The following is a 111,805-nucleotide window of genomic DNA, read 5'->3' as shown; positions in this document are numbered from 1 at the left end:
CGCGCTTGAAAAGGCCGCAGAGCAGATTCGCGATTTCCACCAGCGCGAGGTCCAGCAGTCCTGGTTCACCACGCGCGCGGACGGCACCATGCTGGGCGTCAAGGTCACGCCGGTGCGCGCCGCGGGTATCTACGTGCCGGGTGGTCGCGCGCAGTACCCCTCGACCGTCCTCATGAACGCCATCCCGGCAAAGGTCGCGGGCGTCGAGCGCGTGGTCATGGTGACCCCGCCCCAGCGCGACGGCGGCATCTCGCCCTACACGCTGGCAGCTGCCAAGGTGGCGGGCGTGGACGAGGTCTATACCGTGGGCGGCGCGCAGGCCATCGCCGCGCTGGCATATGGCACGCAGTCCATTCCGCGCGTCGAGAAGATCACCGGCCCCGGCAACGCGTACGTGGCGGCTGCCAAGCGCCTGGTTTCGGGCGAAGTGGGCATCGACATGATCGCCGGTCCCTCCGAGGTGTGCGTGTTGGCGGACGCCTCTGCCAACCCCGCCGTGGTTGCGGCGGACCTTATGGCGCAGGCGGAACACGATCCTCTGGCGGCTTGCTACTTGGTGACCTGCGATGCGCAGTTTGCCACCGAGGTAGAGCGTGCCGTAGAGGTGCTGGTCGCCCAGAGTCCACGTGAGGACATCACCCGTACGTCTTTGGATAACGAGGGCGTCATCGTGGTCGCCGCAGATATGGACGCCGCCGTCGACGCCGTCAACACCATCGCCCCGGAGCATCTTGAGCTGCACTGCGAAAACGCCATGGGCCTGCTGGGGTCCATCCGCAACGCAGGTGCCATCTTTGTGGGTGCATGGAGCTCCGAGCCGCTGGGCGACTACGTTGCCGGCCCCAACCACACGCTGCCCACCGGCGGCACCGCCATGTTCTCCAGCCCGCTTTCCGTGGACGATTTCGTGAAGCGCTCCAGCGTGATCTGCTATACCCCGCAGGGCCTTATGAACGACGCTCCCGCCACCCAGGCGATGGCGCGCCGCGAGGGACTGTGGGCTCACGCGTTGTCTGCGGGCCTGCGCCGTCGCGTGCTGCAGCAGGGCGAGGGCAGCGTGAGCGCGGACGCGTTGCAAGGCGAGGACCTCACCGCGGTCGCCTGGCCGGATGACGAGGCTGCCGTGGTGATGCGGGGCGCCGCCTTGGACGCTGCTGCCCGCATGGATAAGGAGGCGTAGGTTCGCTATGGCAGAGCTTTCCGACCGCATGCGCGAACTCGTGCAGCCCCACTTGAGGGGTATCGAGCCCTATGACCCCAACTTCACGCCCACCAAAATCAACCTTTCGGCCAACGAGAACACCTACCCGCTGCCCTCCGGCGTGCGCGAGCGGCTGGACGCCGCGCTTGCCGCGACGACGCTCAACCGCTATCCGGACCCCATGTCAAACAGCCTGCGCGATGAGCTGGCGCGTCGACACGGCGTGGCGCGCGAAAACATCTGCGTGGGCAACGGCGGCGACGAGCTGCTCTTCAACCTGCTCTTTGCGTTCGGAGGCTGCGGGCGCACCATGCTCACCTGCACCCCGGCGTTTTCCGAGTACCAGTTCTTTGCAGACCTCACCCAAACGTCTGTGCTGGATATTCCTCGCGATCCCGTGACGTTTGAGGTGGACGCCGCGCGCGTGCTCGCCGCCGCTCCGTCTTGCGACGTTGTGGTGCTGACCTCGCCCAACAACCCAACGGGCAATCTCATCGACCCCGCCCTCACCCGCGAGGTGTGTCGCGTGTGCCCTGGCGTGGTGTTGCTAGACGAGGCCTACATGGAGTTCGCCGATGCCTCCGCATCTGCTCTGGGGTTGTTGGATGAGTGCTCCAACCTTGTAGTCCTCCGCACGTTGTCCAAGGCATTCGGAGCCGCAGGCGTCCGTTGCGGGTACGTGGTCGCCGCGTCCGACATCATCGATGCGTTCGCTGCGATCCGCCAGATCTATTCCGTCAACGTGCTTACGCAGGCGGCGGCGTTGGAGATGGTTAAACAGCGCGAGCGGTTTTCGTCTACCGTTGCCACCATCTGCTTGGAGCGCGATCGCATGTACGCGGCGCTATCTGAAGATCCCCGCGTGACCGTATGGTCCAGCGCCGCCAACTTCTTGCTGGTCCGCATGGCAAACGCCTCCACGGTTCGTCGGCGCCTGCGCGATGAGTTCTCGATTCTTGTCCGAGATTTCAGCGCCGTCGCCGGACTCGAGGGGTGCCTGCGCATCACGGTGGGTACACCACAGGAGAACGACGCCGTGCTCGCGGCGCTTGATTCGCTGTTGCGAGAGGAGTAGCCATGACCATTTACAAGAAGCCCGTCGCCAATCTGGAGAAGCCGCGTGAGGCCTACGTGCACCGCACCACTGGTGAGACGGATATTTCCATCAAGCTCAACCTGGACGGAACCGGTGCCTGCGACATCGCTACCGGCGTGCCGTTCTTTGATCACATGCTCAACGCGTTTGCCCGCCATGGCCAGTTTGACCTTACCGTCAAGGCAACCGGCGACGTCAAGGTCGACGCGCACCATACCGTGGAAGACACCGGCATTGTGCTGGGACAGGCTTTTGCCCGCGCATTGCAGGACAAAGCGGGCATCACGCGCTTTGCCGACGTGTGCATTCCCATGGACGAGACCTTGGTGCAGGCCGCTGTGGACATTTCTGGCCGAGGCCAGGCATACTGCGATCTGCCCATCCCCACCCAGCGCGTGGGCTCGTTTGACACGGAGCTGGCGGTTGAGTTCTTTTATGCCTTTGCGCGCGACGCCGGCGTGACGCTGCACGTGCGCGAGCTTGCGGGCGAGAACTCCCATCACATTATCGAGGCCGCGTTCAAGGCGGCCGGCCGCGCCATGCGCTTTGCGTGCGAGCTCGACCCGCGCGTGGTGGGCATCCCTTCAACCAAGGGTTCGCTGTAGGAGGTACGCATGGACGCGCCTAGGATTGCGGTGGTCGATTACCACAAGGGAAACCTGTCGAGCGTGGTGCGCGGGCTTGCCCGTGCGGGCGCCGCCGCGTATGCGACGGATAACCCGGATGAGATCCGCTCTGCAGAAGGCCTGGTTCTGCCCGGTGTTGGCTCGTTTTACGATGCGATTGCATATATGAGCGAGTCCGGACAGGATCGCGCGGTGATGGATGCCGTTGCCAACGGCGCGCCCTTTTTGGGCATTTGCCTGGGGCAGCAGCTGTTATTTGAGCGTGGGGACGAGGGCGTTCCCGTGGCGGGCGACAACGCTGATGCGGCTGCCGGCGCCGCAGCTGCCGCTGTGCCATCCTCTGACGACCCCGGCTGGCGCGGCGACGGCTTGGCCCCCGGCACCGTGTTCGAGGCGGCGGGCAGACGCTGGGTGCGCGGCTTGGGTTTAATCGCGGGTTCGTGCACAAGGCTGGACGGTTCGCGCCTCAAGGTGCCTCACGTTGGTTGGGACCAGATTCACCTGGTGGGCGCCGGCGCGTCGGGATCGGCCTGTCCTCTGTTCGACGATGTGGCGGAGGGCGCCAATGTGTACTTTACGCACAGCTATGCGGCGGACCAAGATGCCGATCCCGCTGCGGTCGCCGCCCGCACGCATTACACGCGCAGCTTTGCTAGCGCAATTTGGAAGGGCCGCGTGTTTGGGTGCCAATTCCACCCGGAGAAATCGTCCGCACACGGGCTACAGGTTTTGCGCAACTTCGCAAGCATTGTCGCCGCTGCGCGCGACGGCGAGTCTTATATGGTTGCCGGTTGCGTTATGCAGGGGTTCGTAACACGCCAAACGGGCGATGGGGGTGAGGTAGCATGATTGTCTTCCCTGCGATCGATCTTATCGCGGGCCAGGTGGTCCGCCTTGAGCGCGGAGACCGCGCGCACATGAAGGTGTACTCGTCCAATCCCGTCGCGGTGGCCGAGCACTTTAAGGAGCAGGGTGCCGCGTGGCTTCACGTGGTGGATCTTTCTGCCGCATTGGAAGAGGACGAGGAGGCGCGCGAGGCAAATGACCGCGCTATCGAGGCGTTGTGCCATGTGCCCGGCCTCTCGATCGACGTGGGCGGCGGCGTTCGCTCGCTGGCGCGCATCGACCAGCTTGCAGCGTACGGCGCCAAGCGCATCGCTCTGGGCACCGTGCTGGTGCGCGAACCTGGTTTTGCGGAGGTGGCGGCTCGTGGTTTTGGCGAGCTTTTGGTTGCTGACGTTGCGGCGCGTGACGGCCAGGTAAAGGTGAACGGTTGGCGTGAAGGCGTTGGCCGTAGCGCTGAAGACGTGGTGGGCGAGCTGGCGGGCTTGGGCTTTAGGCACCTGGTGTTTACCGATATCGCACGCGACGGCATGCAGACGGGCATCGATGTGGATGCCTATCGCCGTATCGCCGCGTGCGCCGGATTTCCCGTGGTGGCATCCGGTGGCATTTCCACGCTGGACGATATCAGGGCGCTCGCCGCCGCCGGCGACAACGTGGTGGAGGGCTGCATCACCGGGCGCGCCCTGTACGAGGGCAACTTTACGCTGGCGGAGGCCCTTGCCGCCGCAGGCGACGCTGCAAGCGCGAGCGCTCCGGCGGCAACGGCTGGTGACAACGCGGATTCCTCGTCCACGAAAGGCGGGTGCGTATGCTGACCAAGCGCGTGATTCCGTGCCTGGATGTTAAAGACGGGCGCGTGGTAAAGGGCATCAACTTCCTATCGCTGCGCGATGCGGGCGACCCCGTTGAGCTTGCGAGCGCGTATGATCGCGAGGGTGCGGACGAGGTCATCTTTTTGGATATCACCGCGACTAGCGACAACCGCTCGACCACCATCGATATGGCGTCGCGTGCGGCGGGCGAACTCGCCATTCCCTACACGGTGGGCGGCGGTTTTAGGGACCTCGCGGGCATGCGGCGCATGGTGGCTGCCGGCGCGGACAAGGTGTCGCTCAATTCGGCGGCGGTGAAAAATCCCCAGCTCATCACCCAAGGCGCGGCGGCGTTTGGCAGCCAGGCGGTTATCTGCGCCATCGACGCCAAGCACGTGGGGGAGCCGGGACGTCCCGGGGCCGACAAATGGGAGGTTTACGTAGCGGGCGGTCGTACACCCACGGGGCTTGACGCGGTGGAGTGGGCCTGCGAGGCGGCGCGCCGCGGCGCGGGCGAGATCTTGCTGACCAGCATGGACCGCGACGGTACCAAGGCGGGCTTTGATCTGGCGCTAACCCGCGCGGTTGCGCGCGCCGTGCCCGTTCCCGTGATCGCGTCGGGCGGCGTGGGCGAGCTTGAGCACTTTGCCCAGGGCATTATCGAGGGTGAGGCGGACGCGGTGCTGGCTGCGAGCGTATTTCACTTTGGCACATTTAGCATTCGCCAGGTCAAGGAGTACATGGCTGCCCAGGGAATCCCCGTTCGGCTGGATTTCTAACGTGCGGGGGCGCTGGTCGTGCGCGGCATGCGTTAGGGCGGTGCGTGATGCCTGCCGTGCGCGCGGTGCTCGCCGGGGCGTGCGGCATTCGGGGGTGCGTATCGCGCGAGAGAAAGGAGACGACATGAAGGTCGAGGATTTGAAGTTTGACGCGCAAGGGCTGATCCCGTGCGTGGTTCAGCAATATGATACGGGCGAGGTTCTTATGGTCGCCTGGATGAATGCTGAATCCGTGGCGCTTACGCTTGAGACCGGGACCACATGGTTTTGGAGCCGCTCTCGCCAAGAGCTGTGGAACAAGGGTGCTACCAGCGGCAACATGCAGCAGCTGCGCGAGCTGTTGGTGGATTGCGACGCCGACACCCTGTTGGCGCGCGTCGACTCGCCTGGTCCTGCGTGCCATACCGGCAACCGCACCTGCTTTTTTAGGACGTTTGATAACGAGGATTAGCGCGGCGCGATTGCGGCGGCGACGCATGGTGATGAAGAGGGAGGAGCCGGCATGGGAGTGCGCACGGCTAACGTACAAGACGGAAACATAGGGCAGACCATGGAGGGCCTGGCCGCGACAATACATGGTCGCCGCGAGGCTTCGCCCGAGGCCAGCTATACCGCCAAGCTGCTGCAGGGCGAGGAGGACAGCCTTCTGAAAAAGGTAATAGAGGAGGCGGGCGAAGTTGTCATGGCCTGCAAGGACAACGACCGCGATCACATTCGTTACGAGGCGGGCGACCTGGTCTACCATCTTCTGGTGGTTCTTGAGCGCTACGGCGTTACCATCGACGAGCTGGCGGGAGAGCTGAACGCTCGCATGAAGTAGGGCGACGGCGCCCTGCTGCACCTATTGGGGCCGGTAGCGCGTTCCTGTGGAGCGGGCGAGCGGCGAGCGGCGGGCGGCGGGCGGGCGAGCGGCGAGGGCGTTCCCGCGCTGTGTCAAATAACGTGTTAGTGCGGAGGTTTGGTCAAATAGTGCGTTAGTGCGGTCTGGAGAAGGTTCAGCGGGCATTTCTTATGCATCGGGCGTACTCGTCCAAGCCATCTATCTCGGATGATGCGAACTCCCTATTCATAAGGTACCCTCGTACACCTCATCCGTACCGCACTAACGCACTATTTGTCACTCTGGGAACCGCACTAACTAACTATTTGTCCCAACCTCCGCACTAAGCGATTATTTGGCACACCCGGATTCCGCACTAACGCATTATTTGGTCCGGCAGACGCTTGGCCCCACTGGGTCGCAGCAAGGGGGGGCGCCGCTGGCGCGGACCGACGCCGCCCCGCCCTGCCCCGGCGCGGGGAGATAGCGAGCCCGCTCTCAGGCTTGCGCCCCTCCTCATTCATCTCTACTCACTTCACAAGCGACTCGAGCACTTCGATAAACATCCTCATGTGCGGTGCGATCCACTTGCCCGTATGGTGGATCAGCTGGGTTTCCATCTCCACAGGTGCCAGCTGCGTTGTCACTTCGATCAGGCTTCCCCGTTCCAGTTCGCGCTGGGCGGAAAAGCGGGGTACAAACGTTGCTCCAACGCCGCGCTCGGCCAAGTGAACCAGGGTCTCGGTATTGCCTGCCTCGATTAGCGGATTTATATGCAGATCAAGCTCGCTCAGCGCGCGGTCAAGTTCAAGGCGATAGCTTTCGCCCCGCTCGGTCAAAACAAACGGCAGCTCGCATAAGGAGGCCGCATCCAGGGGCCGACCGGCAGGGGCGCCCTCGTCAACGCTCTCGAGCAGTGCGGGCGACGCTACAAACACCACCTGCTCGCGCCTTAGCGCGCGGGTTACCAGGCCGGATTGGTGCACGTGCCCCTCCATCGTGAGCAGCAAGTCGATGGTGTTGTTCCGCAGCCCCTCGATCATGCGGTCGCGCTGCGCCGTGGTCACAATCACCTGGACGCGCGGGCAGGTTGAGTGGAAGTGGACGAGGACTTCTGGAAGAATCGCCGTCGCCACGGACTCCACGCTGCCCAACCGCAGAACGCCCGCGATGTCTTGGGGAGCGGCTTGGGCGGAGGCGACGGAGGCCCTGGCGGCCCGTGCGGCGCCTGCTATTTCGTTAGCGTGAAAAGCAAAGGCTCGGCCCTGCTCGGTGAGCGCGGCGCCTCGCGGCACGCGGTCAAACAGGCGCGCGCCAAGCTCGTGCTCTAACTGTTTGATCTGCACGGTCACGGCGGACTGCGAATATCCCAGTTTCTCGGCAGCTTTGGAGAAGGTGCCTTGCTCAACAATGGCGAGAAAGGTCTCAATTTCACGCAGCTCCATCAATTGCCTCCTCGATTGCGGCTATAGCGGCGCGGGAACGTGCTTGCACGCGGGATTCATTGCTCGAAATAAATAGGCTCTTACCTGTAAGTATAAATATTATTAAACACACAATGAAATAGTTGAATTATACATATGGCAACAGAGCTGCGAATATGTGGCCAGTCACTTCAGTCATCGCGCTTCAAGAGCGTCTTCACAGGGAAGGAAAAATGCCATGTACGCAAAGGGGTCCACGCAAGAAGCCGACGTCGAGCTCGCGGCGGTGCGCTTTGTCTGCGAGCTGTTCTCGCGAAACCGCCATCTTTCCGAAGGACCAATCGCCGTCGAAGCCGCGCCCGAGCAGCTTCAGGCTATCGCGGACCAGGGCATTCCCGCTCAGGGCCGCCCCTTGGACGAGGTGGTTGCCGAGATGCAGGAGAACATCATCGGCTACGGCTACAACATCGACCACGCCCGCTTCATGGGCTTTGTTCCCGGTCCCGTCAACGCGCTGTCTTGGTTGGGCGATATGATGGCCTCTGGCTATAACCGCCATGCCGGCAGCTTTGCAAACTACCCAGCGGGCTGTGTTGCCGAGCACGAGCTGCTGCGCTGGTTTTGCGACAAGGCTGGATTTCCCCAGACGGCGGGCGGTGTCTTTGTATCCGGCGGTTCCATGGCGAACATGACGGCGCTCATCGCGGCCCGTGACGCAAAGTTGGACGAGGAGGACTGGTGCCGCGGCGTCGCCTACGTTTCAGAGCAAACGCATAGCTCTGTGGCGAAGGGCCTGCATATGGTGGGCGTGGCACCCGGCCGTATTCGCACCATCCCCTGCCATGATGACTTCACCATGGACCTGGACGCCCTAGAGCGGGCGATTTGCGTGGACGAGCAAGCCGGTCTCAAGCCGTTTGTGATCATCGCGACCGCCGGTAGCACCAACACCGGAGCGGTGGGACCGCTGCCCCAAATTGCGGATATCGCCCAGGCGCATAACCTGTGGATGCACGTGGACGGCGCCATTGGCGCATCCGTTCTGCTGACGCGCTACCGCGACATGTTGCGTGGAATCGAGCGGGCCGATTCTCTTAGCTGGGATGCGCACAAGTGGCTGTTCCAAACGTATTCCTGCGGCATGGTGCTGGTACGCGATGAGCGCACCCTGCTTAGCAGCTTTAGCACGCATCCGGAATACCTCAAAGATCTGGAGGAGTCCGCGCAGATCACCAATCCATGGGATATGGGCCCGGAGCTCACGCGCCCCGCGCGCGGTCTCAAGCTGTGGTTCACCCTGCAGGTCATGGGGTCGGACGCGCTGTCCGCCGCCGTTGAACATGGTTTCGACCTTGCTCGCTGGGCGCAGGATGAGCTTGAAAAGAACCCCATGGTGCAGATCGTCTCGCCCGCGCAGATGGCGATGCTCAACTTCCGCTACAGTCCGGAAGGCTTGAGCGAAGAGCAAAAAGACGTGCTCAGCGCGCGCGTCTCGCATCGCATCGTAGAGAGCGGCGATGCGGGCGTGTTCACTACCGAGCTCAAGGGGATGAAGGTGCTGCGCATTTGCTGCATCCACCCGGAGACTACCGAGCAGGTTATGCGCGAGACCGTCCAGCGGCTCAACGAGTGCTGCGAGGTGGAGCTGGAAGCCCTGCGTGCCGAGATGGATGCCGAGTAGCGCGTAGGGCGGTCCGCTTGGCATCCGGATGAGTGGTCCTCGAGGCGTTTACTCGTCCAAAGAGAAGGTTTCCCAATCGCCGTCTGCATGGGGCGCATCGAAGGAGCGATAGCCACATGAGTACGCATATGCCTGCGCATCGCGAATGCCCCAGCAGATATCGCGGGCGCGGTGCGAGTCCGAGCCAAGCGCGATGGGGACGCCGGCGCGCGCGAAGCGCTCAAGCAGGCTGCGGGTGGGGTAGTAATCGTCCACGGTCTTACGCAATCCGGCGGTCGATACCTCGATGCGCCTGCCTGTGTCGCGTGCGCAGGCGACCATTTGGTCCCACAGCGGGGCGAGGTCGCGAGTGGGGGCGAGGCCCTCGTTGGCAAAGCGCATGGCGAGGTCCGGGTGAGCCATGATGTCAAAGGCGAGGGGGCTCTCGCAAGCGCGGCACCATGCGTCCGCGTAGCGACGCCAGACCTCATCCGCGCCCAGGTTGATCCAAACGTGCAGGTCGCTGCCATCGTCAATCCAGCCGTTGTCAGAGGTGGGCGAATCTGCGCGGGTAACGTTTCTTGACCCGGCTTCGCCGGCGGCAAGGCGAATGTCGCCCACTTCTCCAATCCAGTGGACGCTGCCCAGGCGCACAACGGCGCCGGCGCTCCAGCGGCCTACGTTTTCCTCGCAGCCGGGATACCAGTCGCATTCAAAACCGTAGACAACCTCAAGGTTGGGGGCGATCCGCGCCGCGAGGCCGCGCGCTGATTCAAAGGCGGCGCGGTGCGCCGGCAGGTCTGTAAGCGTTACTTGGACCTCGCCGGCGGGATCCATGCTGGCGGGCAGGGTGAGGTGGTCGGTGGAAACCATGATTCGGCAGCCCGCAGCAGCAGCGGCACGGATGTTCTCCTCAAACGTGGGCTCGCCGTCAGAGAAGCGCGTGTGGGTGTGGCAGTCGACGATGGGCCGGACGGCTGCCGAGGCGTTTGGGGCGGCGACCGGGGCGATAGGCGAATGTGCTGGCGACATGGCTCCTCCTCTGCGGGGTATGCGTATGGGCAATTGTGGCATGTCTGGCTGGTTTTCGCGCGCGCTCCGCTCTTGCTTGACGCGAATTTAACGCGGCCTTTTTGGATGGATAACGGCAGGGTGACCGCTGGGCGCCCCCGGCTTTTCTAAATGGTCGCGAGCCCGTGGCGACCCATGCGTCCGCGTGCTAGAATCGCGGCAATGTAAACGCTACCAACAAGGAGTCAGACATGACCGCTCTCTTTATCGAATATCCCAAGTGCACCACGCGCAAGAAAGCTAAGAAATGGTTGGACGAGCATGGGGTTGAGTACATCGATCGCCATATTGTGGAGGATAACCCCACGGCTGAAGAGCTTGCTGCCTGGCAGCAGCGCTCCGGACTGCCGCTCCGTCGCTTCTTCAATACCAGCGGCATGAAGTACCGCGAGCTGGGCATCAAGGCCAAGCTGGATGCGGGCATGTCGGATGAGGAGGCCTTCGCCCTGCTGGCGACCGACGGCATGCTGGTGAAGCGCCCCATCGTGGTTACGGACGGTGCGGTCTTGGTGGGCTTCAAAGAGGCCTCTTGGGAGGAGGCCCTGCTGTAGCATCGGTGAACGGATTTGGCTCCGGCGCCGATAGGGATGGCTATTTGCCCAGCATGTGGCGGATGGCGGCGATGGGGTGATGGTAGAGCATGCGTGGGCCCGCATAGCGCATGACATCGCGAATGCGCTGCTGCATCTGCGGGCTATAGCAATGGTGCTCGCATTTGTTGCAAGACGTTTTTGTCTCCATCTTACGGCATCGTTGGGTGCGCGCCACCGCAAAGCGATCAAGCTCGGCGCAGTCTGGGCATATGGCGCCGCCGCAGTGGGCGGTCTTGGTGCGGGACGCTGCCGGATGGTGCCCGGCGCAATAGATGGCGACCATCTGCGAGACAACGAGTTTTTCACGCTTGCGCCTTGCTGCGATGCGCGGGGTATCTTCCATGGGGCCTCCAAGCCGATGGCGCTCGGCTTTTCCCAAGCGCCTGAAAAGCGTATAAGTAAGTCTCGGTTTACTATAGCATCGTCCAGAATATTTGCCGTGTCGATTGATTGGCGCCGTGTCGCTTTGCGCATCATCGTGGCGAATACGGGCCGCGCATCAAAAAAGAGCGCCCGCAGCGCATTGGATGTCGCTGCGGGCGCTCTTTGCCAGCACGGTGCCGAATGGTTCTAGAAAGGGCCCTAGAAGGTGACGCCCAGGACCAGCGTGGTGAACAGGGCTGCTGCGATCGCGCCCACAAAGGGGGCGATGCCGGGGACCAACAGGCCGTACTTCCAGTCGTTGTCGGTCTTGTTGGCAATGGGGAGGATCTGATAGGCGATGCGGGGGCCAAGGTCGCGTGCCTGGTTCATGGCAAAGCCGGTGACGCCGCCCAAGCCCATGCCTACCGCCCAGACCAAAAGACCCACGCCAATGCCCAGCATCATGGTGTTTTCGCCCACGTTCGCGGCGATGCAGAGGATGCCGGTGAGGAAAATAAACGTGTCGAATGCCTCGATCGCAAAATTGCGCGGCAGGTTGTATGACTCCGTGGTGGGGTTGGTGGAGAAGATGTTGCGTATGGCTACGGGATCGACCTCAAACTCGGATGCCTTGAAGTCGTCGGCGTAGATGAACCACGCCATGCAGGCGCCGGCGATGCCACCGAGCATCTCGGCGATGACGTAAGGGACCAGACTGCTCCAAGGGACAAGGCCCACAATGCTTTGGCACAGGGCCATAGCCGGGTTCATGCATACGCCTCCAAAGATAAAGAGGCAAACGGAGATGCCAAACGACCAGGTGGTGATGGCAAACATATGACCTGATCCGCGGTATTTGCTGCCTTTGAGGGTTTCGTCGCAATGGACGCCGACGCCAAAGACAATCATCAGGGCGGTTGAGGCGAATTCGGCAAAAAGATGTTCAAACATAAGGATCCTATCTTGATGAAGCGAAAAAGAAGGTGGGATGAAAGCGCACGGGGGCAGCTGCATATGACTGCCATCCCCTTTCTGCTTCGCATCCTTTTTAGCCCCCATTTCCGAGTGGCTGCTCAAAGACGTTGCTTGTTGTCTGCTCCCGCGACCGTTTATCCGCGGCTGTTTTCATGAGAACGCCATTTGGACGTTTTTCAGCCTTTCGAAACCGCGCAAAAACGTCCAAAAGGCGTTCTCACCAGTTTTGAGCGCGAGGGAAATCGACCACGGCTGCCAGATTGCCGCTTGGACGCGATGGCGCACCGTTCGGCTAAGGGAAGTGGGTGTTTGCGGGAGGGGGTGCTTGCGGGAAGGGGTGCTTGCGGGAAGGGGCGCTTGCGGGAAGGGGCGCGAGGGGAAGATGGGGTTGCAGCGCGCTAGCGAGTGACGACAACCCCCAGTCCGTCGGGGATGATCGCGAACTTTGCATCCGCTCCCTTGAGGTCTCTGGCGATGGCGATCGCCTCTTCCACGGTGCTGGCGGGGGTCATATGCATGGCGCGGATCATGTCATGGTCGCAAAGGTCGGTGACCAAGATGACGGGATGATGGGCCAGGATGCGGGCGAAGATCTGCGCGGTCCACTGGTCGGCGAGCGTGTCGCTTTTGGCGCGGGTGATGCAGGACTTCTCAAACTCCGCGGGGTCATTCTCGGCGATGTTGCGATAAAAGCCCTCGCCACCGTGGCCGTCACTGCAGCCGGCGATCGAGATGATGACGCCGCCCTCGTCCAACGTGGCTTCTGCCGCGGTCATGCCCTTGACGGCCTGGTAGATGTTCTGGTCAAGGGGGTAGCCGCCGTTGGTGGTGATGGCGACATCGCAGGGTACGGCCTTGACGCCTGCCAGCTCCCTCACAAAGGAGCAGCCTGCCTCGTGCGCGTTGTGGATATCGCCCGCAAACGCTCCAATGACCTCATGGTCGCCGTTGAGCACTACGTTGAGGATGAATCTCAGGCCCGCCATCTCGGCCGCGGCCATCATGTCCTTGTGGACCTGGTTGCCGTCGAGCACGCCGGCGCGGGAGTGGGAATCATGGATAAACTGACCGTTGTGGTTGTACATGATGGTCTTGTATGAGGCGATGCCGGGGAGCACAGACTTGCGCGAACCGGAGAAGCCGGCGAAGAAATGCGGCTCGATAAAGCCCTCTGCAAGAAGCAGGTCTGCCTGGGCGGCGATGCGGTTGATGATGCAGGAGCCGCCCGAGGGAAGGGTGCCGATATGGATCATGGCGTCGTCATCGGTGGCGACGTGCATCACAATCTCCTCGTTCGCCACTATCTCCTCGCCGTATTTATCGACTAGCTCTTCGTGGGTGGAAGGGCGATGCATGCCGGTTGCGACCAGGATGCGCACGCGAGCCTGCGGGGCGGCGGCGTGGATGCGGCGCAGCAGAATGGGCATGGTGACCTTTGAGGGGACGGGGCGGGTGTGGTCGGAGCTGATGATCACGATGTCGTGCTTGTTTTGGCAGAGCTCCTCAAGCGTGGGCGACGAATACGGGTTGTCGAGGGCCCGCTCGATAAGCTGCTCCTGGGTACCTTCTGCCTTGAATTCGCTTTGGTGCCCCTCGAGCACTCCGGCGACGCACTCTTCTGGCAGGCTGATGTGCAGCTTGGTGCGGTCGTACGGCACGTCGATGTCAAACATGGCCATCCCTTTCTGTCATATACCTTCGTTGGCGTTTAAGCCGGGGTAACTATGGGGGTTTGAAAGGGTGCGCGTTATGTCGAATGTAGTTACCAAATGTCAACTCAACGTTTCGCTAGGTGTATACAGTGGTCGGGCTTAACAAATCTGAAAGGGGCGCCGCATGGCGGAGGAGTCTAGCTATCTAGTTGACTATTTGAGAAAGAAGGGGTTTGCCGAGACGCGTAAGCTACGGCACGAATATCTCTCCTACTACGGACTCGACCAGGAGTATGTCTACGTTTTGGTCTCTGGCGTGGTGAAAACAAGCGTCACATTGCGGGAGGGAAGCGAATTCAACATCTTCTATATCAAGGGCCCCAGCCCGGTGTCGCTGCTGCGCGACGAGGTGAGCAGCCGTGCCAAGGCTCCGTTTACCGTGCGGGTGGAATCCGATGAGGCGCTCTATATGAGGATTCCGCGGGTGGCGTTTTGGGATTTTGTGAACGAGGACCCTTTGCTGCTGGGTTGCGTGAAAGATTACTACCGCTCAAGCTTGGAAGAGACCCTGTACCGTATGAGGTACCTCACCATGAACGGCAAAGTGGGTGCGGTAGGTGGATTTCTCTACGACCTGAACGATCGATTTGGCGCCCCGTGCGAGGGCGGAAGCATGATAACTCTGGACATCACCAACGAGGACATCGCCCAGTTCTGCGGCATCTCGTCCAGAAGCAGCGTTAACCGTATCCTGCGGGGCTTTCGCGAAAAGGGGATTATATCCACGCGCGAGCGCGGAAGCCGCATTGTGATTCACGATAAAGAGCGGCTTGAGCGCTACGTGATGGGCTAGCGCCCGGGTTGGTAGCGCCGCCGTTCGTCGAGCACGTTGCTGCCGTTGGTCGGTTTGACGCGCGGAGCGCACGCCCAAGCGGGCACTTGCGGGGTGCAAGGGCGTGCGCGGCAGGTACAATACCCTCGTCCAAAAACTGCCAACCAACCGTGCGAAAGAGAAGACGCCTATGTCCGCAATGCAAAAGTTGCTCAAGATCACCAGCATCGTCATGCTTGTTTTGGGTGGCCTGTTCATCCCCCTCACCGTGATGAACTTTATCCACGCAGAGACGTTCCCCGGCATCATCATCGCGGTGCTCACCGCCCTGACGGCGCTATTCGATATTCTGCTGGGCTTTTTGGGGTCGACTGCGGCCAACGTGCCCAGCCGCGTGACCGGCCTTTTGCCCATCATCGTTATGGCTCTGATCGTTAACGCGGCCTCTGTCCTCTACATCATGCTTATGGAGGGGCTATGGGTGCCCACGCTGGTCAACGCGACCGTCAACCTGGTGTATTCCTTTGCGGCGCACCGGGTCAACAAAGAGGCCCTGCGCTAGGGCCTTAAACGTTTGACGGCTGGGTTTTCAAGGCGGACGGGTATCCAAAGGGGTGCGCGCCCGCCTTTTCGTTTTATCATGCAAAGCAGCGACGTCGATGAGAAAGGAACGGCTATGAAGCTTGTAATAGCCTCTGACCTGCATGGATCTGCATATTGGACCCGCCGTCTTATGGACGCGATCGCGCGCGAGGCGCCTGATCGCGTGGTGTTGCTGGGCGATTTGCTCTACCACGGCCCCCGCAACGACCTGCCGCGCGACTATGCGCCCAAACAGGTGATTCCTTTGTTGAACGACCTGGCGTCAACCGGTTGCCTCACTGCGGTGCGCGGCAACTGCGAGGCAGAGGTGGACCAGATGGTGCTGTCCTTCCCCTGTATGTCAGACTTTTCTCAGCTCATTGATGAGAGCGGTCGCACGCTCTTTCTTACCCACGGCCACGTGTTTGGTGCCGGGATGCACAACAGCGTGGACAACGCGCCGTCTCTGCCCGCGGGTTCCGCGCTGGTGTACGGCCACACGCATATCAAGGTGAATCAGGAAAGCGAGGCGCATCCGGGGCTGTGGCTGTTCAATCCGGGCAGCGTGTCAATTCCCAAGGACGGCACGCACAGCTATGGCATTTATCAGGACGGCGCGTTTAGCCATGTGATTTTGGACGAGGAGTAGGCGCTATGGCGGAGTGGAAGAACACCGGTAGCGGTAGCCTGGCAAGTCTGGTGCGCGATACCTCGACGCTGTCGGATGCTCGCGAAGCGTTTCAGGGCCTGGTCGAGACCATCTGGCGCCTGCGTCAACCCGACGGGTGCCCATGGGATCGAAAGCAGACGCATGCCAGCATTGCCAAGAACATGATCGAGGAAGCCTACGAAGCGGTCGATTGCATCGAGTCGAACGATGTCGCCCACCTGCGCGAAGAGCTGGGCGATGTTTTGATGCAGGTGGTGCTGCACGCGCAAATCGCGGCGGATGCGGGCGAATTCACCATGGCGGACGTGGCCCGCGATATAGATCAAAAGCTCATCCGCAGGCACCCGCACGTGTTTGGCGACGCCGCGGCCCAAGACGCCGAGGAGGTGCTGGCGATTTGGGACAACGTGAAGCTTGCCGAAAAGGAGGCCAAGGACAAGGAGAGCGTGCAGGCGGGCGAGAGGCCGGAAGGGCTGCTCGATGGCGTTCCCACCTCGCTTCCCGCCCTGATGCAAGCCCAAAAGGTATCGCGCAAAGCCGCTGCCGTGGGGTTTGAATGGGAGACGGTTCAAGACGTGTGGGATAAGGTGGACGAGGAGCGCGAGGAATTCCGGAAGGAGGCCCCCGGCACCGCCGAGCGCGAAATGGAGTTTGGCGACGTGCTCTTCGCACTGGTAAACGTAGCGCGCAAAGAGGGGATCGACGCTGAAAGCGCGCTACGCGCGAGCACGGCGAAATTCCGCTCGCGCTGGCAGGCTATGGAAGGTCTCGCCCGCCAGCGCGGGGTTGCGATCGAGGGCTTGTCGACCCAAGAGCTCAACGACCTATGGGACGAGGTCAAGCGTCAGCGCGCCTAGTAGCGAGCGCGAATGGCGGCGGGGTACCAAATGTGGTCGTTGCGTCAGTAATTGCATGAATGTGCATAACATTTTGCGCTAGGGACATAAGAACACTACCGTACATTGCCGTGGCCTTCAGTAAGTATGAAGGGGCTATGAATCCAGAATGCCACCAAGATACGGGTTTTGGCGGTACGTCGTGCGCCCGGAGCGCGGGATGTACCGCATAGGTTCAGCCTGGCGCACGTGCATGTTGCGACGAGCTAGCAAAACGTCTACCTCGAACATTGCGATTCCCCAATCAACGCTGCTGTTGGCGGCGGGTCTTTTACACCGCGCTTCGCTACCTGCAACTATGCAGGGGCGAGCGTCCGGTGGAAGTATCGATTGTTGGTACCATTTGTTACTTGGCGTTTTGTTCTGTCACGTAGAGTAGCGAGCCTGTCAGCCAAGCGTGTTAGAAAGGGGTGAGGCGTGTGGAGAAGGTCCACGACTACCTCGTTGAGTACTTGAGGTCGAAGGGATACCCGGAAGTTAAGAAACATCGGCACGAGTACCTTTGCTACTACGGATTCGATCAATCGCACGTCTATGTCCTGATCGAGGGCGTTGTCAAGGCGAGCGTCACCATGCGTGAGGGCACCGAGTTCAACGTGTTCTATATGCAGGGGCCCAGCCCGGTCTCGCTGTTGCGGGACGAGGAAAGCGCCAAGGCAAAGTCTCCGTTCAGCGTACGGGTTGAGTCGGACGAGGCTCTGTTTTACGTGGTGCCTCGGCTGACGTTTTGGAAGTACGTGAACGAGGACCATCGTCTGCTTGATTACGTAAAGGATTACTATCGGAGAAACCTGGAAGACGCGTTTGACCGCACGCGCTTTTTGACCATGAACGGAAAAATAGGCGCGGTGGGGGCCTTGCTGTTCGACTTAAGCGTTAAATACGGCGAGCCGTGCAAGGACGGAACGGTGATCTCGCTGGACGTGACCAACGAGGACATAGCCCAGTTCTGCGGTATCTCGTCCAGAAACAGCGTGAACCGCATATTGCGCGGTCTGCGCGAAAAGGGCGTTATCTCTACAAAGGGCCATGATTCGCATATTGTGGTGCATGATGCAGACTATCTGGAACAGTTTGTAATGGACTAGGGGGAGTGGACGATGGACGCAGCCGATGCAAAACTGCTGGCTGAACGGGTGGCCGCCGGGGAAGTGCCGCCCGATGAGCTGGTGCGCGCGCTGCAGGTGCCGCCGGTGACCGACCTTGGCTTTGCCACGGTTGATAACCAGCGCGGCGCCCGTACTGGCACGTCTGAGATCATCTATGGTGCAGGAAAGACAAAAGAGCAGATAGCGGGCATTGTGACGTCAATGCTAGAGGCCTGTCAGCGTCGGGTGCTGGTAACGCGTCTTGACGGCGAGAAGGCCGCCGGCGTGAGCGAGCTGCTTGCCGCCGGCGGCATCGCCATGGAGTACGACCCCGTAGCGCGCTTGGGCATGGTTGGAGATGCCAAGGAGCCGGATGGGCTGGGAACGGTGCTTGTGGTTTGCGCTGGAACCAGCGACTTGCCGGTTGCCGAGGAAGCGGCGCGCACGCTTGAGTATTTGGGCAACCGCGTGGACCGCGCCTATGACGTGGGCGTCGCCGGCATTCACCGCTTGCTTGCGTGCGAGAGGCGCATCCGCGACGCGCGCGTTATCGTGGCCGTCGCCGGCATGGAGGGCGCGCTGGCCAGCGTGGTGGCCGGTTTGGCGAGCTGCCCGGTGATCGCGGTTCCCACCAGCGTGGGGTACGGGGCGAGCTTGGGCGGTGTCGCCGCGCTGCTAGCGATGCTCAACAGCTGCGCCAACGGTGTTTCCGTGGTCAATATCGATAACGGTTTTGGCGCCGCGTACCAGGCGTCGCTCATCAATCATATGAAATAGGCGCGGGCCTTCGCGCTGCTGGGGGAGAGGGTTTATATGGGTTCGCTGTACATCGATTGCTCGCTGGGCGTGAGCGGGGACATGCTGGTCGCTGCGCTACTGGACGCCGGAGCCGATTCGGCAGCGCTGGACCGCGCGTTGTCGAGTCTTTCCGTTGCGGACGAGTTTGAGATAGCGATATCGACCGTGACCAAGGCGGGCATGCGTGCCTGCGACTTCGACGTGGTGCTGCGCCATGGCCATGAGACCCACGACCATGATATGGCGTATCTGCATGGTCATGGTGAGGGGCGGTGCGGCCGCGCGCACGAGCATGCGCACGAGGACGATGACCATCACTGCTGCGAGCACGCCCATGCGCACGGGCACACCCATGGCGACCATGACCACCAGCACGAGCACGCCCGCCGCCACGAGCATCATCACGAGCACCGTAACCTGCATGACGTTATGGCGATCATCGACTCCGCGCAGATGACGCAGAGCGCTCGCGCCATCGCCGCGCGCGCGTTCGAGATTCTCGCCCAGGCAGAAGCACAGGCGCACGGGTTGCCGGTGGACCAGGTCCATTTTCACGAGGTTGGCGCGATCGACTCTATCGTCGACATCGTGTCCGCAGCGGTTTTGGCCGATAGCCTTGATCCCGATGCCGTCTACGCCACGCCGCTAGCAGACGGCCATGGCACCATCCGTTGCCAGCATGGCGTCATCCCCGTTCCCGTTCCGGCGGTGGTGAACATCTGCCGCGCCTGCGAGCTGCCCACGTCGCACCTGGATGTTGAGGGCGAGCTGGTAACGCCTACGGGCGCCGCGCTTATCGCCGCGTTGGATGCTCGCCGCGCCCCCGATTTTCCCTACACAATCCTGGCGACGGGCATGGGCGCGGGCAAGAGGGGCTACAGCGTGCCATCGCTGGTGCGCGTTCATCGCATCGAGCGGGCGCGGGAGCCTCAGCCCCATGTCGACGGGGTGATCGAGCTGGAATGCGACGTGGACGACCAGCCCGCAGAGGGCATGGCCCATGCGGCGCAGGCGCTTCTTCGCGACGGCGCGCTTGAGGCCCACTGGCTGCCCGTCTTTGGCAAGAAGGGTCGGCCCGCCTATCAGCTGCAGGTTATCGCCGCTCCTCAGGATGCCGAGCGCATGCGCCGGCTATTGTTTTTGGAGACCACCACCATTGGCGTTCGCTGGACGATGATGGACCGCGAGGTCCTTGAGCGCAGCGAGCGCGTGGAGCAGACGTCTCTGGGACCGGTGCGCGTCAAGACCGTTGTCCTTCCCGATGGCGAGCACCGCTCCAAGCCCGAATATGAGGATGTCGCCCGCATAAGCTCGCGCGAGGGTATCGCGTTTCCGGACGCACTCGTCCAGATTACCGCAGAGATACGTGCGGGTAGGAATACCGATCTGTAGGGGGTTGCCCCGGCTTTTTTGGTGCGAGCGCCATACTAAGGCGTTGCAGCATTGTTGAATCTTTTGGTTTCTTGGTTTTCCGTGCATGGTTGGACCGCGCTCGGGCATACTAAAGAAGTTATCCAAGTCTAACCATTCGCCGGGAAGAATCTCGGCGGGGTCGCTTGCTCTCGTATCCAATGAAAGGGGACGAATATGAGTGAGATTCTCGATGTGTACGGTCGCGAGGTATTGGACTCTCGCGGTAATCCCACCGTTGAGGTGGAAGTTGTGCTCGATGATGGCTCCTTTGGCCGCGCGATGGTGCCCTCCGGCGCTTCCACCGGTGCGTTCGAGGCCGTTGAGCTGCGCGACGGGGACCGCGAGCGCTATCTGGGCAAGGGCGTTTCCAAGGCCGTCGACCATGTGAACAAGGAGTGCGCGGACGCCGTGATCGGTATGGACGCGTTTGACCAGCGTGCGGTCGACGCCGCCCTGATCGCCGCGGACGGCACGCCCAACAAGGCAAACCTGGGCGCAAACGCGATTCTGGGCGTGTCGCTTGCCGTCGCCCGCGCGGCGGCGCAGTCTGCCGGCCTTGAGCTGTACAGCTACCTGGGCGGCGTCAACGCCCACCTGCTGCCCACGCCTATGATGAACATCCTGAACGGCGGCGTGCATGCGGACAACAACGTGGACTTCCAGGAGTTCATGATCATGCCGGTGGGCGCCCCTACCTTTACCGAGGGCCTGCGCTGGTGCGCGGAAGTTTACCACACGCTTAAGGGCGTGCTGCACGAGGCGGGCCTTGGCGGCGGCGTGGGCGATGAGGGCGGCTTCGCCCCCAACCTCAAGACCAATGCCGAGCCCTTTGAGTACATCAACAAGGCGGTCGAGAAGGCCGGCTACACCCCGGGCGTGGACTTTATGTACGCCATGGATCCCGCGTCGACCGAGTTTTACAACACTCAGACCGGCATGTACGAGCTTAAGGGCGAGGGCCGCGAGCTTACCAGCGCGCAGATGGTCGACTATTGGTGCGAGCTCGTTGAGAAGTATCCCATCATCTCCATCGAGGACGGCATGGCCGAGGAGGATTGGGACGGCTGGGTCGAGCTGACTCGCCGCATCGGAGACAGGGTCCAGCTGGTGGGCGACGACCTGTTTGTCACCAACACCGAGCGCCTGAAGAAGGGCATCGAGCTGGGAGCGGCGAACGCCATCCTGGTCAAGGTGAACCAGATCGGCACGCTGACCGAATCCCTCGAGGCGATCGAGATGGCCAAGGAGGCGGGATACGCCTGCATCGTCTCCCACCGTTCCGGAGAGACCGAGGATTCCACCATCGCGGATCTGGTGGTTGCGACCAATGCGGGCCAGATCAAGTCCGGCGCTCCTTGCCGCTCCGACCGCATCGCCAAGTACAACCAGCTTATCCGTATCGAGGACGAGCTGTTTGGCAGCGCGCGCTACGCCGGTAGGAACGCGTTTTACAACCTGCGCTAGCGCACGCTGTACCGCCGCGCCCAACGAGGCGTTGATGTGAAAAAAGGACCTGCAGCCGGTTTGGGCTGCAGGTCCTTTTGCTTGGACGCGCGATCGATCACGCAGGGTTGAGCTATGCGCGAGCGATTTTGTTCGCGGGGCGAAGCAGGAAGAAGGAGAGGATGGCGACGATGATGACGCTGAGGATGACGGCGGGGACGGTGGCCATGTGAATCATGGGGATGCCCACGAGCAAACCGATGATATAGGGCACCAGCCAGAGCAGCCATACGATGGTGCTGAAGCGATGGAAGGTCTGCTCCTGCGCAATCGCCTTGTCATCATGACGGCGGCCGCGCACGTAGACCAGGGTTGCCCAGCCGGCGTGGAAGAGCATGAGGATGATGGCGAGCAGGCCGGTGATGCCGTGGATGGCGGGCGCGGGCTCGCTTCCCGCGGTGCGCGCCATGATGGTCATTACGGTGGTGCCGGTGGTGTCGCAGGCGAGGCCGGCCCAGAACAGGGCGAGATGACGGCCGTTGAGGTGGCCGGCGCGGCGCTCGGCGAAGACGCCGATGGTGTAGAAGACAAGTGTCGCGGTGATGGCGAGGCTGGCGATCATGAGCATGGGTGACATTGCTTAATTCCCTTCCTTAGCAGGTGAATAGGTGGTCGATGTTCGTGGTGAACACCGTTCATCTGAACAAGGTTCATCTTAGGGACGAGAACTGGGTTCTGCAAGGAGAACTTTTCTCGTCCAATTTTCCCCCATGAATTCTCCACCTGCTTGTTCACTTGCGTTCCGCTATGATGAACACAGTTCATTTTGTGTGTTGCCAAGCACGTTTGGCGTTGTTTGGCGGGAGGGGAGCGGTATGGGGAGCAAACCTGCGATTTCTCGCGAAACGATTTTGTCCGTGGCGTACGAGCGCGCGCAGAAGGACGGCATGGCGTCGCTTGGCATTAGAACCATCGCCAACGAGTGCGGCGTTGCCATCGGTACCATCTATAACTACTTTCCGGATAAGGCGTCGTTGGTGACCGAGGTCGTAGCTCGTTTTTGGCGCGCCGCCATCGAGGAAGCGGGCGTGCTTTCAAACGCCGAGGAGTCCTCTGACGGCGCCGAGAAGAGCCTGCTTGCTTACTGTCGCAGGCTGGCCGAGGAGCTAAGCGAGTCCCTGGGGCATTTTCAGGCGAGTTGGCTTCGCGAGATCTCTACGCTTGACGCGCGCTCCCTTGAGCGGAGTCGCGCCGCCGAGGAGGAGTGCTTCAGGGGCATCTGCGCGGGAATCGCGTCGCATATAAAGAGCGATGCCGCGATCACGCCCGCGGCGCGCGAGCGCTTTGATGCGGACCATCTCGCCGAGTTCATCTGGAAGGCGATGTTTGGCTCGATCAAGGCGGGCGATCCCGCGTGCACCACGTTGTTTGGCTTGATGGAGATGGCGCTGTATTAACGTGCTTCGCGCCGTCCAAGACAGCTCGCGCGGCGCGCCGGCGCGGCTCAACGCTAAGCCTGCACAACTGAGCCGCCCGCGCGTGGTATAACTGGAAGGCAAGATAGCGCAACCGTACCTCAACCAAACAAGGCGCCCATGAACAACACTTCACAGCACAACGGTTTTTCCGTCCATAACGGCACCGCCGGCGAGCCAATGCCGCCGAAGGTCAAGCCCGTCTCGAGCGCGTATTCCGAGGCGGCCGCATCTGCATCTGCAAAGCGCGGGCATCGCCACAAGGACGGCGAGGCCGAGCAGGGGCAGACGGATGCGAAGCAGACGCCGACGCATCGCCGAGCTCCCAAGGGAGCGGCCAGGCCTGCTGCGAACCGCACTGCCGCCGATAGGCCGTCCGTCCGTCGTTCCGGTATCGCGGCGGAGGTTGCGGCGACGGCTCGTTCCGGCGCGACGGGTCATCGCGCTGCGAGGACGACTTCTGTATCCGCCGCAGGCGCCGCATCGTCTCCTTCCGCAGAGCCGACTGCGCGCAGGTCGTCTGGTTTTGCCGGTAAGGTCAAGGATGCCGTCTCCGCAGGCGCCGAGCGCGTGAAAGGCGCTGCCGCGAGCGCCTCGGCGGGTGCGGCGCCCGCGCGAAGGTCTGCGCGCGGCGCGAGCGCGGGTGCTCGGGCTGGGGCCTCTGCGGTGGACGAGGAGCGCGCGAGCCGCCGTGCCGCGTACGAGGCGCGCCGGCAGTCGAGCCTGATGAAGTACGCCAATGACAACCGCGTGGTGCGGGCGCTCTACGACTTTACGTCCGGCCCGTATCGCGCCGTGTTCTACGTGCTGGTAGTCGCCGTGATTGCCCTCGGCGTCTATTTCCCCGTGCGCGACCTCTACATCGCCCATAGGACTAACGGCATTTTGCAAGAGCAGCTGGCCATTAGGGAGAAGTACAACGAGTCGCTGGAAAAAGAGGTGAACAAGTACCTGTCGCAAGAGGGTATTGAGGAGGCGGCTCGTGAGCAGGGCATGGTGATGCCGGGCGAGACCCCTATTACCGTGCAGGGCGCGGATCAGCTGGGCGATAACGGGCAGGCGTCCTCCCAGGACGGATCGGCCGGCGGCGCGCAATCCGACGATGCTGCAGGTTCTGGCGATGATGCCAGCTCTGGCGACACTGCGGATTCTGCGAGCGGTGACGCTGCCGATAGCGGGAGCGATGGGGCGAATGCGGACACGGCGGATTCCTCGTCCAGCGAACCGTCCACATCTGCGGAAGTTGAGCGGGCGGAGCGCGAAGTCTACGCAAAATCCCCCTGGTATTACAAGGTGTTGGACTCCCTGTTCTTCTATTCTGGCCCTTCGGACCAGGTTGTGAAGTCAACGGGCGAATAGGGTAGAGAGGAGAGCGCCGTGCAGCGTGGTGATATGGTGCGCGTGGCGTCCATAGATTTGGGAACGGTGTCTTCGCGCCTGCTGCTGGCCGAGGTGAAGGACGGCGTGATCGTCGACTCTCGCAAGAGGACGATCATTACGGATCTGGGCGAGGGCGTCGACGCGACGGGGCGGTTTTTGGACGCCGCCGTGGCACGCGTGCTCAAGGCGTGCTCGTCCTTTGTTGAGGACATCGAGGCGTTTGCCCCGCGAGCGGTGTGCACCACGCTTACAAGTGCGGCGCGAGACGCCTCGAACGGGCAAGACCTGCTGGACGGGCTTGAGCGCCTGGGGCTTGTGCCGGAGGTGATTCCCGGCGAGGTCGAGGCGAAGCTGACGTTTTACGGCGTGGCACATGATTTTCCCGGCGAGCGCATTGCCGTTGCGGATTCGGGTGGCGGGTCGACCGAGGTGGTGGTTGGTCGCTATACGCCTGGCGAGCCGCTTGAGGTTGAATGCGCCCGCTCGATGGACATTGGATGCCGCCGCGTTACAGAGCGGTTTTTGAGCTGCCAGCCGGCGCGCGCGGAAGATCTTGAAGCGGCGCGCGACTTTGCTCGCGAGCAGTTTGAGCCTTACTGGTCCCGGATGGCCCGCCGTCCCGAGCGCCTGGTGGCGGTGGGCGGCACCGTGACCACGCTGGTGGCGATGGATCGCGGCATGCAGGTGTACGATTCCTCATTGGTCCACCTGCATGATTTGGAACTTTCGCAGGTGGAGGCGGCGCAAAGGCGGCTTTCAACGTTGTCGGTTGAGCAGATCGCGGCGCTTCCGGGTATACAGCCCAAGCGCGCGCCCGTCATTCTTGCCGGCTCGCTGGTTATAGGCGAGCTTATGCGCACCGGTGGATACGGGTCGCTAACGGTGAGCGAGAACAGCCTTATGGCGGGCATGGCGGCAACGCTTTATGAGGCGCTGTGCAAAGAAGTTCCCGCCATAGGGTGGATGCCGCGCGTATCGTGTTAGACTTCTAACGTGCGGGGCGACCCGTAGCGTCATGCGGGGGCGTGGCGGAATTGGCATACGCAGGAGACTTAAAATCTTCGGCCGAAAGGATTGTGGGTTCGAGTCCCACCGCCCCTACCATAGGATATGTAGCAGCCGGGGCGCATATGCGTTGCCGGCTGCTTTGGTATCGCGGTGCGCGATCTTGCGGGCGCATGGGAGCGCTGGAGTGCGGGCGGCGAGTGGCGGGAGGCCTTACGATGGATGCGACGTTGTTTTGCGAAGCGCTGACGTTTTGCGATTGCGAGCTTGGTAGCAGCGATGACGTGTTCGAGCTGCTCGGGCGCCATCTGCGTGCGGGCGGTTATGTGGCGGATACCTGGTTGGATGCCATACGCGAGCGGGAACGCGCCTATCCAACCGGCCTTGCGTGCCAAGAGCTCGGCGTGGCGATTCCCCATGCGGACCCGTGCCATATCATCAAGCCCTATATCGCGGCTGTTCGTCCAAAAACGCCTGTTGCGTTTGAGCCCATGGCGGGCATGGGCGATACGGTTGGCGCGCGGCTGATTGTCAATTTGGGTCTTAAGGGCCATACGGAAGCCGGTAAAGAAGACGATGGCGCTTGGCAGGTTGAGGCCTTGCAGGCGTTGATGGAGATCTTTATGGACGCGGATAAAGTGGACGAGATTCTGGCGTGCGACGACGCGGCGGCGTTGTGCGCGTGCATGGCCAGGTTGTGCGGCGGGTCCCGGGTGTAGTTGCGGGCGCGCCGACGGAGCGACCTTTGGCATAGCAGAAGATGCGATAAAAGAAGATAACTTAGACACCTATGAAGGTGGCCACATGCGGAAAGTGAAGTAAACTAGTACCTGTCTGTAACTTCCGAGAGGAGAGAGTTCTCATGAAGAAGATCGTCCTTGCCTGCGGTTCTGGTGTTGCTACTTCCACCGCCGTGGCAAAGAAGGTTAGCGACCTGCTGAACGCCAACGGCTACGAGGGTCAGTACGAGATTGTCCAGTGCGCCATTTCCGAGGCCGCTGCCAATTGCGAGGGCGCCGACATGCTGGTCGCCACCACCGTCGCCCCCGCCGGTATCACCTGCGCCTATGTGAGCGGCGTTCCCTTCCTGACCGGTATGGGCAAGGCCGACGCCGAGAAGCAGATTCTCGACCTTATGGCTCAGTAGGCCAAAGGGCTGCATTGCTGCGGTTTCCGCAGCGCTCTATGTGCTACGGCGCTCGCTTGCATGGATGCTTGCGGGCGCTTCGTTTTTTCGCATGTGCGCGTGGCGCACACTGACCGATGGGAGAACGGTATGAGCGAGAACCCTGTAGAGCTGTTTGACATGCATATCGCCCACGTGGGCATCAACGCGGAGAATCCGGAGCAGGCGAAGAGAATCGCCGAGCGCTTCTCTGTGCTGATGGGCCTGCCCGTGAACGAGGTGCCCGTGTCCTTCTTTTCCGACACCCTGGTGGAGACCATGAAGCAGAACGGTCGCGGCACTCATGGCCACATTGGCTTTGCCGTGAATGACATTGTCGCCGCAGAGAAGTGGTTTAGCGATCGTGGTTTCGAGATCAACGAGGAATCGCGCGCCCTGTATGAGGACGGATCCACCAAGCTGGTCTACTTTAAGGAAGAGATTGGCGGGTTTGCCATTCATCTGTGCCGCGAGTAGGGGCCTTGCGGTAGATTGACGGGGTTGCGGGCGCGCTTGCGATGCTCGTCCAAAAAAGTTGAAAATACTTCTTGAACCCAAGTCGATTATTGGTTTATTATAAACGAGTGCGCGGGCGTGGCGGAATTGGCAGACGCGTATGGTTCAGGTCCATATGAGCTCCGGCTCGTGAAGGTTCAAGTCCTTTCGCCCGCACCATCTTGAATTGAAAGAGGCTCCAGCAATGGGGCCTTTTTAATAATATGAGAAAGCCATTGCCAAGAGGCATGACTATGCGGGCCCGGGTTTTTCGACCTGGGTCCGCGTTCTATATCTCCAGCCTGCTCGGCCTGCCGCGATGATCGTTAGTCGTCGCTCACCTGACAAGCTGATATCCGCGGGCTCGATGGAGCCGTCAGGTTTTTCTTCACCTGGCGTTGCCGTCAGTATTTGGTTCAATTGGTTCAACCGACCTTGCATCGACTGCTTTCCCCTCCCTGCTGTCGATCCAATGATGAACGGTGACCATCTCTCCCAAGCTCAGGTCGTCGAGCTCTTCAGCATGGTTGGAGAGGTCGAACGTCACGATTGATTCAGAATCGTAGATGTCGGAGCGATTGATTAAGATGTCTACGTGATGCTTTTCAATTGATATATCCGTTACGGTTCCATCGCTGAAAAACATGGCACTGCGGATTTCGCCGCCGCCCGGCGATGTCAGCAGAATCCATGTCACGGCGCCGAAAAATAAGGCTACCGTGACTAACAAGGCAACAGCTATTGGAGCTGCTTTTTCTTAGAAAAAAGTGCCATAGGTTGATACGCAATCGCTAATTGAAGTGTTCAGGAAAGCCATTTCGCTCTATTCGTCGTAGATGACAAGACTATGCATCATTTAACGCTCAAAGGAGTTTGTTCGAGTGTTGTTTCCGATGGACGCGCCCGCCTATCGGCAAGCGGGCGCATTGCCGAGACGCTTAATATGGCGCGCTTCCGTACCACGTTGTTTTGGCATCGGGCACCGCGTGCATGACGATGTGTCATTTCGGCCGTTTCATCCCTTCGTATCTTGTGGGAGTATGTTAAGCGTGCGCTATGTGGGCGATTGGCACCTTGCCCTGTAATGCTACATGCCAAAGATAAACTCAAGCTCAGAGACGTATTCGGTCTCGCTGATGCTCCAGGTGCCGTTGGCGTAGACAAGCTCAAAGCGCACAAAAGGTTGGGCCGTTTCCGTTGAGGAGTCTATGGCGTCTTGTAGCATCCCGCCCAGGTGCCAGCGTACCTCATCGCTGGGGCCGGGCTCGTCATCATACCCAAGTAGATCTTGCTCCATAAGGTAGTTGGAGGCGGGCGTAAAAAACGAGTCATACAGGCCCAAGGGGTCCGCAACGGTGACGTCAAGGTAGGCGGAGCCGTAGGGCGGGGTGTCATTGGGAAACGCGTGGACGCTCGACATTTGGTAATCCAGGCTGCCTATTAGCCAGGTGGCCACGGTCTCGCCGTTAAGACCCAGCTCATCGGCACTGTAGTATAGGTAGTCTTCGCACGCCTGGTTAAAATCGTCCGCAATCAACGTGGTTGCCTGCTGGTATTCGGCTGTGCCAGGGGTGGTGAGCAGCTCCATGCGCGACGTGGTGGCATCCAGGCACGCGTTTTCCGCCTCCGAAAGATCCTCTGCAGAGTAGTTGGGTGCTTCTGGTGCTCCTCCGGGCAGCGCGTCTTCAAGATCGTCTTCAAGCGAGCTGCCGGATGAGCTGAAAAAGGACGAGAAGGTTCCCGCTATGCAGCCGGGGATGCGCGCGACAAATGAAAACCCGCCGCTTAGCAAAAAGAGCACCAAGATGCCTATAAGAACGGGACGCGTGCGGTTGCGCGTGCTTACCGGCTGGTCGCTTGAGCTTAGAGCCTTTGCCTTCTTGGTCTTTCTGCTCGACTTCGCAGGCTTGTTAAGGTCAAGCGAGCTCCAAGCGCTGTGCGCCGACGCTTTTGGGCGTTTGGACGCGGATTGTTTGGACGATGTCCGGGAGCTGCTGCGGCTTGAGGCGGAGCTGGACGAGGAGCTGCCGGGGTATTCGTGCGGGGTGCTCTCGTTCTCGTCCTCAATATCAAACCCGGAATCATCATCAAAGGAATCGGGATCGCACCACGGCAAAATGGGCTCGCCGGCGTTGAACGGATCGATGTCGGTGTGGCGCTTGCTCATGCGTGCCTCCTGTGCGGCCGGCGCGGTTTTGCGCGGGGATGTCGCGGCAGTTGGCCACAGTATAGCGCCGGGGCAGCCGCCGTCATGTTAAATTGCGCCGCTTCGGCGAAACGGGCGTGTAAGCGGTGCTCGCGCGGGGTAGCGTTGGTATGTTGTCCGCTTGTGCGGCGCGGCTCCTGCGGTCGCTTTGCCGCGGCAGCCTTATATGCGGGCGAGAAGTACAACATGATTGTAAAGGAGCCAGACATGCTCATGAAATCCCTTGCCGACTCCGACCCCCAAATCGCCGCCGCGATCGATGACGAGCTTGCGCGCCAGCGCCAGACCATCGAGCTGATCGCATCGGAGAACTTTACTAGCCCCGCCGTGCTCGAGGCGGTGGGCACGGTGCTTACCAACAAATATGCCGAGGGCTATCCCTCGCGCCGCTACTACGGCGGTTGCGAGAAGGTGGACGTGGTCGAGAACCTGGCCCGCCAGCGCGCTTGCGAGCTGTTTGGCTGCAAGTTCGCCAACGTCCAGCCTCATTGCGGCGCCAACGCCAACCTGGCAGCCTATGCCGCGCTGGTGGAGCCGGGCGATACCATCTTGGGTATGAGCCTGGACCAAGGCGGGCATCTTACCCACGGCAGCCCGGTCAACTTCTCAGGCAAGCTGTACAACTTCGTTCCGTACGGCCTTAACCTTGAGACGGAGACCATCGACTATGACGAGCTTGAGCGCATGGCGACCATCGCGCACGGCGTGGGCGCGCGCCTTATGATCGATATGGCCCATATCGCCGGCTTGGTCGCTACCGGCGCCCATCCGTCGCCCTTCCCTCACGCGGACGTGGTGACCTCTACCAGCCATAAGACCCTTCGCGGCCCGCGCGGCGGGTTCATCCTCACTAATGACGAGGAGCTTGCCCGCGCAATCGACAAGGCGGTGTTCCCCGGTACCCAGGGCGGTCCTCTCATGCACGTGATCGCAGGCAAGGCGGTTGCGTTTGGCGAGGCCTTGCAGCCGTCGTTCGCCGAGTACATCGACAACGTGGTCGCTAATGCGGCGGCATTGGGCGAGGGTCTGGTCCAGGGCGGTCTTCGCCTGGTTTCGGGTGGAACGGACAACCATCTGTGCCTAGTCGACCTCACCCCCGCAGACGTCACCGGCAAGGACGCCGAGCATCTACTGGACGCCGCGGGCCTTACCGTCAACAAGAACTCTATTCCCGGCGAGCCGCGTTCCCCGTTTGTGACCAGCGGTATTCGCGTCGGCTCCGCGGCGGGCACCACGCGCGGCTTTACGGCGGATGAGTTTCGCGAGATCGGCGGCCTTATCGCTCGCGTGGTCTTCAATGCGGACGATGAGGGCGTCCTCGCGGCCGTTCGCGCTCGCGTGGACGAGCTGCTTGAGGCCCATCCGCTCTACCCGGGCCTGTAGCCGGCATTCCGATTTGCGGCGTTGCGTCTGCCGCGCCACAATAGTCAACGAGCAAAACAACAGCTATGCCGCGTGCGCGGTTGCGAAGGAGGGCGTCCATGGTCGACGTGTCACAGTGCAAGATTGGTTTTATCGGGTTTGGCAATATGGCATCCGCCATGGCGGACGGCTGGATCGCGTCCGGCGCCGTGCCGGCGGGCAATCTCTACGCGTGCGCTGGCCGCTACGAGGCGCTGGTGCCGCGCTGCGAGGCCAGGGGCATGCATGCCCTTGCCGATGCGGCGGAGGTTGTCGACGCTGCGGACGTGGTGGTTATCGCCATCAAGCCCTACATGATCGAGTCCGTCCTGCCTCCGCTGGCAGGCGCCCTTGCCTCAAAGGCCATTTTGTCTGTTGCCGCGGGCTGGGGCTGCGACCGCTATGAGGAGCTGCTTGCGGGTACGCATCATCTCTCGACCGTGCCCAACACCCCCGTTTCCATCAATGAGGGTGTGATCGCGTGCGAGAAAGAGCATACGCTGGACGATGCCGAGACGGAGCTGGTGCACGGCCTGTTGGAGCTCTTGGGATCCGTGGTTCAGGTTGAAAGCCGCCTGCTCTCCGTCGCTGGTACCGTGGGCGGTTGCTCGCCCGCGTTCATCGCCATGGTGATCGAGGCCCTGGGCGATGCCGCCGTCAAGCACGGCATCCCGCGCGCCACGGCTTACCAGATGGTGAGCCAGATGGTGGCTGGCACGGCAAAACTGCAACTTGCCACGGGTGCGCACCCCGGCGCCATGAAGGACGCGGTATGCTCGCCCGGCGGCACCACCATCCGCGGCGTGGCGGAGCTCGAGGCGGCGGGCATGCGCTCGGCGTTCATCCGCGCCATCGATGCTATCGAGGGATAGCGTCGTCGCATATTCAGCGTTCGCTCCAATAAATAAAGAAGCGCCGCCGTCTTCTTCTAGGGAAGCCGGCGGCGCTATGCGTCTAGGTTGAAGGTAGCGGTCTAACGGCCGTCGTCCTGTTGCAGGCGCGACTGCTCGTTGCGACGAGCCTGCTTGGAGAGCAGGCGGGCGGGCTTATCGGGATCGGGAACTGCCGTGGGCAGGGGCTCGTCCACGTGGCCTCCCCACCAGCCGCCCACAAAGTTGAGCGTGTGGAATACGTTGATGACGGCGCCCGGGTCGATATCCTGCACCAGCTTGATGATGTCCTGGCTTTCATATGTGGAGACCACGGTGTGCAGCAGGTACATCTTTTCGCGGCTGTAGCCGCCGATGACCTCCGCGCAGCTGATGCCGTGCTGGAAGTGGTTGACGTAGGCGGTCATGACCTCGTCCGCCAGACGCGTGGTGATCTGCAGCGTCACGCGGTCATAGCGATGGTAGAAGCTGTCGATGGTCTTGGTGGAGATGAACTGGAACACAATGGAATACGCTGCGTTGTCCCAGCCGAACATCCAGCCAAAGATGACCAGGATGAAGCAGTTGAAAGCGAAGATGACGCCCCAGATGGTCTTGCCGGTGTGGTTGGAGACCCATAGGGCTATAAAGTCGGTGCCGCCGGTAGATGCGCCCGCCTTGAGCGCGATGGCGATGGAGAGGCCGGAGACCACGCCGCCAAAGATGATGAGCATGATCTTATCGCCCAAAAACGGAGCAAAATGGAAGACGTTGAGGAAGAGCGAGGACAGCGCGACCTGCGCCATGGAGAAGATGACAAAGCGCTTGCTGATGCCGCTCCAGCACATGAGGGCGACGGGGATGTTGAGCGCGAGCATGCCGAGGGAGGTGTCGATTCGAACGCCTCCCAGCGAGGTGATGCGGTCGACAAGGACCGCCACGCCGGTAAAGCCGCTGGGCAAAAGGTCCGCAGGCTGGACGAACGCCTGGATGAGGAACGTCTGGATAAGAGCGGACACGAAGACGGCGATCGCGGTGATGATGCGGCGGACTATGGTGAGGCGCGCAAGCTCTAACGCGCGGTCGGTGAGGTTGTCGACGACGTTCGCCACGGATGCTGCTCCTTTGCGGTGGTGGGGGTGATGGTTGGGATGTGCCGAGCGATTGTATCATGCGCTTGCTTCACATATCGCCGTTCCTGTCAGGCGGTGCGGTGCGGGCACCTTTCGACTCTGGCTCTCTCAGCTTCACCGAGGTCTGGGAGGTGTGGTTAATGGGCGGTATTCCCGAGGCGGACGCCGCGATCGCGGGCATCATGACAAAGAAGTTATCGCGCTTCGCGCCGCAAAACGCCTGCGCGGAGGTGAAGTCGCGAGTCGTCGCGCGCCTGAAAGCGTTTTACGAGCGATTTAGAAACCTGGGAGCGGACTGATAAGCGGTAGGCGCCACAAGAAAGCCGTCCCTCAGGTCGGTCCCGGCGCTCGTACAAAGAACGATGACCGTGCCTCGCTACTCCATGACGGGCGACCGATTCTGCGGCGTAGGGAATTTCCTCGCATGTTGCTCGTATCGGTCGAGGGCGGCGAGTCGAACGGCACCATATTTCGAATCGTTTGCCGGAACCATTGCCCATATCTCGTGTTGGTCGACGTGACTACCTGGACTGCCGCTCATGAAGGCGCTAGCGTGGCATCTCCCAGACGCCCCGCCCTTACGGAAGACTCAAGTTGCAGCGGTTACAAAGAATCGGCTCATGGTCGTGCAGCAGTTTTACCGGAGGTTTAATTGGGCCTGCGGGGTAAACCAGTTCTCGATATGAGATCGACGCGTGTGCCGACGCAAATGGAGTAGGAGAGGGCTATCTGACGATCGCCAAGGAGCAACCTGTTTTGGAGTAGGAGCAGCGTCTCTGGTTCGCGCGTACGGAGGAGCTTTGAAACCGAGCCGCTCGGTTTGTCGAAGACCCTAACCTCCTGAGTCTGGACGATGCCAGCGGGTACGTTGTTCAGTTTGAACAAGTTTGGGAACAAGGCGCATGATTGTGCCGATTGGGCGTTAGCTGTGAGCGCAACGAGGCAGTTATCAATTGATTCGAGAAACAGGTCAAGCTGGGCGACGTCCCTATCGTTGCTTGCCATGAGATAGTCTTCGAGCCAGTCGAGGTCGGAGGGTAAGGATCCGACCGGCATCGCTTCGTAACGCTTGTTCGCAAGGTTCTCGTCGGCAAAGGGAAAGCAATACTTTGCAAGGGAGCGAACGGCTTTTGGGTGGCAGAGGTATGAGCCGCTTCCCTGCTTGCTATATATGACTCCTTGGTCGATGAGCGCCTGCAGTCCGCTTCTTAATGACGAGCGGGTGATGCCGAGCTCCTCCGCAAGGGATCGTTCAGTTGGAAGTCGGTCTCCTGCTTTGAGGCCGTGCGTTTCAATAAATTGAAGTACGTATTCTTCAACGTCGCTTGAGAGAAGATTGAAAAGCTTCGGCATGAGGATCCCTAGATGCCCTGGTAGTTGATCGAGTAGACGCCGTCTGAGATGATGGCATCAGTATAGTAGCTGCAGAATGCAGGTAGAACGGCGACGTCGGTGAACTCAACGACGTTGTCCCCTCCGTCGAGCGCGGTGATTTGGATGCGCATGACGGGGGTGCCCTCCGCCGTGCCAAGCGCTCGGGCGTTGCTCTGTCGGGCGCGGGTGCTCGACAGTTTCTGGTTGATGTGCTGGATCTCGACGTGGTTCATCCGGAAGGTGTCGTAAAGGGAGTAGACCTTAAAATCTATCGATTCGATACCCTTTATGAGCGACGGGATTGTGAACGTGTTTTCGACGGAGATTGGGACTCCGTTGCCGGAGCGCAAGCGGACAATCTGGAATAGCTCAGAGCTTTCGGGGACATCGAAGATACGGGAGAGGCAGAATCCTGCCGAGCGGAGCTGGGTCCTCAATATGCTCGAGGACGGTTCGTAGCCGGCGCGACTAAGGAGCTCGTTCATACCCTTGAAGTGTATGGCGGCATCGTCGATATCGGTTTGCATGACAAATGTTCCTTTGCCATGGACCCGCTTGAGTCGGCCCGTATCGACAAGGATATCGATTGCCGACCTGATCGTTGCGCGGCTCACTTCAAATGTTTCGGCGAGTGTCCTCTCGGAAGGGATGCGCGTTCCGCAGGGATATGCGCCCGAGGCTATTCCGTCTTGCAGCGCTTTAGCAATATCGTCGATCGAATTCATCAGCGATAACTCTTCTCTAACCACATGGTCAGATAAATATACCAAATAACGGTGGAAAACTACCGTTCATGGCAAAAATGGTAGATTGAAAAGTCATAGTGGTTGTCATTTCTGATTAATAGGTATATCTATAATAACAAGTGGTTGCAACGCTTAGTAATTAGACCACCGCATCTTGGTATGACGAGGAAGGAATTGACATGGTTGGATATGACGAAGCGATCTATCGCGAGGTACTTGAGAAGGCAATTGATAACATCGACGAAATCAACGCGGCGGTTGATGGGATCTGCGAGAAGGGCTACAAGAACCTCTACCTGGTTGGATCTGGTGGTACTTATTCCATGGCAAGTCCTGTTACCTACCTTCTCAAGACGCATTCTTCTATCCCCTGGTACTGGGAGATCGCCGCGGAGCTCGTGAAAGCAAAGCCGGTGTCGCTCGGCAAGGATTCTGTCGTAATCACGGCATCTCTTTCGGGAACCACTGTCGAGACAATCGAGGCAGCGAAGTACGCCCAGTCCCTCGGTGCTAAGGTCATTTCTTTGGTTGGAGAGGATGGCTGCCCACTGTCCGAATGCTCGGATTACGTTTTCGAGAACAAGAAGGCATCGAACGACAACCTCGTCGAGGAGATCTATATCCAGTACTTTGCCATCGCCGCCCGCTTCATGAAGAATAACGGGGAGTTCCCCGAGTACGACAGCTTCATGGGCGCCCTCAAGAAGATGCCCGATGTTCTCCAGGGCGTGAGGGAGCAGCAGGACGCCGCGGCGCTCGAGTTCGCAACGAGGCACAAGGATACTCCGTTCCACATGTGCGTTGGCTCCGGCAACGTTTGGGGCGAGACCTACTGCTTCGCGATGTGCGTGCTCGAGGAGATGCAGTGGATCGCGACCAAGTCCATCCATGCTGCGGAATTCTTCCACGGCACCATTGAGATGACCGATCCCGAAATGAGCTTCATGCTCTTTAAGAGCGAGGACGAGACCCGTCCCCTGGTTGACCGAGTCGAGCGGTTCGTGCGCCAGCATACCGACAAAGTTCAGGTATGGGACACTAGGGACTTCAAACTTGAGGGAGTCGAAGAGAGCGTCCGCCCGCTCGTCTCCCCTCTGGTCATGTCCGCGATGCTGGAGCGCGTGAGCACCCATCTCTCGATCCTTCGCGATCACGATCTTGATATACGCCGCTACTATCGGGTGGTTGAGTACTAATGATTAAGCTATTGCGCGTCGACGAGCGCCTCGTTCACGGCCAGGTGGCGCTTGCGTGGACCAACTCCCTCAATGCCGATTGCATCTTCGTGGTTAACGATGACGTTAGAAAAGACAAGCTCCGCCTGACGACGCTTAAGATGGCGGTGCCCGCCGGCGTCAAATTCGTCTCCAAAAGCGTTGATGATGCTGTCGAGGTTCTTAACTCCGGTAAGACGGATAAATACAAGATGCTTATCGTCGTCGACAGCGTGGCGGATGCTCTCAAGCTTGCGAAGGGCACCGGACTCGTCACCAGCGTGAACCTTGGCAACATGAAGCGTCTTGAAGGCCGCCGGCAGCTTACGTCTTCGGTATTCGCTACGGACGAGGAAATCGGGGCGATTCGAGAGCTCCTCTCCATGGGAGTCTCGGTAGGGTGCCAGCCGGTCCCAACGGAGGCGAGCGTTCCCGTCGAAACACTTATCTAGGTGGGGAACTAATTTACGAGATAGAGTTTGAGAGGTGGGAATAATGATTATTCAAGCAGCCCTAGTCGCCGTTGTTGCGTTCCTCGCTTCGGTCGATGAACAACTATTTGGTGCAAGCATGATGGCACGCCCCCTATTCACCGGCATGCTGGTCGGTGCGATTATGGGCGATATCCAGACGGGTGTAACCGTCGGAGCGGCTCTTGAAGCAATGTTTATGGGCTCCATCATGGTTGGCAGCGCCGTTCCCCCCGAGGTGTACGCTTCGAGTACGTGAGCATCGCCGTGGCGATAAATGCCGGTACTGGCGCTGGTTCTGCCGTCGCGCTGGCTCTGCCCCTTTCTGTCTTCTTGCAGATGTGGAGAAATTTCTGCTATGCCGTCCCGGGGAGCTGGGCTGGAACGAAGATCCAGGAGGCGCTGGACGCACGCGATCTTAAAAGGGCAAATATTCTGCATCTTACGGTCGTGCCTCTGTCTCTTGGCATTCCCTCGGCGCTGCTGGTGTTCATTTCCTTGTATTTTGGCGCGGACGGAATCAATGCGGCGCTGAACGCGATTCCGCAGGTTGTACTCGACGGATTCAACGTTGCGGCTGGCGTTTTGTCTTGTGTCGGCTTGGCCATGCTTATCAAGATCATGTCGAACAACAAGATTCTTCCTTACCTGTTCCTGGGATTCATTGCGGTCGTTTACCTGGGCATGGATGTTATCGGCGTCGCGGTTGCGGGTCTTTGCGTTGCCCTCATTGCAGTATTCAACATGAAGTTTGATGAAGAGGAGGACTTCTAATGAGCGAGCAGGCTTTTCAGGTAAATAAGCAGGGCGTCGGGACGATGACCCCCGCGGAGCAGCGCAGTATATTCTGGCGTTCGTTTACCATTCAGGGTTCTTGGTCGTTCGACAAGATGATGGCGTACGGATGCATGTACGCCCTCGAGAAGCCCCTTCGTAGAATCTATTCGAGCGATGATGACTTCTACGCTGCCCTCGAAAGGCATACCGAGACCTTCAATATCACGCCCCATGTCTCTCCGTTCGTCCTAAGCCTGGCCGTCGCCATGGAGGAGGAGGCGGCAAAGAATCCGGATTTTGACGTGAAGGCAATCAATAACCTCAAGGTTGGCCTGATGGGTCCCCTTTCGGGAATCGGTGACTCATTCTTCTGGGGAACGTTTCGAGTAATCTGCGCCGGAATCGGAATCGGCCTCGCCTCGACCGGCAACATGATGGGCAGCATCCTCTATTTTCTTTTGTACACCGCGATTCATTTTGCAACCAAAATTCTTGCGGGAAAACTCGGTTATCAGCTGGGAACCCAGTTTTTGGAGAAGTCGGAAGAGGCGCATCTTATGGAACGCCTTTCTTATGGCGCATCGATCCTTGGTATGACCGTTATCGGCGCGATGATCGCGACCATGGTCTCGCTTTCCACCAGCTTAACGTTTACGCTTGGCGGTACGGAAACCGCGCTGCAGTCTATCTTCGATCAGATCTTCCCGAATTTGCTGCCCCTTGCCGCGACTTTCATTTGCGTCTGGCTGCTTAATAAAAACGTTAAGACCATTTACATCATCCTTGGAATCTTCGTACTCAGCGTTTTGGGATGCATGCTTGGCATCTTTTGATTTGAGGACTGAAGCCCCTTCGCGGATCGCGAGCTGAGAGGCTAAACGAAAATACATACAGCTTCAAGATGCGGTTGGAAGCGTTCGATTCGGTCATTTGCCGGATTGAGCGCTTCTACTTAATCCATGGCAAATTTCAGGCTCTTCGTGGATTCGCATGGGTATACGCTTCGGAAAAAGCGAGTCCGATACGAATGGCGGTCTACACAATCGATGGGCGCTTGCAGTCGCCTGATAGATTTGTATAGATGGCGATATACGGCCGGCCTTCAAGCGGTCTACGCATTTCTGGGTATGAGCCCCATATGCGAGTGGGCAACAAGGCGGAGGCCTCCCATGATCTACGCTATTTCTGATATCCACGGCTGCCTGGACGAGTTCGAGGAGGCGCTCGCCGGCGTCGACCTCTCCGAAGTGGGGTCGCGCCTGGTGCTGCTCGGCGAGTACTGTGACAGGGGGCAAGGGCTCCTACGACATCTTCCCTTCAGCCTCTTGTTGAGGAACCCAAGATGAATACCGAGAGCATCGGTGGTTTGAGCTTGAAGTCGGGTTTTTGGGAGATTCGTCCAGCGTTTAAGGACGACCCCCATGATCCGCGCGGACTGCATCTATCTCGAAGCGTGGTGGGCCTTGCACGCGATTCGCAAGGCAGGATTTATGACCGCGTTCGTATCATCTTCGCCTCGCGCCTTGTGTGGGGCGCGATGTTTCTGGACTTGTTTACAGAAAGCGCGCCATATATGTTGGCATGCAGGTGACGTCACCGTCTTGTCGAAGGTCTTTTGTATACGCCAGGAAGCGTCGCCCAATCCTGGATGCATATTTCTCGCCAAACGCATCAAGTGAGACATGGGTTTTGTATCCCGAGGACTTGACCTCAACGGGAGAGATCTTTTTACCGTCGCTTACAACAAAGTCAATCTCGTAGTTGCGGTTTGCGCCCTTTTTGGCCAGGTGTGATAAAACAGCCTGTGTCCTTGTGCGACCAGCTCCTGCGCAACGACGTTTTCGTAAACCGAGCCGAGATTTGCCGGCAGCTTGTCAGAAAGCAATGCTTGGTACACGGTGTTATCGGTAAAATCCCTGTCTTTGAACATAAGGGTTACAAACAGTCCCGTATCAGCAAGGTATAGTTTAAATTTCTCGAGATTTATGCTTGAAGACATTCCCACATTGGGATCGTTTGCGTGATAGGCAACAAGCGTTGTCTTAGACTCCTTTAGTTCTGATATCTCCTCAAGTACGTCGGATGCCTGGCGATTGGCCAGCACTGCTGAAACCTGGTACCGAGATGCCTTTTGGAGAGTTGCGCTGGAATGGCGTCAAAGAGAAGGGATAGCGCTCCGGACGGGCTGATCTTATGAAAGTCGTCTTCGTAAAGCGAGATGATGCCGCGTTTAACGGTATCGACTGCCTGGAGGTTGTTGGTTTCTATATATGAGCTGACGGCTTGAGGCGTACCGCCAACTAGCATGTAAAGACGGAAGTCCCTCATGAGCTTGCGATTGAGCTGGTCGCCAAGCGGACGCCTCTCTTCAAAAGTTTTCTTCAGTAGAGGGATTGTGCCCGTATCGCCAAGCGCCCATTTGAACTCTTCAAAATCCATGGGCCGCATCTGAAGCTTATATTCTTCGCTGGGAATAACAATTCCTTGGACGTTCCTTCTAATCGATATGAGCGAGCCGGTCTCTATATGGTCATAGCGACCGTCTGCGACTAGATGTTTGATTGCTTGCCGCGCCTTTGGGCAGAGCTGCACCTCGTCAAAGATAATTGCCGATTCTCGCTTATGGAGTTGAACTCCGTAATGCAGCTGCAATTGTAAAAAAAGATAGTCCAAATCCGAGACATCCTCGAACAGCTCTCCAACAGATTGGGGTGCGGCTGAGAAATCTACAAGGATGTGGGTGCGATACTCGTTTTGTGCGAACGCTTTGGCAACAGCGGACTTGCCAACGCGCCGGGGCCCTTCGATAAGGGCTGCCGTTCTGCCGCTATCTCTGCGCTTCCATTCCAGCAGGTATTCATATATCTTTCGCGTGAACATAGCCCTCCAACCAGATTTCCGCACTTTTTATTTGGGCGATTTACCCGATTTCCGCACTTTCTGAGTCTTGAGCCAAGGCTTGCGGCAGGCGTTGCCATGGCGCACAAGCGTGCGGAACAAGCCTAAGGAAAACCCGGTCTGGAGGTCGATGGCGTCCTCTGCTAGCGTGGTGAGGGTACAAGGCTATGACCTACAAGGTGTGACCATGCGAGATGCGAGGGCGGCCGTATGAATAACCAGGCGTTGGACACGCTTAAAACCTACTTTGGTTATGGATCTTTCCGTCCCGGGCAGGACCGCATGGTGCAGGCCATCCTGTCTGGCCGCGATGCCTTGGGAGTCATGCCCACCGGTGCCGGCAAGTCCATCTGCTACCAGGTGCCCGCGCTCATGCTGAAGGGACTCACGCTGGTGGTGAGCCCGCTGGTGTCGCTCATGGGCGACCAGGTGCGTTCGCTGCTGGCGGCGGGCGCGCATCCTTCATACCTCAACTCATCCCTTACCGTGCCGCAGCAGAACACGGTACTGCGTCGCGCGGAAGACGGATGGTACCAGATCATGTACGTAGCGCCCGAGCGCTTGGCAGATCCGCGCTTTATGGAGTTCGCGCAACGTCTGGCGTCCCCCGGCGGTTACGGCATTCCGCTGGTGGCGGTGGACGAGGCCCACTGCGTCTCCCAATGGGGCCAGGATTTTCGCCCATCCTATCTGCAGATCTCCGCATTCATAGAGGCCCTGCCGCAGCGTCCGGTGGTAGCGGCCTTCACGGCTACCGCTACCGAGCGCGTGCGGGAGGACATTGTCCATATGCTCGATTTGCGCTCGCCGCAGACCGTGGTGACCGGTTTCGACCGACCCAATCTGTTCTTTGGAGTGGAAGAGCTGGGCGATAAGGCGAAGGCTGCCTGGATACGCTCCTATGTCGCGCAGCATAACCAGGAGAGCGGCATCATCTACTGCTCGACTCGCAAGGCGGTGGACGAGCTTTCCGCGGAACTGTCGCTGGCGTTGATGCCCCAAGGTATCCGGGCGGGGCGCTACCACGCGGGCTTGGGTAACGATGAACGAACGCAAAACCAGGCGGACTTTATCGACGACCGCGTGCCGGTGATGGTGGCCACCAATGCGTTTGGCATGGGTATCGACAAGCCCAACGTGCGATACGTGATTCACAACAACGTGCCGGAAAGCATCGAGGCGTATTACCAAGAGGCGGGCCGCGCCGGCCGCGACGGCGATCCCGCCAGCTGCTATCTGCTGTGGAATGGCAACGATTTCAGACTGCGCCGGTTCTTGATAGAGAAGAGCCGTGATGCGGCGGGGCTGGACGAGGACGGCTTGCCGCGTCCCGACCTTGACCAGGAGCAGCTTGAGCGCGCCTGCCAGAACCGTTACCGTCTTCTGCGCCAGATGGAGGGCTACTGCCAGACTACCGGGTGCTTGCGCGAGTACATGCTCCGCTATTTTGGGGACGAGGGCGCATTGCCGGATGCGCGGACGGGCGCGCAGCTGGGTGCCAGCCAGCCCTTGTCCGCAAAGAGCGATGGTTGCGGCGCATGCTCCAACTGCCTTACCGAGTTTGAGGTGGAGGACGTGACGCAGGTTGCCCGCGCGATCGTGGAGTTTGTGGCGCCGCGGGCGGGTCGGTTTGGCAAGACGCTTATAGCCGATGCCCTGCACGGCGCCAACAACGAGCGGGTGCGCAACTGCCATCTCGATGAGGCGGCGGGGTACGGCGCGCTGGAAGACTGCCAGATGGCGCGCATCAAGGATGTGGTGGACCAGCTCGCGGGCCGCGGATACCTTTCCGTATCGCAGGGGCAGTATCCCGTGATCGCGCTGGGGCCGCGTGCGGTCGAGGTGCTGGGAGAGAGCTCTGGCGACGGGGCTGCGTCTGCGACGCCGTTTGAATTCACTATCAAGCGCAGGTCCAGCAAGCGCTCCAGATCTGCCCGCGCCCGCCGTGCGGTCGATTTGCTGCGCGAGGAAGCCGCCCTGGATGCTCGGCCTCGCGTGGGTGATGACGCCGAGCTGTTCGAGAGCCTGCGCGAGCTGCGTACGGATTTTGCACGCGAGCGGGGTTGGGCGCCCTATATGGTGTGCAGCGACGCGGCTCTTCGCGGCATGTGCCGTCGGCGCCCCCATAGCCTTGAGGAGCTTTTGGATGTTCCGGGCATCGGCGAGAAGAAGGCAGCGGACTTTGGTCGCGCGTTTTTGGAGCACATCGAGGAGTTTGAGGACCAGCATTTGGGTGAGGTTTAGCCGCTGTTGCAAAAGTCCAGTTGAACGCGGTGCTCACACATTTTTCCTTGGAACTTTGTGCGAGACTACCACATTTTTCCTTGGAACTTTGTGCGAGACTCCCACATTTTGCTTGGGAAGTTGCTAAACTGACCTAGAGATAAGGATGAGCGCGGCTGGAGGGCTCTATGGAAAGAACGTGTATGGCGGAGCTGGTTGCGTGGAAGGGCCGTTCCGGACGTAAGCCTCTTATTGTAAAAGGCGCTCGCCAGACAGGTAAGACCTGGCTTGTAAAGGAGTTTGGGCGCCGACAGTTCGCCGATACGGTGACGATCGATTTCATGCTCGATGAGAGCTATAAGAGCCTCTTTGCTCAAGACCTTGATCCTCGTAGAATCATCACTCAAATTGAGCTGCGCACGGGGCGTCGCATAGACCCTGAGGATACGCTGCTCTTCTTTGATGAAATACAAGAAGCTCCTCGTGGCCTTACATCTCTAAAGTACTTCTGTGAACAGGCTCCTGAATACCATGTTGTCGCAGCAGGCTCTTATATGGGACTTGGTTTGCGACGTGAGGGGGAGAGCTATCCGGTTGGCAAAGTTGACATGCTGACCTTTTATCCCCTGACGTTTGAAGAGTTTGTTCGCGCTGCTGCGGGTGACGTGCTTGCCGACGCCCTTGAAGCGGGGGACATGGCATTGCTTGATAGCGTAGCGGATGTGATTGAACGCCATCTGAAAGATTACATGGTCATTGGCGGCATGCCAGAAGTGGTGGCGGAGTTTGTCGCGTCGGGCGATTATGCGGAGTGTCGACGGCTGCAGGGCGATATCCTTCAAGCGTATGATGCGGACTTTAGCAAGCACGCACCGGTTAGGCTGTTGGAGCGCATGAGGATGGCGTGGCGCTCTATACCAAGCCAGCTTGCGCATGAGAACAAGAAGTTTGTGTACGGAGCGGTAAGGCCGGGCGCTAGGGCGCGTGATTTTGAGGAAGCTCTGCAGTGGCTTGAAGATTATGGGGTGGTTTATAAAGTTCCTCGCGTCGCCGCGTTACGCCTTCCGCTTGGGGGCTATGAGGATCTATCTGCGTTCAAGCTCTTTTGCTGCGATTTGGGTTTGCTGGGTGCTATGGCGGGGCTGCCGGAGACGGCGGTGATTGATGGGTCACGCGTCTTCACTGAATTTAAGGGAGCGCTGACCGAGCAATATGTTTTGCAGGAGTATGTTGCCCAGGGAGAGCAGCCGGTCTATTGGTCTAATGATTCAGGATCTGCAGAAATAGACTTTGCGCTTACCAGTTCGCGCGGCATTATTCCTGTTGAAGTAAAGGCAGGGGAGAACCTTCGGTCTAAAAGCTTGCGCGTTGCATGCGAAAAGTTTTGCATTGACCGTGCTGTCCGAACATCATTGTCTCCGTATCGAGACGATGGGTGGCTGATTAATGTTCCCCTTTGGGCGGTAATGCATAGCAAGCGCTTTGCTTTGAGCCAATAGCAAGATCAATGGAAATGGGGCCGGCTTGCGGGGGATTTCCCAACAAGCCGGCTCTTCCTGCCATGATTTGCCACCGGGTGAGGCGGCTGTTGATGTCGCGAATATGTTGGTAGCCGGCGCGGAACGTCTTGGGCTCTGCCTGAGCCGGCCCCATCGCACAATCAGCTTCGCTGCGGCCGATGGTGTGGGCGGCGGAGCGGAAAAAACGCCCTGCTCGTTGCCCAGACCGGTCATGAGGCGGGCGCGTTCATCACGGCATTTTCGTCGAGCCGAACCGTGGCAAGGCATGAGAATTGTATTCCTAACGGAAACGTCCTCCAATGTCTTCAACCTCCGCAAGCGCCATTGCTCTTCGTTCGCGGACTGCTGCGCGTAAGCCCCCGCTTGTGCCCGCTCAAACGAACGCGGCCCCGCTTCTCTAAGGCTAAAAACAACATAAAGATACGTTCGTCCCCTAAATAACTACCGTTCAAGTGTTCAAATCTGGCTTCCCAGAGGTTGCCTGCTAATAATGTAAACGGTTCAAGTTGAAACGGTTACACAAACACACTAAACCAGTGATGTTATAGAACCAGCAGGTAAAAGCCTTGATGAGGGGAGGTCGAAATGGAACAGGTTGAACATCGTTTTGAAGGATGTCGCGCTGCGGCAATCGATCTGGGGGCTTCGAGCGGTCGCGTGATCGTGGGCGTCATCGAAGACGGCCAGAGCCTTTCCCTGCGCGAGGTCCATCGGTTCGAAAACGGCCTTGTCCGCCATGGCGAGACGCTCGTATGGGATATGGATAAGATCGTCGCGCAGGTCGAGGCGGGCCTGGTGGCTGCGGTGGAAGCCGGGGCGAAGACATGCGCCATCGATACCTGGGGCGTCGACTACGGTTTGGTCGATAGCGATGGCAACCTGCTGGGTCCGGTGGTGGGCTACCGAGATGCTCGTACCGAGGGGCTCGCCGCCGCCTTGCTCGAGGACGGCACGCTCGCAGATGCCTACGAGAGGACGGGAATCCCCCCGCTAGATATCAACACGTCCGTTCAGATTGCGGCGCAGATTCGCGACGAGGGCCCTCTTCCAATGGGCGCGCAGATCTTGATGGTGCCCGATCTGATCACGTTTCTGCTTACCGGGGACCGCGGAACGGAGGCGAGCATAGCCTCCACTACGCAGCTTGTAGACGTTGCGTCCAAGCGGCAAGATGTGGAGCTGCTGGGGCGGTTCGGCGTGGACGATGCCATGGTCCCCGTTATTCGGCCCCTGGGCTCAGATGCGGGCGAGGTGAGGCTCGGCGATCATGCCGGTATGCGTATGGTGCGCGCGTGCGAGCACGACACGGCCAGCGCGGTGGCGAGTATTGGATTGGAGCCCGGCGACGCGTTTATCTCTTGCGGAACCTGGTCCCTTGTTGGCGTTGCCCGCGATACGCCCCTCGCAACACCGGAGGCTCTCGCAGCAGGGTTGTCCAACGAGAGCGGGCCGGACGCGTCGACCCTTCTGCTTGCGAACTGCACCGGGCTTTGGATCGCCCAGCAGCTCAAGATTGAAATGGAGGAGAGCCTCGGTCGGGGGCTCACGTGGCAGGGGGTAGCCGAGGAGGTCCGCGCGTCTTACGCATCGACCTTCCTATTCGACACCGAGGACCCTTCCCTCGCGCGGCCTGGCGACATGCTGGGAAAGCTCGAGAGGCTAGCCCGCGAGGAGGGCATCGAGGGCGACTTGGGCGTCGCGACGCTGTTCGGTTCGGTGTATGAAAGCCTCGCCAGGCAGTATGCACAGGTTATCGAACGTTTGCAGCGGGTGACCGGAGATCCCATCGAGCGGATTCGTGTGATAGGCGGCGGGTCGCGCAACGCCGTGCTTTGCCAGATGGTGGCGGACGAATGCGGGCTGCCGGTAATCGCGGGCCCCGCAGAGGCATCCGCCGTGGGAAACCTGCTGGTCCAGTTTTGCGCGCACGGTGCGTTTTGCTCCCTGGAAGACGCACGCCGCGCCGTCGGCTCGTCGCTGGAATGCGGAACGTATCTACCGCGTGCGGCAAGCGATTTGTAACGAAAGGAGTACGCCTTATGTTGAATGGCGTTCCCGCAAATATAGGGCCCGACCTTTTGAAGGTGCTATCCGAGATGGGCCATGGTGACGAGCTCGTAATCGCAGACGGCAACTTTCCCTCTGCGGCGCTGGCCCAGCGCTTGGTCCGGGCGGACGGGGTGGGCGTGCCGGAGATGCTCGAGAGTGTTTTGAAGCTGGTACCGCTCGATACGTACGTTGAGAGCCCGCTCGTGCTTATGGCGACCGTCGAGGGCGACCCCGAGCCTCCCATTTGGAGCGTGTACCAAGACATCGCGGACCGCTCGCAGGATGAGTCACCGGTGATGAGCCATATCGACCGCCAAGAATTCTACGAGCGTGCCAAGCGCGCCTACGCCGTGTTGGCGACAGGGGAGCGCGAGGTCTACGCAAACATCATTGTCAAAAAGGGCGTTGTGCGCTCTGTTTAAGCAAAGGGGTTGAAGGTCAGATGAACTATCCAAAGATTGGCATACGACCCGCCATCGATGGCCGCCAAGGAGGAGTGCGCGAGTCCCTTGAGGGGCAGACCATGGCGATGGCGCAGGCCGCCAAGGAGCTTATCGAGAGCTCTCTGCGCTATGCGGACGGGCAGCCGGTCGAGTGCGTGGTGGCGTCCCGTACCATCGGCGGTCGTGCGGATGCCGAGGCCGCTCGTTGCGAGTTTCTCGATAAGAACGTTGTCGCCACGCTCACGGTTACCCCGTGCTGGTGCTACGGGACCGAGACGCTCGATCTCGACCCCACAACCCTCAAGGCGGTCTGGGGCTTCAACGGTACGGAGCGCCCGGGCGCCGTATACCTTGCCGCGGCGATGGCGGCGCACGCCCAGTGCGGTCTGCCCGCCTTCAAGATTTACGGCCATGATGTGCAGGACGCCGACGACGCAACCATTCCCGCGGACGTTGCAAAGAAGATAATCTCCTTTGCGCGCGCCGCCGTCGCCGCCGGGCAGATGAGGGGCAAGGCGTACGTGAACCTCGGTGCCAGCGCGATGGGCATCGCGGGCTCCCAGGTGAACGTCGACTTCTTCCAGAAGTACCTGGGCATGTCGGTTGAGTTTGTCGACATGACCGAGATCTTGCGCCGCATGGCGCTGCATATCTACGACGAGGACGAGGTCGCCCGCGCCCGTGCGTGGATCGAGCAGAAGTGCCCCGAGGGCGTGGATATCAACCTGGGTCGCGAGCTGCCCCGAATCATCACCGACTCCAAGGTGGTTCCGGCCGACGAGGACTGGGATTTCATCGCCCGCCAGGTCGTCATCATCCGCGACATCCTTTTCGGCAATCCAAAGCTGGCCGAGATGGGTTGGCTCGAGGAGTCGCGCGGCCGCAATGCCATCGCGGGCGGCTTCCAGGGACAGCGCCAGTGGACCGACTGGCTGCCCAACGGAGATTTCGCCGAGGCCGTCATTACCTCAACCTTCGATTGGAACGGGGCGCGCCAGCCCATCGCGTTCGCCACGGAGAACGATACCCTGAACGGCGCCTCGATGCTGCTGGGAACCCTGCTGACCAACACGGCCCCCATCTTCTCCGACGTCCGCACGTACTGGAGCCCCGAGGCCGTCGAGCGCGTTTGCGGCAAACGGCTTGAGGGGCGAGCCGCCAACGGCGTACTGCATCTCATCAACTCGGGAGCAACGGCCTTGGATGCATCGGGCGCCGTGCGCGATGAGCGCGGCGAGTCGATCATGAAGCCGTTTTGGGAGATGGACCAGGCCGATATCGACGCTTGCCTTGCCGCGACCGATTGGTGCCGAGCCAACTACGAGTATTTCCGCGGCGGCGGCTTCTCGTCCCACTTCAAGACGGCGGGCGAGATGCCTATGACCATGATCCGCTTGAACATGGTCGCGGGCGTGGGGCCGACCCTGCAGATCGCGGAGGGTTACACCTGCGTGCTGCCGGACGATGTCCACAAGACCCTGGATGAGCGCACGGACAAGACGTGGCCCACTACATGGTTCGCCCCCAGGCTGGGAGCTCCGGGCTTCGAGACCGTCTGGGACGTCATGAACCACTGGGGAGCCAACCACGGCGCATCGGTATACGGGCACGTGGGCGGCGACCTCATCACGCTGGCGAGCATGCTGCGCATTCCGGTTACGTTGCACAACGTCGAGGACGAGCGCATCTTCAGGCCCTCGCTGGTCGATGGATTTGGAACCAAGGACCTCGAAGCCGCGGATATGGCCTATTGCCAGGCGTTCGGTCCGCTGTATCGGGGTTAGAGAGGAGAGGGTATGGCTGATTTCGATCGCGCGGCCCTTGTCGAGTACGGCAAGAAGCTGGTGAACGCGGGCCTTACCAAGGGTACGGGCGGCAACCTGAGCCTGTTCGATCGCGAGCGCGGGCTCATGGCGATCACGCCTTCGGGCATCGATTTCTTCGATATCCGTGAGAGCGACATCGTGGTGATGGATTCGGAGGGCAAGGTTGTCGAGGGCTCGCGCACGCCGTCGAGCGAGTGGCAGATGCATCTTGAGACCTATCTGGCGCGCCCGGATATCGATGCGGTGATCCATGCCCACACGATGTACGCGACGGTGATGGCGTGCCTGCGCGAGCCTTTGCCCGCGACCCACTATATGGTCGCCGTCGCAGGCGTGGACGTTCCGGTGGCGGAGTACGCAACGTACGGTACGCCGGAGCTCGCCCACAACGCGGTGAAGGCGATGGAGGGGCGCCGCGCGGTGCTGCTTGCGAACCATGGCATCCTGGCGGGCGCGAACGATTTGCTCAACGCCTTCAACATCGTGGAGGAAGTCGAGTACTGCGCCCAGGTCCATTGCATCGCAAAGAGCGTTGGAACCCCCGTCGAGCTGCCGCTTTCCGAGATGGAGGGCATGCTCGAACGATTCAAGACCTATGGACAGAAAACCGAGTACAAGGAGGAAGCATGTCAGTAAAGTTCGTTCGCATCGATGACCGCCTGCTGCACGGCCAGGTAGTCACCACGTGGCTCAAGCGCTACGACATCGAGCAGGCCATCATCGTCAGCGAAGAGGTCGCGCAGGACAAGACCCGCCAGATGATTCTGAAGCTGGCGGCCCCCTCGGGCCTGCGCGTCGTGTTCTTCAGCCCCGAGAAGCTCATCAAGGTTCTGGAGAAGTCCGAGGTCACCCGATCCACTCTGCTGCTCTTCACCAATCCTCGCGAGGTGTACGAGTGCATCGAGGGCGGCGTCGAGATTCCCTTCCTGAACGTTGGCAACATGAGCAAGACCGAGTCCAACGAGAAGATCACCGCCGGCGTCGCGGTGACCGAGGAGGACCGCTCCTACTTCAAGAAGATCATCGATGCAGGGGTCAACGTGGAGATCCAGATGGTCCCCACTGACAAGGTTTCCCAGATGAAGGACTTTATTGGAGGTAACGACTGATGTTTGTTCAAGCTTTGCTAGTCGCTCTCGTGGGAATCATCGCCACAATCGACTATAACGGCCCCCTGTTCATGATCCATCGCCCGTTGGTGACCGGTACGTTGACGGGCCTGGTGCTGGGCGACATGACCCAGGGTGTGATCATCGGCTCCTCGCTCGAGTTGATGTGGCTCGGCGTCACCGGCATCGGCGGCTACACTCCGCCCGACACCATCTCCGGCGCCATCGTAGGCACCGCGCTCGGCATCCTTTCCGGTCAGGGCGCCACGGCGGGTATCGCCATCGCCGTTCCGGTCGCCGTGGTGACCCAGCAGCTCGACGTTCTCGCCAAGACTGCCGACATCGCGTTCGTCAAGAAGGCCGACGCCGCCGCGGAGCGCGGTGACATCAGCAAGATCGGCCTGTACCAGTACGCATCCCTGGGAATCATCGTTCTGTTCAAGGTCGTTCCGATCTTCCTGGCGGTCCTTGTTGGCGGCGAGTACGTGCAGTCCCTGTTCGACATGATCCCCGATGTGGTCATGAAGGGCCTGAACGTCGCCGGCGGCCTGCTTCCCGCCATCGGCTTCGGCATGCTCCTCAACATGATGCTGAAGAAGAAGATGTGGGTCTTCCTGCTTGTGGGCTTCATCGCCTCCGCGTTCCTGGGCATGTCCACGATCGGCATCACCTTTGTGGGCGTCGCCGTGGCATACCTGACCGTCATGATGGGCAACGGCTTTGGCTCCGAGACCCCTGCCCCCGTTGCCGCCCAGACCGAATCCGCTTCCAATGATGATGACGAGGTGTATGACCTGTGAGCACCGATAACACCAAGATGAGCGAGAACGCCATCACCCCTTCCGTCCTTAACAAGATGTTCGGCCGCGCTCTCATGTACGGCGCGTCCTGGAACTACGAGCGCATGCAGAACCTGGGCTTCCTCTACATGATGGTTCCCGCCCTCAAGAGGACGTACAAGAACAATACCCCCGCCATGGCGCAGGCCATGAAGCGCCACCTGGAGTTCTTCAACACCCATCAGACCGCTGCCCCCTTTATCGGCGGCGTCGCCGCGGCGATGGAGGAGAACGAGGGCAACGACGGGGGGCAGCGCCATCAGCGGTATCAAGGTCGGCCTTATGGGACCGCTCGCCGGCATCGGCGACTCCCTGATCTGGCTCACCCTGGTCCCCATCTGCTTCTCCATCGGCGCTTCCTATTCCGCCGAGGGCGGCCTTCTGGGCGTTGCCATCGCGCTGCTCTTGATCAACGCCATCAACGTTCCCCTTAAGTACTTCGGCCTTAAGTTCGGCTATTCCAGCGGCTCCAAGTTCATCCAGGAGAGCGCCGCCCGCGGCACACTGGATACCATCACCAACATGGCTATCGCCCTTGGCCTGGTGCTGGTCGGTGGACTGATTCCCCAGATGGTGGGCATCACCTTTGGCCTGGAGTTCACCCAGGGCGAGTTGGTGGTCAGCATTCAGGAGCTCATCAACGGCCTCATCCCCGGCGTGATCCCCATGCTGCTCACGCTGCTCATGTGCTACCTGGTGCGTAAGGGCAAGAGTCCCGTCTTCCTGATCGTGGTCACGCTGGTTGCAGCCATCGCGCTCACTGCGCTGGGCGTGCTCACCACGGCCTAGGCAATCGCGTCTAAGGCGGCGCAAGCAAGATTTGAATGGCGCGGGGCGTTTCCGGTCCAAGGGACGCCCCGTGCATGCTAGGAGGAAATATGCGGCTGTGGTACACGTCTCCCGCGTCCGTTTGGAACGAGGCCCTGCCTATTGGCAACGGGCATATCGCCGGCATGGTCTTCGGCGGAGTCGAAAACGAAAAGTTCTCGCTTAACGATGAGACCATCTGGTACCGCGGGCCGGCGGACCGCAACAACCCAAGCTCGGCGGATAACCTGGGCAAGATTCGAGAACTGCTCGCCGTGGGCGATGTGGAGGCGGCCGAGGACCTGGTGGCGCTGACCATGTTCGCCACGCCTCGCGACCAGAGCCATTACGAGGTCCTGGGCGAGATGTTCCTGGAGCAGCGCGGCGTCGCCCTGGAAGCCTGCGAGTCGTACGAGCGCGAGCTCGATCTGGAAAACGCCCTGTGCCGCGTTTCCTTCTCGTGCGGCGGGGTGGACTACCGCCGCGAATACTTCTCCAGTTTCGCCAGGAACGTCATACTCGCCCGCCTGACCGCGTCCAAGGAGGGTTCCATATCCCTTCGCGCGACTCTGGGCAGGTGCAAGCGATTCAACGATTCCGTTCGCCAGTATCGCGACAGGGGCGTCATCATGGCTGCCCATGCCGGCGGTGCGGCGGGCGTGGGGTTCGAGGTGGGCCTGCGCGTGGTGTCGTGCGACGGGAGCGTGCGCGTTCTGGGCGAGACCATCGTGGTGGATGAAGCCACCGAGGTCGTTCTCGCCCTGGTGTCGTCGACCGATTACTGGAGCGCCGGCGCCGTCGAGCCCGACGCCTCATCGCTGATGGACGGATTCGACGGGCTCGATTTCGACTGCGCTTTGGATGACCATGTCGCAGCGTATCGCGAGCAGTACGGTCGTGTTGCGCTGGATATCGCAGCGGACGAGGAAGCCCCCTCGATTCCCACGGACGGCCTCATCGCCTGCGCGCGCGAGGGGCGCCATGTGCCGTACCTTCTGAACCTTGCCTTTGATTATGGCCGCTACCTGCTGCTATCGTCCAGCCAACCTGGAGGCCTCCCCGCAAACCTCCAGGGCATCTGGTGCGAGGACATCGATCCGATCTGGGGGTCGAAGTACACCATCAACATCAATACCGAGATGAACTACTGGATGTGCGGCCCGGCTGATCTGCCCGAGGCGCAGCTTCCGTTGTTCGACCTTCTCGAGCGCATGCGCGAGCCCGGTCGCCGGACCGCACGCGCCATGTACGGAGCCCGCGGGTTCACCTGCCATCACAACACGGATGGCTTCGCCGATACCGCCCCTCAGTCCCATGCGATCGGCGCCGCGGTGTGGCCCCTCACCGTTCCCTGGCTGCTCACGCATGTCTGGGAACAGTACCGCTTCTTTGGCGACGCATCGGTTCTTGCGGAGCATCTCGACATGTTCAAGGAGGCGCTGCTGTTCTTCGAGGACTACCTCTTCGAATACCAGGGCTACTTGGTGACCGGTCCATCCGCTTCGCCGGAGAACAGGTACCGCCTGCCAAACGGCGTCGAGGGCAACGTGTGCCTATCGCCTGCGATCGACAACCAGATCCTCAGGTTCTTCTTCGATTGCTGCGTCGATGTCGCCCGCGTGCTGGGCGACCAATCGGATTTTGCGGACCGCGCCAAGGCGCTGGCAGAACGCTTGCCGCCGACGCGCATCGGCTCGCACGGCCAGATACAGGAGTGGCTCGAGGACTATGAGGAGGTCGAGCCGGGGCATCGACACATCTCTCCGCTGTTCGGCCTGTACCCGGGCAACGAGTTCGACGTTCGCCGTACGCCCGAGCTGGCAGCTGCCTGTTTGCGTACCATCGAGCGTCGCACCTCGAACGCCGGATACCTCGACCTCGCCTCGCGAGACGTGGCTATCGGGAACTGGAAGGGGGCCGGCCTTCATGCGAGCACGCGCACGGGCTGGAGCTCCGCTTGGCTGGTGCATTTCAACGCGCGCCTGGGCAGGGGAGACGCCTGTATGGACGAGCTCACCGGAATGCTCGCGCATTGCTCGCTGCCCAACCTGTTCTCCGATCATCCGCCTTTTCAGATAGATGGCAACCTTGGGTTGACTAGCGGGGTGTGCGAGATGCTTCTGCAGAGCAACGCCGACGAGGTCCGTATTCTTCCCGCGCTTCCCGACGCGCTGCCAAATGGCTCGTTCACGGGCCTTCGGGCGCGTGGCGGCTTCAAGGTCTCCGCCTCTTGGACTAAAGGAACTCTTTGCTCCATCGAGGTGGCGGGAGAGCCGGGCGCCTCTTTTTCCTATTGGGTTCCTTCCAGCCGCACGGCTTCGGGCCTCGAGGTCTGCGAAACGCTGGAGCTTGGTTCCGATGGGCGCGCTACGAGGGAGTTCTAGCGCGCGTCACTTCCTTCTCGATTGATAGGAGCGACCATGGACATTACGAGAAGACAAGCCGTCAAGTCTGCGGCTTTTGCCATCGGCGCTGTCGCCGCCGCCGTGCCCGTAGCGGCTCGGGCGCAGGATGCCGCCGGGGCATCCTCTCAAGACGCTGTCATGAGGACGAGAATAAGCAATACCTCCCCGTTGCTGCTTTCGGCCGTGTACGGCAACACGCCGGACTCCCTCTGGTGGGGGAACACGCTCGAGGGAGCTTGGTCCGCTGTCCCCGACGATATCAAGCCCTACACCGCCATCGAATTGCATCCCGCTAAGGTTTGCAAGCCCACCAGCTGCATCCCCAAGGACACGCCCGAGCTTCGCGCCTGGTACAAGCATATGCTGGACGAGGCTCAGCTGCTGGGTATTCCGGTCTTCCTGGTCATCATGAGCGCAGGCGAGCGCCAGACGGTGCCCGCCGAGTGGCTCGCCGAGCAGTTCGAGACCTATTCGGTTCTCCGCGGCGCCATGAACATCGAGAACTACTGGATCTACAACGACGACCTTCCCACCAACGCGGCAAAATACCTCGAGGTCTGCGCTCGCTACGGAGGCCATTTCATCTGGCATGACCATGAGAATTGGTTCTGGCAGCGCGTCATGTCCAACAAGGCGTTTGCCGACGCAGCGGCCAAATATCCCAAAAACCTGGTCATCGCCACAAAGAACACGCCCATCCGCGATGACGCGTCTACGGACAGCATCGTTAACGGCATGTGGCTCACGGGCGTCTGCGAAAACTGGGGCGCCTCCATGGATACCTGGAAATGGTGGGAGAAGCACTTTACCAAGCCGTTCGACGCCGTGGGCACCCGTCCACGCGACATGCGCTCCTATGCGAGCGAGCCCGAGGCAATGATCGCATGCGAGATGATGAACGTGTACGCCAACGGCGGCACCGTCTACAACTTCGAGTGCGCCGCCTACACCTTCATGGATAACGACGTCGCCACCCCCGCCTACCTCAACGCCATCGTCCCGTTCTTCCGCTTCGCCATCGACAACCCCGCTCCGTCGCGCAAGGATGTTTTGGCTCGCACCAAGGCGGTGTTCTGGGAGAAGGACGGCGGCATCGAGTCCGTACCCGATTTCTATAAGGGGTTGAGCATGGACGATGAGTCCCTGCCGCTCTACGATTCCGGCCGCTACCATGCTCTGCCGGTCATCATGGACCGCGTGGACGAAGCGACCATCAAGGGACTCTTCCCCGGCGCTGTGATTCTTACCAAGAAGTCGCCGGAGTTGGCGCGCAAAAAGGAGCACCTGGACTCCCTTTACACGGTTGCCGCCGAAGGGGACGCCTTCGCCCAGCGGGTCGGCGATTCCTGGTGCACGTATAACAGCAACGCCAATGAGAACGGGGAGCAGTCGGCAACGCTTCCGCTCCTTGTGCATACGTGCAAGTCCGTCGAGGTGAAGCTGCAACCCCATTCATATGTCGTGGTGCAGGAGACACCCTACGTGGTGATGCTGACCATCCAGAATTACGTGACGGACAAGACGGCCATGTGGGAGCTCCAGGGCAACTTCGATGCGTCCGAGAGCTGGAAGCAAGGCGAGCTCGACCTTACGAACTGGTTGAGTTCGAACTATTGCGTGCACCCGGCAGACGGCGCCCTGCGTACCACGGAGTTCTCGCTTCACGGCGTCGGCAAGGAGCGCCCCTTGACCGATTTCACCGGCGACGGGCGCGAGTTCTCCCATGAGGAGAGTTGGGACGAGGCCAAGGGCGTTTTGAAGGTGGTCCTTAAGCATAACGGCGAGGTACGCGTCCTTATCCGAGCGGAAGGCGCGCCCAAGGTTTAGCAGCCCCGCATTGTATGAAGTAGAATTGACCGCGGTTGGGATATGGTGAGGAGAGGGTAATGGCGAACATACGAGAGGTGGCGAAGCGCTCCGGCGTTTCCGTTGGTACGGTTTCGCGCTATCTTAACGGCGTCAAGATCAGAGATGACAACGCCGAGGCCATCGCGCGCGCTATCGAGGCGCTCGACTACCATCCCAACCTTATCGGTCGTGCGCTCACCACGCAGCGAACCTATGCGATAGGCGTGTTGGTTGCAAGCGCGGCGAACGTCTTTGTCAGCTCTAGCATCGGCAAGCTTGAAACCGCGTTCGAGAAGCAGGGCTACTCGTCCCTGTTCATCGACTTCCATGGGGACGTGGACGTTCTCAAAGAAAAGGTCGAATTTCTCAAGCGTCGTTTTGTCGACGGCTTGGTCATCTTTCTCTCCGAGGTCGATGCCGAGCACCTGGAGTTTCTCGAGACGGTCAACATTCCCGTCATAGTGGTCGATAACCCCGTCGAGAGCGGGATGGTGGACTCTATCGTGGTCAACAACGCTACCAGCGCCAGGGAGATGGTGGGGGCGATGATCGACGCCGGCCATAAGCGGGTGGGCGTCATCGCCCCTTCGCAAGAAACCTACGTTGGGCGCCGGCGCCTTAAGGGCTGGACCGAGGCGTTTGAGAGCCGGGGCCTGCCCGCTCGTTCCCAAGACGTGCGCCTGTGCGCCCCTTCTAAGGACGAGGGTTTTGCCGCCGCCTGCTCGCTTATCGACCAAGGCGAAGTGACGGCGCTGTTCTCGTGTAACTACTACCTTGCGCTGGGCGCGCTCAAGGCGATTAGCCGCCGCGGCTTGCATCCCGGCATGGATATCGGTTTTGCCAGCTTCGATGATTTCGACTTCAGTGATGTCATGTATCCGTCCCTGTCCGTTATACGCCAGCCCATGGGCGAGATCATCGACGTTGTCGCCTCGCGAATGTGCTCAAGGCTGAACGGAGATGTGGACGAGGTCGGGATCCAGACGCTTTCTTGCTCGGTGAACATCACCGACTCGATTCGCGGCGGCTTGCAGTGAGTGCCGCCATCTTGCGCGTATTTTGACTTTAGCTAACAAAGGCGGTGCCGGCTTGCGGGGGTTTCCAGCAGGCCGGCACCGCCCGCTGCGCTCTACCACCAGGTGAGGCGGCCGATGTTGTCGCGGATGTGCTGGCAGCTGGCGTGGAACGCCTCAAGCTCTGCCTGGGAGAGGTCCAGCTCCATAACGCGCTCGACGCCGTTGCGACCGATGATGCAGGGCAGCGAGGTGAAGATGCCCTCCTCACCGTACTGGCCGGTCATAAGGGTGGAGGCGCCCATCACGGCGTGCTCGTCATGCAACACGGCGGCGACCACGCGAACGGCAGCGTTTGCCACGGCGTACTCGGTGCACTGCTTGCCGGCAAAGGTGACGTAGCCGCCCTGACGCGCCTTGTCCTCCATCTCGGCCAGGTCAAAGGCGAAGCGCTCGGGCTCCTCGTCCGCCAACTGCGCCAAGGGCTTGCCAGAGATGGAGGCGGACTTCCAGGCCGCCAGCATGGACGCTCCGTGCTCGCCAATCATATAGGCGTTGATGGACTTGGGGTCCAGGTTGCAAGCGAGCGAGATCTGGGAGCACAGGCGCGCGGAGTCCAAACCGGTGCCCGAACCGATGATGCGCGAGGGGTCGTAGCCGGTGAGGTGCCAAAACTCCGTGCAGACCACGTCGCAGGGGTTGGAGATAGAGATCCAGATGCCGTCGAAGCCCGCGTCGACAATGCGGTTGGCAAAGGTGCGGCAGGCGTCCGTGGTAAAGAAGAGCTCGCCGTCGCGGTTGCCAGCGGCCAGCGAGACCTTGCCGGCGGCGTTAACGATGACGTCGCAGCCCGCAAGCTCCTCATAGCGGTCCTGGCAGTCGATGATCTTGGTGTTGTACGGGCAGAACTGCAGCGAGTCGCGCAGGTCCTGCGTCTCGGACGCGGATTTGACAGAGTCGATGTCGCACAGGTAGAGCTCGTCCGCCAAGCCCTGCAGCAGCAGGCTGTTCGCCACATGGGCGCCCACGTGGCCCATTCCCACAATGCCAACGGTTCGCGGCTTGATCATTATGTATCCCTTCTAGCTGGAGAGCGTCGCGGGCTTTCGCGGCGCGCCGGCGTTTTGTTGCCGTGCATAGTAGCGCTGCAATGTGTCAGCTCTGTTGCAGAACAAGTCCGAAGCTGTCGCGCGTATCATTTCACCGCTTGCGGCTTTTGCGCGACATAAGCGGGCTGCAAGCGGGTATCGTATGCTTTACGTGTAAAAGCGAGAGCCTTGCAAGAGAGAGCCTAGTAACCTCGAGGTGGACCATGCCCATTCGCATACCAGACGCCCTGCCGGCAACCGAGACGCTGGAGAGCGAGAATATCTTTGTCATGACGGAGTTCCGCGCGCTACATCAGGACATTCGTCCCCTGCGCGTGCTGATCTTGAACCTCATGCCCACCAAGATCGCCACCGAAACGCAGATCATGCGCAAGCTCTCCAACACGCCGCTGCAGTGCGAGGTGGAACTTCTGCGTACCAGCAGTCACGAGGCTAAAAACGTGTCCGCCCAGCATCTGGATACCTTCTACCGCACGTTCGACGAGGTCCGCGATTCTAACTTCGACGGCCTCATCATCACCGGCGCTCCCGTTGAGCAGCTGGATTTTGCGGACGTCGACTATTGGGACGAGCTGGTCGAGATCATGGATTGGTCCACCACCAACGTGCATTCCACCTTCCACATCTGCTGGGGCGCGCAGGCTGGCCTGTACCATCACTACGGTATCGACAAGCACGAGCTGCCGGCCAAGCTCTCCGGCGTGTACCAGCACCGCGTGATCAAGCCCTCCTCGCCTTTGGTGCGCGGTTTCGACGACCGCTTTTACGCCGTTCATTCCCGCTATACGGGCGTGGACGAGGACGCCGTTGCGGCGAATCCGGACCTGGAGATCATCGCGACCTCCGACGTTGCCGGACTCTACATTGTAAAGTCCGTCGATAGCAGGCGGTTCTTTGTCTTTGGCCATCCGGAGTACGACAGCGACACGCTGCGCCTTGAGTACGAGCGCGACGTCAAGCGCGGCATCGACCCCGACGTGCCGGTGAACTATTTCCCCAACGACGACCCTTCGCGCGAGCCGCTTAACACCTGGAACAGTCAGGCGCAGCTGCTCTACACCAACTGGCTCAACTATTACGTGTATCAGACCACGCCCTACGACATCGAGCGCGTGGGCGAGTAGGGCATACTGCGCTGACGCGCGCCGACTTGGTCGATGGAGCGCGGGTGCGGTGAGGGTGGTAATGGGGTCCTCTTGCGGGCGGGGGTGGCGATAAAGGGTGCGGTAACCCGTACGGTGAGAGCGCCTTGCAACTCGATGCCTACAGCGGCCCGGGGAGGAGCAGGAGATGGCGGAAGCCGTCGCTGAATTCTCTTTCTTCGAGGACCCAGTTGCCGTCTTCCATCGTGAGTTCGAAGGTGACGAACGACGATTTCGTCTTGCTAGACGAGAACGCCTTGTCGAAATACGAGCGAAGCTGCGTTTTTTGCTCATCGTTCAGGGCACCGTCGTTGGTATGGGCCGAGAGTCCGTTATCGCGCAGGCAGCGTCGAGCATTATCTTGTAAATCAAAGTACATTTCGTAGATACTGAGTGCCTGCGCGCTGGTATATGCCGATGCGTGCGGTTCATCGGAATGAGGGAAGGCGGATACGGTCGAGATGTCGATGGAAAGGGCTCCAAGCGCGAGCTCCGCGAGTGGCCTTACATCGATGCCGAGCTCCTCGGGCGTTCTGGCGAAGTCGTCGTAGACGCGCTTTTCCATCCAGCTCGTGATGTGCTGGGCGGCATCGGCGTACTGCGGCGAATCGGGCGTTGTGATGCCGGAGAGACGGTCCTCAACAAGGGCACGGCATATCGCGGCATCTTCGCTGCGGTACGGATCGGTATATGAATGATCATCGCTTGGGCGCTCATCGAGTTTAGAAATGGTGAGCGCTTGGTAGGCGCAGCTTCCGATCCTAGAGGCGACGAGCATGACCATGAAGATAGGCAGGGCTCTTCACAATCGGCTGCTTCTTCGATATGGGCGCGCGCTTGGGGACGTTGATGCGGGGCGGTTGTCCGCTCGAACGCTCCGCGAGGCACGCTCCTTTGCGGGAGCCTCTTCGTTATGGGCTTTGGGGGAGGTGGCGTGAGCGACGTCGAAGCGATCTGAGGGTAGTTCCACGCGAGGGCTTTCAGATTCTTGGGAAGTGGTGGAACCTTGCGAATCATACTCGTTTGTTTTTTCGATTAGACGCTGGCGCTCGAGTTCGAGCATCTCGAGCTGGGCGGCAATTTCGGCATCTTCTTCATTCTCTGTAGCGGTGACATTGTCTACGCTTGACGCGCGTGGAGCTTCATGGAGCTCGTTCAGGTCGTCATAAACTTCGGAATCGGGGTCCTGCCAGGGTAGGATGGGTTCGCTTGCATTGAAGGGGCCGAAGTCTGATTCGTGTCGCGCCATAGTTGCTCCAAAGGATGTGGTGACGGTAATGCAAGACGTTTCAGTATCGGCGGGCGCATTGTGGAGTGTGCGCTACGCAGGCATGCCGAAGATATAGTCGCAGTAGCGCTCAAAGTCTGCCTCGTCGATCTTCCAGGTGTCGTCCTGAAGAGTGAGCCTTACTCGCATCGAGGATTCGCGTGATCCCGTCTCTGCCATCGCCGCCTGCAAGATGCCGGCGATATCGGCTTTTTGCGCATCGGCGAGTTCTTTGCCCTGCTTGATGTCGAGGAGGTAGAGACCTTGTTCGCTCAGGTAATCGTATAGGTCGCTTTGGAATTCGTAGTACATGGTCATCATCGAGCACGCCTCGGCATCGAAGTAGACAGAAGCGTATGGATCATCGGCTTCGGGGAATGCCTGGGCGTCGACCTCCTCGTAGATGAGAGAACCGATGACCCATTCGGCGACGATGGTGGGGTTAACCCCCAGCTCATCGGGAGTGAGGTCGAAGTCGCTCTCGATGCGCTGCGCGAAAGCTCCTGCAATGCGGTCGGCGACAGCGGCGTGCTCGGGGGTTCCCGCGAGCAAGAGGTGCTCCATGCGGGTGTTAGCGAGCAGGAGGCATAGGGCTTCAGGGGAGTCCTCGTCCTCTTCGAATGCGGGAGTGTCGTAGGGCTTGTTGGGTGAGCTGGGTGTGAATAGGCTTGTCGCGCAGCTCACGATGGAGCCGCCGGTGGACAGGAGGAGGAAGAGCATCCATATGCCCAGGATTAGCTTGAAGATACGGCGTGCAATGGACCCGGACGTTTTGTTGCGTGCCCTCTGGGCGCGGGCTTGGCGGGCCGCCTCGCGCTTAAGGGAGTCGGCGCTGCGCCGGCGGGTGCGGGGTGCCTTGGGCCCGTTGGTGTTGTTGGAAGCGAAGCCGGGCATTTGGCCAATCGGAGGTTTCGGCGCGCTATCGCCGTGATGAGGCGCCTCGTATGCTTCTTGCCCCTCGTCGTCGCGGGTCTCCGATTCTGGGTCCTGCCAGGGCGAGACCGGTTCGCCAGCGTTGAAGGGGTCGATGTTGGAATCACGTTTCGCCATGGCCGGCCTCCTTGAATTGGGCGCCTGGGGCATTGTCGCAAGTATAGCGGCGCATGGATGTGTTTCTGCGCCACCTTCGGCGAAGGGTTGTCCCCGTTGCCGTTCCAAGTGAGCGATCGCCTCGTACGTATTGGCGCTTTTTCCTGGGCGGCCGCCTCACGCGCGGTTCGTTCAACATCTGGAACAGCCAGGCGCAGCTGCTCTACACCAACTGGCTCAACTACTGCGTGTACCAGACCACGTCCTACGACATCGAGCGCGTGGGCGAGTAGGGCCTACTGCGCGGACGCGCGCCTGCGGGCGATTGCATCGGCTAGGGGCAAAAGCCCTTTCTCGTACCGCGCTTTCACCAGTTCGATATGGGATTCCCGTGCCGGTTCAGATAGGACGCGCCATCCATACGCTTCGCGAGGGACGCTATCAACGAGATTCTCAAATGCGGTCAGATCGAACGCCGAGGCAATTCTCTCTATCGCCCTATCGAGATCAGCGTTAATGGTTGTGCGCATGTAGTCGAACGGATGGATGTGTCGCGGCTTTCCGTCGTCCCCAATGGCGAGGTAGACGGATATGTTGGTGCCAAATGCGTCCTGCAAGATGGCATCGGAGTCACCGAGCCGGCGCTCAAAGGTGGAGTCGTTGCGCTTGCTGAAAAATGACGAGCCATTGTCATAGACGGGCGCTAGTGAGTAGCGCCCGTCCTCGTCCATGAGAACCCCCCAGTTGCCGTTGTTGCGATCGGGGTTCTTGATGAGCGCATCGACGACGAACATATCCCAGAATCTATCGAGAGCTCCCGGGATGTTAGATAGCGTTTCTGACTTTTCGATGCTAAGGAGCACGTCGGTTAGATAAACTGACGCCCCGTCCGAGGGGGAATCGTGAAAGCCATCGTCATCGTCGTCCATCTCAGTTTTGAGCTCGGAGAACATGAACAGGCGCTTGCCAGGATAGGTGAAATCCTTGCAAGCGCACACGATTTTGCCGCCGCGGTAGGCCAGCGCGGTTTCATGTGCAGGGATTCCCAACATCTGGTACAGGTGCGAGCCAAGGTATTCGGCTACGGGTGAGGAGGTGTACGAGGGGAGGTGCTTGCCGGCGAGGTCGCGCGATGAGCGCGGATACTTGGCGATCCAGTGTGCGCCCTTATAGACTATGCCCTCTTTTTTTCCGGCGCGCCCGCCATAGAACATGCCGGATTTTGCACATTCGCGCAAATCGAGGATATCCATATCGCTAAACCTTTCGCTGGTGCCGTCTGTTCTGCCGCGCAGATCGAGCTCGTTGCGCTGCCTGGCCGGATGCATTGTCTGAGACTGCTTACTGTCGCATTGTACATGCTGCACAACAATCTTAATGCCGCGTCTATATGGAGCTGGCCAGGATGACTTTGTATGCCTCAACCAGCTGCGGCAGGCGCATGCGGGCATTGGCGGCGCTGGTAGAGGGCAGGGCGGTTAGCGGAATGCCGCGTTCGCGCAGCAGCGAGCCGTCAAAGCGCTTGGCGAGCGCGGCCGCCTTGCCGCCGGTGCAAAAGACGTGTTGAATGGGGGCGGCGTCCAGAATGCGGGCGAGGTCGTTGGGCTCCGGCTCCGCGATGCTGGCGTCGCTGGCGCCTGTTATGGTACAGGAGCGCAGAACGTCCCACAGCGCGATGTGTCGCTGCAGCAGGAAGGCGTGCCGCGGCCCGTTCTCGTCCAACGCATGGTCTGCCAAGCCGTAGAGACTCTCCATTACGCGCCAAAAGCGGTTTTGGGGGTGCCCGTAGTAAAAATCCACCTCGCGGGATGCGGGCGAGGGCATGGTGCCCAGCACCAGCACCCGCGAGGACTCGTCGAAAACGGGCTCTATGGTATGGATGACGCGCCTGGCTTCCATGTGCAACGGCTAGGCGAGCAGGTCCACGGGCACCAGGTCCGCGTGCGATGCCTCGATGATGTCGCGCCCGCCAAAGACGCATGCCGGAGCGGCCTCCGCTACACGCGTGACGGTTTTGCCAAGCTGGCGCAGATCCTCGGGCGTTGCCTTGAGCAGCTGCTCACGCAGTTCAAGGCGCCAGTTGGCGGGCCGCTTGGCAAAGCATTCGTTGTCCTGGCGCTTGGTGAGCGCGTAGGGCTTGATGGGCGCGTCAAAGCCGGAAGCGCAGCTGACCACCATACCCTCGAAGGCATCCTGCGTGGGCTCGAAGGTGCTGAGCCACTCGCCGGCGCGCGCGATGCGCTCCAGAGAGGGGTCGATCGCCGGGTCGCGGTAGGTGTAGAAGGCCAGCTGACGGTCCATCATGGCGCGGAAGCCGCAGCCGTAGGCGCCGCCCTTGACGCGGATCTCGTTCCACAGGTACTCGTACGTGACCGCCTGCGCGGCAACGGCCCAGGTACCGTCCATCTGGATGTCGAGTACGCGGGGGTCGGTGCTGCGGGCAACGTAGCACACGTCCGAGGGGATGATGAAGGCCTCGCGACGCGGCTCCGGCATGGGAACGTAGAGCTCCTTGGCAGGGGCGGTGCGGGGTGTAAGGCCCAGGTTGCCGGCGACCTTCCAATAGCGCTGGTAGTCATCGTCCGAACCGGTGAAGCTGGTCACGGTGTTGGTGGAGGTGAAGATGCGCGTCTGGAGCTCCTGCAGTTTGGCGACAAGATCTTCCTTGCGCTCATCGAAGTTGTCGAGCAGGTCGCGCAGGAAGCGGTAGAAGTCTACGCCGGAAAGCTGCTGGGCGACCACGGAGGCGGGCGACACATAGCTCATAGCGCGTGCCAGCGCGGCGGCGTGGCCGGCGTTGAGGAAGCTCTGCTCCGCGCCGATGCGCATCTGGACCAGTACATCGTGGATGCGGTCAATATCCTCGAAGAGCGTCTCGCTCCAGACCTCGGCGGGGATCTGCGCCAGGGCATCGATCTTCTCGGAGAGGGCGCCGGCGGCGACGGTGAGCTTGGGTGCGGCGAGCTTCCAGTTGGGCTGGCTGATGACCTCCGCGCGGAAGGAGAGGAAGCCCAGGTTGGAGTCGATATAGCTGTCCAGTTCCGCGGCGCTGCGGCGCTTGGTGGCCAGCTGCTGCATCAGGCGGGAGAGGATGGTGACGTAGGGCAGCTCTGCGTAGCTCAGGTGCGAGATGTCGAAGTAGGTGAGCGCGTAGGCCAAACGATGCGTGGGGATGTTGTGCTTGAGACAGGGCAGCGGCGTCGCGGTGTCAAGCACGGGTTTGGGCTCCGGGCGGGCCGGGCCGATGTCCGACACGTGCAGGCGCGGCAGCGTTGCCTTGGCCTCGGGTGAGTCCTCCGCCTCTTGCTGGGCGCGCAGGCGCTCGACATCGTCCACGATCTGCTGCAGCTGCTCATGGGTAAGGGATGCTTTGATGGCTGCGAGCTCTGCTGCCTCGCCGGCGTCGGCTGAGGGGGCGCCGGTTTCGAGGTCGGCGTTCTCTAGCTCGTCCTCATCCGCGGCATCTGCGGCGTCCGCGTCGAGCGCGGCGGATGCGGCGCCCGTGGGGATGAGCTCTGCCAGCGCGTTGTGGTCGCTCTCGAGCACCAGGTCGCGCAGCAGGTCCTCAAAGTAGGTGCCGTCAAGCTCGCGGCGCAGCTCTGCATAGATGGGGGTGTAGCTAAGGGCCAGGGTGGCGGCGTCATCGTCGTAGAGCCAGGTGCTCAGGACGTCGCAGGAGATGGCGACGCCGTCGGCGATGCCGTAGTCGCGTTGGCGCAGGTCGTACTCGTCGTTGGAGATGGCCGCCTCCAGGCGGTCGCGCGGCACGCCTTGTTCTACCAGGCGGCGGCACTCGTCCTGGATGATCTGGCGAAGCTGGCGCGCCACCTGCGGCTTAGCGTTTTGCAACATGATGAGGCCGTAGGGCTGCAGCATGTCGCCGGCGGTGTAGTAGGTGACGTTGCCGCCCAAGCCGGCCGCCATGATGGCCTTCTTGACGGGGGCCTCGTTGGAGCCCATGAGGGAGTCCATCAACAGGTCTGCGGCGACGATGCGCTTGCGATCCAGGGCGTCGCCCAGCACGTAGGCCATGCCTACCAGGGCGTTCTCCGGCGTGGTGTCCATCTGGATGGAAGCATAGTCGCAGACCACGGGCTCCTGGCGCTCGAGCGGGTTGGGGTCGCCGGCGCACGCGCGCGAGGCGGCGTTGTCGCGCGACAAGAACTCATCGTCCAAAAACGCGAGCATGCGATCGGCATCGAGGTCGCCATAGAGGGTGATGTAGCTGTTGGCAAGGTTGTAGTGGCGCGCGTGGTTATCCAGGAAGTCCTGGTAGGTTAGCTGCGGGATGGCGCGCGGGTTGCCGCCGGACTCGTGCGCGTAGGCGGTGTTGGGGAACAGCGCCGCGGTGACGGCGTTGTCCAGCACGTCCATGGGGTCGGAAAGGGCGCCCTTCATCTCGTTGAAGACCACGCCGTTGTAGCGCAGGGTGCCGTCTTCAAGCTGGCCGCCCTGGGGAACGTCCAGCTCGTAGTGCCAGCCCTCCTGCTCGAAGATGGCGGGCTTGGTGTAGATGGCAGGGTTGAGCACGGCGTCCATGTAGACGCTCGCCAGGTTCATGAGGTCCTGCTCGTTAGTGGAGGCGACCGGGTAGACGGTCTTGTCCGGGTAGGTCATGGCGTTGAGGAACGTCTGCATGGAGCTCTTGATGAGGTCGACGAAGGGCTCCTTGACGGGATAGCGCTCGGAGCCGCACAAAACCGAGTGCTCCAGGATGTGGAAGACGCCGGTGTCGTCTGCGGGCGGGGTCTTGAAACCGATGGAGAACGACTTGTTCTCGTCCTCGCAGGGCAGGTACAGCAGGCGCGCGCCCGATGCGTCATGGCGCATGACGTAGGCGTGGGTGTCGAGCTCGGGGACGTCCTGGTCGCTAAGGACGGTGAAGCCGTGGATGACGGGGTTTTTGCCCAGAAGCGCGGCGGCGCGCTGGATGGCGCCGGTTTGCGATATGGTCATGGTGCTCCTATTCTGCGGTGGCGGGTCGCGGGCGGCGGGGCTTGCGGCGCGCGGCGTGCTTTATGCGGCATGCACGCGCTTGGCGCTCGCGGCGATGCGATCCGATGTGAATTTGCCTAAGGCATAGCTTACCCGTTAGAGGGTGCGTGGTTGCAGTGCGGGGACAATTGGGCCTTGGCGGTGCTTGCGGAATGCTCGCGGCTCTTGTTTTTGCCACCGTTTGTCGGCGTCACCTGGTACCCGCCGCCGAAACAGGGTGTTGCGGCTTGAAGCGCGATGGTATCCTGCAATAGCCGACGATATCGATAGGGGTTTTACAGATGAAGCGCTTTACCACTGCGGAGGGTCGCGGCCAGGCGGTTGTCGCCATGGTTGGCTGCGCGTTTCTCTTCGCCGCCCTGGGCACGCTTGTGTACAGCCGGTTTTGCACGAGCATTGGCGCGGCGGGGCTGTATAACCGCGCGTCCGTTGGCGTTGGCTTTATTCTGTTTGGCATCTCGATGGCGCTCTTCACGCCGTGTCTCTATCTGCAGCGCCTGCATCGCGCCCATATCGACCCCGCCCAGCTTGGCAGGGAGCTCAAAGGCGTTGTCCTGGGATTTCTTTGCTACGGCGTGGCGTTTATCTTTGCCATGGGGGCGCTTTCCTCTGCGGACGAGACCGGCGTGGTTGGAATCGCGCTCGCGATCGCCTTTGGCGCGGTGGCCGTTTGCTATCGCCGTTATCGCAAGAAGAACCCCATAGCGTATAAACATACCGGCTCGGCCGCCCTTGTGGTGTTTTGCGGCGCTATGGCGGCGTTCTCCGTTGCGGCCGGTGCGCTTTCATGCGGCGAGGTTCTCGACGACCTCTCTGGTGGGTGGAGGCAGGATGAGTTCGCGTTCTACGGCGCGAGCGTCAACCGTCCGAGCGGCCGCGGCTCCATGCTTACGCCCACCACGATCGAGGTCGATCTTTACGAGGACGTCGCGGCGGCGGATGCCCGTCGGGCGAGCGCGCACCTTTCCGTCAACGCTTCGGATTGGCCCCAGGTCGAGCGCGTGCTGGAGGAGCCGCTGGCAGAGGTTCGCTGGTATCCAGAGACCGGCACGTTGGTGGGGGCGCGAGATGTGGATAGTCCGCTTGCGGCGGGAGATCCTATCGAATAGCGTCGGCGTCAGCGACTCAGGATAAGCATGAGCCGGGCGACGGATACGGCAAGCGGGTAGCGCTCTTCGAGCGGCACCTCGTCCACGTTATCGAGCGCCGCTTGGACGAGGTCTTCGCTGCAGCCCAGCGCAGAGGCGAGGACCGCGGGAGGGTAGGCGAAGCTGCCGTCTTGCTGGGTGAGCGTCTTGAGGGCGCCGACAAGCCAGCTGTTGGGGGAGACGTTGAGCTGGAGCGCGGATGAGATCTCTTGTTTCTTGAGGGAGATGAGCGCTTTGCGGGGACGGGCGCTCGCCTGCGCCAGGCGCTCGTCCACAATCTCGCCGATGGCGGAATCGCTTGCGATGATATCGATGGCCTCTTGCATGGTGCGGTCCATGGCGTCCTCCGTCTGCCGATTGGCGGCGTTCGATCTAGGCGGGCGCCGAACTCGCGCCCTTCTTGTCCCAGTATATGCTTTAGCGTGATGCATCGTTTTGGGCAACGCTATAAAAAAGTTGCCGTGACCTTGCGTTTTGGTGTTGTTGCAGCGCGTGGTTGTGCGATATGGTGGACGCCTATGGGGACGAATGACGGGAGAAGAATCGCATGACAAGCAAGCTTGCCGGGTCGGAGAATCAGACAGGGGCGCATGCCGCGGAGGCTATTGCCGAGAACGCGGTGGACGAGGAGCACATGCCGTCTGACGGTCGCGACGCTATGTCGCGTGCTCAGCGCAAGGCATGGCGTGAACGTCTGAATGATAAGGCGGCGCGCCAAGCTCTGGTGGGCGTTGTCGCGACGCTCGCCGGCGGTACGTTCTGGGGATTCTCGGGTACGTGCGCCAGCTTTTTGTTTGCGAATTACGACATCGACACCATGTGGCTCACCTGCATACGCCAGATCTTGGCGGGCGCCACATTTTTGATTGTGGTGCTGATGTTCGACCGTAAGCGTTTGTTCACGCTACTCACCACGCCCAAGCACCTTAAGACACTGCTACTCCTTGCCGCGTTCGGCGTGTTCTTCAATCAGTTCTTCTACCTGTTGGCGGTGCGCCTTACCAATGCTGGAACGGCCACGGTGCTGCAATGCTTGCAGCTGGTGCTGATTATGGCGTATACGTGCGTGACCGTGCGGCGCCTGCCGCGTCGTCGCGAGCTCGCCGGCTTGCTTTTGGCATTTGGCGGCACGTACCTTATCGCTACGGGTGGCGACCCCACCCAGCTGGCGATTCCGCCCGAGGGCTTGGCTGTTGGACTTATCGCCGCGGTGGGAGCCGCGTGCATGTCCATCATTCCCACCAGCATCCTGCCTATCTACGGCTCGTCCATCGTTACGGGTACGGCGATGTTTATCTCAGGCATTGTGAGCTCGATTTTTATCCAGCCGTGGAACAACGTACCCGCTTTGGACGGCGTGGGCTGGGGCGCGCTGCTGGTGCTGATCTTTGTGGGATCTTGTTTGGCGTACGCGCTGTACCTGCAGGGCGTGAAAGACATTGGCTCTGTGCGCGCCAGCCTGCTGGGCACGGTGGAGCCCGTTTCCGCCACAGTGACCAGCGCCTTGTTCCTGGGAACCTTCTTCGCCCCCACGGACATCGTCGGCTTCGCCCTCATCATCTTCATGGTGTTCCTGACGGCGTAGAAGCGTGCTGTCGGATTCGCGTTTATAAAACAAACAATTAAAAAGTGAACGTTCACCTAATAGTGACAACTCGTTGGCAGTATCATGGCAGCAGTGGATGCGAAATCGATTTCGTATCCACTGCGCATGCGTTGTATCTGTCCATTATCTGGTGGTGCAAACGGGGGGGGATTGCACCTGCTGCAAAAGCGACATTCATTGTTGACCAGATCGAAAGGATCACCATGGAACGACACACCGATTGCTCGTACTGCATGTGCGGGACCGACAACACGCTCGTCGATGCCTTTGGCATCCCCATGCTCGACCTGCCCGCCAGCAAGCTCATCCTGTTTAAGGAGCAGAGCCACAAGGGTCGCGTAATCGTGGCCTCCAAGCAGCACGTCGATGACATCTCCTGCATGTCCGAGGAAGACGCCGCCGCCTTTATGGCCGATGTCCGCCACGTCGCAGCTGCGCTGCACAAGGCGTTCAACCCCGACAAAATTAACTTTGGTGCTTACGGCGATACCATGCATCATCTACACGTGCATATCGTCCCCAAGTACAAGGACGACCCGTTTGAGTTTGGCGACGTATTCGCCATGAACCCCGGCCGCATCACGCTCGAGCCGGCTCAGTACGACGAAATCACCCAGGCAATTATCGACAACCTGTAAGCGAGCAGAGGCTGCTGAAACTGGCTCCTTATCCTTGCTCGCCAGCAGGCGCTCTCGAAACATCGTGTTGGTTTGACGCTCGAGCTGACGTGTACTCCACTTCGCGTCTGCGCATTCATTCATGTACCACATGCGGGCGTCGGGGTCGGATATACGGGAAAGCCTTCGATAGTGAGTCCAGCTCAATTCGTGACGCAGTGCGTCACAAATTGGAAATGCCTGGTAAAACAACCGCATATAGCGAAGGTTGGACGGATCAAATCCTTTGCCAAAATCGAGAGTGAGTCTTTCGATGGGAGGGCACAACGGCTGAGCGTCTGCACAATCGAGAAGAGGATCAAGGCGCTGGGGGAGAAAGCGCAGATTGGTAGGGTACATCCTCATAAGTTCCGACGCACGCTGGCCATACACGCAATCGGCAAAGGCATGCCCATCGAGCAGGTGCAAAAACAAATTTCAGCAAGCTCACCGCGAATGCGAACGCAACGGGTCTTCCCATATTTACCCGTCATGATCTTGCGGCTTTAATGTCTTCGTGGAAATCGAGAGGACTTCACCTAGCTCTACCGTTGGCACATTCGATTCGAAGCGCTTGCGAAGCTCCGCAGCAACAAGATTAGCTTAATAGGCGTTTGTGAAAAAACGGCCCCGACCTCCATGCGAGATCGGGGCTGCTGCCGTTTGACGCGCTTGACGCCGGGAGTCGCCTTGCGCGAGCGGGCGAGGTACTACTCGACCGGGTCCACGGCGGGGACCTTGATGCCCTCGCCGGCTTGGTCCGCGGTGATGATCTGCTCGAACATGCTGGTGGAGTCGCGGAAGTCCGTGGGCAAAACCACCGTCGCGGCCTTGCCGCTCTTGGCGAACTCGCTCATCATCTCGGTCCACTGGGTGAACATGAACAGCTGGTTGGCCTCGTCGTTGCCCACGCCGGTCTCCTGGATGGTCTCAAGCGAGTCCTTGATGCCCAGGGCGATGGCTTTGCGCTGGTTGGCGATGCCCTCGCCGGCCTTCTCCATGGCCTCCGCCTCAGCCTTGGCCTCGGTGACGCGGCGGATGCGGTCCGCCTCGGCCAGGTCCTGCGCCGCGGCCTTGGTGCGCTGGGCGGCGTTGATCTGATTCATGGAGTCCTCGACCTCTGCCGGCAGCGCGATCTTGGTGATCAGCGTGGAGACCAGGGTGAAGCCGTAGGCGTCCATCTGCTCGGAGACGGTGGCGTTGACGTCCTTGGCGATGTCGTCCTTCTTGGCAAAGACCTCGTCCAACGTGTAGACGGGGATGGAAGAGCGCAGGGCATCCGTAATGAAGTCGCGCATCTGGGCGACGGGCTGCTGCAGCATGTAGTAGCTCTTGTACACGCCGGAATCCGCGGGACTGGAGCCCATGTCATAGCTGACGTGGTACTGGGCGGAGACTTCCAGGCCGATGGTGACGTTGTCCTCGGTCTTCACGTCGATATCGAATCCGTTCTTCATGGTGCGAAGGCTTACCGTGGCGGCCTTGCGGTCGATGAAGGGGATCTTGGCGTGGAACCCCGCGCCGACGATGCGGTGGAACTTGCCCAGGCGCTCGATGATGACGGCGTGCTGCTGCTTGACCACAAAGAAGACGTTGCCGGTGAGCGCTGCGATCACAAGCAGGATGAGGACGAGGCCTATAAGGCCGCCAAAGAGGTTGAAGATTGCGTAGAGCATGGGTGCTCCTTCGAACGGGTTCTGGGCTCAAGGACGGTGCCGCGCGCTGGCTACGGGGCGTCGCGGCCGCCGCTCGGCTTCAGAACGGTCTACGTTAGGCAACAGGATACCCATTTGCATCGGTGAGAAATGCCATCTGCCGCTCGCCGCTTCACGGTGCCGTTCGCCGTCGCGTTCCAAAGAAAAGGGCGACCCGCGTGGGGCCGCCCAAAGCGATGCTCGTCCAAAGGCGCAAGCTGATGCGGCGGCAGGTGGCCGCGCCGCGTTGCCGAACTTTAGAGTTTGTACAGGTCGCGGAACTTGGTGGAGAGGTAATCGCAGAAGAACGTGGCGTCAAAGGGGGCGCCGCAAGAGCCGGCGATGAGCTCGGGCGCGTCCTTGCCGCGGCCAAAGCGCCAGATGTTGTCGCCCAGCCAGGTGCGCACCGGGGCCAGGTCGCCGGATGCGCAGGCGCCCTCGAGGTCGATGCCCGCTGCGCGCATGGCGGGAACGTACTGCGCGTCGTAGGCGCTGCCCAGGGCGTAGCTGGGGAAGTAGCCAAACGCGCCACCGGACCAGTGGGTGTCCTGCAGGGCGCCCTCGGTGTGGGTAGGAACGTCCAGGCCAAGGTACTGCTTGGTCTTTTGCGCCCACAGGGCGGGAACGTCCTTGGCCGTGGCCTCGCCGGAGAAGAGCATGCGCTCGATCTCGTAGCGGATCATGATGTGCAGCGGGTAGGTGAGCTCGTCTGCCTCGGTGCGGATGAGCGAGGGCTGGGCGATGTTGACGGCGCGGTAGAGCGCATCCTCGTCCACGTTGTTGTAGACCTCCGGCGCGTGCTTGCGCAGCAGGGCGAGCAGCGGGCCCATAAAGGCGCGGGAGCGGCCGACGGTGTTCTCGAAGAAGCGGCTCTGGCTCTCATGGATGCCCATGGAGGTGCCGCCCTCAAGGCAGGTGAAGGCGTAGGCGGGGTCGACGCCCAACTCGTAGATGGCGTGGCCGGCCTCATGGATGACGGAGTAGACGTTGCTCATGAGGTTGTCCTCGTAGATGTGCGTCGCCACGCGCGCGTCGCCCACGCTGAAGCCCTCCGAGAACGGGTGCTCGGTGAAGGCCAGGGTGGTGGAGGCCATGTCCAAGCCAACCAGCTTCATAAGGTCGAAGGACAGGTTGCGCTGGACGCTCTCCGGCACGCGCGCGGTGAGGAAATCCGCCTGGGGCTGCTCGCCGCGCTCGGCGATATCGCGGACCAGTGGAACCACGGTTTCGCGGACCTGGGAGAAGAACTTGTCATAAGAGGCGGCGTCCATGCCGCGCTCGTACTGGTCCAGCCAGACGTCGTAGGGATCGCGGGAGCTGTCGAGGTAGCCCGCCTGGCGCTTGAGCGCATCGACCATGCGGTCGATGTAGGGCTCGAAAGAATCCCAATCATTGGCGAGCTTTGCCTTGTGCCACACGGCGTCCGCCTCGCACGTGAGGCGGCTCCATGCCTCGACCTCTTCCTGGGGGAATGCCATGGCCTCGCGTTGGTCGCGCTCGAAGACGCGGACCTCGTCGGCGAGCTGGGCGTCGTCGAGCTTGCCCTTGGAGAGTGCCTTGTTGAGCTTATGGACCAGCTTTTGGGCGCGTTCGCTGGTGAGGATCTGGTGGTGCTCGCCGGCGAGCGCGGCCATCGCTTCGCCGCGGGCGGGGGCGGCGTTCTCCGGTGCAACCGTGGCCCCGTCGAACTCGGTGATCTTTAGCAGGTAAGAGCGGGTCCACAGCTCGCGCTGCAGGGCGCGGAACTCCTCGGCGCGCTGGGGCGCCTGGCAGACGTGGCCTTCTTCGTGGCCGTGGCAGCAGCACTCGCCGTCGCCATGCTTGTGCTCATGCTCGTGCTTGCCGCAGCATTCGCCGTGCTTGTGGTCATGCTTATGGTCATGTTTACAGGTGCAGTCATCTTTGTGCTTGCCCATGGTGCCTCCTGGCGCGTACGTGGGGGATTGGTTTGACGATTGAGAGTGTACCCAGCGGGCGGGGATACTGTCTATGAAAGCGCTGTCGGGTGCTATGCATGCGCGCCCAGCATAGTGCAAGGTCAGGCGGGTGCCTACATTTCAACAATGCATAGATAAAAGGGCGCTGGAAACCGTTGCCGGTCGCTGTGGCAGTTGAGGACCACGAGGTGGGTAAGGCAAGGTCCGCAGGCCCCAGTTTTTGCGCGAGAAGGGCTTTATCTTTGGCAGAAAGGGCGGCACGGCGGCAGTCGGGCAAGGTGCAAGTGAATTCTAAGAGACGGGCATGCTAGTTATGTCTCCAATCTATCTCTAGAATCTTGCCCCCATCGAGGCCCTTCTTTGCGAGGGTCATGGCGGAGAGGGCCGTTTTGAGTATGCACGGCCCTGAAGCACCCACCTCGTGGCCCTCAGCTGCCATCCCCAGCGGAGGCGGTTTGTCGAATGGGGTTAGCTGGCCATCTCGATGCCCTGGCGAATGCCGTCGACTCCCAGCCTGCCCTGTCCGTAGGCCGCCAGGTCGCCTTCCTTGTCGACAAAGTGGGTAACAGGCACGCCGGTTACGCCCCGAACTAGGAGCGCTCCTCGGGTTCGAAGCCCCCGAAGTCGCTCTGATGGTTGTAGTGGCGCCACCCCGAGCGCAGGGCTGATCCCAATAGACCGATATCGCCGTAGCATGGGCGGAGAGCGGCTATCGCGGGCGCGGGCGATGTCGCTTGTTGAGTGGATTTGCGTATCGGGGGTAAGTGAGGCAGAGGGAACGCATTATCGCATCTGGAGATAACGCTCCTAAGCGCTCGCTTCCCAAGCTCATTTCCGGTGAGATTGAGGTGCGATGTTATATCCGGTCGGCGTGCTATGCTCGCCTGAGCAGGGTGCCACATTGTGTGCCATTCGTTGCACAGTCTATAAACTGGATGATCTGTCATGTCGCTGAACACGGGTGAATACAAAGAGTCTCTTGGTCGTGTGGCCAAGGTCATCTCTTCCGCGCGGTCGAATGCGGCGCAGAAGGCTTCTGCAGAGATGATTCGCATGTACTGGCTCATAGGCAACGAGCTTGTGGCGCGTTCGGAGTGGGGCAACAAATACATCGAAACTCTGTCGAAGGACATTAGGGCTGCATTCCCCGGCATCAGGGGATTCTCGGTCCGTAGTCTCAAGTACATGGCATAGTTCGCTCGTGAGGTGGATTCTGAATTGTGCAGCAGTTACTGCACAATTCCATGGGGTCATATGATGCCGCTCCTCGACAAGACCGAGCCCGGGGAAGAGCGATTGTGGTACCTGAACGCGACTATCGAAAATGGCTGGTCGCGTGTGGTCTTTGACCATCAGATCGATTTGCGGCTCTACGAGCGCCAGAAGCTTGCCGGCAAGGTGACCAACTTCTCTCGCACCTTGCCCGCACTGGAGAGCGAACTTGCCCAACGGGCGCTCAAAGACCCGTACGTGTTCGACTTCATCACCACCAGGCAGGGCCACCAGGAGCATGAGATCGAACAGCAGATGGTCGAGAACGCAACTGCTCGAACGCGACGCATCGCGATCCTAACGGCATCGACATCTAGGCGTTCAGCCTCAATCGAAGATCGCGTACCATATCCAGGCGGACGGGGTGTTTCCCGAGAAATGTTGCTACGCGAAGTAGCGCCAGTGCGCTTGCAGTCGCAAGACTCCTGCAATGTCAGTTATCTATTTTAGCGTCTATCATTAAGGCCAATTTAAAATGGACAGGGTGCAATTTATCGGCGCGCGTTCAGAGTATGGAGGCGGCTCATGATCCCCATAGATGCATTCATGGCGCTTTATGACGCGCTCCCCGGCAGCGACGAGATCGAGCTTCAGTTTTTTGGCGAGCGGCCTCATGACTACATGGTTATCAAGGATGAGGATTGTGCCATATTCCAGGCCTATGGGAATGGCGAGCATGCCTGGGTTTCGTTTCCGTCTATTGGGGACCTCATCGCCGCTGATCTACCCGATGGTATCTGCCTCGCGCGCGACTGGGACGAGCTTGAGGTGGTTATCGTCGACAGCGCATGGGTGCTGCCCAATGAGTGGGACATCGCGGATCTTGAGAAGCGCTTTTCTATCTCGCTTGGCTAGCCAGCGTACGCCGTGTTTAGCGCTTGTTGCGTAAGCGAACTGATGCTTCATCGATGGTCCGAGAAGGGGCACCGATCCAATGGAGCGCACCTTGCTCCCGTGTGCTCGCTACAAATCCCGCAGTCTGAGGATGCTTGCAATGCCGGCGACGAAGGTGTCGAATTCCAGCGGGCAGGCGTTCGATCCAGAATGCTCGGCTCCATGCCGTATATGGTGCTCGCTGCAACGCCATATGGACGCGCTGGTCCCTCAGCGCTATAATCGTACGTAGTAATTCCGTACAAATGTCACGCTTAAAGAGGGGGACGACATGGCAGCGCCCGCTTTGGAAAAGCCCTGCAGGATGGACCTGAGGCTCACCAGCTCCCAGCGAGCCAATTATGAGGAGGCGGCGGCGCTCAGGGGCCAGACGCTCACGCAGTGGTCGACCTCCAAGCTCGATGAGGCGGCGGCAGCAGATATAGAGGCAGCGCGCCTTACGCGGCTCACGGGGCCCGCGTTCGAGGAGTTCTGCTCGATGCTCGACGCCCCGCTACCGGAGTCGACCCGCGAGCTCCTGGCCCGTGAGGAGATCTGGGCATGACGGCTGGGTTCTCCCGGCCCGTCCAGCTTGCGGCGGGGGAGGGTATAGAGGGCTTCCATTGCGGCGTCGAAATCGTTGATTCGTGGGCCGCGCGCCATGCCGCAACCGCTCGCGTGCGAGGAACGGGCGTGGTCTACGTGTCGCGCTGCGCCGGGCGCGTGGCGGGCTTCTATACGCTGAGCACGCATTCCATTGTGCGGACCGACATCGGCGGGGGATGGCTCGCCCGCAACGCCCCCTCCCAGGTCCCCGCCGTGCTTCTGGGGATGTTGGGCGTGGACGACGATTTTAAAGGAATGGGGCTTGGCGCCGCCCTGCTACGCGATGCGATCGTCAACGCGTCCAAGGTCGCAGCGATCGCCGGTGCTTGGGCGCTCGTGGTCGATCCCGTGGACGATTCGGCGGCGGCGTTTTATGCCCGTTTCGGGTTCAGCCGCATAGGAGATTCGGGCCGTATGGCCATCAAACTGTAGATCGAATGCGGGTATGGTTCTTTTGAAATGAGGGGTGCGCTTGGGGTTCGGCTCAGCCGCGCTGCCGCCCCTTGGACCCCGCCGACTTACGACTACCGCGAGACCGTCCGCCGCATCGACGAGGCCATGTTCTAGTTCGTCCTGCCGTTCCGAACCCATGGCGTCCTCTTTAGCCATCTTGAAGGCGGCCCATGCGGGGTCGCCGGCGTAGAAGGCGACGCGGGTGAGGATCTCTGCCATCTAGGACTTGGCGCCGCCGCTATCGAGCCGCTCGACGTCGGCGAAGTAGGCCAGGTAGATGGGCGGCATGGGCAGTAGGCGGGGAGATGAAGGTGATGATGCCCTCGAGAAAGGATGCGAGGTGGGTCACGGGCCGTCCTGTTCGCGAGATGGGGCGGTTTTCACTGTGGCAATTAGATTGGCGTTCACGGTCTTTGCGCATTGTGGAAAATGTATTCGAGATGCCGCGCAATTGTCGGTGACTTGGTCACAGTGTGTGGGCGCTTCGTAACGCGCATCGTTGCGTTTGGCGATGAAGCCCTTCTTGGTAGGGCCGTCGCATCAAGAAATAACAAGGTCGCTTCGTATGGGCGAAAGGCGGTCTGGCTGCCTTATCTTGCGATAAATACTATTTCCACTACAAAAACGATAATAACGATAAAAGCGATAATGGCGAATAGCTTCTGGTATCGCGCCAGATTGTCGAGCCCGCGGAGCGTGGGTATGTGGCATTTTCGATTCCGTTTATGCGCGAGCGCCTTGTTCAAAATCGCAAGGGCCTACTCGCGAGGTATGGGGTTGAGTTATAGATGGAGACGGGCAAGGCTTGTCCGTCTTGTTTGCAAGTTCTGCAAGTTCTGTCAGCTTAAAGGGTGATGCACTCTTTTAGTCTGATTGCGTTGTGTTATCCTTCTGCCAATTGCGTTGACGGAGAGGTTGGGCCTCGCCGCATCGTTGCCAAGAGAGGGAGGGCCGCCGGCTGCAAGCCCACCCGCAACGATAGAAGCCCGAGTTCACTCCCGAGCTGCGACTTGAACGGTGGTTCCGCGATACGGGCATGCAAGACGATATTTGCGCTCGTTTCCGCGTGTTCGTGCTGAGTAGGGAAGCCGCCCGCCTGAGCGACATCGGGCAAAAGAGGGTTCGCCGGGAGGACAACCGGCGGCCAATCAAGGTGGTACCGCGGAAATCTGATCCGTCCTTGGGAGTGTGAGCGATCACATGATTCCAAGGGCGGATTTTTCTATGGAACAGGTTGGTGCCGTGATGCGGTGCCGCTTGGAAAGAGAGGGAACAGATGAGTTTGATCGATGAACTTGAGGAGCTCGAACAGCGAGCGAAGGAGCTGATCGAGGGCGCGGAGACGAGCGACAAGCTCGAGGCCGCGCGCGTGGCGCTTCTTGGCCGCAAGGGCGAGATCACCGGCCTGATGCGCATGATGGGCAAGATCTCTCCCGAGGAGCGCCCCGTTTTGGGCAAGCGAGCCAACGAGATGCGTCGCATGGCCGAGACGCTGTTGGACAACCGCACCCAGCAGCTCAAGCGCGCCGCCATTCGCGAGCTTATGGCGACCGAGGCCGTGGACATCACCCTGCCGGGCGCTCGTCCTAAGATCGGTCACCAGCACCTCATCAACCAGATCATCGAGGAGATCGAGGATGTCTTCTGCGGCATCGGCTACACCGTGGAGACCGGCCCGCAGGTTGAGAGCAGCTGGTACAACTTCACCGCGCTGAACGCCCCATTGGACCATCCTAGCCGCTCTGCCCGCGATACCTTTTATGTAAAGGACAACGCCCCCGGCACCGCCGCCCATCCCGAGCAGCATGCCCATGGCGAGTCCGACGTGCTGCTGCGCACCCAGACCTCCGGCGTGCAGATCCACACCATGGAGTCCCAGAAGCCTCCTATCTACATGATCGCTCCCGGCCGCGTGTACCGTCCCGATACGGCAGACGCCTGCCACCTGCCGCAGTTCCATCAGGTGGAGGGCCTGGTCGTTGACAAGGGCATCACCTTCGGCGACCTCAAGGGCACGCTCGACTACTTTGTTAAGTGCATGTTTGGCGAGGACCGCGCCACGCGCTATCGTCCGCACTTCTTCCCGTTCACCGAGCCCTCCTGCGAGGTCGACGTTTCCTGCGGCGTGTGCGGCGGCAAGGGCTGCCCCTTCTGCAAGCACTCCGGCTGGATCGAGATCTTGGGCTGCGGCATGGTCGACCCCAACGTCCTCATCAACTGCGGCATCGACCCCGACGTGTACTCCGGCTTCGCCTTTGGCGCCGGCGTGGAGCGCATCGCTGCGCTTCGCTACGACCTGCCCGACCTGCGCGCCCTGGTCACGGGCGACATGCGCTTCCTTGAGCAGTTCTAAGCACGCCCGATCCAAAAGCCGATTTCATTCCAAAGGAGTACATAGATGAAGGTTTCATACGACTGGCTTTCCAGCATGGTCGAGGTTCCGGAGGATCCTTCCGAGCTCGCGACCGAATTCATTCGCACCGGTACCGAGGTCGAGGCTATCGAGACCGTGGGCGAGTCCTTCGACCATATCGTCACCGCTAAGGTGGTCTCCAAAGAGCCGCACCCGGACTCCGACCATATGTGGGTCACCAAGGTTGACGTGGGCGCCTGTAACGTGGATGCCGACGGCAATCCCGAGCCCCTGCAGATTGTCTGCGGTGCTCAGAACTTCAACGAAGGCGACCACATTGTGACCGCCATGATCGGCGCCGAGCTGCCGGGCGACATCAAGATCAAGAAGAGCAAGCTGCGCGGCGTGGTCTCCATGGGCATGAACTGCTCTGCTCGCGAGCTGGGGCTTTCCAGCGATCACGCGGGCATTATGATCCTGCCCCAGGACGCTCCCGTTGGTATGCCGTTCTCCCAGTACCACGGCACGTCTGATACCGTGCTCGACTGCGAGATCACGCCCAACCGCGCCGACTGCCTTTCTATGATCGGCATCGCCCGCGAGGTCGGCGCCATCTACGACCGCGACTTCCATGTTGAGCTGCCCGCTATCAAGGCCGAGGTCGGCCGCGCTACCGCCGATGAGGTCACGGTTGAACTTGCGGACGGGAACCTCTGCAGCCGCTACGTGGCCCGCATCGTCCGCAACGTGAAGGTTGGCCCTTCGCCCGAGTGGCTGGTGGAGCGCCTGAACGCCTGCGGCATCCGTCCCCACAACAACATCGTCGACATCACCAACTATGTGATGATGCTTACCGGCCAGCCGCTACACGCATTCGATCTGTCCACCTTCGCCGAGCGCGACGGCAAGCGTTCCGTAGTGGTTCGCGCCGCGCACGAGGGCGAGACCTTCCGCACCCTGGACGATGTGGAGCGCACCCTGGCCGAGGGCATGGCGCTAATCACTGACGGCGAGCGCCCCGTCGCTCTTGCCGGCGTCATGGGCGGCATGGATTCCGAGATCGAGGACGATACCGTCGACGTGCTGGTTGAGAGCGCCTGCTTCAACGCCGGCCGTACCTCGCACACCAGCCGCGACCTCTCGCTTATCTCCGACGCCTCCATTCGCTTCGAGCGTCAGGTGGACGAGACCGGTTGCGTGGACGTCGCCAACGTCACCTGCGCCCTTATCGAGGAGCTTGCCGGCGGCGAGGTCGCTCCGGGCTACGTGGACGTCTACCCCGCGCCCAAGACCATCGAGTCCATCGAGTTGCGCTACGCCCGCGTGCTCGACTTGTGCGGTGCCCCCATCGAGATCGACTTCATTCAGCGCTCCCTGACCCGTCTTGGCTGCAGTGTCGAGACCGCAGGAGAGGGCCGCGAGACCGTTTTCACCGTGACGCCGCCCTCCTTCCGCCCCGACCTGCCGCGTGAAATCGACCTTATCGAGGAGGTTCTGCGTCTGTGGGGCATGGGCCGCGTCGAAGCGACCATCCCTGCCGCCAAGAACCACATCGGCGGTCTCACCCATCGCCAGCAGCAGATTCGCAAGGTCGGCCGCGTGCTGCGTTCCTGCGGCCTCAACGAGACCATGAACTTCTCATTCGCTGCTCCGGGCGACCTTGAGCGCATTGGCATGGGCGAGGAGGGGCTTGGCTGCCCCGTGATCCTTATGAACCCGCTGGTGGCCGAACAGACCGAGATGCGCCGCTCGCTTATTCCGGCGCTTCTGCAGGCTGTTGAGTACAACATCTCCCACAGCACCGCCAACGTGCAGCTCTACGAGACCGGCACCGTCTTCATTGGTCGCGAAAACGCCAGCGCTCCCAAGGAGCGCGAGAACGTCGCCGGCGTCATGTCTGGTGCTATGGGCGACATCTCCTGGATCAAAAAGCCCATGCCGCTTCGCTTCTTCGACGGCAAGGGCGTGGTCGAGGAGCTGCTTGACCAGATGCGCGTGCCCAAGGTACGTTTCCGTCCCGCCGAGGGCGAGGGCTATGCCTTCCTGCAGCCCGGCCGCTGCGCCGAGGTCCTGTCCGGCGGCGTAGTGCTCGGCTGGGTTGGAGAGATCCATCCGGATGCGCGCGACGTCTACGGTATCGATATTCCCGTGGTCGCCTTCGAGCTCAATCTGGACGCGCTGCTGAGCGTTGCCGGCTCTCAGGAGGCCTACCACGAGTTCTCGCAGTTCCCCAGCGTTGAGCATGACCTGGCCATCGTTGTGGACGACAGCGTTACCTGCGAGGACCTTGAACGCCGTCTGCGCAGTGCCGGCGGCAAGCTGCTGGTTGGCGTGCGCTTGTTCGACGTCTATCGCGACAAGGAGCGCGTGGGCGAGGGCAAGAAGTCCATGGCGTTCGCGCTGACCTATCGCTCCGACGACCACACGTTGACGTCCGAAGAGGTCGAGAAGACCCATCAGAAGCTGGTCACCAAGGTGTGCAAGGCCGTTGGCGGCGAGGTCCGCAGCTAGGGTTACCCCATTTGATATAGCTGAAATGAGGGAGCGTCAGTGTGTTGGGACGCTCCCTTCTTTAGACCGATTATTGTGTAAAAAGGCATGGCATTTATATTGCTATACTTTCTATAACTGCCATGGGACAAGCAGTATCGAAGGCAGTGTGTTGAGGGTCAACATTGATGGGAGGAAAACATGGGGGAAGAGAAGAAAGCTGTTGGTAGTTTTGTGCCTACGCCAATGGAAATGAGCGAAAAGCAGGGCGGGGCCTCGGAGAATAATGAGGATCATGGTCCAGTTGCTGCTCCTGATCTCGATTATGGTAAATCAGCGTTGAAAAATGCTGGAAAGGATAAGAAGAAGCCTTCCAAGAAAAAAGCAATAATCATTGGTTGCGTAGTTGTTCTTCTTTTAGCGGCGATTGGATCGGGCGGTAATAGCGACAAATCCTCGACCACAAGTAAAGAGGGCAGCACTGAAAGTGCTGAGCAGGTAACTAAGGTTGAAGAAGAGCCCAGCGTCGACAAGTCTATGTTGAAATCCTCAATTGAGGCATACACCTCTTTGTCCGGGAACGACTATACGCCGGAGACTTTTCAAGCGTTGCTCGAAGCGTTGGATGCAGCAAAAAAGGTTCTTGATGATGATAAGGCCACTCAAGACGATGTCGATGACGCGCATAGCAAGCTCGTATCGGCCCATTCGTCTTTAAAAGAGGTGTTTAAGCCGGAAAACTACTCTGCAGTCGCCTTTGCTGACGTTGCAAGGAATCCCGACGATTATATGGGGCAGCAGCTGACGTTTACCGGGAAAGTGCTTCAGGTGGTAGAAGGAACCGATGAGACCGACCTGCGCATTGCGACGGACGGAGGCTGGGATGACGTTATCTTTGTTGGGTATGATTCTGATTTGCTTGGCGGCACACGAGTCCTCGAGGATGATTCGGTGACTGTGTACGGTACGTGCTTGGGTCAGTATACGTATGAATCCACTTTGGGGGCTGCAATATCATTGCCTGCGCTGTATGCGGATCAGGTTGTAATTAACTAATTAGAGAACAGGGGGAGGAAAATGGCCGAGAGTATCGAATCGATTGCAACTTGGACATTCATGAGGGAGATTGATTTACCGTCAGATATTGCATCGATACTCATTGATGGCGAGCAGCCTTTTGCGGCATATGCAACGATAAGGGACGCGGCTATTTTTACAAACAAAAGGCTGATCATTAGAGATTCACAGGGCATTACGGGCAAGAAAATCGAAATGTACTCCTTGCCGTGGAGCTCAATCAATATGTGGTCATCGGAGAACGCTGGTTTTATGGACGTCAATTCTGAGATCGAGTTGTGGACTAGGGCAGGGCACATTAAAATCGCTTTGAAACAGGGTGTCGATATCAGAAAAATTGATCAGCTGATTAGCTACTTCGTTCTTTCGTGAAAGCGAATGAAAGCAGTGTTTGAGTTGAAGGAGCCCGCGGGTAGCGTGGGCTCCTTTTAATTAAGGGGTGCGTTCATGCCAAGTTGGAACATCCATATTGCCCAGACGCAAGAGGTGCTGGCGCGCAACTGCTCGCTCACGCGTGCGGTGCACGACCAAAACGCCTTTTTGTTTGGCAACGTGGTGCCGGACATTCGCGTTGGCTACATGGTGCCAGGTATTGCCGACCCCATTCCTTACCGCATCACGCATTTTGCCAAGCCGGAGCCCATCCCCAAGCCGCGCGAGGACGAATTTTGGCACACTTTTGTTGCGCCCGTGCTTCACGGTGCGGATGGGTCGCGCGTTGCCGCCCTTAGTATTGAGGACGAGCGCGAGCGCATCAACCGCATCCATTACCCGGTGCGCTATGAGAATGAACCTGCGTTGATCCAGGATCCCCAAGAGGTTGCCGCAGCGAACTCCACCGCGGAGACGGACATTGAGGCGTCCCGCGTTGATTTGACGCTTGGCACGTGGGCCCACCTGCTGGCGGACAACATTTGGAACACCCGCGTAAACGAGTACCTTGAGGCCCATGGCGGGCGCCCCAGCGATTCGTTCCGCATCAAGAAGCAGAGCGATTTCGACTGGTTTGGCCGTTCTCGTCCCCTGCGTCTCATCCCCGTTGCCTCTGTGCGCCTTATTGGGGCAGCGGCGCGGTTTGCCCAGTACCCCATCGATAGGGACCTGGTTATCGCCACGGTGGGCGTGGCGCATGAGACGGTTCGTGTGAACGAGGGGACCGATCAGCATCCGCCCTACCAGCTTCTTACGGACGAGTTCTTTGCGCAGACGTTTGCAGAGGTGGTTAAGCAGACCATAAGCCTGTTTGAGGAGCGCGCGTAATAAAGCTTGGACGAGGTTGGGCTTGTGGTTTGCGGCTAGCTGACGCAGCCCATAATGGAGCGCGGAACTGATCGTATTAATAGATGGCTAAAACAAAATCCCCGCTGGACCCTTGGGATCCAGCGGGGATTGTTGTGTAAGCGATTGCTAGGGTTAAACCTTAGCGGACCTGGGCCACGCAGCAGATGTTGGTCGAGGTGATCTTGTCCTCCAGGGTAACGGAGGTAGCGGGATCGCCAGCGGTAACAACGGTGATGTCGCCCTGCTTAAGGAAGCCGCAGTCGCGTGCGGCGTCGATGGCGTGGGCAGCGGTCAGGCTGACGTCATCGCCCTCGGTCTCAGCCAGGAAGGGAACAACGCCCCAGTACATGAGCATCTTGGCGACGGCCCACTCGTTGCGGGTGAAGGCGACGATGGGCATGTTGGGACGGAAGTGGGACACCAGACGAGCGGAGCGGCCGGTGGTGGTGGGAACGGTGATGCACTTGGCGCGAACGGTGGTGGCCATGTTCACAGCGGAGAGGCCCACAACGTTGTTGATCACGCGGGTACCCTTGGCGCCGTCGGGAACCTTGAGCTCGCGGTGAGCGGGCAGGTGGCGCTCGGTCTCCATGGCGATGCTGGCCTGCATCTTAACGGCCTCAACCGGGTACTGGCCGGCAGCGGACTCACCGGAGAGCATAACGGCGTCGGTGCCGTCGTAGATGGCGTTGGCAACGTCGGCAACCTCTGCGCGGGTGGGGCGGGGGTTACGCTGCATGGAGTCGAGCATCTGGGTAGCGGTGATGACCGGCTTGTAAGCAGCGTTGCACTTGGCGATGATCTCCTTCTGGATGAAGGGGACCAGCTGCGGGGCGATCTCGATGCCCAGGTCGCCACGGGCGACCATGATGCCGTCGGACTCCTCGAGAATCTCGTCGAAGTTTTCGACGCCCAGGGAGCTCTCGATCTTGGGGAAGATGGAGATGTGCTCGCCGCCGTTGCTGTCGAGCAGCTCGCGGATCTCGCGGACGGCCTTGCCGCTGCGGATGAAGGAGGCGGCAACGTAGTTGACGTTCTCGGAGATGCCGAACAGGATGTCCTGACGATCGCGCTCGGTGATGGCGGGCAGGCTCAGGTCAACGTTGGGGATGTTGACGCCCTTGCGCTCGCCGATCTCGCCGTTGTTCATAACGATGCAGTGCATGTCGGCACCGTCGACGTGGTCGACCTTGAGGTCGATCAGGCCGTCGTCGATCAGGATGTGGGAACTGGGCTTAACCTCGTTGGGGAGGTTGAGGTAGTCAAGGGAGATGTGGCCGGAGTTGCCAAGGTTCTCCTCGGTGGTGGGCTCAGCGGTGACGATGATGGGGTCGCCAGCGGTGACGGAGACCTTCTTGTGGCCCTCGAGCAGGCCGGTGCGGACCTCGGGGCCCTTGGTGTCGAGCAGGATGCCAACGGGCTGGCCCAGCTCGGCAGCGATGCGGCGAACGCGCTCGATGCGGCCGTGGTGCTCCTCGTAGGAGCCATGGGAGAAGTTGAAGCGGGCAACGTTCATGCCAGCCTTGATCATCTCGCGCAGGATATCATCGCTATCGCAGGCGGGACCCATCGTGCATACAATCTTGGTGCGCTTGAACATTCAGACCTCCATCTGACGTGGTTTTTTGCGCTAATACAACCGATAAGCATTATAGGGGAATAGAAGCGGCCGTGATATTACTTTTACCGCATCCATGTCAACCCTCTACTACGCGAACGGGTGGTTAAACCCGTTGGGCGTAATCGATTTCATAATGCGCGTGTTTAGGTGAAAGATTCCTTCCCAACAGATAAATTTCTACGGAGTTCCACAATTATGTTTGCTTTCGCGCGTCTTATGTTTGGGACTGTTCGAGAAGTTTGCAGAGCGTGGTGCGCGATACGCCCAAAATGCCCGCCGCCTCTGGTCTGATTCCATCAAGAATACCTTTTAGGTTGTGGGCGATCAGTATCGGGACGAAGCCTCGCTGCTGCGTCGAAAAGGGCAAGGGGGTTCCGTGTGGCAGCTGAGAGGGAGAGCCTGTCTCAAGACGAGCGCGCGGAATGGCCTTGCGCCGCGTAATAAGAATAAATTATCATCAGTTGTGGTGAGCTGGTACCAAATCTGGAACCTCTGTTGGTTTCTATACTAGGACGGTAAGGGTTGGGTACCATATCGACCTATGACAAGCCCTTGCCCCTCCTGGGGGAATTATAATCGGGTGTCAGACTGTTGGAGTGGGGTGCGGACGCACCGCATCCCAAGAGAAAGTTCCAGGAGGGATTTTATGGAGAAGGAGTACCTGGCTTCGGCCGAGGACGTGCTCGCTGCACAGTCCTCTAACGCCGAGACAGGCCTGTCCGCGGCTGAGGCCGCCTCGCGTCTTGCGAGCGTTGGCCCTAACAAGCTGGACGAAGAAGAGAAGACACCCATGTGGAAGCGCTTCTTCGAGCAGATGGCAGACCCCATGGTCATCATGCTGCTCGTTGCTGCCGCCATTTCGGTGATCACAGGCTTCATCCAGGGCGAGCCCGAGTGGGCGGACGCTGCGATCATTCTGTCCGTCGTTATCTTGAACTCGGTTTTGGGCGTGGTCCAGGAGGCTAAGTCCGAGCAGGCCCTTGAGGCCCTGCAGGAGATGAGCGCCGCCCAGTCCAAGGTTATGCGCGACGGCAAGCTCGTCCACATGCCCAGCTCCGAGCTGGTTCCCGGTGATATCGTCCTGCTCGAAGCGGGCGACTCCGTGCCGGCAGACTGCCGCGTTCTCGAGAGCGCTTCCATGAAGATCGAGGAGGCCGCCCTTACTGGCGAGTCCGTCCCGGTAGAGAAGCACGCCGATCAGATCGCCCTTGCCGCCGATACCGATGACGTGCCGCTGGGCGACCGCAAGAACATGTGCTACATGGGTTCCACCGTGGTGTACGGCCGCGGTCGCGCCGTTGTTGTTGGCACCGGCATGAAGACCGAGATGGGCAAGATCGCCACCGCCCTTACCCAGGCTAAGAAGGAGCTCACCCCGCTTCAGATGAAGCTCAACGAGCTCTCCGGCATCCTTACCAAGCTCGTTCTCGCCATCTGCGTGATCATCTTCGCCGTCGACATCATCCGCCACTTCGGTGATCTTGGCTCCAACCCCGCCATGCTGCTCGACACCTTCATGGTCGCCGTGTCCCTGGCCGTTGCCGCTATTCCCGAGGGCCTGGTTGCCGTCGTCACCATCGTTCTGTCCATGGGCGTTACCAAGATGTCCAAGCGTCAGGCAATCATCCGTAAGATGACCGCTGTCGAGACCCTTGGCTGCACCCAGATCATCTGCTCCGATAAGACCGGTACCCTTACCCAGAACAAGATGACCGTCGTCAAGCACGAGCTCGCCTGCTCCGAGGAGAAGTTCCTTGCTGGCATGGCCCTGTGCTCCGATGCTAAGTGGGACGAGGAGAAGGGCGAGGCCGTTGGCGAGCCCACCGAGTGCGCTCTGGTCAACGATGCCGCCAAGGCTGGCATGAAGCGCCTCGACGTCGAGCACCCGCGTGTGGGCGAGGCTCCGTTCGATTCCGGCCGCAAGATGATGTCCGTTGTGGTCGAGGAGGCCGACGGCACCTTTGAGCAGTACACCAAGGGCGGCCCGGACGTTGTTCTGTCCCGCTGCACCCATGTGTACGAGAACGGCGAGATCGTCCCCATGACCGACGCCCGCCGCGAGGAGATCCTCACGGCAAACAAGGCCATGGCCGATCAGGCCCTGCGCGTTCTGGCCCTGTCCAGCCGCACCTATACCGAGAAGCCTTCTGACTTCAGCCCCGCGGCCCTTGAGCACGATTTGGTGTTCTGCGGCCTGTCCGGCATGATCGACCCGGTCCGCCCCGAGGTCACCGCTGCTATCGCGGAGGCCAAGGAGGCCGGTATTCGCGCCGTCATGATCACCGGCGACCACATCGACACCGCCGTCGCCATCGCCAAGGACCTGGGTATCGTTACGGACGCCTCCCAGGCCATCACCGGCGCTCAGCTCGACAAGATTTCTGACGAGGACTTCAAGGAGAAGGTCACCGACATCTCCGTCTACGCCCGCGTCCAGCCCGAGCACAAGGCTCGTATCGTCGATGCCTGGAAGAGCCGCGGCAACATCGTCGCCATGACCGGCGACGGCGTTAACGACGCTCCGTCTATCAAGCGCGCCGACATCGGCGTCGGCATGGGCATCACCGGTACCGACGTCACCAAGAACGTCGCGGACATGGTTCTCGCCGACGACAACTTCGCCACCATCATCAACGCGGTGGAGGAAGGCCGTCGTATCTACGACAACATCCGCAAGGTTATCCAGTTCCTGCTGTCCGCCAACATCGCCGAGGTTCTCTCCGTCTTTGTCGCGACCCTGATCGGCTTCACCATCTTCCAGCCGGTTCAGCTGCTGTGGATCAACCTCATTACCGACTCCCTGCCCGCGCTCGCGCTTGGCATGGAGGAGGCCGAGGGCGACGTTATGAAGCGCAAGCCGCGTAACGCCTCCGACGGCGTCTTCGCCGGCGGCATGGGTCTCGATATCGCCTTCCAGGGCGTCATCATCACCCTGCTGGTGCTCGCCTCCTTCTTCGCGGGCGTCTACTTCGACATGGGCTACATCGACATCGCCGACATGATCGCCGGCAATGCCGACGCCGAGGGCGTCACCATGGCATTCATCACCCTGTCCATGGTCGAGATCTTCCACTCCTTCAACATGCGCAGCCGCCGCGCCTCCATCTTCTCCATGAAGAAGCAGAACAAGTGGCTGTGGGGCGCCGCCGCCCTCGCGCTGGCGCTGACCGTCGTCCCCGTCGAGGTCGACTTCCTGGCCGAGGTCTTCGGCTTCATGCCGCTGCCCGTCCACGCGCTGCTGACCGCTCTTGGCTTGGCATTCCTGATCATCCCGATCATGGAGGTCTACAAGGCAATCATGCGCAAGGTCGAGAAGGACGCGTAAAACCGTTTTTGTTCGCTTGCACATAGCGACCCATTAGGGGGTGCGGCTTCAAAGCCGTGCCCCCTTTTTATGAGCGCTCCTTATTGGGTTGTGGCGGATTTATCTTCTGGACCTTGAGCGGCGTTTGATTCTGATGCGGTCCTTGGTTGTGCGTGCGCGCAGCTGAGCCGTTGCTGTGAGCTTTTGTGCGATTCAATGTGATTCGTATGACATGTGCGAATAAGTGATGCAAACACGCAACTTTAGAGAACAATAGCCTTAGAGCCAAGGAAACTAACTCCACCTCCAGCGGCTCCACATGTGCAGGTCGCCCCGTGCTCGGAACGCGGGACGACCGTTTTTTATGGATGGACATTGGTGCGCGCCGAGCGCGTTGGCTATACTCACAGACGTAGAATCAGCTAGTATGAGCGGCTTATTTGACGTATGGATGCCGCGTGCGATAGGAGCTTCTGTGGCAAAGCAAAAGGCAAAGAAGACTAAGGCGGCAAAGGGCCGTTCGCGCGCCCGCCGAGCGGAGGTGCAGGCGCTGCGGTCTGCCGGCTCCGATTCATCGATGGACGAATCGCTGATAGAGGCCCTGCCTAAAATCGATGCGCTGCAAGATGTTCCTTCCTTTGGCGATATGCGCGTGGACCAGTCCCAGGCGGCTGCCTTCCAAACGTTTGTGGACGAGCTTCTCGCGGCGGGCGAGGATGCCATGGCGGGCGCCATGCGCATGGGCGTTGTGGTTAGGCTTGATCGCGGCTTTCCTTTGGTGGCGACGGAAGGACTGACGTTGCGCGCCGAGCACGCCGTTGCGTTTGCGAAGGGGGCGGACATGCTGCCCGCCGTGGGAGACGTGGTGGCCGTGAGGTGCGATCCCGGTCACGACATGGGGGTAATCGAGCGCGTCTTGCCCCGCCGTACCACGTTTGAGCGCTGGCGCGGCAAGAACCGCGGCGAGCGTCAGGTGCTTGCCGCCAACGTCGACATCATCTTCATCGTCCAGCCCTTGGGCGCGGCGCGCGACAGCGTCAAGCTTATGTGCGACCGCATTTCAAGATCGCTCGTTCTGGTCAACGATTGCGGCGCGACTCCCGTTGTGGTTCTCACCAAGGCGGACCGCTGTGATGAAGACGAGCTCTCAAGTGCGGTACGCCATATAGAGAATTTGGTGGGCGAGGGGGTTCGCGTTCTTGTGACCTCTTCTGCTGACGGGCGAGGTTTGGATGAGGTCCGCGCCTGTATTCCCAAGGGGACCTGCGGCATGATCTTGGGCGAATCGGGAGCGGGGAAATCGACCATGCTCAACGTGCTGTTGGGACACGATGCCCTGGCGACAAGCGGCGTGCGCGAGCGCGATGATATGGGACGCCATACAACCGTTGCCCGCGTTATGGTGGCGCTTCCGGATCCGTGCGGCGTTATAGCAGATGCTCCGGGCTTGCGCAGCCTGCCCCTGGTTGGCCATGAGCGCGGTCTTGCTCGAACGTTTCCCGAGGTAGTCGAAGCCGCCCGCGCTTGCCGCTTCAATGACTGCACGCACACCCATGAGCCTGGCTGCGCGGTTCTCGAAGCGGTCGCGGCCGAGGAGATTAACCGCGCTCGCGTTGACGCGTTTTTGGCTTTGGCTGGTGAGATGCGCGTAAGTGCCCAGTCCCTGGATCCGGATATTCATTTGTAGAGACGCCTTGCTGGCGAATAATGATGCTTTGCGGCACCGTTGCGTGAAAACGGGTGCAATTAGACGCCTTCTTGCATGGTGGCGCGCGCTGCGTTAGTACAATTTGTTCGCTCGATATGCCCCCAATCTTTCAGGCGGTGGAAGATTGGGGGCATACATTTGTAAGACCGCGTTTCACTTTCTTAAATGGCTCTCTGTAGCATGCGGCATCCCTTCCACAATGGAATCCGCGCACCGACAGTTGGTGGCTGAGGTCGCCTTGATCGGGCGCTGGTGAACGAGGGGAGTATGGTGTGAAACGCAGGACGAGAATAGCTTTAAGCGTGATTTCGGGCGTCGCGGCGGCTATAGCTGCGTTGCTTTATGCATCGTCTGTTCAGGCGGAGGCCCAGAAAGCGCAGCAAGATGCCCTTGCCCGCTACGGCGGAGAGGTTGTTTCGGTATGCGTGGCAACGCGTGATATCGAACCCGGAGACGTGGTGGACGAGAGCTGCATCGCAATGGAGGAATGGCTTGCGAGCCTGCTTCCCTCGAGCGCGGTGACGTCGATGGACGACGTGCTGGGGAAAACCGCGACCTCGCGCATTCCGAATCGCGCCCCCTTGAGCGCCGCTTATTTCAAGAAGGACGAGAACGCCGTCGAGGTTCCTTCGGGCAAGGTCGCCGTGTCCGTTTCAAGCGATCCCGAGCACGCAGTCGGAGGGGCTTTGGTGCGAAACGCGGTGGTCGATGTCTATGTATCACGGGACTCGATTGCCGACCGCTTGGTGCGCGCCCGCGTGCTGGATACGAGCTCGCTTGCCAACGGCGGCGGGGATATCTCATGGGTGACCCTGGCGGTGGATCCCGCATCGGTAAAGGAGTTGCTGGCTGCTACAACGCAGGGTGCGGTGACGCTTGTGGTTCCGGGCGATCTTGAGCAGGACGAGCAAGGGGGCGCCGCATGATGGGCTCCGTGTGGTTGACATGTTGTTCGCGCGAAGCGTATGCGCGGCTTTTTACCGAGGTGCGGGTGAGGGATGTTCAGGCCAACGTGCTGAGATTTGGTGGAATGGGAGATCTCTCGCACATGATCGACGGGTTTCCCAATCAAGACGTGAACGCCGCCCTCGTGGCGGAAGCGGGGGACGAGGATGCTCTTGCTGCCGTTGAGTCGATATCGCGCGGCGGACGAGCAGGGCAAATTCTCGTCCTCGCCGATTCACGGGATCCGGCATGGTTCGCCCGGCTGTTCTACGCCGGGGCTACCGAGGTTATTGCGGCGGGCCCGCTGGTGGCGTCGTCGATTGAATCGAATGAGGCATGTGCGGTGAGAGGGCCAAATGATGCCGCGGCCGTTGCGCGGCCCGCTTGCAATAACGAAGAGCCGACTGCTGCCCTGGCGTCAGCAGCGGCGCCCGCGATGGAGATGCCTGCAGGACGGCTGCCCACCGAAAAGGCCGCAGGGCCGGAACCGGGGGAGGCGTCGCGAGGTGCCTCCTCGACCGTCTCCTCTCTAGGGATGGGGCGGCGCGCCCTGCGCTCGCAAGGCGATGCCGGGCAACAGGCGGGCGCTCCGCTGGTGGCGGCAATATCCGGTAGGGGAGGCGTGGGGAAGTCGACGCTGGTAGCGTCCCTTGCATATTGCAGCGCCCATATGGGGTTGCGGGCGGCAGTCATAGACGCCGATCTGATGTTTGGAAACCAGCACGAGCTTTTAGGCGTCGATGCACCGCTTGATCTTGGCTTGCTTCTTGATAAGGGGGTGTCGGTCTCGCCCGAGGCCGCCGCCGAGGCGACCGCCATGAAAATAGCACCCGGCCTTACGTTGTGGGGCCCGCTTGAAGCTCCGGAAATGGCGGAGGTTATGGCTGCGCCCGTTGATGAATTGGTGCGCGTGCTCCGCGGGGCGGCAGACGTGCTCTTTGTGGATACATCGACATTTTGGGGCGATTGCGTCGCCTCCCTGGTGGCGTCATGCGACCGGTGCCTGGTTGTGGGCGCGCCGGGTGCCTGCGCTGTCTCTTCGTCAATAAAAGCAATGGGCCTGGCGTCGCGCGTGGGAGTTCCCGGCACCAAGATGACCGGCGTGTTCAACCGCTTTGGCGGAGAGGGGGCAGGGGAGGAGCAGGCCATGCGCTATGAGATGGGCGTTGCGCTGCATTCGCGCGCGAGGATTGCGGATGGAGGCGATGAGGTGCGCGGCATGGCGGCGTTCGGCCATCTGGACAGCTTGCTTCTGGGTCCTGGGGCCTTTGCGACCAGCGTCCGCTCTTTTGCGCGAGAGTTGCTGCGCGAATTGGGATGTCCAATCGAGGCGGATGATCTTGGGATGAAAGCGGCGGCGGGGGTGCGCCCCCGCATACGGTTGCCATGGAAAAAGAGGGTTGGTGATGCGGCATGACGGTGATGGGGAGGGTGAAGGAGGCCGAAGGACGTCTTGGTTCCGTGAATGCCGCGGAAAAGGACTCGGCGAAAAGCCGTGCGATTAAGGCCGAAGCCAAGAGGGCCTTGATGGAGCGCGTCGGTTTTGCCGAGGTGGCGCGAATCGCTGCGGGATTGGATGCGGCCGCCGCTCGAGAAGAATTGCGGCCCGCCGTGGAGGCGGTGCTGAATGCGGACGGGCATGGAAATCTGCCCGAGTGCGATCGAGAGCTCATAGTGGGCGAGGTGTTGGATGATGTGGTGGGGCTTGGCCCGCTCCAGCCGTTGCTCGAGGACGATAGCGTGACGGAAATCATGGTCAACGGCATGGATTCCGTTTTCTTCGAGCGCGCCGGCGAGCTTTACCCCCTTGGTCCCCTGTTTGATAGCGAAGAGCAGATTCGTATCGTGGTCGATCGCATCATCTCTCCTTTGGGCAGGCGTGTGGATGAGCGGAGCCCGCTGGTCAACGCCCGTCTTCCTAGCGGATATCGCGTCAACGTGGTGATTCCTCCCGCAGCTATCGATGGAACCTGCGTGACCATTCGAAAGTTCTCGGACCGGATTAGCTCTTTGGACGAGCTTGTAAGGCTGGGATCGCTGCCAAGTTGGTATGCGGGATTGCTGTCTTGCGCGGTTAAATTGCGACAGGATTTGGCGGTGGCGGGGGGAACGGGTTCGGGCAAGACGACGCTGCTCAACGCGTTGTCCTGCGAGATTCCAAAGAAAGAACGGATTGTGACGATTGAGGATTCGGCCGAGCTCAAGTTTGCGTGCCATCCCCAAGTGGTGAGGCTCGAAGCGCGAGAGGCGTCGATTGAGGGACAGGGCGCTGTGACCATTCGCGATTTGGTGACCAATGCCCTGCGCATGCGCCCCGACCGCATTGTGGTTGGAGAGGTCCGCGGTGCCGAGTGCATCGACATGCTGCAGGCTATGAATACGGGGCACGATGGATCGCTGACCACGCTGCACGCCGGCACGCCGCAAGAGACCATAGTTCGCATGACGCTTCTGGCTCGTTTTGGAATCGACCTGCCTAGCGACCTTATCGAAGAGCAGATAGCCATGGCTCTCGATGGGGTGGTGATGTCGTTGCGCAGGCCGGATGGAAAGAGGTTTGTGGGGTCGTATTGCGGTGTGGAGAGAGGGGCGTCCGGCGGGGTCGAGCTGAAAGAATACGTTGCCTTCGATGCCGCGTCTGAAACGTGGGAGTTGGTTCAAGAGCCGGAGTTTATCGAGCGCTCTCTTCTGGAAGGCGCCCTAGATCAGGGGGAGGTGGACGAATGGAGGCGGTCGTGTTCTGCGGCATAGCGGGGCTTGTGGCGTTTTGCGTGGCGGGTCTTTTGCCCGGCGGCGCCGTTGCATCGCGGCCTTGCGGGTTTGCCGCCGGCGGTGTCAACCAGATTCTCCTGCTTACGGGGCGCATCTTTGATCGAGCTCCCGGGGCCGTCGATGTTTTAGCGAGCCTTGCCGAGCCAATTCGCGATATGGGGGCTGCAAAACGGCTGCTCTTTGGTTCTTCTGGCGAAAGCGGAGGGGCGGTGCTTGATAAGAGGCGCGCGGCTGCGATGGTTGTTCTGCTCATGGGCGTCGGATCGGTCGTGGGCGGGGTGGCGTCGCTCTCTGTCCCTGGGGCGTTGATAGGTGCTGGCGTCCCCGTGATGGTTCTTGCCGTGGCGGGCGGTCGCGCGAAGAAGGCGACGGCGCGTGACACGGAGCGCGCGATGCCCGAAGCCTTTGGGGCATTATCGATTGCGCTGGGGTCCGGGCATTCGTTGGCGCAGGCGATGCGGTACGTAGGCGTTCATTCAAGGGAGCCCGTTCGTTCTGAGTTCATGCGCGTTGGCTTTGCTATCGATTGCGGGTTTTCTGCTACCGAGGCGCTTGACGGCCTTATCACAAGGCTGCGCGCTCCCGGTCTGGATATGGTCGCCCTGGCGCTGAAGGTGTCCCAGAGGACGGGCGCGCCGCTCAAGGATCTGTTGGAAGAGGCGGCACGGCTGGTGGGGGACCGTATCGAGCTACAGCGGACGCTCGACGTGAAGACATCGCAGGCGCGTATGTCTGCCCGCCTGGTAGCGGGTATGCCGGTTGCGATGATTGCGTTTCTTACCTTGCTCTCCAGCGATTTTAGAAAGGGCGTGGCGACTGTATCGGGAGCGTTTTGCGTGTTTGTGGCACTAGGTCTCAATGCGGTTGCCTGGCTGGTTATTCGAAAGATCATGAAGGTGGAACTGTGATGGATGGCGAATGGCTTGTATTCTGCACCGCCCTGTTCTTCGGGAGCGCCATATGGCTTGCGAGCGAAACGAACGAGCGCGCTTCGGCCCGCGCAGCGTCCAGCGTGTCAGGTCTTGTTGCGCAGGCGGTGCGGGCAACGAGGGGCGTCATCGATATCGTTCGCAACCGTATTGAGGCTTGGACAGGGTCTTCCGATGTTGACGGGGCGGTTTCGTTGGGCGAGGCATCTGAAATGATCGATTTGATCTGCCTGGGGCTGTCTGCGGGATTGTCGTTCGACGCATCGCTTTCTCTGTATTGTCGCGAGCGCGATACAAAGCTTGCCCGTCGTATGGAGCAGGCATGCATGAGCTGGCAGATTGGCATGCAGACAAGGGAGGAGGCGCTTATGGATGCGGCTGCCGATTTGGAGTTGAGGGCTTTGGAATCGTTTGCCACGGCGGTGACCCAGGCGCTTACGTTGGGCGCCCCGCTTGCGTCCACGCTTTCGGCTCAAAGCGCCGAGTGTCGTGCCGCGCATCGCGCGGAGGTCGAGCGAAATATCGAGCGGGCGCCGGTAAAAATCCTCATTCCCACGGGCACGTTGATTTTGCCCGCGTTGCTGTTATCGATTATAGGCCCGCTGCTTGCCGCCGGCGGGATGGTATAGGAGGTAGAAATGGAGCGCAGCTGGATGACCGAGCGATTGCGGGGATTGGCCGCCCGCCTCAGGGTCGCGCCTGCGGAGGCGAGTGACCGGGCGCGGGGCGACGGGAGCAAAGGGGCAGGGGGCGGTGCCGGTTGCACCTCGCCGCGCTTAAGGGACGGTGGACCCCGGGCGGCGGTGTTGCGCCTGCGTATGGCGGGTCGAGGGGCGCCGCGCCTTCGAGAAGAACTTGCTCAGGGAACTACCGAGTACGCCATCTTGGTGGGCGTGCTCGTGGTTATCGCCATCGTCGCCATCATCGCGTTTCGCGACAAGGTGAGCGAGTTGTGGGAAGCGATTTCCTCTGGCATCAACAGCTTGTAGGGGATGGTGCCCGTGGGCTTGCACGCGAGTACGCCTCGACGTCTTCTCGCCTCGGCGGTCCCCGTAGTGCTGTGCGTCTTGGCAATCGCCCTGTCATTTGCGTTTGTGAGAAACGGGTCCAGGGGTGATGGCGGGGCGTTGCCAAATGACTCGGGTGCCAATATGCCGGCATCTGCAGGGGGCGCTGCGGAAGAAGGCGATGAGGGTGAGGGGGAGGGATTGGCCATCGGGGAGCTGGCGGGGCAGTTTGCTCAGGACGATGAGGTTGTTCGCGAAGTCTTGAATGCCGAGGCGTCCCTGTCGAGCCCGGATGCGTTTCTAGATGACTTGTCTGGTGCGGGCGAGCCGGTGGAGACGGTTGGATGGACGGACGCCGTGGGGCTGGAGCATGCGGGCCGTGAGGTGTTGGGAGCCTACGAGCGGGCGGGAGCCTCTCTGCAGATGCACGGTTATCTTGATCTGCATGGAACCGCATGGGCGGCCGTTCTGCGGGGAGGAGAGTGGGTCGACGTTGTTTCGGTTACTGGCTCGCACGAGGGCGCTGCTTCCGTTCGCGTGGCGCGCATCAAGGCGGGGTGAGGGGATGCCGCCGCGGCGGCGCGATGTTGTGGGAGACGTTATGAGGGGTAGTTCGTTGGGGCGCCTGCACGAGCCGCGTGCATCTGAAAGTGCCCAGGCAACGCTGGAGATGGCTTTGTGCACGGTCGCGCTCTTGGGGATGATCCTGGGAGTCGCGGTGGTATGGCGAGCTGCCGAGCGCGGCGTGCTTGCCAGGTTGGTGGAGGAGGCGGCGTCTCATGGGCTCGATGTCGCTGGCGCAATCGATGCGGCGTTGTTTTAGCAGGGGAAGATCGGCGGCGGATCCTGGGTTTTGGGAAGCGACGGCGGGGGATGAGCGTGCCCAGGCGACGGTTGAGGCCGCCGTGCTTCTTCCGAGCTTCCTCATCGTCTTGCTCCTCGCCTTGCAGCCGATCTGCCTGCTTTACACCACGTCAATCATGGAGTCCGCGGCATCGCAGGCGGCGCGCTTGTTGGTTACGGGCGAGGACGTCGATGACGAGTCGGTTCAGGCGTTTGTTATGCGCAGGCTTGCCGCCGTTCCGGACGTCTCGATCTTTCACGAGGGAGGCCCGCTTTCCTGGCAGGTGGAGCTTGAACGGACATCGGGCACCGCGGGCGCCGTGGGCGTTTCTATAGAGGGGACGGTGAAGCCCCTGCCGGTGCTTGGCGCGTTTGCGAGTGCGTTTGGGGAGACGAACGCGATGGGCGATGTGCGTTTGCGCGTCGAGGTGTCTTATGACGGTAGGCCGAGCTGGTTGGAGGGCGGCTATGGCGATTGGATTTCTACATGGGGCTAGTCGGCGCCACGGGCCCGTACGGGCTCGGCGGCTTGGTGTGGATGCCTTTATAGAGGACGGTGCCTATACCACGCTTGCCGCCGCGGTGTCGATCCTGCTGGTTATGGCACTTTTGTTCTCGTCTACGTCGGCGATATGGAGCATGTCGCGGGCGGGCGACACGCAGACCGCGGCGGACGCGACAGCCATGGCGGGCGCAAACGTGGTCTCCTCGTACCATACGGCGGCGACGGTTGTGGACGCGAGCATCTTGAGCTTGGGGCTTACGGGGTTTGTGGTGACCGGCGTTGGTCTAGCCGCGACCCTGGTGCCCGGCGCGCAGACGGCGGCGGGGCAGATGGTCGATGCGGGCGTTCGCATCATCAAGATGAGAAACGAGTTCGCATCATCGACGTCTCGTGGCCTAAAGACGCTGGAAGATGCCCTTCCCTGGCTCGTCGCCGCTAACGGAGCGAGGGCCTGCTCCGCTCAATCATCCGAATCGGTGGAGTTCAGCGGATCCGCTATGGCGGTTCCCCGCGAGTCGGCCTCCGAGTTCCCCGCGCTCGAGGGGTCTGAGATAGAAACAGAAGAAATAGGGGTGGGCGCGGACGAGCTTGACCAGGCGGCGACCGACCTTGCCCGTGCGAACGAGAAGGCTGCCCAGAAGAAAGAGGCGGCATGGCTTGTGGATTGCGGAAGAGAGGGTGCGAACATGCAGGAGCGCGCGGCCTCGCTCTCGGGCTTAAGTGCGGCGGAGAACCCGGATTACGCATCGAGCCTTACGTGGGAGCCGATGGTGGCGCTTGATCGCACGCGCGCGTATTACCGCTGGCGGCGCGACCATGATAAACCCGTGGGTTCCGGTGTGGAGGCGCGTGCCGACGCGGCGGCGCGCCATGCGTTCTACACCTACGCATGCGAGGAATTCGCAGATGCACGCGTCGAGGAGGTTGACGGGCGCATGGCGGCAAGCGTGCCGATGCTTCCAAGGAATACGGAAGAAGTGAGGGAAACCCGGCTGTATACGGATGCTTGCTGGCCCTCGTCTTACGAATCTCAGGGTCTTACCCTGCACTTTGGTTCATCATGTCCCGGAGCGACGGGTGCTGTAGGCCCCTCGCTTTCGCTGCAATCCATCGACGCGTCTGCTGCGCATGAATGCGAGGTATGCAAATTCAGCGTGACGGACGTGGGAAAAGCCCCTGCCGCATCGACGTCGATCGACAACGGATACGAGTACCACCTGCGCGAGTTTATTCGAGTGTTGCAAGAATACGTCGACGCCCGCAGCGAGCAGTTGGAGCAGGAAAGGCGCGCGAAGTCCAAGGCGGAAGGCGCAAGCGATGCATTTGAAGACGCGATATCGGTTCTTGCCGGCAAGAGGCCCAGGATAGCGCCGCCTGGTCGCGCGGGGTGCGTCGCGATGGTGGCGAGTGGGGAGATTTCTGCGGACAATGTTCTTTCCAACCCCTTTGCGCCTGCGCCAGAGCTGCAGCGGAGGGGAGCCATCTCTGCCGCCGTGCTCGCGCCCGATCCGGCGACTCGTGAGAACAACGTGCTATCGAATTTCTTCTCGACGGTGCAGGAGCGCGTGGGCGATCGCGGCGCCGTGGGGCTTATCGATGATGTCATGGGCCTTTGGGGCGATCTTCTTATCTCCTATGGCGATTTGGGCGAAGGCCTTGGCGATGTGATGGATGGGCTGCTGGGGGGATTGGATGCGCTGGGCGCGGGGCCGCTGGCGTCCTGGTTGTCCGGCAGAATCAGCGGGGTGGTGCGCGGCCTTGGATTCGAACCGGTCGACCTTTCGTGTAAGAAGCCCGTGCTTACGGACAGCTCAAACGTTATAGCCCAGTCGGATGTCGCCGGGTTGGGTGACCTTCAAAGCGCGCTGAGGTCAATCCCGCTGGGGTCCACCGATCCGGGGGCGATTCTCCAGGCGGCTGGATACGCGGTAGGGGAGCGCATATACGCTACGGAGTTTACGCTCGCAAGCATCCCGTTGCCGGGCGGCGGCAGTATTCCTCTCACCATTCGGCTGGGAGACTTGTTCAAGGGGTGGTGATGATGAAAAAAAGAGCAATGCGCAAAGGCATGCTCGTGGCGCCGGCGCCTGTGCGCATTGGCCTGTCGGAAGAGGCTGCCCAGGCAACGGTTGAGATGGTTGTTGTAGTGCCGGTCCTGCTGGTGCTTGCGCTCATCGTTTTCAACCTCATGCGGTTCGCAGCGGCGACGGCTCGGTTCGATAGGGTTGCCCCCGACATCGTGATCGCACATGGTGTTTCGACGTCGGGGGCCGAAGGTGCGGGATTGGACGATGGCGGCATGGGTTCTATCCAGTCCGAGTTGGAGCGCGCGATGGAGGGTCATGACGTTGAGGTCGATGTCTCATATGCAGATACCGAGGGCGAAGGAGTCGGCACCGCCGTCTTGTCTCTCGCCGGGGCGCTGAGAACGTATAGCTGCACCATGATGTACAGGCCTTGGCCGTCGGGGCTGAGCATAGCGGGCGTGTCTATGGGCGCTCCCGCAACCTTGGAGCATGTGCGCGAGGTGACGGTGGACCCTTGGCGACCGGGGGTGCTGGTATGAGCGGGCGGGCCGACGGCGGGCATGTTGCGGTTCCTTGCCGCATCGCCATGGTGCATACTGGTTGGGGTGCCTGCAGGGTGATTGCAGCGAACACGTTTCTCAAAAGGCTGCGGGGGTTCATTGGTAGGCGGCCCGAGCGGTGTGCAGGCGATGTCATTTGGTTTTCCAAGTGCTCGTCTGTCCACACGTTCTTTATGGGGCACGCCTTGGATATTGTGTTTGCCGACAAGGAGGGTAGGGTGCTGCTGTCTTTGGAGGGCGTTCCCCCATGCCGAATCGTTTGGTGTCGCGGGGCGTCTTTTGTGCTCGAGCGGTTCTCTAGGGGATGGTAATTCAGGGTAGGATGAGAAGAATGTTGTGGTGCGCATCGCGCCTTGGGGAAGGAGCACCGTGAAGAACTACTACGGCAGGCTGTGCGCGGAGACCTATGAGGTACTTCACGCAGCGGCTCCCGAAGATGAGCTGGCGTTCTACCTCTCTTACGCACGCGCTGGTGACAAGATTCTCGAGCCCATGTGCGGCAGCGGCAGGTTCCTCGTCCCCTTTATGGAGCGCGGATTCGATATCACGGGCATCGATCTCTCAGAGGAGATGCTCTCGTCGCTGTATCGAAAGGCACCGCGGGCGCATGCATTCAAAGGGGATATCCTGAAATTCGACTCGGATGCGCCCTACGATTATATCTTCATTTCTTCGGGCTCGTTCTCGTTGTTTACCGACGAGGGGGCCGCGGATAGGGTGCTCGTGAAGCTGCGGTCGCTTCTGGCGCCGGGAGGAAAAATGGTGATTGCGGCCGAGTCCATGGCTGGGGCGTGTAACGGGGACGGGTCGTATCGCCTGGTGTCCGCGATACCTTTTGACGATGGCGGCGAGCTGCGGTTTAGCTCCATGGACCGCTATGATGCGAAGACCCAGACGCAGTATTCGCCCGGTCGCTACGAGCTGTACCGTGACGGCGAGCTGGTCGAGAGCGAATGGATGGATTTCCAGATTCGCCTTTATCGTTTTGGGGAGTTGGAGCAGCGGCTGGAGCGGGCGGGTTTTGCGAGTGTGACGACGTATCGCTCTTTTGATAAGGAACCCGCGAAAGGGGATATGGACGAGATGTTTCTCTATGAGTGCTCGGTTGGATAGGTTTCCTTGCTTTGTTTCCAGGTAGTTGAGGAGGCGTGGTGGATGGCTGAGTTTCGGGCATTCTATCACGCGACTTTGATGGTGCTAGATGTTTGTTGCCGTCTTTTGAATGGAGCCCTGTTGAGGGTTTCAGCGATGTGGAGCTCGAGCATCTGGACGTGTTTGTCCACAACAATGCTGCGCTTATTCTTCGTCTTGCGCGGGAAGTGTCTAAGACTTGTGCCTAGGCTTTACCTCTTTCTTGGATTCGTAATCTTTTTTTTGGACGGGTGAGGATGGGGAGCTGCCCTCCAAAGTCTCCAGACGCATTCGCTCCAAATTTTTTTTAAATTCTCGTTTGACTCCCGCTTGAGATTTGATATAGTAATCGAGCTGCAAGTCAGCACGACATAAACGGCCAGATAGCTCAGTTGGTAGAGCAGCGGACTGAAAATCCGCGTGTCGAGGGTTCGACTCCCCCTCTGGCCACCCTTTAACTTCCAGCCTCCCTCCTTGGGAGGTTTTTTCATATCCATCGATCGTGCGTCGGTGGGCGTTTTCCTGATGGCTGCGGAATGCTCGCCGCAGGCGAGCAAAGATCGGCATCGATCTTTATAGTTCCTTACATATCCGACACTCGCGGCGTGTGGTGCGATATGTGTCTGCACGGGCGAGTATACTCTTGCGAAGACACTGTAGACGCAGGCCGAATGCAAGCCGTCTCACACACCACATTCGCACGTAAAGGGGCATGGCATGGACGATAGAATTCGAGGAGTCAATCTTTCGGGATGGTTTATCCCCGAGCCCTGGGTCACGCCGTCCTTGTTCGCCGCCACCGGCGCCAGCACGGATGCCGAGCTGCAGGAGAATCTGGGCACCGTTGAGTACAACGAGCGAATTCGCCAGCATTATGAGACCTTCATTACCGAAGAGGACTTTAGGCGCATGTCGTCCATCGGCCTCAATGCGGTGAGGATCCCCGTTCCCTGGCACGTTTTTGGCTTGCAAAATGATGCGGCAACCTACATCTCCGCAATCGATTACATCGATCGTGCGATGGAGTGGGGCTCCAAATACAACGTCAGCGTGTTGCTGGACCTTGCCACCGTTCCCGGTGGTCAGGGCGACTCCAACGAGCCCCAGACCACATCGCGCTATATCGCCGACTGGCATTCGTCCACAAACGGACGCCATGTGGCGCTTGAGGTGCTGGAGCGCTTAGCTGCTCGCTACGCCGTGGCAGACGCCCTGTACGGTATCGAGTTGCTGGATTCCCCCGTCATGAGCGTTCGAAAGAACATGTTCACCATGACGGACGGCATTCCCAGCCACTATTTGCGCAACTTCTATCGCGATGCCTATGACCTTTTGCGCAAACATATGACAAACGACAAGGCCGTGGTCTTTTCCGCTTCGGGTTATCCGGGCTTGTGGAAGCACTTTATGCGCAGCTCGCAATATAAAAACGTCATGATGGACGTTCATTTGTATCACTATCATGATGAGAACGCCCAGGACATCACCTCCCCGCGCGGTCTTTCCGCTGCGATCGCACGCAACAAGGCCCAGATTCGCGAGGCGGTGGGAACGGGTTTTCCCGTCATCATCGGCGAGTGGTCTGCGGCTGCCGTCATGTCCAGCGCTTCCGTTACGCCCGAAGGACGCTCCGCGTACGAGCGCGTTTTCGTGGCAAACCAGCTTGCTTCTTTCTCCCAAGCGGAGGGCTGGTTCTTCCAGACGTGGAAGACGGAGAAGCGCATCGCCGCCTGGGATGCGCGCCTTGCGCTGGGAACCCTTGAGCGCGCGATGCTCGATTAGCTTTCATCCCTTGTGTTCTCGCCTCGACCCTGCGATTTGGACGGTTACTTACTATGGCAGCATGCAGCAGCACTTCCGGGCGCCTCATAATCGTTGGCACGCCCATTGGAAACCTTGGCGACCTTACGCCGCGCGTGGCGCAGGCCTTCGAGGCGGCGGATGCTATCTGCTGCGAGGATACGCGCGTAACGTCAAAGCTACTGGCCCATTTGGGAATCTCTCGTCCGTTGGTGCGGTGCGACGAGAACGTGATCGCATCGCGCTCGCCCGAGCTGATCGGCCGCATGCTGGCAGGCGACGTGATCGCGTTTGCTTCCGACGCGGGCATGCCCAGCGTCTCCGATCCCGGGCAGGTTCTGGTGGACGCGGCGCGCGAGGCGGGTGTTGACGTGGAGGTGATCCCCGGCCCTTCCGCTTGCGTGACCGCGCTGGTTGCAAGCGGCATTCCCTGCGAGCACTTCTATTTCGAGGGCTTTTTGCCACGCAAGCACGGGGAGCGCGTGCGCAGGTTGTCGCAGTTGGCGGCGATTCCCGGTGCGCTGCTGTTCTACGAATCGCCCCACCGCGTCGCGGCGTCGCTCGAGGCGCTCGCCGAGGTCTTTCCCGCCCGTCAGGTCGCCCTTTGCCGCGAGCTCACCAAGCTGCATGAGGAGGTTTTGCGCGCGCAGGCTCCTTACCTGCTTGAGCAGGTGCGCGAGCGCGGCGAGCTTAAGGGCGAGATGGTGCTGGTGGTCGCCCCTCCGTCCGAAGAGGAGCTGGCAGCGTTCGCCTCTATGATGCCGGGCGCGGCAGTAGGGGCTGCGGGTGCGGTCGATGTGGACGAGGCGCTGCAGAAAGACATTCAAGATGCGCTGGCGCAAGGTGAGCCGGCATCTGCCATAGCCAAGCGGTTGAGCCAGCGCTATTCTCTCAAAAAGCGCGCCGTGTACGAGCGAGTGCTTGCTGCTCAGGGTCAATAAGATTGATGGCGTCGGTTTAGACAGGCCGGTAGAGTTGCTGGTGGAGTCGGTGGAGGCTGGCGGTACGTTGTCCCATCTTCGTCCAAATATGCGGTAAAATGGCAGGTTGGAATAACCTGCGCAGATAAAGAACGCTGCGCCGTATAGAGTTTGTCGGAAGGGAATATGCCATGGAGCATTCTAAGCCCTCGTACTACATCACCACGCCGATCTACTACGTGAACGCCAAGCCGCACCTCGGTACCGCATACTCCACCGTCATGGCGGATGTCCAGGCTCGCTTTCAGCGTGCAAACGCCCACGACGTGAAGTTCCTCACGGGCATGGACGAGCATGGCGAGAAGGTTGCCGAAGCCGCGGAGAAGAACGGTTTTGATTCTCCCCAGGCATGGTGCAATTCCATGGAGCCCAAGTTCCGCGATCTGTGGGAGACGCTGAATATCTCCAACGATGACTTCATCCGCACCACCCAGGATCGCCATACCGCCGGCGTGCAGAAGTTTTTGCAGGTCCTGCTTGACCGCGGTTACATCTACAAGGATAGTTACGACGGTTGGTACTGCCGTCCGGATGAGACCTACTTTACCGAGACGCAGGTGCGCCATCATGAGGAGGAGCGCCGCGCCAAGGGCATGGACGCCGCCGACCCCGAGCACCCGCTGTGCCCGGATTGCGACCGTCCTCTCGAGCGCATCCAGGAGGAGAGCTGGTTCTTCAAGCTTTCCGCTTTCGAGCAGCCCCTGCTCGACTTCTACGAGTCGCACCCTGACTTTATCCAGCCCGAGACCCGCCGCAACGAGGTGCTCTCTTTTGTGAAGGGCGGCTTGAAGGATCTTTCCATCTCTCGCTCCACGTTCGATTGGGGCATCCAGTTCCCCTTCGATTCCAGGCACGTGGCTTACGTGTGGGTCGACGCCCTGATTAACTACCTGTCTGCCGTAGGCTATGGCGCCGAGGGCCAGGAGGCAGCCGATGAGGTCGCCTTCCGCTGGCCCGCGCAGGTGCACGTGGTGGGTAAGGACATCATCCGCTTCCACTGCGTCATCTGGCCTGCGCTGCTGATGGCGGCAGGCCTTCCCCTGCCCGAGCGCGTGTTTGTCCACGGTTTCCTGACCGTGCGCAACGAGGAGACCGGCGCGGCGGAGAAGATGAGCAAGAGCCGCGGCAACGCGATCGCCCCCGAAGAGGTCATCGAGCTTTTGGGCGTCGACGCGTACCGTTACTACTTCATGTGCGACGTTGCCCACGGCACCGACGCTCCCATTAGCTGGGGTCGCATGCGCCAGGTTTACAATGCTGATCTCGCCAATAGCTGGGGCAACTTGGTGTCCCGTTCGCTCAACATGGCCGGCAAGTACTTCGACGGCTGCGCTCCGGTTCGTCCTGCCAATTTTGAGCAGGCCACTCCGCTGAAAGAGGCGTGCGAGGGTATCTACGAACGCTATGCCGCATGCATGGAGGCCTTCGATTACTCCGGCGCCGCACAGGAAGTGCTCGCCGTGGTGTCCGCCGCCAACCATTACATCGAGGACATGGCTCCTTGGGCGCTGGCGAAAGATCCCGAGCGCGCCGACGAGCTTGCTCTTGTGATCTGGAACCTGCTGGAGGTCATCCGCATCGCTTCCGAGCTCTACGCACCCTTTATGCCCAGCGTGTCTGCAGAGGTGCGTCGCCGTCTGTCCCTTCCGCAGGAGGCGACCAGCAATTTGGCCGAGGCTTGCCAGTGGGGCGGCCTTGCCGGCGGCGAGCCCGTGGAGAAGGGCGACCCGCTGTTCCCGCGCCTGGTTGACTAGGGCTCCCGTGCGCCCGGGGCGCATATATGCTATTTGATGTTCGGACCTGTCAGGCGGCGCATCCGCATGGCAGGTCCTCCGTGTTAAGAACCGAGGAGACCATAGGAGGAGCAATGACCACGTCGCCGCTGGCGAATCCTTCCGCAACCCGTGCGCTGCTGGAGACCTACGGACTTGCCACCAAGCACCGTCTGGGCCAGAACTTCCTTATCGACAACCATGTGATCGAGCGCATCTGCGCCCTTGCAAGCCTATCGAGCGACCAGCTGGTGCTAGAGGTTGGCCCGGGCATTGGCACGTTGACGCTCGCCCTGCTGCAGGATGCCGGCCATGTCACGTCTATCGAGATGGACTCGGAGCTTGAGCCGGTGTTGAGCGCGCATGCCGCCCTCAACGCTAATTTCTCGTTCATCATGGGCGACGCGCTCAAGGTTGCGCCCGAGCAAATCGCTGACGTCTCCGGCGGTGGGCCCAGCATTTTGGTTGCTAACCTGCCATACAACGTGGCTGCAACCATCATCCTTTCGTTCTTCCAGACCATGCCCAGCCTTAACGCCGCGGTTGTCATGGTGCAAAAAGAGGTTGCCGACCGTATCGCCGCGCAGCCGGGCACCAAGGCGTTTGGCGCTTACACGGCAAAATTGGGCCTCTACGGACGCGTTACGGGTCGCTTCGAGGTGCCGCCGCGTTGCTTTATGCCCGCTCCGCACGTTGACTCTGCCGTGGTGCGCATCGACAGGCGGACTAGTGGGGACGAGGTGTTCGACCTCATGGCATGGGCCGAGGGCGAGGGCTGTACGCGCGACGATGTTGCACGGGTGACGGAGGCGGCGTTTGCCCAGCGCCGCAAGACCATTCGCAACTCCATGTCTTCCTCGGGCTTTGAGAAGCAGAAGCTGGACAAGGCTTTTGGAGCCTGCGACATTGCGCCCACCACGCGTGCGGAGGCCCTGAGCACAAGCGACTTTATTCGCCTGGCCGCCGCGCTGGCGCAGCAGGGTTAGGGGTGAGCCGCCATGCAGACCGACCCTCGTTTTTCGCTAGTGTTTGCAAAAAAGAAAAAGGAATTCGCGGTTCCGGCGCCGCTGGCTCCCATCGCGGATACTCATGCGCACCTTATGAGTTTTTGGGATAAAGATCCGGCCGAGGCTATCGCCCGGTCCGCGCTTGCTGGCGTGCGGCAGATGACTACCATCTGGGATCCGCTGGCGGACCATCGCGATGCCGCTACGTATCACGAGCAGCTGGTTGGCTGGATCGATCAGGCGAGAGACCTGCTTGACCAGGCCCTTGCCGCCGGTGTGGCTCCGTTGGAGCCCGCTGGCGAGCTGATTGGACCCTGTGCGGATGCATGGGATTCCAATCCGCGGGCGCTGCTATCGCGCATTTCTTTCCTTGCGGGCGTGCATCCTTATGGCGCGCCCGAGTATACAGACGATGTCCATGCCCAGGTGCTCGAAGCGCTCGATAGCCCCTTATGTTCCGGCGTGGGCGAGATCGGCTTGGATTATCATTTTGACGCGGAGGACAATATCGAGGCGGCGCCGCATCAGATGCAGATGGATGTTATGGCCCGACAGCTTAGCCTTGCCGTCGAGCGCAACCTACCCGTTGAGCTGCATCTAAGGCATGAAGCGGACGATGTTGAGCGCTCGTCTCATCTGGACGCCTATAACGTGCTCAAGCGGGTTGGCGTGCCGGCTGCCGGTTGCGTACTGCATTGCTTTGGCGAGGACCGTGCAACTATGGAGCGCTTCTGCGACCTTGGGTGCCATATCGCTTTTGGCGGCGCCGCCACTTTTAAGCGCAACGATGAGGTTCGAGAGGCTTTCGCGGCATGTCCGCTTGATCTGCTGTTGTTTGAGACCGACTGCCCGTATATGGCTCCCGAGCCCATTCGCGGACTTGAATGCGAACCCGCTATGATTCCCTGGACCGTCGAGGCGCTGACGGGTTACCGTTCAAGCGTGACGGGTGAGGATCCGGCGCAAATCGCGTATGCTGTCTGGCGCAATTCCCTCAAGCTCTTTGGAAGGCAGAATTAAATGAACGATACCAACGCTCAAGTCGATGAAACGCGGGACGAAGAGCGCGAGCCCACCTCCGCCGAGGTTCTTCGCGAGCGTCGCAACGCGGCGATTGGCGGCAAGGCGGTTGATAACGACATTCATTTCTCCCTGCCGCTGACCAAGGTGTTTCCCGTTTTGCTTGTCGGCGCCGTGTTGTCCTACCTTGCGTCGAGCATGGGATCCAAACTGGGCAACCAGATGTTGTTCTACGGTGGACGCTGGGCGTGCTCGCTGCTCTTTGTGGCGGCGGTGGTTGTGTGGTTTGTCTCGCGCAGCCAGGCAAAAAAGATTACAGCCCAGCGTAATGAAGAGAAGTACGCCGTGGCTCGCGAGATTGCCCAGGCAAAGCAGGAGAAGGCGCAAGCCAAGGCGGCAAAGAAGCGCAAGCGCCGCCGCAAGTAGCATCTTTTGCGATTGATTTTGAGTCATGATGCGGATCGCGTTGCAGACCGATTCTCGTCCATATCTCATTCACAATTGTCTTGGATGCGTTAACGTTTGGATGCGCCAAGACCGGGATGCGTATCGTTTTGGTCAAGAAACACATCGCACCGTGCGTTCCATAATCAAATACCCGTAATGCAAGTTAGGGCCTGGACAGGCATGCCGTGCGCGGCGCCGTCTAGGCCCTTTGCCTTTCTATCATCTGTTCTGCTGTTCAAGTACGCATTCGCCTCGCCTGCGGGCATAGGGGCGCTTGAAGGGAGAGTCAGATGCAGTCTAATATCGAGAACGCCATGAATATCAACGACGATGCCCAGCGCAAGCTGCAGGTTTCGCGCCGCTCTTTTTTGAGCCTTATGGGCATGGGCGCCATCACGCTGGGTCTGGGCCTTGCGGGCTGCGGATCCACCGAGGGCAAGGGCGGTGCCGCTACAACCGGCTCCGACGAAGGCTCGACCGTCGACAAGATCACCATGGTGTGGCTCCCCAACGAGTCCTCCGCTGAGTTTGACAAGGGCCGCGAGGAGTTTGGCAAGGTCCTGGAGAAGTACGCCGGCGTGCCGGTTGAGCTTATGACCACTACCGACTACAACGTCGCCATCGAGGCCATCGCCTCTGGTAAGGCGCAGCTTGCCAACATGGGCGCCGAGGGTTTCATTCAGGCTCAGAAGAAGAACGCTAAGGTCATGCCGCTGGTCACCACTTCTGACACCGACGGCAAGCTGGATGGCGCCAAGTACTTTAGCCGCATCTGCGTTCCCGCAGACCAGATGGACCAGTATAAGGACGATTCCGATCCCACCGGCTACTCCATCAAGAACGTCAAGAGCAAGCGCATGAGCTTTGTCTCCGCTACTTCCACCTCTGGCTTCAAGGTCCCCTCCAACGCCATCATGGATGCCTTCCCGGACGAGGTCGCCTCGACCGATGAGCTCACTAAGCCCGGCTTCTTTAGCCAGGTGCTCTTTGGTAACAGCCACCCCGGTTCCGCCGTCAACCTGCTGCAGGGCGATGCCGATGTGGCGGCGTTCGACGATATCGACGTCGACATGTATCTGGACGTTCCCACCGATGACCGCGACAAGGCTAATTCCGCTGGTCAGGTTTACAACGTTAAGGATGGCGCCGCCCAGCCCTTCGACCGCGTGCAGGGCAAGAGCTTTGGCATCATCCAGTCCACGCCGGTGCTCAACGGTCCCATTGCGGTGAACACCGAGGTGCTTCCTCAGGACATCATCGACAAGCTGCTCGAGGGCCTCACCTCCAAGGAGACCGCGTCCGACGAGCTTCTGTTTGCGCCCGAGGACGTGGAGGATTCCGGCGCCGTGTGGAGCTTGGGCGACACCGCCGGCTTCATCGCGGTTGAGGATAGCTGGTACGACCCCATCCGCAACCTTGCTTAAACGCTTGGCGTGAATACGGTTGGCCGAGTGTGCGGGCAATGCGAAACCGCGCGCCCGGCCTCCTATTTATTGTCGGCAGTTCCAAAGAAAGGGGAGCGCCATGACGCAGCATGTGCCGCTTCTGAAAATCACGGGGCTTGGCAAAAGCTATGATGGGCCGCGCGCGACCGGCCAGCGTCATGCCCTACAAGGCGTCGACACCACTATCGAGGCCGGCGAATTTGTTGCGGTGATCGGTCCGTCCGGCGCGGGTAAGTCGACGTTTTTGCGCTGCATCAACCGTTTGATCGAGCCAAGCGAGGGCAGCGTGGTTTTTGAGGGCCGCGACATCACGCATCTTCGTCGCGGCGACCTGCGCGCAGTCCACACCAAGATCGCCATGATCTTTCAAAATTACAACCTGGTCTACCGGCTGTGCGCCATCCAAAACGTGTTGCACGGACGCCTTGGCTACAAGAACGCCCTGGCGGGGGCTTTGGGTCTGTATACCGAGGACGAGAAAGCCCGGGCTTTCGAGCTTTTGGACGAGGTGGGGCTGGGCGAGTTTGCCTACCGCCGCGCCGACCAGCTCTCTGGTGGTCAGAAGCAGCGCGTCGGCATTGCCCGCGCATTGATCCAAGACCCAAAGATCATTTTGTGCGACGAGCCCATCGCTAGCCTCGACCCCAAGAGCAGCCGCATGGTTATGGAACACCTGTGCCGCGTGACCAGGCAGCACGGCATCGCATGCGTGGTGAATCTGCATCAGGTTGACTTTGCATTGGAGTTCTCGGACCGCATCATCGGCCTGCGCGAGGGCGAGAAGGTTTTCGAGGGCACACCGGACGAGGTGACGCCGCAGGTTATCGCCCGCATCTACGAGGGTGATGAGGAAGCCCTGGTCGATGTCGAGGTAGCCGGTCCCGCACCGCTTGCGTCCGGCGTGCCCGTTGCGGACGTTTCGGCGGTTGGTGTTGGCGCCACGGCTCCTGGCGGTGCGCAATGAGTACCGTCGATGCCGCGTGCCCAAGCGCCTGCTCGCGCGCTTCCGTTGATCTAGGGTGGTTTCGCCGCCGTCAGCTCATCACCATCGGCGGCGTAGCGCTTGCCGTGGCGGTGTTCCAGCTGGGTGCCTCTATCTGCGACTTCAGCTTGGCCTACGCGTTGACGTCCGTGCCCGCCGCGCTTGCATGGATGCTGCAGAACTTTATGCCCACGGCATCTTCTTTGGGCGAGCTTGGCTACGTGTTGGAGCAGACGGTCTCCACTGTGCTCGATTCCGTGGCGGCGACGGTGATCGCTGCTATTTTGGGCATAGTCTTGGCCGTGCTTGGATCGCGCACCGTCGGCGTGGAGTGGGGGCCGGTTCGCGGTATCATTCGCGCCTTTGCAAGCGTGGTGCGCAACGTCCCCATGGTCGCATGGGCGCTGCTTCTCCTCCTCTCGTTCAAGCAAAACGAGTTCACTGGGTTTTTGGCTCTGTTCCTTACCACGTTTGGCCAGCTTACGCGCTTCTTTTTAGATACATTTGACGAGATTCCCACGGGACCCGTTGAGGCTCTGCGGGCGTGCGGTGCGAGTTTTTGGCACGTGGTGTTTCAGGCGGGCTTGCCGCTCGCCGCGGCGGACCTTATGAGCTGGATGCTTTATATGGTCGAGACCAACATTAGGTCCGCAACGCTGATTGGCCTGCTTACGGGCACGGGCATTGGTTTTGTGTTCCAGCTGTACTACAACTCGTTTCGCTATGACTGCGCCGGGTTGGTCATTGTGCTGACCATCGTCTTGGTGCTGGCGATCGAGGCCGTCTCAAACGTGGCGAGGAGGTCGATGATCTAATGGCGGGCATGCAACTCACGCAATCGGCGGCGGCCGTGGTCGAGCGCGACGCTCGCGGGCGCCTGCGCACGTCCTCGTCCAAAGGCGCCAACCGCGCCATTCCCATCACCCTTGCGGTGTTGGCGGTGCTTACGGTGCTTACATTTGCGCGCATGCAGTATGGAGCGGTGGACTTGGGCCGGGCGGCGCTGCAGGCGCTGGCGGACGCTAGGGCCATGTTCTTGCAGCCCGCTCTCGACCCGCCGTACGGAGCAAGTCACTTTACCTGGGAAACCGTGGCGCAAAGCACGGTCATCACGTTGGCGGTTACCGTGGTGTGCACGCTGCTTTCCGCCGTGGTCTCGTTTTTGCTTGCTTTGGCGGCAAGCGAGAATCTGTCCAGCCCCGCGGTTTCCAACGCGGTTAAGGCCGTGGTTGCGGTTATCCGCGCCATCCCCACCATCCTGTGGGTGCTGGTGTTTACCGTGGCGATCGGCTTGGGGTCGGAGGCCGCCGTCTTGGGCATCTCGCTGCACTCCATTGCCTATCTCACCAAGAGCTATTCGGAGAGTTTCGAGGAGATCGACGGCGGCGTGATCGAAGCGCTGCGCGCGAGCGGCGCCGGCTTTTGGCAAACCGTGTTCCAGGCAGTGCTGCCGGGCACTATTACCAAGTTGTTGAGTTGGACGTTCATTCGCTTTGAGATCAACTTTACCAACGCGGTCGCCGTGGGCGCGTTTGCAGGCGCGGGCGGGATTGGTTTTCAGCTGTACCAAGCCGGCACGCGCTATTACAACCTGCATGAGGTGGGCGTGATCGTCTACGTGTGTATCTTGGTGGCGTTTGCGCTGGAGCTTGTCTCGGTGCGCCTGCGTCGGCGCTACATCA

106 protein-coding genes, 3 tRNA genes and 5 pseudogenes (2 of these 114 only partly in view) are annotated in these 111,805 nt (G+C 60.5%); 88 read left to right on the top strand and 26 right to left on the bottom strand.

The genetic code is table 11. The features are described from left to right. From hisD to hisE, 8 genes are all read left to right on the top strand, one after another. On the top strand, nucleotides 1–1,180 hold the 3' portion of the coding sequence (gene hisD / locus HMPREF9452_RS04995; protein ID WP_009141041.1) for a histidinol dehydrogenase. The gene continues 242 nt to the left of window position 1, outside the view; 1,180 of the gene's 1,422 nt are visible here — the last part of the coding sequence; the start codon falls outside the window, past its left edge; it ends in the stop codon at nucleotides 1,178–1,180. Between the two features lie 7 nt (nucleotides 1,181–1,187). After that, the gene (hisC, locus tag HMPREF9452_RS04990) at nucleotides 1,188–2,276 is read left to right on the top strand and encodes a histidinol-phosphate transaminase (RefSeq protein ID WP_009141040.1); all 1,089 of its coding nucleotides are present in this window, start codon (nucleotides 1,188–1,190) and stop codon (nucleotides 2,274–2,276) included. 2 nt (nucleotides 2,277–2,278) lie between these two features. Further along, nucleotides 2,279–2,902, top strand: a complete 624-nt coding sequence (hisB, locus tag HMPREF9452_RS04985; protein ID WP_009141039.1) for an imidazoleglycerol-phosphate dehydratase HisB — start codon at nucleotides 2,279–2,281, stop codon at nucleotides 2,900–2,902. 9 nt (nucleotides 2,903–2,911) lie between these two features. After that, nucleotides 2,912–3,772 carry an imidazole glycerol phosphate synthase subunit HisH gene (locus HMPREF9452_RS04980; protein ID WP_009141038.1) on the top strand — a complete coding sequence of 287 codons (861 nt, stop codon included), beginning with the start codon at nucleotides 2,912–2,914 and terminating at the stop codon, nucleotides 3,770–3,772. Beyond that, nucleotides 3,769–4,584: a 1-(5-phosphoribosyl)-5-[(5-phosphoribosylamino)methylideneamino]imidazole-4-carboxamide isomerase gene (locus HMPREF9452_RS04975; protein ID WP_009141037.1), complete on the top strand. Its 816-nt coding sequence runs from the start codon at nucleotides 3,769–3,771 to the stop codon at nucleotides 4,582–4,584. The genes HMPREF9452_RS04980 and HMPREF9452_RS04975 overlap by 4 nt, the downstream gene beginning before the upstream one ends. Then, nucleotides 4,578–5,360, top strand: coding sequence for an imidazole glycerol phosphate synthase subunit HisF (gene hisF, locus HMPREF9452_RS04970; protein WP_009141036.1), 783 nt, complete (start codon nucleotides 4,578–4,580; stop codon nucleotides 5,358–5,360). Before HMPREF9452_RS04975 ends, hisF begins: the two co-directional genes overlap by 7 nt. 124 nt (nucleotides 5,361–5,484) lie before the next feature. Further along, nucleotides 5,485–5,811, top strand: coding sequence for a phosphoribosyl-AMP cyclohydrolase (gene hisI, locus HMPREF9452_RS04965; RefSeq protein ID WP_009141035.1), 327 nt, complete (start codon nucleotides 5,485–5,487; stop codon nucleotides 5,809–5,811). A gap of 51 nt (nucleotides 5,812–5,862) precedes the next feature. Further along, nucleotides 5,863–6,180: a phosphoribosyl-ATP diphosphatase gene (hisE, locus tag HMPREF9452_RS04960; RefSeq protein WP_009141034.1), complete on the top strand. Its 318-nt coding sequence runs from the start codon at nucleotides 5,863–5,865 to the stop codon at nucleotides 6,178–6,180. Nucleotides 6,181–6,710: 530 nt separating this feature from the next. Here the strand turns inward: hisE and HMPREF9452_RS04955 are convergent. Further along, nucleotides 6,711–7,625, bottom strand: coding sequence for a LysR family transcriptional regulator (locus HMPREF9452_RS04955; protein WP_009141033.1), 915 nt, complete (start codon nucleotides 7,623–7,625; stop codon nucleotides 6,711–6,713). A gap of 217 nt (nucleotides 7,626–7,842) precedes the next feature. On the opposite strand from HMPREF9452_RS04955, the gene HMPREF9452_RS04950 reads away from it, so the two are divergent. Further along, the gene (locus HMPREF9452_RS04950; RefSeq protein ID WP_009141032.1) at nucleotides 7,843–9,285 is read left to right on the top strand and encodes a pyridoxal phosphate-dependent decarboxylase family protein; all 1,443 of its coding nucleotides are present in this window, start codon (nucleotides 7,843–7,845) and stop codon (nucleotides 9,283–9,285) included. 48 nt (nucleotides 9,286–9,333) lie between these two features. On the opposite strand, the gene HMPREF9452_RS04945 is transcribed toward HMPREF9452_RS04950, so the two are convergent. Further along, a complete protein-coding gene (locus HMPREF9452_RS04945) occupies nucleotides 9,334–10,296 on the bottom strand; it encodes a PHP domain-containing protein (RefSeq protein ID WP_009141031.1) in 963 nt (320 codons plus the stop codon). 230 nt (nucleotides 10,297–10,526) lie between these two features. Between HMPREF9452_RS04945 and HMPREF9452_RS04940 the strand changes: the two genes are divergently transcribed. Continuing rightward, nucleotides 10,527–10,886 carry an arsenate reductase family protein gene (locus HMPREF9452_RS04940; RefSeq protein ID WP_009141030.1) on the top strand — a complete coding sequence of 120 codons (360 nt, stop codon included), beginning with the start codon at nucleotides 10,527–10,529 and terminating at the stop codon, nucleotides 10,884–10,886. 40 nt (nucleotides 10,887–10,926) lie between these two features. On the opposite strand, the gene HMPREF9452_RS04935 is transcribed toward HMPREF9452_RS04940, so the two are convergent. The 3 genes from HMPREF9452_RS04935 to larA form a co-directional block, all read right to left on the bottom strand. Further along, entirely contained in the window at nucleotides 10,927–11,271 is a 345-nt protein-coding gene (locus tag HMPREF9452_RS04935; protein ID WP_009141029.1) for a nitrous oxide-stimulated promoter family protein, read from the bottom strand. Nucleotides 11,272–11,510: 239 nt separating this feature from the next. Continuing rightward, nucleotides 11,511–12,242: a D/L-lactic acid transporter LarD gene (gene larD, locus HMPREF9452_RS04930; RefSeq protein ID WP_009141028.1), complete on the bottom strand. Its 732-nt coding sequence runs from the start codon at nucleotides 12,240–12,242 to the stop codon at nucleotides 11,511–11,513. Between the two features lie 422 nt (nucleotides 12,243–12,664). Beyond that, nucleotides 12,665–13,939, bottom strand: a complete 1,275-nt coding sequence (gene larA, locus HMPREF9452_RS04925; RefSeq protein WP_009141027.1) for a nickel-dependent lactate racemase — start codon at nucleotides 13,937–13,939, stop codon at nucleotides 12,665–12,667. A gap of 163 nt (nucleotides 13,940–14,102) precedes the next feature. On the opposite strand from larA, the gene HMPREF9452_RS04920 reads away from it, so the two are divergent. The 8 genes from HMPREF9452_RS04920 to eno all read left to right on the top strand — a co-directional run bounded on the left by HMPREF9452_RS04920 (nucleotide 14,103) and on the right by eno (nucleotide 21,661). Further along, nucleotides 14,103–14,771, top strand: a complete 669-nt coding sequence (locus HMPREF9452_RS04920) for a Crp/Fnr family transcriptional regulator (protein WP_009141026.1) — start codon at nucleotides 14,103–14,105, stop codon at nucleotides 14,769–14,771. A 169-nt stretch (nucleotides 14,772–14,940) separates the two neighbouring features. Next, nucleotides 14,941–15,312 carry a hypothetical protein gene (locus tag HMPREF9452_RS04915; protein ID WP_009141025.1) on the top strand — a complete coding sequence of 124 codons (372 nt, stop codon included), beginning with the start codon at nucleotides 14,941–14,943 and terminating at the stop codon, nucleotides 15,310–15,312. A gap of 114 nt (nucleotides 15,313–15,426) precedes the next feature. Then, on the top strand, nucleotides 15,427–15,981 hold the full coding sequence (yfcE, locus tag HMPREF9452_RS04910; RefSeq protein WP_009141024.1) for a phosphodiesterase: 555 nt from the start codon (nucleotides 15,427–15,429) through the stop codon (nucleotides 15,979–15,981). A gap of 5 nt (nucleotides 15,982–15,986) precedes the next feature. Next, nucleotides 15,987–16,859, top strand: coding sequence for a nucleoside triphosphate pyrophosphohydrolase (gene mazG / locus HMPREF9452_RS04905; protein ID WP_009141023.1), 873 nt, complete (start codon nucleotides 15,987–15,989; stop codon nucleotides 16,857–16,859). Between the two features lie 458 nt (nucleotides 16,860–17,317). After that, a complete protein-coding gene (locus tag HMPREF9452_RS04900; protein WP_009141021.1) occupies nucleotides 17,318–17,986 on the top strand; it encodes a Crp/Fnr family transcriptional regulator in 669 nt (222 codons plus the stop codon). A gap of 12 nt (nucleotides 17,987–17,998) precedes the next feature. Next, entirely contained in the window at nucleotides 17,999–18,763 is a 765-nt protein-coding gene (larB, locus tag HMPREF9452_RS04895) for a nickel pincer cofactor biosynthesis protein LarB (RefSeq protein WP_009141020.1), read from the top strand. Between the two features lie 36 nt (nucleotides 18,764–18,799). Beyond that, the gene (gene larC / locus HMPREF9452_RS04890; RefSeq protein ID WP_009141019.1) at nucleotides 18,800–20,176 is read left to right on the top strand and encodes a nickel pincer cofactor biosynthesis protein LarC; all 1,377 of its coding nucleotides are present in this window, start codon (nucleotides 18,800–18,802) and stop codon (nucleotides 20,174–20,176) included. Nucleotides 20,177–20,371: 195 nt separating this feature from the next. Continuing rightward, nucleotides 20,372–21,661, top strand: a complete 1,290-nt coding sequence (gene eno / locus HMPREF9452_RS04885) for a phosphopyruvate hydratase (RefSeq protein WP_009141018.1) — start codon at nucleotides 20,372–20,374, stop codon at nucleotides 21,659–21,661. Nucleotides 21,662–21,773: 112 nt separating this feature from the next. Here the strand turns inward: eno and HMPREF9452_RS04880 are convergent, their stop codons facing one another. Then, nucleotides 21,774–22,277: an HsmA family protein gene (locus HMPREF9452_RS04880; RefSeq protein WP_009141017.1), complete on the bottom strand. Its 504-nt coding sequence runs from the start codon at nucleotides 22,275–22,277 to the stop codon at nucleotides 21,774–21,776. A 238-nt stretch (nucleotides 22,278–22,515) separates the two neighbouring features. Here HMPREF9452_RS04880 and HMPREF9452_RS04875 point away from each other — a divergent pair, with 238 nt between their 5' ends. From HMPREF9452_RS04875 to HMPREF9452_RS04840, 8 genes are all read left to right on the top strand, one after another. Continuing rightward, nucleotides 22,516–23,097: a TetR/AcrR family transcriptional regulator gene (locus HMPREF9452_RS04875; RefSeq protein WP_009141015.1), complete on the top strand. Its 582-nt coding sequence runs from the start codon at nucleotides 22,516–22,518 to the stop codon at nucleotides 23,095–23,097. Between the two features lie 138 nt (nucleotides 23,098–23,235). Beyond that, nucleotides 23,236–24,474 carry an FtsB family cell division protein gene (locus tag HMPREF9452_RS12145; protein WP_009141014.1) on the top strand — a complete coding sequence of 413 codons (1,239 nt, stop codon included), beginning with the start codon at nucleotides 23,236–23,238 and terminating at the stop codon, nucleotides 24,472–24,474. A gap of 18 nt (nucleotides 24,475–24,492) precedes the next feature. Continuing rightward, on the top strand, nucleotides 24,493–25,479 hold the full coding sequence (locus tag HMPREF9452_RS04865; protein ID WP_009141013.1) for a Ppx/GppA phosphatase family protein: 987 nt from the start codon (nucleotides 24,493–24,495) through the stop codon (nucleotides 25,477–25,479). A gap of 35 nt (nucleotides 25,480–25,514) precedes the next feature. Then, nucleotides 25,515–25,599 (top strand) — tRNA-Leu (locus HMPREF9452_RS04860). 119 nt (nucleotides 25,600–25,718) lie between these two features. Continuing rightward, nucleotides 25,719–26,219 (top strand): PTS sugar transporter subunit IIA, encoded by a 501-nt coding sequence (locus HMPREF9452_RS04855; protein ID WP_009141012.1) that lies wholly within the window; start codon nucleotides 25,719–25,721, stop codon nucleotides 26,217–26,219. Nucleotides 26,220–26,362: 143 nt separating this feature from the next. Beyond that, nucleotides 26,363–26,647, top strand: coding sequence for a PTS sugar transporter subunit IIB (locus tag HMPREF9452_RS04850; RefSeq protein WP_009141011.1), 285 nt, complete (start codon nucleotides 26,363–26,365; stop codon nucleotides 26,645–26,647). 129 nt (nucleotides 26,648–26,776) lie between these two features. Further along, nucleotides 26,777–27,142: a VOC family protein gene (locus tag HMPREF9452_RS04845; protein ID WP_009141010.1), complete on the top strand. Its 366-nt coding sequence runs from the start codon at nucleotides 26,777–26,779 to the stop codon at nucleotides 27,140–27,142. A 111-nt stretch (nucleotides 27,143–27,253) separates the two neighbouring features. After that, nucleotides 27,254–27,340 (top strand) — tRNA-Leu (locus tag HMPREF9452_RS04840). Nucleotides 27,341–27,548: 208 nt separating this feature from the next. Here HMPREF9452_RS04840 and HMPREF9452_RS04835 read toward each other — a convergent pair. Then, a complete protein-coding gene (locus HMPREF9452_RS04835; protein ID WP_040362331.1) occupies nucleotides 27,549–27,890 on the bottom strand; it encodes a hypothetical protein in 342 nt (113 codons plus the stop codon). A gap of 357 nt (nucleotides 27,891–28,247) precedes the next feature. Next, on the bottom strand, nucleotides 28,248–29,327 hold the full coding sequence (locus HMPREF9452_RS04830) for a hypothetical protein (RefSeq protein WP_009141009.1): 1,080 nt from the start codon (nucleotides 29,325–29,327) through the stop codon (nucleotides 28,248–28,250). 246 nt (nucleotides 29,328–29,573) lie between these two features. Here HMPREF9452_RS04830 and glyA point away from each other — a divergent pair, with 246 nt between their 5' ends. Together glyA and proC are read left to right on the top strand one after the other, a co-directional pair. Then, nucleotides 29,574–30,749: a serine hydroxymethyltransferase gene (glyA, locus tag HMPREF9452_RS04825; protein WP_009141008.1), complete on the top strand. Its 1,176-nt coding sequence runs from the start codon at nucleotides 29,574–29,576 to the stop codon at nucleotides 30,747–30,749. 98 nt (nucleotides 30,750–30,847) lie between these two features. Beyond that, nucleotides 30,848–31,639 carry a pyrroline-5-carboxylate reductase gene (proC, locus tag HMPREF9452_RS04820; RefSeq protein ID WP_009141007.1) on the top strand — a complete coding sequence of 264 codons (792 nt, stop codon included), beginning with the start codon at nucleotides 30,848–30,850 and terminating at the stop codon, nucleotides 31,637–31,639. Nucleotides 31,640–31,740: 101 nt separating this feature from the next. Here the strand turns inward: proC and HMPREF9452_RS04815 are convergent, their stop codons facing one another. Continuing rightward, nucleotides 31,741–32,748, bottom strand: a complete 1,008-nt coding sequence (locus HMPREF9452_RS04815) for a YitT family protein (RefSeq protein ID WP_009141006.1) — start codon at nucleotides 32,746–32,748, stop codon at nucleotides 31,741–31,743. Nucleotides 32,749–32,909: 161 nt separating this feature from the next. On the opposite strand from HMPREF9452_RS04815, the gene HMPREF9452_RS11940 reads away from it, so the two are divergent. Then, nucleotides 32,910–33,068, top strand: coding sequence for a hypothetical protein (locus tag HMPREF9452_RS11940; protein WP_187116494.1), 159 nt, complete (start codon nucleotides 32,910–32,912; stop codon nucleotides 33,066–33,068). Between the two features lie 349 nt (nucleotides 33,069–33,417). Here the strand turns inward: HMPREF9452_RS11940 and HMPREF9452_RS04810 are convergent, their stop codons facing one another. From HMPREF9452_RS04810 to HMPREF9452_RS12140, 3 genes and pseudogenes are all read right to left on the bottom strand, one after another. Beyond that, entirely contained in the window at nucleotides 33,418–34,122 is a 705-nt protein-coding gene (locus HMPREF9452_RS04810; RefSeq protein ID WP_009141004.1) for a GntR family transcriptional regulator, read from the bottom strand. A gap of 8 nt (nucleotides 34,123–34,130) precedes the next feature. Continuing rightward, a complete protein-coding gene (locus HMPREF9452_RS04805) occupies nucleotides 34,131–34,670 on the bottom strand; it encodes a GntR family transcriptional regulator (protein ID WP_232205026.1) in 540 nt (179 codons plus the stop codon). A gap of 12 nt (nucleotides 34,671–34,682) precedes the next feature. Further along, nucleotides 34,683–34,868, bottom strand: a pseudogene (locus HMPREF9452_RS12140) (GntR family transcriptional regulator); the annotation flags it as partial. 200 nt (nucleotides 34,869–35,068) lie between these two features. On the opposite strand from HMPREF9452_RS12140, the gene HMPREF9452_RS04800 reads away from it, so the two are divergent. From HMPREF9452_RS04800 to HMPREF9452_RS11785, 5 genes and pseudogenes are all read left to right on the top strand, one after another. Beyond that, entirely contained in the window at nucleotides 35,069–36,085 is a 1,017-nt protein-coding gene (locus HMPREF9452_RS04800) for an SIS domain-containing protein (RefSeq protein ID WP_009141002.1), read from the top strand. Then, nucleotides 36,085–36,555: a PTS sugar transporter subunit IIB gene (locus tag HMPREF9452_RS04795; protein WP_009141001.1), complete on the top strand. Its 471-nt coding sequence runs from the start codon at nucleotides 36,085–36,087 to the stop codon at nucleotides 36,553–36,555. Before HMPREF9452_RS04800 ends, HMPREF9452_RS04795 begins: the two co-directional genes overlap by 1 nt. A 43-nt stretch (nucleotides 36,556–36,598) precedes the next feature. Then, nucleotides 36,599–37,347: pseudogene (locus HMPREF9452_RS04790) on the top strand (PTS mannose/fructose/sorbose/N-acetylgalactosamine transporter subunit IIC). Then, complete coding sequence (locus HMPREF9452_RS04785; protein WP_009140998.1) at nucleotides 37,347–38,183, top strand: PTS system mannose/fructose/sorbose family transporter subunit IID; 837 nt, start codon at nucleotides 37,347–37,349, stop codon at nucleotides 38,181–38,183. The pseudogene HMPREF9452_RS04790 and the gene HMPREF9452_RS04785 overlap by 1 nt, the downstream one beginning before the upstream one ends. A gap of 336 nt (nucleotides 38,184–38,519) precedes the next feature. After that, the gene (locus tag HMPREF9452_RS11785) at nucleotides 38,520–38,696 is read left to right on the top strand and encodes a metallophosphoesterase (RefSeq protein WP_009140997.1); all 177 of its coding nucleotides are present in this window, start codon (nucleotides 38,520–38,522) and stop codon (nucleotides 38,694–38,696) included. A 392-nt stretch (nucleotides 38,697–39,088) separates the two neighbouring features. Here HMPREF9452_RS11785 and HMPREF9452_RS12135 read toward each other — a convergent pair whose 3' ends face one another. After that, the gene (locus HMPREF9452_RS12135; protein WP_009140995.1) at nucleotides 39,089–39,454 is read right to left on the bottom strand and encodes a DUF4143 domain-containing protein; all 366 of its coding nucleotides are present in this window, start codon (nucleotides 39,452–39,454) and stop codon (nucleotides 39,089–39,091) included. Beyond that, nucleotides 39,403–40,230, bottom strand: a complete 828-nt coding sequence (locus HMPREF9452_RS12130) for an AAA family ATPase (RefSeq protein WP_009140994.1) — start codon at nucleotides 40,228–40,230, stop codon at nucleotides 39,403–39,405. The genes HMPREF9452_RS12135 and HMPREF9452_RS12130 overlap by 52 nt, the downstream gene beginning before the upstream one ends. A 228-nt stretch (nucleotides 40,231–40,458) precedes the next feature. Here HMPREF9452_RS12130 and HMPREF9452_RS04775 point away from each other — a divergent pair, with 228 nt between their 5' ends. The 13 genes and pseudogenes from HMPREF9452_RS04775 (at nucleotide 40,459) to HMPREF9452_RS04720 (ending at nucleotide 56,354) form a co-directional block, all read left to right on the top strand. Further along, entirely contained in the window at nucleotides 40,459–42,492 is a 2,034-nt protein-coding gene (locus HMPREF9452_RS04775) for a RecQ family ATP-dependent DNA helicase (RefSeq protein ID WP_009140993.1), read from the top strand. 182 nt (nucleotides 42,493–42,674) lie between these two features. After that, nucleotides 42,675–43,970 carry an ATP-binding protein gene (locus tag HMPREF9452_RS04770; protein WP_232205018.1) on the top strand — a complete coding sequence of 432 codons (1,296 nt, stop codon included), beginning with the start codon at nucleotides 42,675–42,677 and terminating at the stop codon, nucleotides 43,968–43,970. Nucleotides 43,971–44,576: 606 nt separating this feature from the next. After that, on the top strand, nucleotides 44,577–46,013 hold the full coding sequence (locus tag HMPREF9452_RS04765) for a rhamnulokinase (RefSeq protein ID WP_009140991.1): 1,437 nt from the start codon (nucleotides 44,577–44,579) through the stop codon (nucleotides 46,011–46,013). A gap of 17 nt (nucleotides 46,014–46,030) precedes the next feature. Further along, on the top strand, nucleotides 46,031–46,462 hold the full coding sequence (locus tag HMPREF9452_RS04760; RefSeq protein ID WP_009140990.1) for an RbsD/FucU family protein: 432 nt from the start codon (nucleotides 46,031–46,033) through the stop codon (nucleotides 46,460–46,462). Between the two features lie 20 nt (nucleotides 46,463–46,482). Further along, nucleotides 46,483–48,267, top strand: coding sequence for an L-fucose isomerase (locus HMPREF9452_RS04755; protein WP_009140989.1), 1,785 nt, complete (start codon nucleotides 46,483–46,485; stop codon nucleotides 48,265–48,267). A gap of 12 nt (nucleotides 48,268–48,279) precedes the next feature. After that, nucleotides 48,280–48,945: an L-fuculose-phosphate aldolase gene (locus HMPREF9452_RS04750; RefSeq protein WP_009140988.1), complete on the top strand. Its 666-nt coding sequence runs from the start codon at nucleotides 48,280–48,282 to the stop codon at nucleotides 48,943–48,945. Then, nucleotides 48,936–49,418, top strand: a complete 483-nt coding sequence (locus HMPREF9452_RS04745) for a PTS system mannose/fructose/N-acetylgalactosamine-transporter subunit IIB (protein WP_009140987.1) — start codon at nucleotides 48,936–48,938, stop codon at nucleotides 49,416–49,418. Before HMPREF9452_RS04750 ends, HMPREF9452_RS04745 begins: the two co-directional genes overlap by 10 nt. Then, nucleotides 49,418–50,218, top strand: coding sequence for a PTS mannose/fructose/sorbose/N-acetylgalactosamine transporter subunit IIC (locus HMPREF9452_RS04740; protein WP_009140986.1), 801 nt, complete (start codon nucleotides 49,418–49,420; stop codon nucleotides 50,216–50,218). Before HMPREF9452_RS04745 ends, HMPREF9452_RS04740 begins: the two co-directional genes overlap by 1 nt. 17 nt (nucleotides 50,219–50,235) lie before the next feature. Further along, nucleotides 50,236–50,490 (top strand): annotated as a pseudogene (locus HMPREF9452_RS12350) (PTS system mannose/fructose/sorbose family transporter subunit IID); the annotation flags it as partial. Then, on the top strand, nucleotides 50,438–51,046 hold the full coding sequence (locus HMPREF9452_RS11935) for a PTS system mannose/fructose/sorbose family transporter subunit IID (RefSeq protein ID WP_315968576.1): 609 nt from the start codon (nucleotides 50,438–50,440) through the stop codon (nucleotides 51,044–51,046). The pseudogene HMPREF9452_RS12350 and the gene HMPREF9452_RS11935, both read left to right, overlap by 53 nt. Before the next feature lie 89 nt (nucleotides 51,047–51,135). Continuing rightward, nucleotides 51,136–53,448: a glycoside hydrolase family 95 protein gene (locus HMPREF9452_RS04730; protein WP_009140984.1), complete on the top strand. Its 2,313-nt coding sequence runs from the start codon at nucleotides 51,136–51,138 to the stop codon at nucleotides 53,446–53,448. A 36-nt stretch (nucleotides 53,449–53,484) separates the two neighbouring features. Continuing rightward, nucleotides 53,485–55,296, top strand: coding sequence for a glycoside hydrolase family 98 domain-containing protein (locus HMPREF9452_RS04725; RefSeq protein ID WP_009140983.1), 1,812 nt, complete (start codon nucleotides 53,485–53,487; stop codon nucleotides 55,294–55,296). 59 nt (nucleotides 55,297–55,355) lie between these two features. Next, entirely contained in the window at nucleotides 55,356–56,354 is a 999-nt protein-coding gene (locus HMPREF9452_RS04720) for a LacI family DNA-binding transcriptional regulator (protein WP_009140982.1), read from the top strand. A gap of 92 nt (nucleotides 56,355–56,446) precedes the next feature. On the opposite strand, the gene HMPREF9452_RS04715 is transcribed toward HMPREF9452_RS04720, so the two are convergent. Continuing rightward, entirely contained in the window at nucleotides 56,447–57,400 is a 954-nt protein-coding gene (locus HMPREF9452_RS04715; protein ID WP_009140981.1) for a lactate/malate family dehydrogenase, read from the bottom strand. Nucleotides 57,401–57,642: 242 nt separating this feature from the next. Between HMPREF9452_RS04715 and metA the strand changes: the two genes are divergently transcribed. Continuing rightward, nucleotides 57,643–58,563 carry a homoserine O-acetyltransferase MetA gene (gene metA, locus HMPREF9452_RS04710; RefSeq protein WP_009140980.1) on the top strand — a complete coding sequence of 307 codons (921 nt, stop codon included), beginning with the start codon at nucleotides 57,643–57,645 and terminating at the stop codon, nucleotides 58,561–58,563. Nucleotides 58,564–58,702: 139 nt separating this feature from the next. Here the strand turns inward: metA and HMPREF9452_RS04705 are convergent, their stop codons facing one another. The 3 genes from HMPREF9452_RS04705 to HMPREF9452_RS04695 form a co-directional block, all read right to left on the bottom strand. Then, on the bottom strand, nucleotides 58,703–59,365 hold the full coding sequence (locus HMPREF9452_RS04705; RefSeq protein WP_009140979.1) for a hypothetical protein: 663 nt from the start codon (nucleotides 59,363–59,365) through the stop codon (nucleotides 58,703–58,705). 18 nt (nucleotides 59,366–59,383) lie between these two features. Further along, on the bottom strand, nucleotides 59,384–59,830 hold the full coding sequence (locus HMPREF9452_RS04700; protein WP_009140978.1) for a hypothetical protein: 447 nt from the start codon (nucleotides 59,828–59,830) through the stop codon (nucleotides 59,384–59,386). Nucleotides 59,831–59,902: 72 nt separating this feature from the next. Next, nucleotides 59,903–60,898, bottom strand: a complete 996-nt coding sequence (locus HMPREF9452_RS04695) for a hypothetical protein (protein WP_009140977.1) — start codon at nucleotides 60,896–60,898, stop codon at nucleotides 59,903–59,905. A 53-nt stretch (nucleotides 60,899–60,951) separates the two neighbouring features. On the opposite strand from HMPREF9452_RS04695, the gene HMPREF9452_RS12125 reads away from it, so the two are divergent. After that, a complete protein-coding gene (locus tag HMPREF9452_RS12125) occupies nucleotides 60,952–61,170 on the top strand; it encodes a homoserine O-acetyltransferase/O-succinyltransferase family protein (RefSeq protein ID WP_009140976.1) in 219 nt (72 codons plus the stop codon). A gap of 3 nt (nucleotides 61,171–61,173) precedes the next feature. Here HMPREF9452_RS12125 and HMPREF9452_RS04685 read toward each other — a convergent pair whose 3' ends face one another. Genes HMPREF9452_RS04685 through HMPREF9452_RS04675 form a run of 3 tightly spaced genes read right to left on the bottom strand, consistent with a single transcriptional unit; the run spans nucleotide 61,174 to nucleotide 65,833 of the window. After that, nucleotides 61,174–62,205: a HipA domain-containing protein gene (locus HMPREF9452_RS04685; RefSeq protein ID WP_009140975.1), complete on the bottom strand. Its 1,032-nt coding sequence runs from the start codon at nucleotides 62,203–62,205 to the stop codon at nucleotides 61,174–61,176. Between the two features lie 58 nt (nucleotides 62,206–62,263). Further along, the gene (locus tag HMPREF9452_RS04680; protein ID WP_009140974.1) at nucleotides 62,264–62,776 is read right to left on the bottom strand and encodes a DNA-deoxyinosine glycosylase; all 513 of its coding nucleotides are present in this window, start codon (nucleotides 62,774–62,776) and stop codon (nucleotides 62,264–62,266) included. A 9-nt stretch (nucleotides 62,777–62,785) separates the two neighbouring features. After that, nucleotides 62,786–65,833, bottom strand: coding sequence for an insulinase family protein (locus HMPREF9452_RS04675; RefSeq protein WP_009140973.1), 3,048 nt, complete (start codon nucleotides 65,831–65,833; stop codon nucleotides 62,786–62,788). A gap of 320 nt (nucleotides 65,834–66,153) precedes the next feature. Here HMPREF9452_RS04675 and HMPREF9452_RS04670 point away from each other — a divergent pair, with 320 nt between their 5' ends. Further along, nucleotides 66,154–66,981, top strand: coding sequence for a hypothetical protein (locus HMPREF9452_RS04670; protein WP_009140972.1), 828 nt, complete (start codon nucleotides 66,154–66,156; stop codon nucleotides 66,979–66,981). Nucleotides 66,982–66,989: 8 nt separating this feature from the next. Here the strand turns inward: HMPREF9452_RS04670 and HMPREF9452_RS04665 are convergent, their stop codons facing one another. Beyond that, on the bottom strand, nucleotides 66,990–67,358 hold the full coding sequence (locus HMPREF9452_RS04665) for a hypothetical protein (RefSeq protein WP_009140971.1): 369 nt from the start codon (nucleotides 67,356–67,358) through the stop codon (nucleotides 66,990–66,992). Nucleotides 67,359–67,567: 209 nt separating this feature from the next. On the opposite strand from HMPREF9452_RS04665, the gene HMPREF9452_RS04660 reads away from it, so the two are divergent. Together HMPREF9452_RS04660 and HMPREF9452_RS04655 are read left to right on the top strand one after the other, a co-directional pair. Beyond that, nucleotides 67,568–68,605, top strand: a complete 1,038-nt coding sequence (locus tag HMPREF9452_RS04660) for a DMT family transporter (RefSeq protein ID WP_009140970.1) — start codon at nucleotides 67,568–67,570, stop codon at nucleotides 68,603–68,605. Nucleotides 68,606–68,829: 224 nt separating this feature from the next. Continuing rightward, entirely contained in the window at nucleotides 68,830–69,264 is a 435-nt protein-coding gene (locus HMPREF9452_RS04655) for an HIT family protein (protein WP_009140969.1), read from the top strand. 108 nt (nucleotides 69,265–69,372) lie between these two features. Here the strand turns inward: HMPREF9452_RS04655 and HMPREF9452_RS12345 are convergent. Next, nucleotides 69,373–69,501 (bottom strand): annotated as a pseudogene (locus HMPREF9452_RS12345) (DUF1016 N-terminal domain-containing protein); the annotation flags it as partial. On the opposite strand from HMPREF9452_RS12345, the gene HMPREF9452_RS11770 reads away from it, so the two are divergent. Next, complete coding sequence (locus HMPREF9452_RS11770) at nucleotides 69,454–69,792, top strand: tyrosine-type recombinase/integrase (RefSeq protein WP_232205017.1); 339 nt, start codon at nucleotides 69,454–69,456, stop codon at nucleotides 69,790–69,792. The pseudogene HMPREF9452_RS12345 and the gene HMPREF9452_RS11770 sit on opposite strands and share 48 nt — an antisense overlap. A 200-nt stretch (nucleotides 69,793–69,992) precedes the next feature. On the opposite strand, the gene HMPREF9452_RS04650 is transcribed toward HMPREF9452_RS11770, so the two are convergent. Together HMPREF9452_RS04650 and HMPREF9452_RS04645 are read right to left on the bottom strand one after the other, a co-directional pair. Continuing rightward, on the bottom strand, nucleotides 69,993–70,958 hold the full coding sequence (locus HMPREF9452_RS04650) for an SPFH domain-containing protein (RefSeq protein WP_009140968.1): 966 nt from the start codon (nucleotides 70,956–70,958) through the stop codon (nucleotides 69,993–69,995). Between the two features lie 275 nt (nucleotides 70,959–71,233). Beyond that, nucleotides 71,234–72,892 carry a carboxypeptidase M32 gene (locus HMPREF9452_RS04645; protein WP_009140967.1) on the bottom strand — a complete coding sequence of 553 codons (1,659 nt, stop codon included), beginning with the start codon at nucleotides 72,890–72,892 and terminating at the stop codon, nucleotides 71,234–71,236. A 966-nt stretch (nucleotides 72,893–73,858) separates the two neighbouring features. Between HMPREF9452_RS04645 and HMPREF9452_RS11275 the strand changes: the two are divergent. The 9 genes and pseudogenes from HMPREF9452_RS11275 (at nucleotide 73,859) to HMPREF9452_RS04600 (ending at nucleotide 83,297) form a co-directional block, all read left to right on the top strand. Further along, nucleotides 73,859–74,635 (top strand): annotated as a pseudogene (locus tag HMPREF9452_RS11275) (DUF1016 N-terminal domain-containing protein). Nucleotides 74,636–74,710: 75 nt separating this feature from the next. Then, the gene (locus tag HMPREF9452_RS04635; protein ID WP_009140963.1) at nucleotides 74,711–75,040 is read left to right on the top strand and encodes a hypothetical protein; all 330 of its coding nucleotides are present in this window, start codon (nucleotides 74,711–74,713) and stop codon (nucleotides 75,038–75,040) included. Between the two features lie 310 nt (nucleotides 75,041–75,350). Further along, nucleotides 75,351–75,623, top strand: coding sequence for a type II toxin -antitoxin system TacA 1-like antitoxin (locus tag HMPREF9452_RS04630; RefSeq protein ID WP_009140962.1), 273 nt, complete (start codon nucleotides 75,351–75,353; stop codon nucleotides 75,621–75,623). Continuing rightward, nucleotides 75,620–76,096, top strand: coding sequence for a GNAT family N-acetyltransferase (locus HMPREF9452_RS04625; protein ID WP_009140961.1), 477 nt, complete (start codon nucleotides 75,620–75,622; stop codon nucleotides 76,094–76,096). The genes HMPREF9452_RS04630 and HMPREF9452_RS04625 overlap by 4 nt, the downstream gene beginning before the upstream one ends. A 1,297-nt stretch (nucleotides 76,097–77,393) precedes the next feature. Further along, a complete protein-coding gene (gene pheS, locus HMPREF9452_RS04620) occupies nucleotides 77,394–78,470 on the top strand; it encodes a phenylalanine--tRNA ligase subunit alpha (protein WP_009140959.1) in 1,077 nt (358 codons plus the stop codon). Between the two features lie 45 nt (nucleotides 78,471–78,515). Next, the gene (gene pheT, locus HMPREF9452_RS04615; RefSeq protein WP_009140958.1) at nucleotides 78,516–80,981 is read left to right on the top strand and encodes a phenylalanine--tRNA ligase subunit beta; all 2,466 of its coding nucleotides are present in this window, start codon (nucleotides 78,516–78,518) and stop codon (nucleotides 80,979–80,981) included. Between the two features lie 180 nt (nucleotides 80,982–81,161). Next, the gene (locus tag HMPREF9452_RS11270; RefSeq protein ID WP_009140957.1) at nucleotides 81,162–82,016 is read left to right on the top strand and encodes an FIVAR domain-containing protein; all 855 of its coding nucleotides are present in this window, start codon (nucleotides 81,162–81,164) and stop codon (nucleotides 82,014–82,016) included. 21 nt (nucleotides 82,017–82,037) lie between these two features. After that, on the top strand, nucleotides 82,038–82,409 hold the full coding sequence (locus HMPREF9452_RS04605) for a PH domain-containing protein (RefSeq protein WP_009140956.1): 372 nt from the start codon (nucleotides 82,038–82,040) through the stop codon (nucleotides 82,407–82,409). Between the two features lie 75 nt (nucleotides 82,410–82,484). Continuing rightward, on the top strand, nucleotides 82,485–83,297 hold the full coding sequence (locus tag HMPREF9452_RS04600; protein WP_009140955.1) for a hypothetical protein: 813 nt from the start codon (nucleotides 82,485–82,487) through the stop codon (nucleotides 83,295–83,297). A gap of 160 nt (nucleotides 83,298–83,457) precedes the next feature. Here HMPREF9452_RS04600 and pyk read toward each other — a convergent pair whose 3' ends face one another. Then, a complete protein-coding gene (gene pyk / locus HMPREF9452_RS04595; RefSeq protein ID WP_009140954.1) occupies nucleotides 83,458–84,918 on the bottom strand; it encodes a pyruvate kinase in 1,461 nt (486 codons plus the stop codon). A gap of 667 nt (nucleotides 84,919–85,585) precedes the next feature. Between pyk and HMPREF9452_RS04590 the strand changes: the two genes are divergently transcribed. The 26 genes from HMPREF9452_RS04590 to HMPREF9452_RS04460 all read left to right on the top strand — a co-directional run. Continuing rightward, nucleotides 85,586–88,264 carry a cation-translocating P-type ATPase gene (locus HMPREF9452_RS04590; protein WP_009140953.1) on the top strand — a complete coding sequence of 893 codons (2,679 nt, stop codon included), beginning with the start codon at nucleotides 85,586–85,588 and terminating at the stop codon, nucleotides 88,262–88,264. Between the two features lie 454 nt (nucleotides 88,265–88,718). After that, nucleotides 88,719–89,930 carry a ribosome small subunit-dependent GTPase A gene (gene rsgA, locus HMPREF9452_RS04585; protein WP_009140952.1) on the top strand — a complete coding sequence of 404 codons (1,212 nt, stop codon included), beginning with the start codon at nucleotides 88,719–88,721 and terminating at the stop codon, nucleotides 89,928–89,930. 293 nt (nucleotides 89,931–90,223) lie between these two features. Continuing rightward, on the top strand, nucleotides 90,224–90,877 hold the full coding sequence (gene cpaB / locus HMPREF9452_RS04580; protein ID WP_009140951.1) for a Flp pilus assembly protein CpaB: 654 nt from the start codon (nucleotides 90,224–90,226) through the stop codon (nucleotides 90,875–90,877). Nucleotides 90,878–90,999: 122 nt separating this feature from the next. Continuing rightward, nucleotides 91,000–92,313 (top strand): P-loop NTPase, encoded by a 1,314-nt coding sequence (locus tag HMPREF9452_RS04575; RefSeq protein WP_187116493.1) that lies wholly within the window; start codon nucleotides 91,000–91,002, stop codon nucleotides 92,311–92,313. Continuing rightward, nucleotides 92,310–93,647, top strand: a complete 1,338-nt coding sequence (locus tag HMPREF9452_RS04570; protein WP_009140949.1) for a CpaF family protein — start codon at nucleotides 92,310–92,312, stop codon at nucleotides 93,645–93,647. Before HMPREF9452_RS04575 ends, HMPREF9452_RS04570 begins: the two co-directional genes overlap by 4 nt. Further along, nucleotides 93,620–94,576 (top strand): type II secretion system F family protein, encoded by a 957-nt coding sequence (locus tag HMPREF9452_RS04565; protein ID WP_009140948.1) that lies wholly within the window; start codon nucleotides 93,620–93,622, stop codon nucleotides 94,574–94,576. Before HMPREF9452_RS04570 ends, HMPREF9452_RS04565 begins: the two co-directional genes overlap by 28 nt. Beyond that, entirely contained in the window at nucleotides 94,576–95,226 is a 651-nt protein-coding gene (locus HMPREF9452_RS04560) for a type II secretion system F family protein (protein WP_009140947.1), read from the top strand. Before HMPREF9452_RS04565 ends, HMPREF9452_RS04560 begins: the two co-directional genes overlap by 1 nt. A gap of 9 nt (nucleotides 95,227–95,235) precedes the next feature. After that, nucleotides 95,236–95,586 carry a hypothetical protein gene (locus HMPREF9452_RS11265; RefSeq protein WP_009140946.1) on the top strand — a complete coding sequence of 117 codons (351 nt, stop codon included), beginning with the start codon at nucleotides 95,236–95,238 and terminating at the stop codon, nucleotides 95,584–95,586. A 162-nt stretch (nucleotides 95,587–95,748) separates the two neighbouring features. After that, entirely contained in the window at nucleotides 95,749–96,165 is a 417-nt protein-coding gene (locus HMPREF9452_RS04550) for a hypothetical protein (protein WP_147327629.1), read from the top strand. A 40-nt stretch (nucleotides 96,166–96,205) separates the two neighbouring features. Then, on the top strand, nucleotides 96,206–96,427 hold the full coding sequence (locus tag HMPREF9452_RS04545; RefSeq protein ID WP_040362326.1) for a hypothetical protein: 222 nt from the start codon (nucleotides 96,206–96,208) through the stop codon (nucleotides 96,425–96,427). Then, entirely contained in the window at nucleotides 96,384–96,944 is a 561-nt protein-coding gene (locus HMPREF9452_RS04540) for a TadE/TadG family type IV pilus assembly protein (RefSeq protein ID WP_009140943.1), read from the top strand. The genes HMPREF9452_RS04545 and HMPREF9452_RS04540 overlap by 44 nt, the downstream gene beginning before the upstream one ends. Before the next feature lie 37 nt (nucleotides 96,945–96,981). Further along, nucleotides 96,982–98,991, top strand: a complete 2,010-nt coding sequence (locus HMPREF9452_RS04535; RefSeq protein ID WP_040362322.1) for a hypothetical protein — start codon at nucleotides 96,982–96,984, stop codon at nucleotides 98,989–98,991. Further along, nucleotides 98,991–99,518, top strand: coding sequence for a hypothetical protein (locus HMPREF9452_RS04530; protein ID WP_009140941.1), 528 nt, complete (start codon nucleotides 98,991–98,993; stop codon nucleotides 99,516–99,518). Before HMPREF9452_RS04535 ends, HMPREF9452_RS04530 begins: the two co-directional genes overlap by 1 nt. Then, nucleotides 99,515–99,850 (top strand): DUF192 domain-containing protein, encoded by a 336-nt coding sequence (locus HMPREF9452_RS12340; protein WP_009140940.1) that lies wholly within the window; start codon nucleotides 99,515–99,517, stop codon nucleotides 99,848–99,850. Before HMPREF9452_RS04530 ends, HMPREF9452_RS12340 begins: the two co-directional genes overlap by 4 nt. A gap of 58 nt (nucleotides 99,851–99,908) precedes the next feature. Beyond that, nucleotides 99,909–100,652, top strand: coding sequence for a class I SAM-dependent methyltransferase (locus HMPREF9452_RS04520; RefSeq protein WP_009140939.1), 744 nt, complete (start codon nucleotides 99,909–99,911; stop codon nucleotides 100,650–100,652). Between the two features lie 395 nt (nucleotides 100,653–101,047). After that, nucleotides 101,048–101,120, top strand: a tRNA-Phe gene (locus HMPREF9452_RS04510). A 267-nt stretch (nucleotides 101,121–101,387) separates the two neighbouring features. Continuing rightward, nucleotides 101,388–102,452 (top strand): glycoside hydrolase family 5 protein, encoded by a 1,065-nt coding sequence (locus tag HMPREF9452_RS04505; RefSeq protein ID WP_009140937.1) that lies wholly within the window; start codon nucleotides 101,388–101,390, stop codon nucleotides 102,450–102,452. A 53-nt stretch (nucleotides 102,453–102,505) separates the two neighbouring features. Next, the gene (gene rsmI, locus HMPREF9452_RS04500) at nucleotides 102,506–103,411 is read left to right on the top strand and encodes a 16S rRNA (cytidine(1402)-2'-O)-methyltransferase (protein ID WP_009140936.1); all 906 of its coding nucleotides are present in this window, start codon (nucleotides 102,506–102,508) and stop codon (nucleotides 103,409–103,411) included. 170 nt (nucleotides 103,412–103,581) lie between these two features. Next, nucleotides 103,582–105,204 (top strand): methionine--tRNA ligase, encoded by a 1,623-nt coding sequence (gene metG / locus HMPREF9452_RS04495; protein WP_009140935.1) that lies wholly within the window; start codon nucleotides 103,582–103,584, stop codon nucleotides 105,202–105,204. A gap of 113 nt (nucleotides 105,205–105,317) precedes the next feature. Next, complete coding sequence (rsmA, locus tag HMPREF9452_RS04490) at nucleotides 105,318–106,208, top strand: 16S rRNA (adenine(1518)-N(6)/adenine(1519)-N(6))-dimethyltransferase RsmA (protein WP_009140934.1); 891 nt, start codon at nucleotides 105,318–105,320, stop codon at nucleotides 106,206–106,208. Nucleotides 106,209–106,220: 12 nt separating this feature from the next. Further along, nucleotides 106,221–107,249, top strand: coding sequence for a TatD family hydrolase (locus HMPREF9452_RS04485; RefSeq protein ID WP_009140933.1), 1,029 nt, complete (start codon nucleotides 106,221–106,223; stop codon nucleotides 107,247–107,249). Next, on the top strand, nucleotides 107,250–107,675 hold the full coding sequence (locus HMPREF9452_RS04480; RefSeq protein WP_009140932.1) for a hypothetical protein: 426 nt from the start codon (nucleotides 107,250–107,252) through the stop codon (nucleotides 107,673–107,675). A gap of 311 nt (nucleotides 107,676–107,986) precedes the next feature. Continuing rightward, a complete protein-coding gene (locus tag HMPREF9452_RS04475; RefSeq protein WP_009140931.1) occupies nucleotides 107,987–109,120 on the top strand; it encodes a phosphate/phosphite/phosphonate ABC transporter substrate-binding protein in 1,134 nt (377 codons plus the stop codon). 100 nt (nucleotides 109,121–109,220) lie between these two features. Continuing rightward, nucleotides 109,221–110,105 (top strand): phosphonate ABC transporter ATP-binding protein, encoded by an 885-nt coding sequence (gene phnC / locus HMPREF9452_RS04470; protein WP_009140930.1) that lies wholly within the window; start codon nucleotides 109,221–109,223, stop codon nucleotides 110,103–110,105. Next, nucleotides 110,102–110,938, top strand: a complete 837-nt coding sequence (locus HMPREF9452_RS04465; RefSeq protein ID WP_009140929.1) for a PhnE/PtxC family ABC transporter permease — start codon at nucleotides 110,102–110,104, stop codon at nucleotides 110,936–110,938. The genes phnC and HMPREF9452_RS04465 overlap by 4 nt, the downstream gene beginning before the upstream one ends. Then, nucleotides 110,938–111,805: the 5' portion of a PhnE/PtxC family ABC transporter permease gene (locus tag HMPREF9452_RS04460; protein ID WP_009140928.1), read on the top strand. 11 nt of this gene lie beyond the right edge of the window; 868 of the gene's 879 nt are visible here — the first part of the coding sequence; its start codon is at nucleotides 110,938–110,940; the stop codon falls past the right edge of the window. The genes HMPREF9452_RS04465 and HMPREF9452_RS04460 overlap by 1 nt, the downstream gene beginning before the upstream one ends.

The organism is Collinsella tanakaei YIT 12063 (genome assembly GCF_000225705.1).
In the GTDB taxonomy this organism is placed as follows: Bacteria; Actinomycetota; Coriobacteriia; order Coriobacteriales; family Coriobacteriaceae; genus Collinsella; species Collinsella tanakaei.
The sequence above is the reverse complement of the archived record's forward strand: the minus strand, read 5'-3'. Positions and strand labels throughout refer to the sequence as shown.

Coding starts and splice junctions, on each gene's coding strand:
- HMPREF9452_RS04775 (WP_009140993.1), top strand. CDS start 40,459: ATGAATAACCAGGCGTTGGACACGCTTAAAACCTACTTTGGTTATGGA.
- metG (WP_009140935.1), top strand. CDS start 103,582: ATGGAGCATTCTAAGCCCTCGTACTACATCACCACGCCGATCTACTAC.
- pheT (WP_009140958.1), top strand. CDS start 78,516: ATGAAGGTTTCATACGACTGGCTTTCCAGCATGGTCGAGGTTCCGGAG.
- HMPREF9452_RS04750 (WP_009140988.1), top strand. CDS start 48,280: ATGGCTGATTTCGATCGCGCGGCCCTTGTCGAGTACGGCAAGAAGCTG.
- HMPREF9452_RS04655 (WP_009140969.1), top strand. CDS start 68,830: ATGGAACGACACACCGATTGCTCGTACTGCATGTGCGGGACCGACAAC.
- HMPREF9452_RS04740 (WP_009140986.1), top strand. CDS start 49,418: ATGTTTGTTCAAGCTTTGCTAGTCGCTCTCGTGGGAATCATCGCCACA.
- HMPREF9452_RS04540 (WP_009140943.1), top strand. CDS start 96,384: ATGGGCTCGATGTCGCTGGCGCAATCGATGCGGCGTTGTTTTAGCAGG.
- mazG (WP_009141023.1), top strand. CDS start 15,987: ATGGCGGAGTGGAAGAACACCGGTAGCGGTAGCCTGGCAAGTCTGGTG.
- HMPREF9452_RS04915 (WP_009141025.1), top strand. CDS start 14,941: ATGTCCGCAATGCAAAAGTTGCTCAAGATCACCAGCATCGTCATGCTT.
- HMPREF9452_RS04730 (WP_009140984.1), top strand. CDS start 51,136: ATGCGGCTGTGGTACACGTCTCCCGCGTCCGTTTGGAACGAGGCCCTG.
- yfcE (WP_009141024.1), top strand. CDS start 15,427: ATGAAGCTTGTAATAGCCTCTGACCTGCATGGATCTGCATATTGGACC.
- HMPREF9452_RS04665 (WP_009140971.1), bottom strand. CDS start 67,358: ATGGACCGCACCATGCAAGAGGCCATCGATATCATCGCAAGCGATTCC.
- HMPREF9452_RS04830 (WP_009141009.1), bottom strand. CDS start 29,327: ATGAGCAAGCGCCACACCGACATCGATCCGTTCAACGCCGGCGAGCCC.
- rsmI (WP_009140936.1), top strand. CDS start 102,506: ATGGCAGCATGCAGCAGCACTTCCGGGCGCCTCATAATCGTTGGCACG.
- HMPREF9452_RS04645 (WP_009140967.1), bottom strand. CDS start 72,892: ATGGGCAAGCACAAAGATGACTGCACCTGTAAACATGACCATAAGCAT.
- HMPREF9452_RS04575 (WP_187116493.1), top strand. CDS start 91,000: ATGATCGACGGGTTTCCCAATCAAGACGTGAACGCCGCCCTCGTGGCG.
- proC (WP_009141007.1), top strand. CDS start 30,848: ATGGTCGACGTGTCACAGTGCAAGATTGGTTTTATCGGGTTTGGCAAT.
- HMPREF9452_RS04605 (WP_009140956.1), top strand. CDS start 82,038: ATGGCCGAGAGTATCGAATCGATTGCAACTTGGACATTCATGAGGGAG.
- HMPREF9452_RS04940 (WP_009141030.1), top strand. CDS start 10,527: ATGACCGCTCTCTTTATCGAATATCCCAAGTGCACCACGCGCAAGAAA.
- HMPREF9452_RS04660 (WP_009140970.1), top strand. CDS start 67,568: ATGACAAGCAAGCTTGCCGGGTCGGAGAATCAGACAGGGGCGCATGCC.
- HMPREF9452_RS04875 (WP_009141015.1), top strand. CDS start 22,516: ATGGGGAGCAAACCTGCGATTTCTCGCGAAACGATTTTGTCCGTGGCG.
- HMPREF9452_RS04650 (WP_009140968.1), bottom strand. CDS start 70,958: ATGCTCTACGCAATCTTCAACCTCTTTGGCGGCCTTATAGGCCTCGTC.
- HMPREF9452_RS04880 (WP_009141017.1), bottom strand. CDS start 22,277: ATGTCACCCATGCTCATGATCGCCAGCCTCGCCATCACCGCGACACTT.
- HMPREF9452_RS04590 (WP_009140953.1), top strand. CDS start 85,586: ATGGAGAAGGAGTACCTGGCTTCGGCCGAGGACGTGCTCGCTGCACAG.
- HMPREF9452_RS04475 (WP_009140931.1), top strand. CDS start 107,987: ATGCAGTCTAATATCGAGAACGCCATGAATATCAACGACGATGCCCAG.
- HMPREF9452_RS04570 (WP_009140949.1), top strand. CDS start 92,310: ATGACGGTGATGGGGAGGGTGAAGGAGGCCGAAGGACGTCTTGGTTCC.
- HMPREF9452_RS11265 (WP_009140946.1), top strand. CDS start 95,236: ATGGAGCGCAGCTGGATGACCGAGCGATTGCGGGGATTGGCCGCCCGC.
- HMPREF9452_RS04695 (WP_009140977.1), bottom strand. CDS start 60,898: ATGGCGAAACGTGATTCCAACATCGACCCCTTCAACGCTGGCGAACCG.
- HMPREF9452_RS04850 (WP_009141011.1), top strand. CDS start 26,363: ATGAAGAAGATCGTCCTTGCCTGCGGTTCTGGTGTTGCTACTTCCACC.
- HMPREF9452_RS04685 (WP_009140975.1), bottom strand. CDS start 62,205: ATGCATCCGGCCAGGCAGCGCAACGAGCTCGATCTGCGCGGCAGAACA.
- HMPREF9452_RS12130 (WP_009140994.1), bottom strand. CDS start 40,230: ATGTTCACGCGAAAGATATATGAATACCTGCTGGAATGGAAGCGCAGA.
- pheS (WP_009140959.1), top strand. CDS start 77,394: ATGAGTTTGATCGATGAACTTGAGGAGCTCGAACAGCGAGCGAAGGAG.
- HMPREF9452_RS04810 (WP_009141004.1), bottom strand. CDS start 34,122: ATGCCGAAGCTTTTCAATCTTCTCTCAAGCGACGTTGAAGAATACGTA.
- HMPREF9452_RS04545 (WP_040362326.1), top strand. CDS start 96,206: ATGAGGGGTAGTTCGTTGGGGCGCCTGCACGAGCCGCGTGCATCTGAA.
- hisC (WP_009141040.1), top strand. CDS start 1,188: ATGGCAGAGCTTTCCGACCGCATGCGCGAACTCGTGCAGCCCCACTTG.
- HMPREF9452_RS04485 (WP_009140933.1), top strand. CDS start 106,221: ATGCAGACCGACCCTCGTTTTTCGCTAGTGTTTGCAAAAAAGAAAAAG.
- HMPREF9452_RS04950 (WP_009141032.1), top strand. CDS start 7,843: ATGTACGCAAAGGGGTCCACGCAAGAAGCCGACGTCGAGCTCGCGGCG.
- eno (WP_009141018.1), top strand. CDS start 20,372: ATGAGTGAGATTCTCGATGTGTACGGTCGCGAGGTATTGGACTCTCGC.
- HMPREF9452_RS04720 (WP_009140982.1), top strand. CDS start 55,356: ATGGCGAACATACGAGAGGTGGCGAAGCGCTCCGGCGTTTCCGTTGGT.
- HMPREF9452_RS04770 (WP_232205018.1), top strand. CDS start 42,675: ATGGCGGAGCTGGTTGCGTGGAAGGGCCGTTCCGGACGTAAGCCTCTT.
- HMPREF9452_RS04505 (WP_009140937.1), top strand. CDS start 101,388: ATGGACGATAGAATTCGAGGAGTCAATCTTTCGGGATGGTTTATCCCC.
- pyk (WP_009140954.1), bottom strand. CDS start 84,918: ATGTTCAAGCGCACCAAGATTGTATGCACGATGGGTCCCGCCTGCGAT.
- HMPREF9452_RS11270 (WP_009140957.1), top strand. CDS start 81,162: ATGGGGGAAGAGAAGAAAGCTGTTGGTAGTTTTGTGCCTACGCCAATG.
- larD (WP_009141028.1), bottom strand. CDS start 12,242: ATGTTTGAACATCTTTTTGCCGAATTCGCCTCAACCGCCCTGATGATT.
- HMPREF9452_RS04480 (WP_009140932.1), top strand. CDS start 107,250: ATGAACGATACCAACGCTCAAGTCGATGAAACGCGGGACGAAGAGCGC.
- larC (WP_009141019.1), top strand. CDS start 18,800: ATGGGTTCGCTGTACATCGATTGCTCGCTGGGCGTGAGCGGGGACATG.
- HMPREF9452_RS04675 (WP_009140973.1), bottom strand. CDS start 65,833: ATGACCATATCGCAAACCGGCGCCATCCAGCGCGCCGCCGCGCTTCTG.
- HMPREF9452_RS04715 (WP_009140981.1), bottom strand. CDS start 57,400: ATGATCAAGCCGCGAACCGTTGGCATTGTGGGAATGGGCCACGTGGGC.
- metA (WP_009140980.1), top strand. CDS start 57,643: ATGCCCATTCGCATACCAGACGCCCTGCCGGCAACCGAGACGCTGGAG.
- hisB (WP_009141039.1), top strand. CDS start 2,279: ATGACCATTTACAAGAAGCCCGTCGCCAATCTGGAGAAGCCGCGTGAG.
- HMPREF9452_RS04745 (WP_009140987.1), top strand. CDS start 48,936: ATGTCAGTAAAGTTCGTTCGCATCGATGACCGCCTGCTGCACGGCCAG.
- HMPREF9452_RS04805 (WP_232205026.1), bottom strand. CDS start 34,670: ATGCAAACCGATATCGACGATGCCGCCATACACTTCAAGGGTATGAAC.
- HMPREF9452_RS12145 (WP_009141014.1), top strand. CDS start 23,236: ATGAACAACACTTCACAGCACAACGGTTTTTCCGTCCATAACGGCACC.
- larB (WP_009141020.1), top strand. CDS start 17,999: ATGGACGCAGCCGATGCAAAACTGCTGGCTGAACGGGTGGCCGCCGGG.
- rsmA (WP_009140934.1), top strand. CDS start 105,318: ATGACCACGTCGCCGCTGGCGAATCCTTCCGCAACCCGTGCGCTGCTG.
- HMPREF9452_RS12340 (WP_009140940.1), top strand. CDS start 99,515: ATGAGCGGGCGGGCCGACGGCGGGCATGTTGCGGTTCCTTGCCGCATC.
- HMPREF9452_RS04560 (WP_009140947.1), top strand. CDS start 94,576: ATGGATGGCGAATGGCTTGTATTCTGCACCGCCCTGTTCTTCGGGAGC.
- HMPREF9452_RS04785 (WP_009140998.1), top strand. CDS start 37,347: ATGAGCGAGCAGGCTTTTCAGGTAAATAAGCAGGGCGTCGGGACGATG.
- HMPREF9452_RS12125 (WP_009140976.1), top strand. CDS start 60,952: ATGGATGTGTTTCTGCGCCACCTTCGGCGAAGGGTTGTCCCCGTTGCC.
- HMPREF9452_RS04680 (WP_009140974.1), bottom strand. CDS start 62,776: ATGGAAGCCAGGCGCGTCATCCATACCATAGAGCCCGTTTTCGACGAG.
- HMPREF9452_RS04760 (WP_009140990.1), top strand. CDS start 46,031: ATGTTGAATGGCGTTCCCGCAAATATAGGGCCCGACCTTTTGAAGGTG.
- hisE (WP_009141034.1), top strand. CDS start 5,863: ATGGGAGTGCGCACGGCTAACGTACAAGACGGAAACATAGGGCAGACC.
- HMPREF9452_RS04565 (WP_009140948.1), top strand. CDS start 93,620: ATGGAGGCGGTCGTGTTCTGCGGCATAGCGGGGCTTGTGGCGTTTTGC.
- hisI (WP_009141035.1), top strand. CDS start 5,485: ATGAAGGTCGAGGATTTGAAGTTTGACGCGCAAGGGCTGATCCCGTGC.
- HMPREF9452_RS04550 (WP_147327629.1), top strand. CDS start 95,749: ATGCCGGCATCTGCAGGGGGCGCTGCGGAAGAAGGCGATGAGGGTGAG.
- HMPREF9452_RS04980 (WP_009141038.1), top strand. CDS start 2,912: ATGGACGCGCCTAGGATTGCGGTGGTCGATTACCACAAGGGAAACCTG.
- HMPREF9452_RS04800 (WP_009141002.1), top strand. CDS start 35,069: ATGGTTGGATATGACGAAGCGATCTATCGCGAGGTACTTGAGAAGGCA.
- HMPREF9452_RS04465 (WP_009140929.1), top strand. CDS start 110,102: ATGAGTACCGTCGATGCCGCGTGCCCAAGCGCCTGCTCGCGCGCTTCC.
- HMPREF9452_RS11940 (WP_187116494.1), top strand. CDS start 32,910: ATGGGCGGTATTCCCGAGGCGGACGCCGCGATCGCGGGCATCATGACA.
- HMPREF9452_RS04625 (WP_009140961.1), top strand. CDS start 75,620: ATGACGGCTGGGTTCTCCCGGCCCGTCCAGCTTGCGGCGGGGGAGGGT.
- hisF (WP_009141036.1), top strand. CDS start 4,578: ATGCTGACCAAGCGCGTGATTCCGTGCCTGGATGTTAAAGACGGGCGC.
- larA (WP_009141027.1), bottom strand. CDS start 13,939: ATGTTTGACATCGACGTGCCGTACGACCGCACCAAGCTGCACATCAGC.
- HMPREF9452_RS04795 (WP_009141001.1), top strand. CDS start 36,085: ATGATTAAGCTATTGCGCGTCGACGAGCGCCTCGTTCACGGCCAGGTG.
- HMPREF9452_RS04955 (WP_009141033.1), bottom strand. CDS start 7,625: ATGGAGCTGCGTGAAATTGAGACCTTTCTCGCCATTGTTGAGCAAGGC.
- HMPREF9452_RS04700 (WP_009140978.1), bottom strand. CDS start 59,830: ATGGCGCGACACGAATCAGACTTCGGCCCCTTCAATGCAAGCGAACCC.
- HMPREF9452_RS04920 (WP_009141026.1), top strand. CDS start 14,103: ATGGCGGAGGAGTCTAGCTATCTAGTTGACTATTTGAGAAAGAAGGGG.
- HMPREF9452_RS04530 (WP_009140941.1), top strand. CDS start 98,991: ATGATGAAAAAAAGAGCAATGCGCAAAGGCATGCTCGTGGCGCCGGCG.
- HMPREF9452_RS04670 (WP_009140972.1), top strand. CDS start 66,154: ATGAAGCGCTTTACCACTGCGGAGGGTCGCGGCCAGGCGGTTGTCGCC.
- HMPREF9452_RS04845 (WP_009141010.1), top strand. CDS start 26,777: ATGAGCGAGAACCCTGTAGAGCTGTTTGACATGCATATCGCCCACGTG.
- HMPREF9452_RS04755 (WP_009140989.1), top strand. CDS start 46,483: ATGAACTATCCAAAGATTGGCATACGACCCGCCATCGATGGCCGCCAA.
- HMPREF9452_RS04600 (WP_009140955.1), top strand. CDS start 82,485: ATGCCAAGTTGGAACATCCATATTGCCCAGACGCAAGAGGTGCTGGCG.
- HMPREF9452_RS04855 (WP_009141012.1), top strand. CDS start 25,719: ATGGATGCGACGTTGTTTTGCGAAGCGCTGACGTTTTGCGATTGCGAG.
- HMPREF9452_RS04765 (WP_009140991.1), top strand. CDS start 44,577: ATGGAACAGGTTGAACATCGTTTTGAAGGATGTCGCGCTGCGGCAATC.
- HMPREF9452_RS04630 (WP_009140962.1), top strand. CDS start 75,351: ATGGCAGCGCCCGCTTTGGAAAAGCCCTGCAGGATGGACCTGAGGCTC.
- HMPREF9452_RS04705 (WP_009140979.1), bottom strand. CDS start 59,365: ATGGTCATGCTCGTCGCCTCTAGGATCGGAAGCTGCGCCTACCAAGCG.
- HMPREF9452_RS04975 (WP_009141037.1), top strand. CDS start 3,769: ATGATTGTCTTCCCTGCGATCGATCTTATCGCGGGCCAGGTGGTCCGC.
- HMPREF9452_RS04945 (WP_009141031.1), bottom strand. CDS start 10,296: ATGTCGCCAGCACATTCGCCTATCGCCCCGGTCGCCGCCCCAAACGCC.
- HMPREF9452_RS11785 (WP_009140997.1), top strand. CDS start 38,520: ATGATCTACGCTATTTCTGATATCCACGGCTGCCTGGACGAGTTCGAG.
- HMPREF9452_RS04725 (WP_009140983.1), top strand. CDS start 53,485: ATGGACATTACGAGAAGACAAGCCGTCAAGTCTGCGGCTTTTGCCATC.
- phnC (WP_009140930.1), top strand. CDS start 109,221: ATGACGCAGCATGTGCCGCTTCTGAAAATCACGGGGCTTGGCAAAAGC.
- HMPREF9452_RS04935 (WP_009141029.1), bottom strand. CDS start 11,271: ATGGAAGATACCCCGCGCATCGCAGCAAGGCGCAAGCGTGAAAAACTC.
- HMPREF9452_RS04635 (WP_009140963.1), top strand. CDS start 74,711: ATGATCCCCATAGATGCATTCATGGCGCTTTATGACGCGCTCCCCGGC.
- glyA (WP_009141008.1), top strand. CDS start 29,574: ATGCTCATGAAATCCCTTGCCGACTCCGACCCCCAAATCGCCGCCGCG.